Annotated in this window: 76 protein-coding genes and 1 pseudogene (1 of these 77 only partly in view); 39 read left to right on the top strand and 38 right to left on the bottom strand. The window is 68.4% G+C overall.

All coding sequences use genetic code 11. The features are described from left to right. Positions 1–159: 159 nt before the first annotated feature. The gene (locus ACSQ3D_RS15125) at positions 160–945 is read left to right on the top strand and encodes a DUF72 domain-containing protein (protein WP_436127449.1); all 786 of its coding nucleotides are present in this window, start codon (positions 160–162) and stop codon (positions 943–945) included. A 54-nt stretch (positions 946–999) separates the two neighbouring features. On the opposite strand, the gene ACSQ3D_RS15120 is transcribed toward ACSQ3D_RS15125, so the two are convergent. After that, positions 1000–1878, bottom strand: a complete 879-nt coding sequence (locus tag ACSQ3D_RS15120; RefSeq protein WP_436127456.1) for an amidohydrolase — start codon at positions 1876–1878, stop codon at positions 1000–1002. 218 nt (positions 1879–2096) lie between these two features. After that, positions 2097–2789, bottom strand: a complete 693-nt coding sequence (locus tag ACSQ3D_RS15115) for a dienelactone hydrolase family protein (protein ID WP_436127448.1) — start codon at positions 2787–2789, stop codon at positions 2097–2099. A gap of 197 nt (positions 2790–2986) precedes the next feature. On the opposite strand from ACSQ3D_RS15115, the gene ACSQ3D_RS15110 reads away from it, so the two are divergent. The 4 genes from ACSQ3D_RS15110 to creC all read left to right on the top strand — a co-directional run bounded on the left by ACSQ3D_RS15110 (position 2987) and on the right by creC (position 6901). Continuing rightward, complete coding sequence (locus ACSQ3D_RS15110; RefSeq protein ID WP_436127447.1) at positions 2987–3742, top strand: SDR family oxidoreductase; 756 nt, start codon at positions 2987–2989, stop codon at positions 3740–3742. Between the two features lie 173 nt (positions 3743–3915). Next, positions 3916–4551 carry a MarC family protein gene (locus ACSQ3D_RS15105; protein ID WP_218387395.1) on the top strand — a complete coding sequence of 212 codons (636 nt, stop codon included), beginning with the start codon at positions 3916–3918 and terminating at the stop codon, positions 4549–4551. A gap of 3 nt (positions 4552–4554) precedes the next feature. Next, the gene (locus ACSQ3D_RS15100; protein WP_436127446.1) at positions 4555–5277 is read left to right on the top strand and encodes a winged helix-turn-helix domain-containing protein; all 723 of its coding nucleotides are present in this window, start codon (positions 4555–4557) and stop codon (positions 5275–5277) included. Positions 5278–5422: 145 nt separating this feature from the next. Then, on the top strand, positions 5423–6901 hold the full coding sequence (creC, locus tag ACSQ3D_RS15095) for a two-component system sensor histidine kinase CreC (RefSeq protein ID WP_436127445.1): 1479 nt from the start codon (positions 5423–5425) through the stop codon (positions 6899–6901). Here the strand turns inward: creC and ACSQ3D_RS15090 are convergent. Further along, positions 6898–7284 carry a phosphopantetheine adenylyltransferase gene (locus ACSQ3D_RS15090; RefSeq protein ID WP_436127444.1) on the bottom strand — a complete coding sequence of 129 codons (387 nt, stop codon included), beginning with the start codon at positions 7282–7284 and terminating at the stop codon, positions 6898–6900. The genes creC and ACSQ3D_RS15090 overlap by 4 nt on opposite strands. Before the next feature lie 229 nt (positions 7285–7513). Here ACSQ3D_RS15090 and creD point away from each other — a divergent pair, with 229 nt between their 5' ends. Both creD and ACSQ3D_RS15080 read left to right on the top strand, forming a co-directional pair. After that, positions 7514–8950, top strand: coding sequence for a cell envelope integrity protein CreD (creD, locus tag ACSQ3D_RS15085; RefSeq protein WP_436127443.1), 1437 nt, complete (start codon positions 7514–7516; stop codon positions 8948–8950). Then, positions 8947–9369: a hypothetical protein gene (locus tag ACSQ3D_RS15080; RefSeq protein ID WP_436127442.1), complete on the top strand. Its 423-nt coding sequence runs from the start codon at positions 8947–8949 to the stop codon at positions 9367–9369. Before creD ends, ACSQ3D_RS15080 begins: the two co-directional genes overlap by 4 nt. Before the next feature lie 89 nt (positions 9370–9458). On the opposite strand, the gene ACSQ3D_RS15075 is transcribed toward ACSQ3D_RS15080, so the two are convergent. The 4 genes from ACSQ3D_RS15075 to ACSQ3D_RS15060 all read right to left on the bottom strand — a co-directional run bounded on the left by ACSQ3D_RS15075 (position 9459) and on the right by ACSQ3D_RS15060 (position 12306). Beyond that, positions 9459–10505, bottom strand: a complete 1047-nt coding sequence (locus tag ACSQ3D_RS15075; RefSeq protein ID WP_436127441.1) for a GGDEF domain-containing protein — start codon at positions 10503–10505, stop codon at positions 9459–9461. A gap of 176 nt (positions 10506–10681) precedes the next feature. After that, a complete protein-coding gene (locus ACSQ3D_RS15070; RefSeq protein ID WP_436127440.1) occupies positions 10682–11200 on the bottom strand; it encodes a hemerythrin domain-containing protein in 519 nt (172 codons plus the stop codon). A gap of 231 nt (positions 11201–11431) precedes the next feature. After that, the gene (locus ACSQ3D_RS15065) at positions 11432–12013 is read right to left on the bottom strand and encodes a hypothetical protein (RefSeq protein WP_056410125.1); all 582 of its coding nucleotides are present in this window, start codon (positions 12011–12013) and stop codon (positions 11432–11434) included. Positions 12014–12087: 74 nt separating this feature from the next. Next, on the bottom strand, positions 12088–12306 hold the full coding sequence (locus ACSQ3D_RS15060; RefSeq protein ID WP_056410127.1) for a CsbD family protein: 219 nt from the start codon (positions 12304–12306) through the stop codon (positions 12088–12090). Between the two features lie 420 nt (positions 12307–12726). Here ACSQ3D_RS15060 and ACSQ3D_RS15055 point away from each other — a divergent pair, with 420 nt between their 5' ends. The 4 genes from ACSQ3D_RS15055 to ACSQ3D_RS15040 all read left to right on the top strand — a co-directional run bounded on the left by ACSQ3D_RS15055 (position 12727) and on the right by ACSQ3D_RS15040 (position 18285). Further along, the gene (locus ACSQ3D_RS15055) at positions 12727–14721 is read left to right on the top strand and encodes a DUF1800 domain-containing protein (protein WP_436127439.1); all 1995 of its coding nucleotides are present in this window, start codon (positions 12727–12729) and stop codon (positions 14719–14721) included. A gap of 11 nt (positions 14722–14732) precedes the next feature. Next, a complete protein-coding gene (locus ACSQ3D_RS15050; RefSeq protein WP_056410129.1) occupies positions 14733–16178 on the top strand; it encodes a DUF1501 domain-containing protein in 1446 nt (481 codons plus the stop codon). Positions 16179–16239: 61 nt separating this feature from the next. Next, positions 16240–16698: a hypothetical protein gene (locus tag ACSQ3D_RS15045; protein ID WP_436127438.1), complete on the top strand. Its 459-nt coding sequence runs from the start codon at positions 16240–16242 to the stop codon at positions 16696–16698. Positions 16699–16875: 177 nt separating this feature from the next. Next, positions 16876–18285, top strand: a complete 1410-nt coding sequence (locus tag ACSQ3D_RS15040; protein ID WP_436127437.1) for an NAD(P)/FAD-dependent oxidoreductase — start codon at positions 16876–16878, stop codon at positions 18283–18285. Between the two features lie 76 nt (positions 18286–18361). Here ACSQ3D_RS15040 and ACSQ3D_RS15035 read toward each other — a convergent pair whose 3' ends face one another. The 5 genes from ACSQ3D_RS15035 to ACSQ3D_RS15015 all read right to left on the bottom strand — a co-directional run bounded on the left by ACSQ3D_RS15035 (position 18362) and on the right by ACSQ3D_RS15015 (position 23376). Then, positions 18362–19144, bottom strand: coding sequence for a hypothetical protein (locus ACSQ3D_RS15035; protein WP_436127436.1), 783 nt, complete (start codon positions 19142–19144; stop codon positions 18362–18364). 236 nt (positions 19145–19380) lie between these two features. Then, the gene (locus ACSQ3D_RS15030) at positions 19381–20067 is read right to left on the bottom strand and encodes an ABC-type transport auxiliary lipoprotein family protein (protein ID WP_436127435.1); all 687 of its coding nucleotides are present in this window, start codon (positions 20065–20067) and stop codon (positions 19381–19383) included. A gap of 142 nt (positions 20068–20209) precedes the next feature. Beyond that, a complete protein-coding gene (locus ACSQ3D_RS15025) occupies positions 20210–21175 on the bottom strand; it encodes an MlaD family protein (protein WP_436127434.1) in 966 nt (321 codons plus the stop codon). Next, entirely contained in the window at positions 21175–22101 is a 927-nt protein-coding gene (locus ACSQ3D_RS15020; RefSeq protein ID WP_436127433.1) for an ATP-binding cassette domain-containing protein, read from the bottom strand. Before ACSQ3D_RS15020 ends, ACSQ3D_RS15025 begins: the two co-directional genes overlap by 1 nt. A gap of 147 nt (positions 22102–22248) precedes the next feature. Continuing rightward, positions 22249–23376 (bottom strand): MlaE family ABC transporter permease, encoded by a 1128-nt coding sequence (locus ACSQ3D_RS15015; protein ID WP_056410135.1) that lies wholly within the window; start codon positions 23374–23376, stop codon positions 22249–22251. 281 nt (positions 23377–23657) lie between these two features. On the opposite strand from ACSQ3D_RS15015, the gene ACSQ3D_RS15010 reads away from it, so the two are divergent. Both ACSQ3D_RS15010 and ACSQ3D_RS15005 read left to right on the top strand, forming a co-directional pair. After that, entirely contained in the window at positions 23658–25370 is a 1713-nt protein-coding gene (locus ACSQ3D_RS15010; RefSeq protein WP_436127432.1) for a GMC family oxidoreductase, read from the top strand. A 322-nt stretch (positions 25371–25692) separates the two neighbouring features. Then, positions 25693–26046: an antibiotic biosynthesis monooxygenase family protein gene (locus tag ACSQ3D_RS15005; protein WP_436127431.1), complete on the top strand. Its 354-nt coding sequence runs from the start codon at positions 25693–25695 to the stop codon at positions 26044–26046. 24 nt (positions 26047–26070) lie between these two features. Here ACSQ3D_RS15005 and ACSQ3D_RS15000 read toward each other — a convergent pair whose 3' ends face one another. Continuing rightward, the gene (locus ACSQ3D_RS15000; RefSeq protein WP_436127430.1) at positions 26071–26403 is read right to left on the bottom strand and encodes a hypothetical protein; all 333 of its coding nucleotides are present in this window, start codon (positions 26401–26403) and stop codon (positions 26071–26073) included. 181 nt (positions 26404–26584) lie between these two features. Beyond that, positions 26585–27931: an ammonium transporter gene (locus ACSQ3D_RS14995; RefSeq protein ID WP_436127429.1), complete on the bottom strand. Its 1347-nt coding sequence runs from the start codon at positions 27929–27931 to the stop codon at positions 26585–26587. 365 nt (positions 27932–28296) lie between these two features. On the opposite strand from ACSQ3D_RS14995, the gene ACSQ3D_RS14990 reads away from it, so the two are divergent. The 6 genes from ACSQ3D_RS14990 (at position 28297) to ACSQ3D_RS14965 (ending at position 34195) form a co-directional block, all read left to right on the top strand. Then, positions 28297–29055 carry a sulfite exporter TauE/SafE family protein gene (locus ACSQ3D_RS14990; RefSeq protein ID WP_436127428.1) on the top strand — a complete coding sequence of 253 codons (759 nt, stop codon included), beginning with the start codon at positions 28297–28299 and terminating at the stop codon, positions 29053–29055. A gap of 365 nt (positions 29056–29420) precedes the next feature. Then, entirely contained in the window at positions 29421–30185 is a 765-nt protein-coding gene (locus tag ACSQ3D_RS14985) for an ABC transporter substrate-binding protein (protein WP_056410145.1), read from the top strand. Positions 30186–30220: 35 nt separating this feature from the next. Continuing rightward, on the top strand, positions 30221–31003 hold the full coding sequence (locus ACSQ3D_RS14980) for an amino acid ABC transporter permease (RefSeq protein ID WP_056410148.1): 783 nt from the start codon (positions 30221–30223) through the stop codon (positions 31001–31003). After that, positions 31000–31746, top strand: coding sequence for an amino acid ABC transporter ATP-binding protein (locus tag ACSQ3D_RS14975; RefSeq protein WP_056410149.1), 747 nt, complete (start codon positions 31000–31002; stop codon positions 31744–31746). The genes ACSQ3D_RS14980 and ACSQ3D_RS14975 overlap by 4 nt, the downstream gene beginning before the upstream one ends. Positions 31747–31794: 48 nt before the next feature. Continuing rightward, the gene (locus ACSQ3D_RS14970) at positions 31795–33096 is read left to right on the top strand and encodes a DcaP family trimeric outer membrane transporter (protein WP_436127427.1); all 1302 of its coding nucleotides are present in this window, start codon (positions 31795–31797) and stop codon (positions 33094–33096) included. Positions 33097–33295: 199 nt separating this feature from the next. Continuing rightward, the gene (locus tag ACSQ3D_RS14965; RefSeq protein ID WP_436127426.1) at positions 33296–34195 is read left to right on the top strand and encodes a DMT family transporter; all 900 of its coding nucleotides are present in this window, start codon (positions 33296–33298) and stop codon (positions 34193–34195) included. Positions 34196–34492: 297 nt separating this feature from the next. Here the strand turns inward: ACSQ3D_RS14965 and mrdA are convergent, their stop codons facing one another. From mrdA to ACSQ3D_RS14945, 4 genes are all read right to left on the bottom strand, one after another. Continuing rightward, positions 34493–36433 carry a penicillin-binding protein 2 gene (gene mrdA, locus ACSQ3D_RS14960; RefSeq protein ID WP_396506672.1) on the bottom strand — a complete coding sequence of 647 codons (1941 nt, stop codon included), beginning with the start codon at positions 36431–36433 and terminating at the stop codon, positions 34493–34495. A 283-nt stretch (positions 36434–36716) separates the two neighbouring features. Continuing rightward, a complete protein-coding gene (gene mreD, locus ACSQ3D_RS14955) occupies positions 36717–37235 on the bottom strand; it encodes a rod shape-determining protein MreD (RefSeq protein ID WP_056410157.1) in 519 nt (172 codons plus the stop codon). A gap of 85 nt (positions 37236–37320) precedes the next feature. Continuing rightward, on the bottom strand, positions 37321–38244 hold the full coding sequence (gene mreC, locus ACSQ3D_RS14950) for a rod shape-determining protein MreC (RefSeq protein WP_056410159.1): 924 nt from the start codon (positions 38242–38244) through the stop codon (positions 37321–37323). A 172-nt stretch (positions 38245–38416) separates the two neighbouring features. Beyond that, positions 38417–39460 (bottom strand): rod shape-determining protein, encoded by a 1044-nt coding sequence (locus ACSQ3D_RS14945; RefSeq protein WP_005798130.1) that lies wholly within the window; start codon positions 39458–39460, stop codon positions 38417–38419. Positions 39461–39664: 204 nt separating this feature from the next. Here ACSQ3D_RS14945 and gatC point away from each other — a divergent pair, with 204 nt between their 5' ends. Genes gatC through gatB form a run of 3 tightly spaced genes read left to right on the top strand, consistent with a single transcriptional unit; the run spans position 39665 to position 42946 of the window. Then, positions 39665–39964: an Asp-tRNA(Asn)/Glu-tRNA(Gln) amidotransferase subunit GatC gene (gatC, locus tag ACSQ3D_RS14940; protein WP_056164851.1), complete on the top strand. Its 300-nt coding sequence runs from the start codon at positions 39665–39667 to the stop codon at positions 39962–39964. 11 nt (positions 39965–39975) lie between these two features. Then, entirely contained in the window at positions 39976–41478 is a 1503-nt protein-coding gene (gene gatA, locus ACSQ3D_RS14935; RefSeq protein WP_056422074.1) for an Asp-tRNA(Asn)/Glu-tRNA(Gln) amidotransferase subunit GatA, read from the top strand. A gap of 1 nt (position 41479) precedes the next feature. Next, positions 41480–42946, top strand: coding sequence for an Asp-tRNA(Asn)/Glu-tRNA(Gln) amidotransferase subunit GatB (gene gatB, locus ACSQ3D_RS14930; RefSeq protein WP_436127425.1), 1467 nt, complete (start codon positions 41480–41482; stop codon positions 42944–42946). A gap of 124 nt (positions 42947–43070) precedes the next feature. Here the strand turns inward: gatB and ACSQ3D_RS14925 are convergent, their stop codons facing one another. Both ACSQ3D_RS14925 and pyrE read right to left on the bottom strand, forming a co-directional pair. Beyond that, on the bottom strand, positions 43071–43772 hold the full coding sequence (locus ACSQ3D_RS14925; RefSeq protein ID WP_396506668.1) for a DUF4124 domain-containing protein: 702 nt from the start codon (positions 43770–43772) through the stop codon (positions 43071–43073). Positions 43773–43777: 5 nt separating this feature from the next. Further along, positions 43778–44476: an orotate phosphoribosyltransferase gene (gene pyrE / locus ACSQ3D_RS14920; RefSeq protein ID WP_396506666.1), complete on the bottom strand. Its 699-nt coding sequence runs from the start codon at positions 44474–44476 to the stop codon at positions 43778–43780. A 10-nt stretch (positions 44477–44486) separates the two neighbouring features. On the opposite strand from pyrE, the gene ACSQ3D_RS14915 reads away from it, so the two are divergent. Beyond that, the gene (locus tag ACSQ3D_RS14915; protein ID WP_396506726.1) at positions 44487–45290 is read left to right on the top strand and encodes an exodeoxyribonuclease III; all 804 of its coding nucleotides are present in this window, start codon (positions 44487–44489) and stop codon (positions 45288–45290) included. 15 nt (positions 45291–45305) lie between these two features. Here the strand turns inward: ACSQ3D_RS14915 and ACSQ3D_RS14910 are convergent, their stop codons facing one another. From ACSQ3D_RS14910 to ACSQ3D_RS14900, 3 genes are all read right to left on the bottom strand, one after another. After that, on the bottom strand, positions 45306–46166 hold the full coding sequence (locus tag ACSQ3D_RS14910; RefSeq protein ID WP_436127424.1) for a YihY/virulence factor BrkB family protein: 861 nt from the start codon (positions 46164–46166) through the stop codon (positions 45306–45308). Then, positions 46163–46699 (bottom strand): pyridoxamine 5'-phosphate oxidase family protein, encoded by a 537-nt coding sequence (locus ACSQ3D_RS14905; protein ID WP_056410169.1) that lies wholly within the window; start codon positions 46697–46699, stop codon positions 46163–46165. Before ACSQ3D_RS14905 ends, ACSQ3D_RS14910 begins: the two co-directional genes overlap by 4 nt. Positions 46700–46808: 109 nt before the next feature. Further along, positions 46809–47084, bottom strand: coding sequence for an H-NS histone family protein (locus tag ACSQ3D_RS14900; RefSeq protein WP_056410171.1), 276 nt, complete (start codon positions 47082–47084; stop codon positions 46809–46811). A 501-nt stretch (positions 47085–47585) separates the two neighbouring features. On the opposite strand from ACSQ3D_RS14900, the gene ACSQ3D_RS14895 reads away from it, so the two are divergent. The 4 genes from ACSQ3D_RS14895 (at position 47586) to ACSQ3D_RS14880 (ending at position 50573) form a co-directional block, all read left to right on the top strand. Then, positions 47586–47873 carry a hypothetical protein gene (locus tag ACSQ3D_RS14895; RefSeq protein ID WP_056168637.1) on the top strand — a complete coding sequence of 96 codons (288 nt, stop codon included), beginning with the start codon at positions 47586–47588 and terminating at the stop codon, positions 47871–47873. A 77-nt stretch (positions 47874–47950) separates the two neighbouring features. After that, the gene (locus ACSQ3D_RS14890) at positions 47951–48244 is read left to right on the top strand and encodes a DUF4148 domain-containing protein (protein WP_396505370.1); all 294 of its coding nucleotides are present in this window, start codon (positions 47951–47953) and stop codon (positions 48242–48244) included. Positions 48245–48508: 264 nt separating this feature from the next. After that, positions 48509–49147, top strand: coding sequence for an MBL fold metallo-hydrolase (locus tag ACSQ3D_RS14885; RefSeq protein WP_436127423.1), 639 nt, complete (start codon positions 48509–48511; stop codon positions 49145–49147). 319 nt (positions 49148–49466) lie between these two features. Further along, the gene (locus ACSQ3D_RS14880) at positions 49467–50573 is read left to right on the top strand and encodes a GGDEF domain-containing protein (protein WP_436127422.1); all 1107 of its coding nucleotides are present in this window, start codon (positions 49467–49469) and stop codon (positions 50571–50573) included. On the opposite strand, the gene ACSQ3D_RS14875 is transcribed toward ACSQ3D_RS14880, so the two are convergent. Next, positions 50549–51397 carry a M48 family metallopeptidase gene (locus tag ACSQ3D_RS14875; RefSeq protein WP_056410232.1) on the bottom strand — a complete coding sequence of 283 codons (849 nt, stop codon included), beginning with the start codon at positions 51395–51397 and terminating at the stop codon, positions 50549–50551. The genes ACSQ3D_RS14880 and ACSQ3D_RS14875 overlap by 25 nt on opposite strands. 171 nt (positions 51398–51568) lie before the next feature. Between ACSQ3D_RS14875 and ACSQ3D_RS14870 the strand changes: the two genes are divergently transcribed. Continuing rightward, entirely contained in the window at positions 51569–53008 is a 1440-nt protein-coding gene (locus tag ACSQ3D_RS14870; protein ID WP_056410234.1) for an AmpG family muropeptide MFS transporter, read from the top strand. A gap of 10 nt (positions 53009–53018) precedes the next feature. On the opposite strand, the pseudogene ACSQ3D_RS14865 reads toward ACSQ3D_RS14870, so the two are convergent. The 3 genes and pseudogenes from ACSQ3D_RS14865 to ACSQ3D_RS14855 all read right to left on the bottom strand — a co-directional run. Then, positions 53019–53246: pseudogene (locus tag ACSQ3D_RS14865) on the bottom strand (ATP-binding protein); the annotation flags it as partial. 1609 nt (positions 53247–54855) lie between these two features. Beyond that, positions 54856–55524, bottom strand: a complete 669-nt coding sequence (locus ACSQ3D_RS14860) for a response regulator (RefSeq protein WP_056411535.1) — start codon at positions 55522–55524, stop codon at positions 54856–54858. Between the two features lie 60 nt (positions 55525–55584). Beyond that, positions 55585–57732, bottom strand: a complete 2148-nt coding sequence (locus ACSQ3D_RS14855; RefSeq protein ID WP_436127421.1) for an alkaline phosphatase D family protein — start codon at positions 57730–57732, stop codon at positions 55585–55587. A gap of 171 nt (positions 57733–57903) precedes the next feature. On the opposite strand from ACSQ3D_RS14855, the gene ACSQ3D_RS14850 reads away from it, so the two are divergent. From ACSQ3D_RS14850 to ACSQ3D_RS14840, 3 genes are all read left to right on the top strand, one after another. Beyond that, a complete protein-coding gene (locus ACSQ3D_RS14850; protein ID WP_436127420.1) occupies positions 57904–59559 on the top strand; it encodes a hypothetical protein in 1656 nt (551 codons plus the stop codon). Positions 59560–59763: 204 nt separating this feature from the next. Then, positions 59764–60483 carry a response regulator transcription factor gene (locus ACSQ3D_RS14845; RefSeq protein ID WP_056410241.1) on the top strand — a complete coding sequence of 240 codons (720 nt, stop codon included), beginning with the start codon at positions 59764–59766 and terminating at the stop codon, positions 60481–60483. A 4-nt stretch (positions 60484–60487) separates the two neighbouring features. Beyond that, a complete protein-coding gene (locus tag ACSQ3D_RS14840; protein WP_436127419.1) occupies positions 60488–61726 on the top strand; it encodes a HAMP domain-containing sensor histidine kinase in 1239 nt (412 codons plus the stop codon). A gap of 66 nt (positions 61727–61792) precedes the next feature. On the opposite strand, the gene ACSQ3D_RS14835 is transcribed toward ACSQ3D_RS14840, so the two are convergent. Further along, entirely contained in the window at positions 61793–63112 is a 1320-nt protein-coding gene (locus ACSQ3D_RS14835) for a YbfB/YjiJ family MFS transporter (protein WP_436127418.1), read from the bottom strand. A gap of 42 nt (positions 63113–63154) precedes the next feature. Here ACSQ3D_RS14835 and ACSQ3D_RS14830 point away from each other — a divergent pair, with 42 nt between their 5' ends. Further along, positions 63155–64024 carry a LysR family transcriptional regulator gene (locus ACSQ3D_RS14830; RefSeq protein ID WP_396506650.1) on the top strand — a complete coding sequence of 290 codons (870 nt, stop codon included), beginning with the start codon at positions 63155–63157 and terminating at the stop codon, positions 64022–64024. A gap of 70 nt (positions 64025–64094) precedes the next feature. Continuing rightward, complete coding sequence (locus ACSQ3D_RS14825; RefSeq protein ID WP_436127417.1) at positions 64095–65264, top strand: NAD(P)H-dependent flavin oxidoreductase; 1170 nt, start codon at positions 64095–64097, stop codon at positions 65262–65264. A 271-nt stretch (positions 65265–65535) separates the two neighbouring features. Here ACSQ3D_RS14825 and ACSQ3D_RS14820 read toward each other — a convergent pair whose 3' ends face one another. The 6 genes from ACSQ3D_RS14820 to ACSQ3D_RS14795 form a co-directional block, all read right to left on the bottom strand. Beyond that, a complete protein-coding gene (locus ACSQ3D_RS14820; protein WP_436127416.1) occupies positions 65536–66510 on the bottom strand; it encodes a glycosyltransferase in 975 nt (324 codons plus the stop codon). A 187-nt stretch (positions 66511–66697) separates the two neighbouring features. Beyond that, a complete protein-coding gene (locus tag ACSQ3D_RS14815) occupies positions 66698–67951 on the bottom strand; it encodes an O-antigen ligase family protein (RefSeq protein WP_056163379.1) in 1254 nt (417 codons plus the stop codon). After that, a complete protein-coding gene (locus tag ACSQ3D_RS14810) occupies positions 67951–68766 on the bottom strand; it encodes a glycosyltransferase family 2 protein (protein WP_436127415.1) in 816 nt (271 codons plus the stop codon). Before ACSQ3D_RS14810 ends, ACSQ3D_RS14815 begins: the two co-directional genes overlap by 1 nt. A 3-nt stretch (positions 68767–68769) precedes the next feature. Further along, positions 68770–68976, bottom strand: a complete 207-nt coding sequence (locus tag ACSQ3D_RS14805) for a zinc-finger domain-containing protein (RefSeq protein ID WP_056163376.1) — start codon at positions 68974–68976, stop codon at positions 68770–68772. A gap of 137 nt (positions 68977–69113) precedes the next feature. Continuing rightward, positions 69114–70064 (bottom strand): branched-chain amino acid transaminase, encoded by a 951-nt coding sequence (locus tag ACSQ3D_RS14800; RefSeq protein WP_056410253.1) that lies wholly within the window; start codon positions 70062–70064, stop codon positions 69114–69116. Between the two features lie 146 nt (positions 70065–70210). Beyond that, positions 70211–70633, bottom strand: a complete 423-nt coding sequence (locus tag ACSQ3D_RS14795; RefSeq protein ID WP_056410254.1) for a hypothetical protein — start codon at positions 70631–70633, stop codon at positions 70211–70213. Between the two features lie 227 nt (positions 70634–70860). On the opposite strand from ACSQ3D_RS14795, the gene ACSQ3D_RS14790 reads away from it, so the two are divergent. Together ACSQ3D_RS14790 and ACSQ3D_RS14785 are read left to right on the top strand one after the other, a co-directional pair. Continuing rightward, positions 70861–72669: a methyl-accepting chemotaxis protein gene (locus tag ACSQ3D_RS14790; RefSeq protein ID WP_436127414.1), complete on the top strand. Its 1809-nt coding sequence runs from the start codon at positions 70861–70863 to the stop codon at positions 72667–72669. 101 nt (positions 72670–72770) lie between these two features. After that, a complete protein-coding gene (locus ACSQ3D_RS14785) occupies positions 72771–73445 on the top strand; it encodes a DUF4124 domain-containing protein (protein ID WP_436127413.1) in 675 nt (224 codons plus the stop codon). An 18-nt stretch (positions 73446–73463) separates the two neighbouring features. Here the strand turns inward: ACSQ3D_RS14785 and radA are convergent, their stop codons facing one another. Further along, a complete protein-coding gene (radA, locus tag ACSQ3D_RS14780; RefSeq protein WP_056163361.1) occupies positions 73464–74843 on the bottom strand; it encodes a DNA repair protein RadA in 1380 nt (459 codons plus the stop codon). Positions 74844–74960: 117 nt separating this feature from the next. Here radA and ACSQ3D_RS14775 point away from each other — a divergent pair, with 117 nt between their 5' ends. From ACSQ3D_RS14775 to ACSQ3D_RS14765, 3 genes are all read left to right on the top strand, one after another. Further along, the gene (locus ACSQ3D_RS14775) at positions 74961–75788 is read left to right on the top strand and encodes an aldolase/citrate lyase family protein (RefSeq protein WP_436127412.1); all 828 of its coding nucleotides are present in this window, start codon (positions 74961–74963) and stop codon (positions 75786–75788) included. A gap of 66 nt (positions 75789–75854) precedes the next feature. Then, positions 75855–76832: a 2-dehydropantoate 2-reductase gene (locus ACSQ3D_RS14770; RefSeq protein ID WP_056163356.1), complete on the top strand. Its 978-nt coding sequence runs from the start codon at positions 75855–75857 to the stop codon at positions 76830–76832. 44 nt (positions 76833–76876) lie between these two features. Then, positions 76877–77485, top strand: coding sequence for a glutathione S-transferase family protein (locus ACSQ3D_RS14765; protein WP_436127411.1), 609 nt, complete (start codon positions 76877–76879; stop codon positions 77483–77485). Positions 77486–77639: 154 nt separating this feature from the next. Here the strand turns inward: ACSQ3D_RS14765 and ACSQ3D_RS14760 are convergent, their stop codons facing one another. Together ACSQ3D_RS14760 and ACSQ3D_RS14755 are read right to left on the bottom strand one after the other, a co-directional pair. Further along, the gene (locus tag ACSQ3D_RS14760) at positions 77640–79220 is read right to left on the bottom strand and encodes an ABC transporter substrate-binding protein (RefSeq protein WP_056410267.1); all 1581 of its coding nucleotides are present in this window, start codon (positions 79218–79220) and stop codon (positions 77640–77642) included. 102 nt (positions 79221–79322) lie between these two features. After that, entirely contained in the window at positions 79323–79931 is a 609-nt protein-coding gene (locus tag ACSQ3D_RS14755) for a LysE/ArgO family amino acid transporter (protein WP_436127410.1), read from the bottom strand. Between the two features lie 91 nt (positions 79932–80022). Between ACSQ3D_RS14755 and ACSQ3D_RS14750 the strand changes: the two genes are divergently transcribed. After that, positions 80023–80916 (top strand): LysR family transcriptional regulator ArgP, encoded by an 894-nt coding sequence (locus ACSQ3D_RS14750; RefSeq protein WP_436127409.1) that lies wholly within the window; start codon positions 80023–80025, stop codon positions 80914–80916. Positions 80917–81008: 92 nt separating this feature from the next. Here ACSQ3D_RS14750 and ACSQ3D_RS14745 read toward each other — a convergent pair whose 3' ends face one another. Further along, positions 81009–81385, bottom strand: the 3' portion of a protein-coding gene (locus ACSQ3D_RS14745; protein ID WP_436127408.1) for a siderophore-interacting protein. It continues 427 nt past the right edge of the window; 377 of the gene's 804 nt are visible here — the last part of the coding sequence; its start codon lies off the right edge, out of view; it ends in the stop codon at positions 81009–81011.

Here is an 81385-nt window from a genome sequence, read left to right as displayed (position 1 = left end):
GCTATCGAGCCGGTTGCCGCCCGTGGCCCGCAGCCCTCATTCCATCGGTCGTTGTTCTGGCGCAAGCAATAACTGTCATGCACGCGGCGGTTATTTCCTACCCGCGCGCAGCCGCGGCAGGGCCAGCATGGTGTCTGCACCACCCCCAGGAGTTCGCAGATGAATGCACCAGCCGCCGGCCCCGTTGCTGCGCCAGCGCCAGCACCCGTGCGCATCGGCACCGCCAGCTGGAGCTTGCCGCGCGAGAGCCAGCACCGCTTTCCCGCTGCGGACCCGGCGGAGTCGCACCTCATGCGCTACGCCCGGCAATTGACGGCCGTGGAAATCAACTCTTCGTTCTACCGGCCCCACCAGCGCAGCACCTACGAGCGCTGGGCTGCGGCCACACCACCCACGTTCCAGTTCAGCGTGAAGCTGCCGCGCAGCATCACGCACGACGCGCGGCTGATGGACACCGAGGCACTGCAGCAAACGTTTCTGGAACAGGCCCGCGGCCTGGGCGAGCGCCTGGCCTGCCTGCTGGTGCAATTGCCGCCCAGCCTCACATTCGACGCGCCGGTGGCCGAGGCGTTCTTTCGCAGCCTGCGGCGGCTGGACAGCGAGATCGGCATCGCCGTGGAACCGCGCCACGCCAGCTGGTTCACCGCCGAAGGCGACGCACTGCTGGCCCACTGGCAGGCCGCACGCGTACTGGCCGACCCGGTGCTGCACGGTGCGGGCACGATGCCGGGCGGCTGGCACGGGCTGGTGTACTGCCGGCTGCATGGCTCGCCACGCACTTATTACTCCGCCTACGAGCCCGCGCTGATCGGAGCGCTGGCCCGGCGCATCCAGGCCGCCACGCACGAAGCGCGCAGTGTGTGGTGCATCTTCGACAACACGGCCAGCGGCGCTGCGACCGGCAACGCGCTGGACCTGCAGCAGCACCCTGCGCTGCGGGGCTGAGGGCGCCCGGGCCTCCCTACAGCCCCAGGCCCATCGCCCATCGCCCTCCGCGGGTCAGCGCGCCGCCCCCGGCGCCGGTGCCGGCGTGCCGAACAGCCCCGCCGCGTTGTCCCACGCCACCTTGCGCGCCACGTCGGCAGGCAAGCCGCCCAGCCAGGTGCGGTAGCCCGCCATCAGGCTTTCGTAGTGCTGCCAGCGCTGGTTGACCCAGGTGTCCGAGCCGATCACGAAGCGCGTGGGGTACTTGAGCAGCAGCGTGCGCCAGGCAGGGCACAGCTGGTTGTCGTCGCACACCAGGCCCGGGCGGTACGACAGCTCGCCCACCAGGCCGGGGTAGCGCGCGAACAGCGCGTCCACGCGGTCCACCGGCGCGCCGCCGATGCCGGTGTGCGCCCAGATGAGGCGCAGCTTGCGGCCCTTGGAGGGTGTGTTGGCCATCAGCAAATCGATGGCCACGTCGTCCACGTGGGCCAGCACCACCAGGTCGCGCTCCTCGGACAGCGCCATGAGCTTCTTGGCGACCGGTCCGTCCGCGTTGGCGCTGTCGTACAGGTGGAACTCGCCGATGCCGCGGTAGGGCCCGGCGGGCGTGCCGCGCGCCAACTCGGTCTGCACCATGGTGTAGATGCTTTCGTCGGCAAACCAGCCGGTGTAGTCCGCCCGGTTGCGGTACAGCCGCACGAACGGCACCACGGCCACGCCCGCCTCGCGCGTTTGCGGCAGGCCCGCCAGCGTGAGCGAGCCGGTGTTGGGCCGCGAGTTGGCAACGATGGCGCGCACGCCGCTTTTGTGCATGCGCCCCAGCACATCGGCGGGCGGGTGCGGGCCGGTCTTGCCGTCCCACGCCTCCTCGTTGTAGTGCAGGTGGGCGTCGAACAGCGGGCCGCCGTAGTCGGCGGCATGGGCCTGGAATCCTAACGCTATCAAACCGATAGCTGCCAGCGCTTTACAGGCAAGCGGTAGCGGCCAAAAATGCTTCAAAACCTGGATACGCGTCGTATTCGCCATGCCAACCTCCAAACATTGAGCAGTCATCGCGACACCCGGCGCCCGCGGAGGGCGCGGCCGGGCGAGTGACGACAAGCAAGGGCCGCCCCGCAGCGAGGGCGTCGTCCCCCGGGGGGGAAGGCGCCGCAGGCGACTCAGGGGGGTCAAGCCATCAGATGCTTGTCGAAGAACGCCAGCGTGCGGTCGCGCGCCAGCATGGCAGAGGCCTCGTCGTAGCTGCCGCGCTGGTCGCAGTTGAAGCCGTGGTCGGCCTCGTACAAATGCACCTCGACCTCGGGGTGGGCACGGGCAAACGCCTGCACGCTGTCCACCGGGATGTAGTGGTCGCGCTGGCCAAAATGCGCCAGCACCGGCACCTTCGGCACGCGGGCCGCTTCGTCGGCCGATGTCATGCCGCCGCCGTAGTACGGCACGGCGGCCGACAGGCCGGTCAGCGTGCAGGCCGCGCGCCAGGTCAGCAGGCCGCCCCAGCAAAAGCCGACGATACCGACCTTGCGCCCGCTCTGCGCGGCGGCGTAGTCGATGGCGGCCTGGATGTCGGGCATCACGCCCGGGGCGGGCAGCGCCTCGACCGCCGCCTTGAGGCCCATGCCGGCCTGCATGTCGTCGCCGGTGTAGCCCAGTTCGACATCTGGCTGCACACGGTGGAAGGTGGCCGGGGCCACCGCCAGGTAGCCGCGCGCGGCAAAGCGGTCGGCCACGGCGCGGATGTGCGAATTCACGCCGAAGATTTCCTGCAGCACCACCACGGCACCGCACGGCGCGACATCGGGCTGCGCGACCCAGGCGGGCACCACGACCCCATCGCTGGACGTGAGATTGACGAATTGACCCATGGTATGGACTCCTTGTAGCGTTGATTGGCGGGATAAGGCGCACGGACGGAGGCTGACAACGGCGCCAGGGCTGCGGCACGGCGACCACAGCCTGCCAGCCCTTCTGCAAGCACCCCGTGTGCCTGGCGAAAGCGACATTCTGGACGGAGCGCGGTCCTCTGTTCAAATGCGGGCCATTTTCTTCAGGAGGCCCCGCCGTGAACGACACCCACCAAGTAGCACTCATCACCGGAGGCTCGCGGGGCATCGGCGCGGCCACCGCGCGCTTGGCGGCCCGCCAGGGCTGGGCCGTGGCCGTCAACTACACCCGCGATGCGCAGGCCGCCCAGACCGTGGTCGCGTCCATCGCCGCCGCGGGCGGCACCGCCATCGCCGTGCAGGCCGACGTGGCCGACGAAGCGCAGGTGCTGGCGATGTTCCGCACGGTCGATGAACAACTGGGGCGCCTGTCGGCGCTGGTGAACAACGCCGGCGTGGTGGACGTGCCGTCCCGCGTGGAGGCGATGAGCGTGGCGCGCTGGAGGCGCATGTTCGACATCAACGTGATCGGAAGCTTCATCTGCGCGCGCGAGGCCGTGCTGCGCATGGGTACGAAGCACGGCGGCGCGGGCGGCAGCATCGTCAACGTGTCGAGCGCCGCATCGCGCCTGGGCGCGGCCGGCCAGTACGTGGACTACGCCGCAGCCAAGGGCGCCATCGACAGCATGACCCTGGGCCTGGCGCGCGAGGTGGCCGCCGACGGCATCCGCGTGAATGCCGTGCGCCCCGGCCTGATCGAGACCGACATCCACGCCAGCGGCGGCCTGCCCGACCGGGTGCGCGACCTGTCGCACCAGGTGCCCATGCAGCGCGGCGGCACCGCCGACGAGGTGGCCGAGGCCATCGTGTGGCTGATGTCGCCGGGGGCCAGCTACACCACGGCCACGCTGATGGATGTGTCGGGCGGGCGCTGACCGCTGCCTGGGCCCGGCGCGGGTCCGCTGCAGCGCAGCATGCGCGCGGGGCAAATCCGCACGAAAACACCGCATACTCGCGCACAGCCGGGGGTCCGCAACGCCGTTGTGCCGCCCGCGCCGCCCCCCGACGAACCGCCCTGCCCTTTTCCTTTGCCCTTCGGAGCGCCCTGATGGACCTCAAGCCCCTCATCACCCTGCTGGCCATCGTGAACCCGCTGGCCATCGTCCCGTTCTTCATCCACTACACGCAGGGGTTTTCATACCCGCAGCGGCGGCGCACCATCCAGGTGGCCAGCTTCAGCGTGTTCTGCGTGATCGCCGCCTGCGCGCTGCTGGGCCTGCAGATCCTCGATTTCTTCAACATCTCGCTGCAGAGCTTTCAGGTGGGCGGCGGCATGCTGCTGCTCATCAGCGCGATGAACATGCTCAATGCCCAGCCGGCCGAGGCCAAGCCCAGCACCAACGAGTATGAAGAAGGGGCCGAGAAGGCCGCGGCGGGCAGCTCCATCGCCGTGGTGCCGCTCACCATCCCACTGCTGACCGGCCCGGCCAGCATGTCCACGGTGGTGATCTACGCCGACCGCGCCCAGGGCATCTGGCAAACCCTGGCACTGGTGGGCTACGGCGTCGTCATCGCCCTGGCCACCGCGGTGTGCTTCGCGCTGGCCGACCCCATCGCCCGCGTGCTGGGCAAGACCGGCATCAACGTGATGACCCGGCTCATGGGGCTGATCCTGGCCGCGCTGGCGGTGGAAGTGATGGCCGACGGTCTGGGCAAGATCTTTCCGGTGTTGATCGCCCGCTGAGCCATGTCCGCCCGCCTGCTGCTGCTCGAAGACGACCCCGCCATCGCCCGCACCGTCGCCTATGCCCTGGAGCGCGACGGCCTGGCCGTGACGCACAGCCTGCTGGTGGACGATGCCCGCCGCCAGATCCGCGCGGCGCACTTCGACCTGCTGGTGCTGGACGTGGGCCTGCCCGACGGCAGCGGGCTCGACCTGCTGCGCGAGCTGCGCCATGCAGAGCGAACATCCACCCTGCCCGTGCTGATGCTCAGTGCGCACGGCGAAGAGATCGACCGCGTGCTGGGCCTGGAGCTGGGTGCGGACGACTACCTAGCCAAGCCCTTCAGCCCGCGCGAGTTGGCGGCCCGCGTGAAGGCGCTGCTGCGCCGCGCGGGTGCCCGCACCGGCGCTGGTGGTGTAGCCGGTGCAGCCGCCCCGCCACCAGCCCCGGGCAGCGCCCGCAGCCTCTTTCACGACGACGAGGCCGGCCAGCGCATCAGCCTGCGTGGCCAGCCGCTGCCGCTCACCCGGCGCGAGTACCGCCTGCTGGCCCACCTGTTGCGCGGCGCAGGCCGCATCCATTCGCGCGAGGCCCTGCTGGCCGCCGCCTGGGGCGACGACAGCGACAGCACCGACCGCACGGTGGACACGCACATCAAGACCCTGCGCGCCAAGCTGCGCGACGTGGACGCGGCGAAGGAGTACATCAGCACGCACCGGGGCATGGGGTATTGCCTGGATGTATGAAGCCGATGTCTGAAGCCCCCCTGAGTCGCTGCGCGCCTTCGCCCGGAGGGGGACGCCACCCGTGGCCCGGCGGAGCCGGTTCCACGGTGGCGCTGGCTTGCGCCTCGCCTGTTTCGGCGCGTGTGCGCGTGGCGGGGGGCTAGCTATGCGCCTGGGGATTCGGCTGCTGTTCGCGTTCTTTTTGATCAACGGCATCGCCGCGTTCTTCGTGCTGCGCGTGTTCATGGCCGAGATCAAGCCGAGCGTGCGCGAGGTGATGGAGGACATGATGGTGGACACGGCCAACATCCTCGCGGAACTGGCCAGTGAAGACCTGGCGGCCGGGCGGCTGGCGGACGGTAGCGGGCAGGCCAGCCCGTTTGCGCAGAACGTGCGCCGTTACGCGAGCCGGCCGGTGGATGCGGCGATCTGGGGGTTTGCCAAGCAGTCGCTGGACTACCGCATCTACGTGACCGACCGGCAGGGGCGCGTGCTGTTTGACTCGGAGAACCGGGCTGTGGGCGCGGACTATTCGCAGTGGCGCGATGTGTCGCGCACGCTGCGCGGCGAGTACGGTGCGCGCTCCACGCGCGATGTGGAAACCGATGACACCACGGGCGTGATGCATGTGGCAGCACCGATCTACGTGAAGGGCGAGATCGCCGGGGTGCTCACGGTGGCCAAGCCCACGCGCACCGTGCAGCGCTTCATCGACCGCGCGGAGCGCAAGGTGTTCATGGGCGGTCTGCTGCTGCTCGCGCTGTCGGCCGCCGTGGGCGTGGCGGTGACGCTGTGGATGGTGTGGAACGTGCGCCGCCTGCGCGACTATGCATTGAGCGTGCAGGGACCCGCCGACGGCGAGCACCACGACGCAGATGCGCCGCCCACCGCCGCCCTGGCCGTGCCGCAGGTGCCCGGTGAACTGGGCGACCTGGCCCGTGCGATGGACCGCATGCGCGCCCGGCTGGAGGGGCGCGACTACATCGAGGGCTACGTGCGCGCCCTGACGCACGAGCTCAAGAGCCCCGTGGCCGCCATCCGCGGCGCGGGCGAGCTGCTGCAGGACGAGCTGCCCGCCGCCGACCGGGCCGAATTTGCCACCCAGGTGGTGCAGCAAAGCGAGCGCCTGCAGCGCATCATCGACCGGCTGCTGGAGCTGTCCAAGCTGGAGCAGCGCCACCACGCCGAAGGCCGCGCCCCCGTGGCGCTGCAGGCCTGCGCCGAAGCCGCCATCGGCCAGACCCGCGGCCGCGCGGCGCAGCGCGGCATCACCCTGGCCCTCGCAGGCACAGGCGGCAGCGGCCCGTGGGAGGCCGAGCTGGTCACCCTGGCGCTGACCAACCTGCTGGACAACGCCATCGATTTCGCGCCCGAGGGCAGCACGGTGCAGGTGGCGCTGCAGGGCAGCACCGTGGCCGTGCAGGACACGGGCCCCGGCGTGCCCGACTACGCGCTGCCGCGCCTGGGCGAGCGATTCTTCACCACGGCACGGCCCGGCGGCGAGCGCAGCGGCTCGGGCCTGGGCCTGGCCATCGTGCGGCGCGTGATGGCGCTGCATGGCGGGCAGATGGTGGTGGGCAACACGGCGCCGGGCTTGCGGGTGGCGCTGGAGTTTGCGCCCCGCGCACCGCACGGCCTGGGCTAGGGCGCGGCTGCAGCGCCTGCCCTGAGGTGTGCCACCGCGCCCACCACCAGCAGCGCCAGCGCCACCCCATCGACCTGCGCCACCCTGGCCAGCGCCGCGTTGGTGGTGCCCGTCGACCACCACAGCCACAGAAACGACGCCACGCTCACCAGGCCCGCGACCAGCGCGGCGCGGTGCAGCGGCGGGTGCAAGGCCGCATAGCCCAGCAGCGCGGCCAGCAGGCCGAAGAGCACCGCACGGTGCCGCAGCAGCAGTTCCAGGCCCGGGTCCTGCACCGGCACGCCGTACAGCTGCAACAGCTTGCCGGCCCCCAGCACCCCGGCCAGCGGCAGGGCATGGACCACGGCCACCAGCACGAGAACCCCCGAGACGATCCAGCGCATGCGCTCACCTTTCTTGATGGACGGAAAGCCTGTTTGTAGCCCTGCACGCGCCGGCCGTCGATGACCTCGCAGGTAACGGGCGCCGCGCCGCCGCACTGGTCAGCCTGCGACCCGCGACCCGCGACCTGCGGAGTGCGTGGCGCTCGTCACTTCACACCCGCTTCACAAACTTCATCGACACCTCACGCCCGCGGCCAACACTGCCTGCACATCACTTGCGGAGGACTCCTTGAAACACCCACTCTTTACCAAACTGGCAGCGCTGGCGGCCATCACCGTGCTGCTGCTGTTTGGCCTTTCCATGATCGAAGACGTGGTGCGCGACCGCCAGCGCTACCGCAGCCTGACCGCGCAGAGCGTGGCCGAAAGCCTGGCCGGGCCGCAGACGCTGATGGGTCCCATGATCCACAGCGCCTGCGTGGAGAGCTGGGACGTGGAGACCGGCAAGGGCGACGAGCGCCGCGTGGTCGAGCAGCGCCGCGAGTTCCTGCTGACCGCCATGCCCGAGCAGCTCAAGCTGCGTTCGGGCGCCGCCATGGAAGAGCGGGCGCGCGGCCTGCACAAGGTGAACACCTTCAACCTGAAGGCGCACCTCACTGCGCAATGGGGCTCGCTGGCCGGCCTGCAACCGCAGACCACCCAGAAGAACTCGCGCATGCACTGCGGCGCGCCGATCATCATGATGGCCGTCGGCGATGCCCGCGGCATCCGCACGGCGCAGCTCACGCTGGGCGAACAGACGCTGGCGCTCAAGCCCGGCACCTTCCACCCCACCTACAGCCGCGGGCTGCATGCGGTGCTGCCCGAGACGGTGCGCGGCCAGGCCCCGGGCCTGTCGGTCAGCATGGACCTGGAACTGGTGGGCACCGAGCGCATCGCCATCGTCCCGCTGGGAGGCAACACCGAGGTGCAGATGACCAGCAGCTGGCCGCACCCCTCCTTCGGCGGGCGATTTTTGCCGTCGGAGCGCGAGGTCCGAAAGGATGGCTTCTCGGCCCAGTGGCGCCTGTCGTCGCTGGCCACCACAGCGCAGGCGGACATCGAAAAAGGCAGTCGCATCTGCATCGGCGGCTACGACGACAGCCCGGGCGACTATGCCCCCGGCGGCGCCACGCCGCGCGACTGCGCCGACAGCTTCAACGTGGCGTTCGTCGACCCGGTGAACCCCTACTCGCTGAGCGACCGCGCCACCAAATACGGCGTGCTGTTCATTGCGCTGACCTTCGTGGCCGTGGGCCTGTTCGAGCTGATGAAGAAGCTGCGCGTGCACCCGGTGCAGTACCTGCTGGTGGGCAGCGCGCTGTGCAGCTTCTTCCTGCTGCTGGTGAGCCTGTCGGAGCATCTGCCGTTTGGCGTGTCGTATGCGGCGGCCGCCAGCGCCTGCGTGCTGCTGCTCGCCTACTACGCCAGCCACATGCTGGGCGGCCTGGCGCGCGGGATTCCGCTGGGCGCGGGCATTGCGCTGCTGTACGGGCTGCTCTACGCGCTGCTGCAGCTGGAGCAGACCGCTCTGGCCGTGGGCGCGATCGCGCTGTTCCTGGTGCTGGCGGCGGTGATGGTGCTCACGCGCAAGGTCAACTGGTACGGCCTGTCGCAAGGCACGCCGCCCCAGCGCCCGGCGCCAGCGGCGGCTCGCCCCGCGCCTGTCCGCCCGGAGGCTCCATGAACGCCGCACCTGCAACCCCCACGCCGGCCGCCAACGCCTGGGCGCGGCATCTGGCCGGCACGGCCTGCCACGAGCCCGGCGAGCACGGCGAGCACGGCGAGCACGGCGAGCACGGCGAGCACGGCGCACGGGGCGTGCGCGAAGGCTTGCCGCAGGACACGGTGGCGCAGCCGGGCACCGCGTTGTCGATGGCAGAGGCGCAGCGCGTGCAGCGCTACCGCGACCGGCTCATGGCCGCCGTGCGGTCGCAGGACCGCAGCGCGCTGCGCAGCGCCAAGCAGGAGGTTCTGCAAGCCGCGTTTCGCGGGGCCGCCGACACCCACCGGGCCAGTGCCGGGTCCCCCGCGATGCGCCGGGCGCTGCGCGACCTGTGCTGGCGGATGGCGATCCTGATGCTGCCGCGCCAGCGCGAGGGATGAGGCGTGCCACACCGTCCCCAAGGCCTTCTACCGCGCTCTGCAACAGCGCTATCAGCTATGAAAAACATAGCAAATTGCAACGCGCGGCGTCAGGCCACGACCGTGCGGTTGCGCCCCTCGCGCTTGGCGGTGTACATCGCTGCGTCCACGTGGCGCAGCGTGATGTCCAGCGGGCGCTGCGGATCGAACGGCGACAGCCCCATGCTGGCCGTCAGCACCAGGGAGGGCTCGATGCCCGGCACAGGCCGGGCCGCCAGCGCAGCGTGCAGGCGCTGGGCCACGGCCTGGGCCTGCTCCACCTGCGTGGCCGGCAGCAGCGCCAGAAACTCCTCGCCGCCCCAGCGGCTCACCACGTCGGCAGCGCGGAAGACTTCGCGGCACAGCGTGGCCACGTGCTGCAGTGCCATGTCGCCGGCATGGTGGCCATGCACATCGTTCACGCGCTTGAAGTGGTCCACATCCAGCATCAGCAGGCAGGCGGGCTCGCCACCCCGCTGCAGCAGGGCCAGCTCCTGGCGCAGCCGGTCGGTGAACGAGCGGCGGTTGGCCAGCCCGGTGAGCACGTCGGTGTGGGCGAGCACGGCCATCTGGCGGCGGGCTTCTTCCAGCTCCACCAGCATGTGGCCCTGGCGCTCGTTGGCGCGCTTGAGCTCCAGCAGCCGGATCACCTGGCGCGCGATGGCCAGCAGCAGCTCCTGCAGTCGCGGCGCCAGCAGGCGGGGCACGTAGTCCAGCACACACACCGTGCCCAGCACATAGCCGTCGGCGGTGACCAGGGGCGCGCCCGCATAGAACCGCATGGGGGGCTCCTGCGTCACGATGTCGAAGTGCGCGAAGCGCGCATCCTGCGCCAGGTCGGGCACGACGAACACGCCGGTCTGGCGTGCGGCGTAGCGGCAGATGGACTGGTCCAGCGGTGTCTCGCGCACTTCCAGGCCCACCGCGGCCTTGAACCACTGGCGCTCGCGGTCCAGGAAGCTCACCAGCGCGACCGGGGCGGCGCAGACATGGCCCGCCATGTCGGCCAGCTCATCGTAGGCCGGCTCCATGGGCGTATCCAGGATGGCGTAGCGCTGCAGGGCCAGCAGACGCTGCACGTCGTCGATGAGGGGGTCCGGGAAGGCGAGGGTGTCCATGGCAGGGGGCGGTGGCACAACACCCCGCCAGCATGCCATACGCCGCCGGCGCGACCCAGCGCAAGAACCCGCGGGGCGGCCTGGGTGCGCACCTTCATGGATGACGCCGTCGCTACCGTGGCCGCCACGCAGCACAGCACCGCACAGCGCTGCCAAGCCCCACGTCGCCGCAGGTGTCAGGCCAACGCGGCCTGCACCGACTGCACTGCGCCCAGGCTGGAGGCGTCCGAACAGGTGGCGCCGCCACAGCCGTGGATGAGTTCACCTGGCAAGGCCTGCGGTGCATGGACCACGCCCGTGGCAGGGTCGAGCCCCACCCGGCGCAGGTGCAGGGCCAGCGCCGCGTCCATGCTCTGGGCATGCTGCGGGAACCACAATGCCAGCTCGCTCGCCATCACGCGCAGCACCTTCTCGTCGCCCTGCCGCGCGAGCGCTGCGCCTTCGCGCATCACCTGCAGCACCACGCGGTGCTGCATGCTGTGGCAGTTGCCCGAGGCAAACCGTGTCGATGCCATCCAGGCGTCTTCCTGGCCAAAGTGCTGCTCGGTGTGCTCCACGAGCCGCTCCCAGGCAGGGAGCAACTGCGCATCGTCGGCGTGGTCGACCACGGCCAGCAGGTCGACGAATTCCCGGTGCGTGTCGTCCATCAGGTCGAGGTCCAGGACGAGCGCGTCCGACCATTCGAGTTGAGCCATGGAGTGTTCCCTTGCTGCGCCGCGCGCACTGTGTGAAAGACAAGGGAACGAGCTTAGTTTCACGGGGCCCGCCGCATGTTGATGCAGGTCAGATGCAACGCAGCGACCCCATGCGCTGCGCCCAAGACATATGCCCCGCGGAGGCGGGGCATTTGTCTTGGGCAACCATCAGGCCATGGGCGCAATGGTCACAGGATCAGCAGCGCAGGGCTGCGTGATCAGGCTGCATGATCAGCTCTTGCCGTACATGCGCTTCATGTCGTCCACGCACTTGGACTTGGCGTCGCCCGACAGCGCATCGCAGCGCTCCTTGGCAGCCTTGTAGTTGGCTTCGTTCTTCTCGGCGTTGGCGTCCTTCTTGGCTTCGGCCACGGCTGCGCCCTTTTCAGCTGCGCTGTCGGCAGGCTTGGCCTGGGTTTCGGCAACCTTGGCGTCTTCCTTGGCCTTCACGTGGGCTGCCTTGGCATCCTTCACGCACACATCCTTCTCGTTGCCCTTCAGGTCATCGCACTTTTCCTTGGCGACGTTGTAGGCAGCGTCACCGCGTGCTTCAGCCACTTTGCGGGTGGCCTTGGGGCTGGGCTTGTGCTGCGCGTCGAGCTCAGCCTTGGCAACGTCTTCCGCGCCCTTGGCTTCCTTCACGCAGATGTCCTTGGCGTTGGCCTTCAGCGTGTCGCATTGGGCCTTGGCGGCCTTGTAGTCGGCAGAGATGCGTTCCTTGCCGGTCTTGTATTCGGCATCTGTCAGCGCGAAGGCGGAAGTGGCCAGCAGGCCAGCGGCGACAGAGGCAATCAGGGTACGTGCGAATTTCATGGGTTTTTCTCCTCGATCAGCGTTGCTGTGATTTGGTATGGGTCAGGGGAATCAGGGTCGGCAGAGCCGGTGCTTCAGTCGTTGAAGCGGAAATCGGGGTGGCGCGACTGCCAGTCCTTGAGCTGCTTTTCAGCCTCGTCGCGGGCGATGCCCTGGCGCTCTTGGACCTTGCCCAGGAACTGTTCGCGCTTGCCATCGATGACATCGAAATCGTCGTTGGTGAGCTTGCCCCACTGCTCAACCATCTTTCCCTTGAATTGCTTCCAGTTGCCCTTGATGGTGTCTTCGTTCATGGTCTTCCTCCTAGAGGGTTGATTCGCCGTGGCCTTCCGCCGATATGGCGGTTCACGGTGCCTTGCAGCGATGGAGTCACTGTAAAAACATGGCGCTCCGCGGCGCGTAGGCATTGGGGGGAAGCCGGCGTCGGCTGGTGGACTACAGCCATGCCGGACAAGGGGCCACGCAGCACGATGGGCGTGTGGGACTCGACGCTGGGACCTAGTCGAAACCGGAGCCCCTGTGGAAACAGTTTCATTTGGTGACTGTTTGTAGTCACTGATAACGATTTAGCGCTGGAGGCTCCCAGTTGCAAATCCATACACTTGGCTACAGGGCCGTGGCATCCTCAGCAGACGTGCAGCATTTCACCGATTCAGGCGTGCTGCGTGTGCTCCATGGGAAGGTGCTTCGCGAAAAACAACCAGCACAACACCATGACACAGATGAAAGAAGCGCCTCACGCCGCAGCGGACGCCGAGGTTGCACGGGAATCCCACAGCGCTGCCATAGCCGCACCCGCCCCACGCCCGGCCGCGCCCCTGCCCCGGGACGCCACACTCGCCGCACTGATGGCCAGCGTCGCACTGGCGGCCTGCGGCGGCGGTGGCGATGCCGCCAACGAGAACGCGGCCCCCCCGGCCACGCCCGCGCCCGGCGCCCCCCCGGCACCTGCGCCCACCGGTCCCGCGCCAGCACCCGCTCCCACACCCGCGCCCGGCTCTGCGCCTGCGCCCACACCGGCGCCCACGCCATCGTCGCCCCCACCGCCCGCGCCGGCCACCTCGGCCTACCCCACGGCACGCACCGACCAGGAGGCCGCGCGCTTTCTGCTGCAGGCGCAGTTCTCCGCCTCCACCACCGACATCGCCAGCCTGCGGGCCAGCAGCTACGACGCGTGGGTCAACGACCAGTTCGGCCAGCCCGTGGGCACCAAGGGCTGGGACTGGCTGAACCAGCGCGGCTACAACGCGGTGGACAACGCCACCGCGTACTACGACAACACCTACCCCGGCGACGCGATGATCTGGCAGCAGCTCATGACATCGACCGACGGCCTGCGCAAGCGGGTCGCGCTCGCGCTGTCGGAGATCTGCGTGGTGTCGCTCTCGGGCCTGGACTTCAACTGGCGCAGCCACGCCATGGCCCACTACTGGGACCAGCTCGTGGCCAATGCGTTCGGCAACTTCCGCCAGTTGCTCGAAGACGTGACGCTGAACCCCGCCATGGGCTACTACCTCAACACCCGTGGCAACCAGAAGGAAAACGCGGCCTCGGGACGCCAGCCCGACGAGAACTACGCCCGCGAAATCCTGCAGTTGATGTCCATCGGCCTCGTGGAGCTGAACCAGGACGGCACCGCCAAGCGCAACGGCTCGGGCCAGGTGGTCGAGAGCTACACGCAAAGCGACGTCACCAACCTGGCGCGCGTGTTCACCGGCTACGACTACAACCAGTCGCAAAACAGCCCGGTCACCGTGCCCGGCACCACGCGCACCGTGCCCAGCACGGATTTCACGCGGCTGCCCATGTCGCTCAATGCGTCGCTGCATTCCACGCTGGCGGCCACCTTCCTGGGCACCACGGTGGCCGCCGGTACGCCCGGCGCCGCGGCGCTCAAGACGGCGCTCGACACCATCTTCAACCACCCCAACGTCGGGCCGTTCATCGGCAAGCAGCTGATCCAGCGGCTGGTCACCAGCAACCCCTCGCCCGGCTATGTGAGCCGCGTGTCGGCCGCCTTCAACAACAACGGCGCTGGCGTGCGGGGCGACATGCGCGCGGTCATCAAGGCCGTGCTGCTGGACAACGATGCGCGCAGCCCCGCGGGCCTTGCCGACCCCATGTTCGGACGGCTGCGCGAACCCATGCTGCGCTTCGTGCAATGGGGCCGTACCTTCGGCATCTCGTCGCAGTACGGCAGCTGGAAGATCGGCGACCTGAGCTCGGCCGGCACGCGCCTGGCGCAAAGCCCGCTGCGCTCACCCTCGGTGTTCAACTTCTTTCGGCCCGGCTACGTGCCCCCCTCCACCGCGCTGGCCACGGCCGGTGCCGTCGCGCCCGAGTTCCAGCTGGTCAACGAGAGCAGCGTGGGCGGCTACCTCAACTACATGCAGGGCGTGATCCGCAACGGCATCTTCGTCAATGCGCCAGACCTGCCCAACGGCGGCAGCAACGCCACCAACGGCTACGACATCAAGGCGGCCTACACCACCGAGCTGGCCATGGTGGCCGATGCCGATGCGCTGGTCGCGCGGGTCAACCTGCTGATGACGGGCGGCCAGCTGTCCGCCGGCACCGTGAAGCTGATTGCGGACGCCCTCAAGGCCACGGCGGTGACCGCGGCCAGCACGGACAACGCCAAGCGCGACCGCGTGGCCGCCGCGATTTTCCTCGTCATGGCCTCGGCCGAATACCTGATCCAGAAGTAAGGCGCGCCGCCATGCAATTCATCCAGCCCGAACTCCATTCCCGCCGCGCCTTCCTGCGCCGCTCGGCCCAGCTGGGCATCGCGGGCACCGCGCTGCCGTTTGCGCTCAACCTCGCCGCGGTCGGCGAGGCCGCGGCCTTCACCGCCACCGACTACAAGGCGCTGGTCTGCGTCTTCCTGTACGGCGGCAACGACTACGCCAACACCGTCATCACCTACGACGACGACAGCTACAACAAATACAGCACCATCCGCGGCGGCGCAGGCGGGCAGGCGGCGGGCGGCATCGCCCTGGCCAAGTCCGCGCTCACCCCCACGCTGCTCGCGCCCACCACGCCGCTGGCCGGTGGGCGGCAGTACGCGCTGCACCCCGCGATGACGGGCCTGACCAACCTGTTCAACACCGGCAAGGCCGCCGTGCAGCTGAACGTGGGGCCGCTGGTGGTGCCGCTCACACGCGCGCAGTACAACAACAGCAATCGCGCGCTGTACCCGCTGCCGCCCAAGCTGTTCTCGCACAACGACCAGCAATCGGTGTGGCAGTCGTCCTCGCCCGAAGGCTCCACCGTGGGCTGGGGCGGCAACCTGGGTGACCTGGCGCTGTCGTCCAACGGCACCTCGTTGTTCACCTGCATCTCCGTCACCGGCAATGCGGTGTTCCTGTCGGGCGACTCGGCGCTGCAATACCAGGTCAGCACGGGCGGCGCCATTCCGATCAATGGCGTGAAGAACAACGTGTATGGCTCCACCGCCGTGCGCTCGGCGCTGACCTCGCTGATCCAGCAGAACAGCGGCCAGGCGCTGGAGAACGAATACAACCGCATCACAGCCCGGGCCGTGGGGGCCGAAGCCACCATCACCTCCGGACTGGCCGGGGTCAACCTGACCACCGCGTTCCCCACCAACAACCCGCTCGCAGACCAGCTCAAGATGGTGGCCCGCCTGATCGGCGCGCGCACCGCGCTGGGCAGCAAACGGCAGGTGTTCATGGTGTCGCTGGGAGGCTTCGACCTGCACGACAACCTGATATCGCAGCAGCCCGTGCTGATGCAGCGCGTGAGCGAAGCCATGACCGCGTTCTACAACGCCACGGCAGAGCTGGGCCTGGCCGACAAGGTGACCGCGTTCACCGCGTCGGACTTCGGCCGCACGCTCAGCTCCAACGGCGACGGATCGGACCACGGCTGGGGCAGCCACCACCTGATGGTCGGCGGTGCGGTCAAGGGCAAGGCCTTCTACGGCAAGGCGCCGCCGGTCAGCATCACCAACACGACAGACGCCAACGACCAGTGGCACGTGGGCCAGGGCCGCCTGCTGCCCAGCACCTCGGTCGACCAGTACGCGGCCACGCTGGCCAGCTGGTTCGGCGTGAGCAATACCGAGCTGCCGGGCGTGCTGCCCAACCTCAGCCACTTTGGCGGGGCGGACTACCCGACGAATCTGGGATTCATGGTGTGAAGATTGGTGGGCCTGACTGCGCTGCTACCGCGATCGATGCGGCTCCATTGTGCAAACAACTTTGAAATCGCTTTCTCTTGCGCTGCTCATACACGCTGCCCCCGTGCTTGCGGCCGACCCCGCTCACGCCATCCGTTTTGATGAGTACAAGGTAGCTGTTGCGACCAAAAAGAAATCAGCAGGCTTGAAGGCCACTGCCGCTGAAGCCAGCCCATACGCCTCTCAGCTTCAATCTGCAGCAAGGCAACCCATCAATTTTGCGGGGCACTATGTCCTGGCTACGTGGGGCTGCGGCTCCGGTTGTGTGATGGGCGGTGCAATCGACACCATGACCGGGCACGTGGTGATGCTGCCGTTCAGTGTGTCCAATTGGCCCCTCCAGGTCGAGGAGCCCCTCGCTTTTCGGAAAGGCAGTGCTCTTCTCATTGTTCAAGGGAGCAGGAATGAGCAAGGATCTGGCACCCACTATTACCAGTTTGATGGTTCTAAATTCAATTTATTGAAGACCGTTAACCATTAACGTTATCTAGCTTCGCGCAGCGCTTCCGCTACATCAGCGGGCTGCGGCCATCAACGCGCCAACGATGGGTTGCAGCTCCGAACTTGAACAATTCGGCCGACAAGCTGCGCCAAGGTCGTGCTGCCATGCTCAGGGCCAAGAAGAGCAACCGCAATGCTGAGCGCTAATAATGGCCGGATGACACCTTCATCCTCTTCGCCTCCGTCGCTCCGCCCCCGTATCGTCATAATCGGCTGCGGCTTCGGCGGCCTGGAAGCCGCCCGCGCGCTGCGCGGTGCCGCGGTGGATGTGACCCTGATCGACAAGACCAACCACCACCTTTTCCAGCCCCTGCTGTACCAGGTGGCCACCGCCGGGCTGTCGGCGCCGGCCATTGCGGCGCCCATCCGACATCTGTTTCGGCAGCAGCCCAATGTCACCACCTTGCTCGGCGAAGTCACGCGCATCGATGTGGCGGCGCGCGCGGTGCACCTGAAGGAAGGCGGGCACCCGTCGGAGCCTTTGCACTACGACCACCTCATCGTGGCGGCCGGGGCCACGCACAGCTACTTTGGCCAGGACGCGTGGGCCACGCATGCGCCGGGGCTCAAGACGCTGGACGATGCCTTCGAGATCCGCCGCCGTATCCTGCTGGCGTTCGAAGCCGCCGAGAAGGAGCCCAACCCCGCGCGCCGCGCCGACTGGCTCAACTTCGTGGTGGTGGGCGCCGGGCCCACCGGTGTGGAAATGGCGGGCACGCTGGCCGAGATCGCCAACCACACGCTGCCCGGCGAGTTTCGCCATATCGACCCGGCCAGCGCCAAGATCATCCTGCTCGAAGGCGGCGCGCGGGTGCTGCAGGCCATGCCCGAGGCGCTGAGCCAACGCGCGAAGGAGCAACTGGAGAAGCTGGGCGTAGAGGTGCGGCTGCAGGCCCGTGTCACGGCCATTGATGCTGAAGGTTTGATGGTGGAATCGCCTGCTACCGCTGGCTCAGCAGGCGCCAACAGCTATCAAATCAAGAGCAAATGCATTGTTTGGGCTGCGGGGGTGGCGGCCTCGCCGCTGGGCCGGCACCTGGCCGAAGCCACCGGCTGCACCACCGACCGCGCAGGCCGCGTGGTCGTGGCGCCCGACCTGTCGCTGCCCGGCCACCCGGAGATCAGCGTGATCGGCGACCTGGCCTCGGCCCAAAGCCATGCGCCCGGGCACGAGCCGAAGCCCGTGCCCGGCGTGTCGCCGGGTGCCAAGCAGATGGGCCGCGCCGCGGCGGCCAACATCCTGCGGCGGCTCGGTGGCCAGCCCACGCAGCCGTTTCGCTACAGCGACTACGGCAACCTGGCGACCATCGGCCGCAACTCGGCGGTGGTGGACCTCACCTCGCCCGCGGGGCCGGTGCGGTTTTCGGGCTACTTCGCGTGGCTGTTCTGGCTGTTTGCGCACGTGTACTTTTTGATCGGCTTTCGCAACCGGCTGGTCGTGCTGATGGACTGGGCCTGGGCGTACTGGAGCTTCGCGCGCTATGCGCGGGTGGTGACGGGGATCGAGGGGCAACCGTCCGTGGCCGCAGCGCCGGTATCCAAAACCCCCGACAAGGCCCAACCGTAGGGCACGGACGCCGCAGTACCGCAGCGGGGCGGCGTCTTCCCGCCCCGCCTGCACGCCGGCGTTCCCAGAACCTGGTTCAGCCGCGCGCCCCGGCAGCGCCCTGCGGGCCCCGCAGGTGTGCGATCAGGTCCTCCAGCCGGAGCTTGCTGGCCATCTTGTGCCGCAGGGTCTTGAGCTCTGCCATCACGGTCTGCAGCTCACCGGGCGTGGGTTGCAGGGGCCGCAGGCACTGCGCGAGCACCGGCACCACCTCGCGCCGCATGAACCGCCCGCCCGCCAGCACCATCTGCACGATCACAAGCAGCACGCCCAGCGCCATGAACACCAGCACCGCCAGGTCGGACGAGTCCGGGGACACCTTGTGCACGAGGGCGGGCCCGGCGATCATCAAGCCCAGCGCGACCAGCGCGGAGATACCGACCTCCTTGTCGAAATGGGTGGAGGCAAAACGCTTTTCGACCTTGGGCGACAGCAGCAAAAACGGGCTGCGGATCAGCGCCTTGCGGTCATCGGCATGCAGGGCGCGCGGGTCTTCGCGCAGCTGCCGCTCCAGGTCCAGCCGCTCCTTCCAGGCCTGCTCCAGGTTCGGGAAGGTCTGCCGCGCCAGCTCGGGCAAAGACGCTGGTTGGGACGCCACCGCCGCGTAGTGGGTGGGCTCGGCGTTGAACGCGGTGCCGCACCGCGCACAGGTGCGCTCGTAGCCCACCAGTTCGCCCTGGCTCACGGTGATGTAGTACACGTGCCCCGCCGAGCCCAGGCGCCGCAGCACGAAGGGCCGCGGCTTGCGGCAGATAGGGCAGAAATCGGCCACATGGCCGAGTTTTCGATAGACGAGCTTCTTCCCCCAGACGATGAACATGGGAACCCCTCTCGGTGTGTTGTGTGATTTTTGGGAAACGGGAAGCCGCATGGTACGCACTGCGGCTGCCAATGCACCGGGGGATGCGCCTGGGAATGCGTCCCTGTTTCCATCACGCAACGCAGTGCCGTGCTCGCCCGCCTGGAATCCTCTCGAACGAAAGACGGTGTACACGCAGACCACCATGGCCCGCACAGCAGGGTGGCCCCGCGGGGCCGCGCCTCACGGCGGCGGCATCAGGGCCGCGCGTCGGCCACCTGCTCCAGCCATTGGGACAGTTCCTGCGCCACCTGCGTCGAAGCGTCCGACAGCGCGGCCACGCCGCCTGCGGCGTCGGCGCTGCGCGCGGGGGTGCGCACGATGAACACGCGCTGGCCACGCAGCACCTCGCCCGCCAAGGCGAGGTCCACCACCGTGGCGCGCAGGCGGACCACGCCGGCGCTGTCGGTGGCGCTGGTGAACACGTGGCTGAACTCCTCCAGCTCCACACGCAGCACCGACGGCAGGCGGCTGCCCTGGGCCGGGTCGCGCGCCTGGGCGGCGGCGTCGTCGGCCTTGAGGATGGCGCGGCGCTGGCCCAGTTGCTCGCGCAGGCGCTGCTGCACCAGCTGAGCGGGCGGCTGGCTCCAGCGGGCCTGGCTGTAGGGGCGCAGCTGCTGGGTGTCGGCGTACATCAGGCGGTACAGCACGGCGTTGCTGCCTTCGGGCAGGCCGGGCGCGTCCACGTCGGCCAGGGCCAGTGGCGGCAGCGGCGCGCGCCGGTCGGTGGGCACCGGGGCCAGCGCGCCGGGGCCGAAGTCGTACAGCACGGGCCGTGCGGGCGGCGTGGGCAGGGCCGAGCAGCCAGCCAGCAGGATCAGGCCCAGAACGGCGCTCGCGCCGGACAGATAAGCGCGGCCAGCTATGCTTTTGATAGTCTTCATTTGCATTCCTCAGAGATCCATTTCGGCGGCATCGCCACACGCTTCACGACCGGCGCTGCCGGGATACCAGCGCACCCGCGGAACCGGCTTGCCCGGGCCACCGGGTGCGCCCCCCTCGGGGGGAAGGCGCCGCAGACGAGACTCAGGGGGGGCTGAACCCCGCTTCACCCGGGCCGGGCGGGACGCGTCCCGAGCCGTAGATGAACAGTTGCGGGTTGTCCGACACGCCGCCCGCGGTGCGGCTCAGTTGCCGTGCGGCGCGCGAGGTGTCGTCGGCCGCGCGGTTCAGGCGTGGCAGCGTGGTGGTGCTGAACTGGTCGGCCGCGCGCGCCAGCGATTGCGTGCCGATGGTGATCTGGTCGATGGGCCCGCCGTCGGCGCCCAGGCGCTCGGTGGTCTTGCTCACGTCGGCCGCCAGCGACGACACGCTGGCGCCGGCCTGCTGCAGCGACTGCAGGGTCTTGCGCGCGTCGTTGGCCAGGGGCGGGATCGACGCCAGGGCGGGGTCCAGGCGCTGGGCCACGGTGGCATCGAGCCGCTGGGTCAGCGTGTTGACGCTGCCGGCGGCCAGCGCGATGTTGCCGATGGCCTCGGAGAGCTTTTGCTGGTTGCTGTCCGACAGGATCTGGTTCACGCGGCGCGTGGCTTCTTCGACCTGGCTCAGGATGGCGGGGGCTTGTTCGGCCAGCTTGCCGAACGGTGACGCCTTGATGGGCAGGCGCGGCAGGCCGCTCGGGCCCGGGGGCAGTTCGGGGTAGGGCTTTTCGGCGTCGTCCAGCAGGATGTGGGCGAGGCCCGTGACGCCCTGGTAGCCCAGCACGGCAAAGGTGGTGGGGCTGATGGGCGCCTGCTCGTTGACGGCGATGCGGATGAGCACGTTGCCGCTCACCTGCGGGTCGAACCCGATGCGGGTGACCTTGCCCACCGCCACGCCCTTGTAGCGCACGGCAGCCTGGGGCTGCAGGCCGCCCACGCCGTCCTTGGTGGACAGCTCGAATTGCTCGTAGTTGGCGCTGTCGCGCGTGAGCCAGATGGCCAGGCCCGCCAGCATGGCGGCCACCACCAGCACGAAGACGCCTGCGGCAAGCGCGTGGGATTTGTTTTCCATCAGGTGTGTTCCTTGTCTGGCTGGGGTGCGGCCGGCTGCGCGGGGCCCTGCGCCAATGCAGGTGAAGGTGCGGGTTCAGTGAGGGGGGCGGATGCGGATTCGGGTGCGGGGGCCTGCACCGGCGCCATGGCGCGCTGGCCGCGTTCGCCCATGAAGAACTGCTCGATGAACGGGTGCTTGAAATGCGCCACCTCGTGCGGTGGCCCGGTGACGATGACCTTCTTGTCGGCCAGCACGGCCACGCGGGTGCTGAGAGCGAACAGGGTGTCCAGGTCGTGCGTGACCATCACCACCGTGAGCCCCAGCGCCGCGCGCAGCTCGCGCAGCAGCGCGCAGAATTCGTCGGAGCTGTTCGGGTCGAGCCCCGCCGTGGGCTCGTCGAGCAGCAAGAGCGGCGGGTCCATGATGAGCGCACGCGCCAGCGCCACGCGCTTGACCATGCCGCCGGACAGATCGGACGGCATGCGGCTCGCGTGCTCGGGCTTGAGGCCCACCATCTGCAGCTTGACCAGCGCTGCGTCGCGCACCAGATCGTGGGGCAGCGTGCCCTGCTCGCGCAGCGCGAAGGCCACGTTGTCGAGCACGTTGAAGGCCGAGAACAGCGCGCCGTGCTGGAACAGCATGCCCACGCGGCTGGCCGCGCCCTCGCGCCCCATCTCCGACGCGGGCCGCCCCAGCACCGTCACCGTGCCGCGCGCCGGCTTGGCCAGGCCCAGTATCTGGCGCAGCAACACCGTCTTGCCCGTGCCCGAGCCGCCCACCAGCGACAGCATCTCGCCGCGCTGCACGCTGAAGTTCAGGTCCTGGTGCACGGTGAACGCTTCGGTGCCCTTGCCGAAAATGCTCCACAGCCCGCGCACGTCCACCACCGGCGGCTCGTCCGGCGCCACGGCGATGTGCTCGGGCTTGGCGATGCGTTCAGTCATGGCGCCACGCCCCAGATGCGTATGTACCGCCACCCAACGCAGCTACTGGCGCGCCCCCATGCCAGTGCCACCGTGGAACTGGCTTCGCCAGGCCACGGGTGGCGTCCCCTTGGAGGGGGGATGGAGCGAAACGACACAGGGGGGACTTCATATACCGATGTTCTTGAAACCGATGGCGAACAGGGCATCCACGATGATCACCATGGTGATCGACGTCACCACCGATGCCGTCGTGCCTTCGCCCAGGCTCTGGGTGTTGGGCTTGACGCGCAGGCCCCAGTGGCAGCCGATGAGCGCGATGAAGGCGCCGAAAACCACCGACTTGGCCATGGCCAGCCCCAGGTTGCCCACCTTGACGGCCGCCGGCAGCGCCTGCACGAAGTACGCGGGCGAAATGTCCATGGCCAGGTCGGCCGCCAGCATGCCTCCGGCCAGAGCGGCCAGCGTGGTCCACAGGCTGATGAGCGGCATGGCGATGGCCAGCGCGATGGTGCGCGGCATCACCAGCCGAAAGCCGTGCGGGATGCCCATCACGCGCATGGCGTCGAGTTCTTCGGTCACGCGCATCACGCCGATCTGCGCGGTGATGGCCGAGCCCGAGCGGCCCGCCACCAGGATGGCGGCCAGCATGGGCCCCAGCTCGCGGATCAGCGAGATGCCCAGGATGTTCACGATGAACGACTCGGCCCCGAACTGGCGCAGTTGCAGGCTCATGAGGTAGGCCAGCACCACGCCGATCAGAAAGCCCACCAGCGCCGTGATGGGCAGCGCGGTGGCCCCCATGCGGTACAGGTGGCCCGACACATCGCGCCAGGGCCCGCGGCGCGGGTTGCGCGCCAGGCGGCCCATGTCCAGCACCAGCTGGCCCACCATTTCGAGCATGTGGCGCGCGTGGTTCACGCCATGCAGCACCAGCACGCCCAGCCGGTCCACCTCTTCGGCCAGCCGCCACGGCTCGCGCGGCGGCTCGGTGCCGGTGGTGAGCTCCGCCACGCGCTCGAGCATGTCGCGCTGGGCGTCGGTGCAGTCCAGCCGCTCGGGCCAGGCCCGCTGCCAGTGGTTCCACACCAGCTGCGCGCCCACGTGGTCCAGCCATTGCAGCGGCGTCAGGTCCCAGCCCAGGTCAGGCGCGGCGGGGTTGGATTGCAGTTGCCCCGAGACGGCCGCCCACTGCCTGCGGGTGCCCAGCTCGGCAGCACCCCAGCGCCCGTGCAGTTGCGCACACGCGCCCTGGGGCGTGTCTGCGCGAACGATGCGGGGTGCTGGGTCGGTCATGGACTGGGCGGCGCGGCCGCCATGGGATGAGAGAGGCTGCATGGTAGCGGAGGCGCGCCACCGCAGCGCGTAGGATTTACGCCCGCCGAAGGCAGGGCTACAGGCCTTCCGCGCGTGAAATTAATATCAAACAGTCCCCTACCGCTGGACCTTAAAGCGCCACCAGCTATTAAAACAATAGCAATAGGCAGGACCCCTATCGACAGGGCATGTGCGATCCGCACAATGGCGCACCGACCCACCCTGCCAGCACCGCTGCCCCGATCCGATCTGCCCTGCCCATGAGCGACACCACGTTTGACACCATCATCATCGGCGGCGGCACCGCCGGCGCCCTGCTCGCCAACCGCCTGAGCGCCGACGGCCGCTACCGCGTGCTGCTGATCGAAGCCGGCCGCAAGGACGACTACCACTGGATCCACATCCCCGTGGGCTACCTGTACTGCATCGGCAACCCGCGCACCGACTGGCTCTACCACACCGAACCCGACGCGGGCCTGAACGGCCGCACGCTGCGCTACCCACGGGGCAAGACGCTGGGCGGGTGCAGCAGCATCAACGGCATGATCTACATGCGCGGCCAGGCCCGCGACTACGACCAGTGGGCCGAGCTGACCGGCGACGCCAGCTGGCGCTGGGAGAACACCCTGCCCCACTTTCGCCGCCACGAGGACCACTGGCGCCTGGACCAGCCCGGCGGCGTGAATGAAAACTTCAAGCGCCTGCACGGCAACAAGTCCACCGGCAGCACCGGCGAGTGGCGGGTCGAAAAGCAGCGCCTGCGCTGGGACGTGCTGGACGCCTTCGCCCAGGCCGCGCAGCAGGCGGGCATTCCGGCCACCGACGACTTCAACGGCGGCGACAACGAAGGCGTGGGCTACTTCGAGGTCAACCAGAAGAGCGGCTGGCGCTGGAACACGGCCAAGGCCTTCCTGCGCCCCACCTGCTACGGCCGCCCCAACTTCGAGATGTGGACCAGCGCGCAGGCCGCCAAGCTCGTCATCGAGACCCAGCCCGACGGCAGCCGGCGCTGCACCGGCGTGCAGGTGTGGGACGGCCACGAGATGGTCACCGCCCAGGCGACGGATGAAGTGATCCTCAGCGCCGGCGCCGTCAACTCGCCGCAGCTGCTGCAGCTGTCGGGCATCGGCCCCGCCGCGCTGCTGCGCCAGCACGGCATCGACGTGGCCGTCGACCTGCCGGGCGTGGGGGCCAACCTGCAGGACCACCTGCAGATCCGCGCGGTGTTCAAGGTCAATGGCGTGCCCACGCTCAACGCCATGGCCGGCTCGCTGTGGGGCAAGGCCAAGATCGGCCTGGAATACGCCATGAAGCGCAGCGGCCCCATGAGCATGGCGCCGTCGCAGCTGGGCGCGTTCACGCGCAGCAGCGCAAGCCAGCCCTACCCCAACATCGAATACCACGTGCAGCCGCTGTCGCTCGATGCCTTCGGCGAGCCGCTGCACAGCTTTCCGGCGTTCACGGCCAGTGTGTGCAACCTGAACCCCACCAGCCGCGGCACGGTGAACATCAAGGCGCCCGACTTCAAGGCCGCACCGGCCATCGCGCCCAACTACCTCTCCACGCCCGAAGACCGCCAGGTGGCCGCCGACAGCCTGCGCGTCACGCGCCGCATCGTGGCCCAGCCCGCGCTGGCCGCGTACCAGCCCGAGGAATGGAAGCCCGGCGTGCAGTTCGAGAGCGACGAAGACCTGGCCCGCCTGGCCGGCGACATCGCCACCACCATCTTCCACCCCGTGGGCACCACCAAGATGGGCCGCGACGGCGACCCGATGGCCGTGCTGGACTCGCAGATGCGCGTGCGCGATCCGCGCGGAGGCCCCGGCGCCGTGGTGGCCGGCCTGCGCGTGGTGGACGCGGGCGCCATGCCCACCATCACCAGCGGCAACACCAACTCGCCCACGCTGATGCTGGCCGAGAAGGCGGCGGAGTGGATCGTGAAGGCGCGTCAGGCAGCGCGCCAAGCGGCCTGACGGGGGCGTGATGGAGTTTGATAGGGAGCGGATAGGGAGCGATGAGGGCTTGATGGCGGCATCGCAGGCGGCGGGCTCCAGCACTCCCACCCACCGTTCGGGCTGAGCTTGTCGCAGCCTGCGCCGCGCTTCGACGGGCTCGGCGTGAACGGTGGTGGGTTGCTGGAAGCCACCGGGCACGACCCCGGAACAACCGCAACGATCCTCGGCACCACCACCCATGCCCGCAGGCGGGCAGGCAGACAGGCAGGCAGACAGGCCAGCGGGAACTGGCGTGGATGAAGCGAGGCGACCGCCTGCGATGTGACTACCATCGCGCCCCATGTACTCCTCCACCTTCATCTTTGCCACCCGGCAATTCGACGACACCTTCCACCGCCTGGACCAGGCGATTGCCACCGCCGCCCGCTCCATCGACGGCTACCTGGGTGAAGAGGCGTGGGAGGACACGGCACGGGGCCTCGTCTCCAACGTGTATTACTGGCAGTCGCTCGAGGCACTGCAGGCGCTCATGAGCCACCCCACCCACCTCGAGGCCAAGGCCGCGCAGGCGCAGTGGCTCAATGGCTACCAGGTGGTGGTGTCGCAGGTGCTGCGCACCTATGGCGACGACAAGCTCACAGGCCTGCTGCCCACTGCCGCCCTGTTTGCCGGCGGCAGCGCTCCCGCGCACTGAGCCATACCGGCGGCGGGACATCCGCTAGCGGATACCGCCCACATAGCGCGGCACCTCGGGAGCGGGCTCGGGCGCGGCAGGCGCACTGCGCTGGCGCATGGCCTGGGTCGCCACGTCCAGCAGCGGGCGCCGCGCGGCAGGCGGTGGCGCAGCGTGCATGGCGTGGTCCAGCCGGTCGGCCCAGTCGGCGAGTTCGGGCACGCCGTCCTCCTGGGCGCGCTGGCGCGCAAAACGCACCACCTCGGCCGCATAGTCCACGTTCACGGCCATCCACTCGGTATCCGTCACGCGCCCCGTCTTGCGGCGCAGCAGCACGTGCAGGTGGGCGGCAATGGCCAGCTTGTCGGAATCAGGCATGGTCGCTCCTTGAGACATAGGGGTCACAGTTCAGTGGAGGTAACGTCTGAAGGGAGGCCCTGCCCACGGCCTTCGAGCCTGCGCCCCCCAGGCGAGGGCCGCCGTGGAACTGGCTTCGCCAGGCCACCGGTGGCGTCCCCCCCAGGGGGAAGGCGCCGAAGGCGACTCAGGGGGAACACCGCTACCCCCCCAACCGCTCACGGTGCTGGGCGATGTCCAGCCCCGTCTGCTCGCTCTGCTCGTCCACCCGCAGGCCCACCACGAAGTTGGTGATCCACAGCAGCACCCCGGTCACCACCAGGCTGTAGGCCATCACGGCGCCCACGCCGATGGCCTGGGTGAGCAGGCTGCCCGAGGCGCCGCCCACCGTGGGGCTGGCCAGCACGCCGGTGAGCAGCGAGCCCACGATCCCGCCGATGCCATGCACGCCGAACACATCCAGCGAATCATCGGCACGCAGCAGGCGCTTGAGCCCCGTGGCGCCCCAGTAGCACGCCAGGCCCGCCACCAGCCCGATGATCACCGCCGAGCGCAGCGTGACAAAACCCGCGGCCGGCGTGATGGCCACCAGGCCCGCGATGAGGCCCGAGCACAGCCCCAGCAGCGACGGGCGGCCGCGCACGATCCACTCGCCCACCATCCACGACAGGGCGCCCGCGGCCGCCGCCAGGTGCGTGACCGCCATCGCCAGGCCCGCACGGCCATCGGCCGCCACGGCCGAGCCGGCGTTGAAGCCGAACCAGCCCACCCACAGCATGCCGGCGCCCGCCATGGTGAGCCCCAGGTTGTAGGGCTCGAAGGGCTCGCGCCCGTACCCCGTGCGCCGCCCCAGGAACCACGCGCAGACGAGCCCCGCGACGCCCGCGTTGACGTGCACCACCGAGCCGCCCGCAAAGTCGAGCGCGCCCATCTTCGCGAGCCAGCCGCCGGGCTCCCACACCCAGTGCGCCACCGGCGCATAGACCACCAGGGTCCACAGGCTGGTGAAGATGAGCAGCGCGGAAAACCGCATGCGCTCGACCAGCGCCCCCACCAGCAGCGCGGCGGTGATGATGGCGAAGGTGAGCTGGAACATCGCGTACACCGACTCGGGGATGTGCGGCGCCACATGGCTCACCGCGAGCTTGCCGCCCGCGAGATCGAAGTCCAGCCCGGCAAAGCCCGCCCGGTCCCACCCGCCCAGCCACGGGCTGCCGGGCGTGAAGGCCAGCGAGTAGCCTGCCGCGAACCACCACAGGCTGACCAGCGCCGCCACCGCCACCACGCTGGCCATGGTGTTGAGCACGTTCTTCTTGCGCACCATGCCCGCATAGAACAGCGCCACGCCCGGCAGCGTCATCAGCAGGACCAGCGCGGTCGAGGTCATCATCCAGCCGGTGTGCGCAGCGCTGATCGTGTCCTGGGCCACCAGCATGGGCCGCACGGGCGCAGGCACTGCGTCCGGCGGCGTGCCCTGCGCGAGCGCAGCCGCACACAGCCCCAAGGTCAAGACCACCCACGCCACAATCCGGTGCACAGTTCCCCGCATGAAGGCTCCTTATCGCAAATTGTTACAAGCAGGTTGCACGAGCCATGCCAGCAGAAAATGCCAGGGAGATGCAGGGGGTGCCCCAGCCCCATGCCCCGGAAAGGGGTCGGGAAACCCCCAATGCACCACAGGGGTGCGGCCGTTACAGTTGCGGCACTCGAGAGCGCGCTTCGGTGTGCCAAGCGAGGGGCCCGAGGAGACACTTTCTACCAATAAACATATTCAAAGCACCCAACGAGGTGCAGACCCTTTCCAGGCGCTGGCGATCCCAGCGCCTTTTTCTTGCCTGCTCGCAGCGTGTGCGGCCTCGCCGGGCGCACCGATGACTCCTGAATTGATAGCGCACCGGGTGCGACAATCCAGCGATGGAATGGATTTTTATCACCCTGGCCTCGCTGCTGGCAGGGTTTGTGGACGCGATCGTGGGCGGAGGGGGGCTGGTGATGGTGCCGGCGCTGTTCGCGGCTTTTCCGGCGGCGCCGCCGGCCACGCTGCTGGGCACCAACAAGGCAGCGTCGGTGTGGGGCACGGCCATGGCCACCTGGCAGTACAGCCGGCGCGTGCAGGTGCGGTGGCACGCCATGCTGCCCGCGGCCGCCACGGGGTTCGCGGGCTCTTTCGCCGGCGCGTGGGCCGTGACGGTGATGTCGGCGGACTTTCTGCGCAAGCTGCTGCCGCTGGTGCTGCTGGGTGTGCTGGCCTACACCCTGGCCAAGAAGGAGCTGGGGCGGCACCACACGCCGCGCTACAGCGGCCGCACAGAGGTGGTGGCCGCCAGCCTGATCGGCGTGCTGATCGGTTTCTACGACGGGTTCTTCGGCCCCGGCACCGGCAGCTTCTTCGTCTTTTTGTTCGTGCGGCTGCTGGGGTATGACTTCCTCAACGCATCGGCGTCGGCCAAGCTGCTCAACTGCGCGACCAACTTTGCCGCCATCGCACTGTTCGCGGCCAAGGGCCACGTGTGGTGGCACTTCGCGGTGACGCTGGCGGTGGCCAACGTGGTGGGCAGCCTGCTGGGCACGCACCTGGCGCTCAAGCACGGCACGGGCTTTGTGCGCGGCATCTTCATCGTGGTGGTGAGCACGCTGATCCTCAAGACCGGCTACGACGCATTTCTTCGGTAACCCCCTGAGTCGCCTTCGGCGCCTTCCCCCTGGAGGGGGACGCCCCCAGCGCGGCGGGGCGGCCCTTGCGCGGGGGCACTGGGCTGGGGCGCGCCGGTAGTGCAGACCGCGCCCTGCAACCGCGGGCCCAGCCCCTGCGTCCGGTTGGGGACACCGCTCTAAACCTGTTGTGAATTGGCACACAACGGGGCTTTGAGGGTTGTCCGCAGGCCCAAGGAAAAAATTCGCATATTTATAATCATTACCACTTGATGACGGCAGGCTTCGCGTTTTGCGATGCCTGCGCGTTCGAACCACCAGCCTCCGGCCTGCTACCCGCATGCCGGATTTTTTGTACCTGAAATACCCCTGACAGGACCCCTCCCATGAAATTGTTCAAGGCTGTAGCCACCGCCCTCGCGCTTTGTGCCGCTTTCACTTCTGCCCAGGCCCGCACGCTGGACGAGGTCAAGAAGGACGGCAAGATCCTGATTGCGACCGAGGGGCAGTTCGCCCCGTTCAATTTCTTCAACGGCACCACGCTGACGGGCTTCGAAGTGGAGACGGCCGAACTGGTGGCCAAGAAGATGGGTGTGACCATCCAGTGGAAGACCCTGGGCTTCGACGCCCTGCTGACCGGACTGCGCCAGGACCGCTGGGACCTCGTGATCGCCTCGCACGGCATCACCGACGAGCGCGCCAAGGCCGTCACCTTCACCGACCCGCACTACTGCTCGGGCGGCATGATCATCGCCATGGACCCCGCCATCAAGAGCGCCAAGGACCTGGCCGGCAAGGTGGTGGCCGTGCAGACCGGCACCAGCTACCTCGAGAACGTGCAGAAGGTCTCCTCCATCAAGGAAATGAAGAACTTCCCCACCGACGTGGACGCCCGCAGCGCCCTGAACTCGCGCCGCGTGGACGCCTGGGTGACCGACCGCTTCGTGGCCAAGGCCGTGGCCGAGAAGAACCCCGGCGCGGGCTTCAAGCTGGGCGACATGCTGTTCATCGAGCGCATCGCTGCGGCCGTGGCCAAGGGCAACACCTCGCTGGCCGGCGGCTGGAACAAGGCCCTGGCCGAAGTCATGGCCGACGGCAGCTATGCCGCGCTGTCCAAGAAGTATTTCAACGAAGACGTCCGCTGCCAGTAAGCACGACCCGCTCGTAGTCACCCGGGTCTTTTTTCATGCTCACTGCCTTTTGGCCGCAGCGCTGGAGCCGCCAGCAGCGCAGCAACGCCACGCTCGTCTCGGCCGTCATCCTGATGGTGCTGGCGCTGTCACTGCTGGGCAGCTTGCTGTCCTTTTTGCCCGATCCCATCGGCCCCAACGCCCAGGCGTTCTCTGACGGTGCGCGCACCACCCTGTGGCTCACGCTGATCAGCGGCAGCGTGGGGCTGGTGCTGGGCACCGCCGCGGCGCTGGCCCGCACCGCGCGCTTCGCGGCCGTGCGCTGGGTCGCGAGCTTCTACATCTGGGTCATCCGCGGCACGCCGCTCTTGGTGCAGATCCTGTTCGTGTACTTCGCGCTGCCGGTGCTGGTGCCGGGCCTGAACCTGCCCGACTTCGCAGCCGCCGTGCTGGCACTGGGCCTGAACGTGGGCGCCTACAACGCCGAGGCCATCCGCGCCGGCCTGCTGGCCGTGCCGCGCGGCCAGACCGAGGCCGCCAAGGCCCTGGGCCTGGGGCGGATGCACGTCTTCCTGGACGTGGTGTTTCCGCAGGCGTTCAAGATCTCGCTGCCACCGCTGGTGAGCAACTTCGTGGCGCTGCTCAAGGACTCGTCGCTGGCCTACGCCATCGGCGTGGTGGAGCTGACCAATGTGGGCAACCGCATCCAGTCGGCCACGTTCCAGCCCATTGCCACGCTGTCCACCGTGGCCATCACCTACCTGCTGCTGACCACCCTGGTCACGCAGATCTCGAACGCGGTGGAATACCGCTTCGACGTGGAAGGCCGCAACCAATGACAGGCGCGTCCACACCCTTCATCGTCGTGGACAGGGTCTGCAAGTCGTTCGGCGCCCACCAGGTGCTGCGCGATGTGTCGACCGTGTTCAACACCGGCGAGGTCACCGTGATCATCGGTGCGTCGGGCTCGGGCAAGAGCACCTTGCTGCGCGCCATCAACCGGCTCGAACCCCACGACTCCGGCCGCATCACCATCGGGGGCGAAGACGTCACCGACGACCTGGCCACGCTGCAAAAGCAGCGCAGCGAGGTCGGCATGGTGTTCCAGCAGTTCAACCTGTTCGGCCATATGAGCGTGCTGGACAACGTGACCTTGGCCCCCCGCCGCATCCGCCGCACGCCACGCGCACAGGCCAACGAGCAGGCCATGGCCCTGCTGCGCCGCGTGGGCATGCAGGACCATGCGCAGAAGTACCCCTGGCAACTGTCGGGCGGGCAGCAGCAGCGCGTGGCCATTGCCCGCGCGCTGGCCATGCAGCCCCAGGTGATGCTGTTCGACGAGCCCACCTCGGCCCTGGACCCGGAGATGGTGCAGGAGGTGCTCGACGTGATGCGCGAGCTCGCCCGTGGCGGCATGACCATGATCGTGGTGACCCACGAGATGGGCTTTGCGCGCGAGGTGGCCGACCGTGTGATGTTCTTCGACCAGGGGCGCATCGCGCACGACGCACCTCCCAGCGAATTTTTTACCAACCCCGCCAACGACCGTATCCGAGCCTTCATCGGACGCATGGGCGCCTGAGATCCAGGTGCTCTGCGACAACCACCACAAGCCCCTACCGGAGTGACCATGAAACTGAACCACACGTTCCTCGCCCTGCTGGCCACCGGCCTGTGCAGCCTGCCACCCGCAGCGTTGGCCCAGACCGCCAAGGATTTCGAAGAGATGCGCAACGAGCTCAAGGCGCTGCGTGCCGAGCTCAACCAGCTCAAGGCCCAGCAGGCCCAGGCACCCGCTGCAGCGCCCGCGGGCGCGTCGGCATCGGCCTGGAACGACCGCATCGATGCGGTCGAGCTCAAGCAGAAGGACGCCGTGGTGCTGGGCGACATTCCGGGCAGCTTCCGCCTGCCGGGCAGCGAGACATCGATCCGCATCTACGGTTTTGCAGAAGCCAACATGGTCAAGGACTTCAAGGGCACCGCACCCGGCGACACCTTCACCAACCTGATGGAGCAGCCCCTGGGTGACAACCACTCGGGCAAGGCCAGCCTGACCGCGCAGACCTCGCGCTTCGGCTTCGAGACCTCCACGCCCACCTCCATCGGCACGTTCAACACCAAGATCGAAGCCGACTTCTATGCCTACTGCGGCAGCGAGTGCAACCGGGGCCGCCTGCGCCTGCGCCACGCCTACGGCGAGTACGCCGGCTGGCTGATCGGCCAGACCTGGTCGACCTTCATGGACACCGACAACCTGCCCGAGACGGTGGACTTCAACGGCCCGCCCGGCGCGACCTTCCGCCGCCCCACGCAGGTGCGCTACACGTACAACGACCCCAACCTGGCCAAGTTCCAGTTCGCCATCGAAGAACCCACCGACGGCGCCAGGAGCCCCAACCTGGTGGCCCGCGTGGACAAAGCCTTCGACTGGGGCAACGTCAACGCCCGTCTGATGTCGCACGAGCAGCGTGTGGACGGCGTGAGCAAGCGCGGCATGGGCTTCGGCCTGGGCGCGGGCTACAAGATCACCGGCACCACCACACTGATGGCGCAGTACACGCGCCTGGACGGCGACGGCGACGGCGCCTACCTGGTGGGCACCAACTACCCGGTGCTGGATGGCGGCACGGTGCGCCTCGACAAATCGCACGGCGTGGTGCTGGGCCTGTCCAACGTGTTCAGCGAGAAGCTGCGCGGCACCGTGTCGCTGGGCATGGTGCGCTCGCGCAACAAGCTGGGCGACGCCTACGTGAACGCGTACGGCGCCGAAGGCAACCACAAGCTGTACCAATGGCACGCCGGCATGTACTACCTGCCGATCAAGAACGTGGAGCTGGGCGGCGAGCTGATCGGCGGCCGCCGCACGACGTTCGACGGCCAGCAGGGCGACATGCTGCGCCTGAACCTGCAGGCACGCTATCTTTTTAATTGACACCCCCTGAGACGCTGCGCGCCTTCACCGCGCTACGGGAGGGGGACGCCACCGGTGGCCTGGCAGAGCCAGTTCCACGGTGGCACTGGCCTGGGGCTGCGCCTGAGCGACGGCCGTGCGCCGTGCGCAATGCGCGGCAAGGAATCTTTTGCAAGTGGCTGGCCGGGAAACCGGCCAGCCCTTTCTTGTTTTGGAGCCTATGAAATCCGAACGTCTGGGCCTGATCGCCCTGCTGGCAGTGACCGTGGTGTGGGGCACCACCTTCCCCGCCATGAAACTGTTGTCCGCGCACCTGGATGCGCTGCAGATCATCTGGCTGCGTTTTGTCATCGCGCTGGTGGTGCTGGCCCCGCTGTGGTGGGGCATGCGGCGCGCCGAGCGGCGGTGGGGCTGTGCGCTGGGGGTGTTGCTGTTCCTGGCGTTCTGGCTCCAGATCGAGGGGCTGGCGCGCACCAGCAGCAACCGCAATGCGTTCGTGACCGGGCTCAATGTGCTGGTGGTGCCGCTGATCGCCATGACCGCGCTGGGGCGCCGTTACGGCTGGGCACTGTGGGCCGCGTGCGCCATGGCGTGTGCCGGCATGGCCCTGATGTTCCACGAGAACGAGCCCTGGAACCTGGGCGATACGCTGACGCTGGCGAGCACGGTGTTCTACGCGCTGTACATCCTGGCGCTGGAGGCCTGCGCCAGCCGCACGGCCGCGCACCCGCTGCGCGCCACGCGCATGGCGGCTGCGCAGGCCACGGTGATGGCGCTGGCGTCCACCGCCCTGCTGCTGGGCCAGGGCGGCGGCATGGGCTGGCTGCGGCAGTCCGCCGCCCCACTGCCCGCCGATGCCTGGGTGGCCCTGCTGTACCTGGGCCTGCTGGCGAGCGTGGTGGTGGTGAGCTTGCAGGCCTGGGGCCAGCAGCGGATGGATGCGATGCGCAGCGCGATCGTCTTCGGGCTGGAGCCCGTGTTTGCCGCGCTCACCGCCTGGGCCCTGCTGGGAGAGCGGCTGGGGTGGGCCGGCCTTGCCGGCGCGGCGCTCATCGTGGCGGCGCTGGTGTTCAGCCAGCTGGCGCCATCCGCCCACACCAAGGTGCGGCTACCGGGCTGAATCCAACGCTGCCGGATGCGCTGCAGGCCTCAGACCCCCATCCGTTCGGGCTGGGCCTGTCGAGGCCAGGGCGTGCCCGAGCGCGCAAGGCTTCGACGAGCGCAGCCCGAACGGATGGAGGATGTAGAGTCTGAGAGAAAGTCGTTCATGCGGCCACTCCGTTATGGCCCCCAACAGCCGCTTACCGCTTGCTGGGCAAGCGCCGCAAGCTACCGAAACGATAGCAATTGCAATCGCATGCAACGCGGGCGGTACCCGGAGGACCGGGCCGGGCCGCGCAGACGCTGGTGCGCTGGGTCAGGGCAGCGGCAGGGCCACGTCGGCCGCCCGGCGTGGCTTGCCGATGGGGGCGGAGGCCAGGCCCTTTTGCACGGCGGCGATGTCTTCTTCGCTGGGGTAGTCGCCCTGCAGCCAGTAGTCAAACACGCGGCGCGCGATGGGCGCGGCGTGCGCTGCGCCAAAGCCCGAGTTCTCCACGATCACCGCGAGGGCGATGCTGGGCGCCTCGGCAGGGGCGTAGGCGGCAAACAGCGAGTGGTCGCGCTGGTGCTCTTCCAGTGCCTTGGCGTTGTATTTCACGTTCTGGCCCAGGCTGACCGCCTGCGCCGTGCCGGTCTTGCCCGCCGAGGTGTAGGGCGCGCCCGCAAACACGCGCGTGCCGGTGCCGCCCTTGTTCACGGCCACCAGGGCGTTGCGCACGATCTCCACGTTCTTCGGGGAATAGCCCAGGTTCTCGCCCGGGGGTTGCACGATCTCCGTGACCACGCCGGTGACCGAGTTCTTGATGGCCTTGGCCATGTGGGGCCGGTAGCGGGTGCCGCCGTTGGCCAGCGTGGCCTCGGCCAGCGCGAGCTGCAGCATGGTGAAGTTGTTGTAGCCCTGGCCGATGCCCAGCGACACCGTCTCGCCCGGGAACCAGCGCTTCATGTCGGCGCGCTTGTAGGTGTTGCGCTTCCACTCGGTGCTGGGCAGCGTGCCGCGCACTTCGCCGTTCAGATCGATCCCCGTGCTCTGGCCGAAGCCCAGTGGTTTCATGAAGTCGTGGATCGCATCCACGCCCATCTCGACGGCCAGCGAATAGAAATAGGTGTTGCTCGAGAACTGGATGGCGCGGTGCATGTCCACACCGCCCAGGCCGCCTTCGTGGCTGCGGAAGGTGTGGCCGCCGAACGTGTACGAGCCCGGGTCGTTCACCACCAGGCTGGGCGAGCGCTTGCCCAACTGCAGGGCCGCCAGCGCCATGAAGGGCTTGTAGGTGGAGCCCGGCGGGTAGGTGCCGCGCAGCGCGCGGTTGAGCAGGGGCTTGTCGATGGACTCGTTGAGCGCCGCCCAGTTCTCCACGTCGATGCCTTCGACGAAGAGGTTGGGGTCGAACGTGGGCTTGCTCACCAGGGCCAGGATCTCGCCGTTGCGCGGGTCGATGGCCACCAGCGCGCCGCGGCGGCTGCCGTAGAGCTCCTCGATGAGTTTCTGCAGCTTGATGTCGATGGACAGCATCACGCTGTCGCCGGGCGTGGCCGCGTGGCTGGAGAGCTTGCGCACCGCACGGCCGCCGGCCGATGTCTCCATCTGCTCGACGCCGGTGGTGCCGTGCAGCGACGACTCGAAACTCTGCTCGACGCCGAGCTTGCCGATGTATTCGGTGCCGCGGTAGTTGGCCTCGTCCTCCGAGTCCTGGATGCGCGCCTTTTCGGTCTGGTTGATGCGGCCGATGTACCCGATGGCGTGGCTCGCCACGTCGCCCATGGGGTAGTTGCGAAACAGCCGGGCCTTGATGTCCACGCCCGGAAACCGGTAGCGCTGCGCCGTGAAGCGCGCGACCTCCTGGTCGGTGAGCCGCGTGCGGATGGGCAGGGATTCGAAGTTACGCGACTCTTCCATCAGCCGCTTGAAGCGGCGGCGGTCGCGGGTCTGGATGTCCACGATCTTGGCCAGCTCGTCGATGGTTTCATCGAGCACGCCGGCGCGCGAGGGCGTGATCTCCAGCGTGTAGGCCGAGTAGTTGGTGGCCAGCACCACGCCGTTGCGGTCCAGGATCAGCCCCCGGTTCGGCACGATGGGCACGACCGCCGTGCGGTTGCTCTCGGCCTGCGCCGCCAGGTCTTCGTGCCGCACCACCTGCAGGTACACCAGCCGCGCCACCACCAGGCCGAATGCGAACATCACCACCAGGCCGATGACGAACGCCCGCACCCGAAACCGCGATGCGTCGGCTTCGCTGTTGCGCAGCTCGGTCATCGTTGCGCTCCATGGCGAAACCCAAGCGCGCTCCGCGAGACGGCTATGCCCCCGGCGATTGCCACCACTGGAGCTGACGGCAAGAGGCCACGGGCGTGCCCCCGTCCCGACAGAAAAAGGGAAGACGCGAAGTGGCGCAGAAGGTGCCTCACCACTCGGCGCAGCCTACGCAAGCGCGCAGCCCAGGCGAGTGCCACCGTGGAACTGGCTCTGCCAGGCCACGGGTGGCGTCCCCCTCCCGAAGGAGAGGGGGAAGGCGCGAAGCGACTCAGGGGGAGCTTCATCACAACGGCCGGTTCTGATCACGGTCCGGCGGCCGGCGCTGCGGCGCCAGCAGCACCCAGCTGGCCAGCGGCCACAGCAGCGCCTCGATCAGCGGCGCCAGAAAGCTCCACAGCCCCGGAAAGAGGCCGCCCGCCGCCATGCGCAGCAAAAGCTCGATGGCGTGCGCCAGCGCAAACAGCGGCAGCACCTGCAGCGCCTGCGACGGCACGCTGAACCACAGCAGGCGGCGGTGGATGGCGATGGCGCCGAACGACAGCACGGTGTACGACAGCGCATGCTGACCCAGCAGCGCGGACTGGCTCACGTCCATGCACAGGCCCAGCACGAATGCCACGCCCATGCCGATGCGCAGCGGCTGGTGCACGCCCCAGAAGACCAGCAACACCATCAGCAGATCGGGGGTCCAGACGATGCGGCCGAGCGGCAGCATGTTGACCGCCAGGCCCACGGCCAGGCTCACGCCGATGAACACCGGGTTGACCGGCAGCAGCAAGGGCTCGCCGCGCGGCATGATCATGGCGTGGGCCCTTTCAGAAAATGCAGTGTGCCCGCTGCGGGCACGCGGGCCAACGGCCGGGTGGCTGCACGTGGCGGCATGGTTGTCATCCTTTGCGCGCCCCGCGCTTGGCCGGCGCCGGGTGCGCAGGCTCGGGCCGGGGCAGCGCGTTGTCGGCCAGCGGCTTGAGCACCACCACGTGCCGCGCGCCCTGCACCTGCGCCAGCGGCACGCAGTAGATGCGGGCAAAGGCCGAGTCGGCGCGGCGCTCCACGCGCACGACCTTGGCCACGGGCAAGCCCGAGGGGTAGAGCCCGTCCACACCGCTGGTGGTGAGCAGGTCGTCCTCGCGCACATCGGCGTTGGCGGGCATGAAGCGCAGCTCCATGCCGCCGCCGTGGCCCGCCACCGGGTCGCCGTAGGCCACGCCGCGCGCGCCGGTGCGGATGTTCAGCACGGGGATGGCCTGGTCGCGGTCGATCAGCAATGTGACTTCACTCACCAGCGGGAACACCCGCGTGACCTGGCCCAGCACGCCGGCCTCGTCCATCACGGGCGAGCCCAGCTCCACGCCGCCCATCTGGCCGCGGTCGAGCACCACGCGGCGCGTGTACGGGTCGGCGGTGTCGTAGATCACCTCGGCCGCCTGGGCCGGCGTTTCGAGCCGCTCGCGCAGCGCCAGCAGTTGCCGCAGCCGCGTGTTTTCCAGCGCCAGCTGCTCGGCCTGGGTGGCGCGCTGGCCCATGGCGGTCATCTTCTTGCGCGCATCGTCCAGCTCTTGCTGGGCCGTGGTCAGCGACTGGAAATAGTCCGAGCTGTGCCCAGCCATCTCCACCGGCTTGAGCATGAGCCACTGCACGGGGTACAGCACCGTGCCCACCGCCTGACGGAACGGGCCGGTGAGCTCAAAGCGTGCGTCGGCCACCATGAGAAACAGCGCCAAAGCGCTGTAGACGGCCAAACGCGACAGGGCCGAAGGGCCTTGCTTGAAGAAGGGGGGAGCGCTGCGCTCGAGGGTACCCAGCGGCATGTCAGTGATTCATAGCGCTGTGCGCTACCCCTACCTTAAAAAACTGGCGAGGCCCAGGCCAGCGCACCCGTGGAACTGGCTCTGCCAGGCCACGGGGTGCGTCCACCCTCCCGGAGCGCGGAGCGCGCAGAGAGAGGGGGGAAGGCGCGAAGCGACTCAGGGGGGAGTGCCATTATTCACTGGTAAAAATGCTGCCCAGGCGGTCCATGCGCTCCAGCGCAATCCCGCAGCCGCGCACCACGCAGGTCAGCGGGTCTTCGGCCACCAGCACCGGCAGGCCGGTTTCTTCGGCCAGCAGGCGGTCGAGGTCGCGCAGCAGCGCGCCGCCGCCGGTCAGCATCATGCCGCGGTCGGCAATGTCGGCGCCGAGTTCGGGAGGGGTCTGCTCCAGCGCGTTCTTGACGGCGGAGACGATCTGGTTGAGCGGGTCTGTCAGGGCTTCCAGCACTTCGTTGGAAGAAATGGTGAAGCTGCGCGGCACGCCTTCGGAGAGGTTGCGGCCCTTGACTTCCATCTCGCGCACTTCGGAGCCGGGGAAGGCCGAGCCGATGTTCTTCTTGATGGCTTCTGCGGTGGGCTCGCCGATCAGCATGCCATAGTTGCGGCGGATGTAGCTGATGATGGCTTCGTCGAACTTGTCGCCGCCCACGCGGACGCTGCCCTTGTAGACCATGCCGCCCAGCGAGATCACGCCCACCTCGGTGGTGCCGCCGCCGATGTCGACGACCATGGAGCCCGAGGCTTCAGAGACCGGCAGGCCCGCGCCGATGCCGGCAGCCATGGGCTCTTCGATCAGGTAGACGGCGGTGGCGCCAGCAGCTTCTGCGGCGTCCTTGATGGCGCGGCGCTCGACCTGGGTGGAGCCGCAGGGCACGCAGATGATGATGCGCGGGCTGGGGGTGAACAGCGTGCGCGGGTGCACCATCTTGATGAACTGCTTGATCATCTGCTCGGTGATCACGAAGTCGGCGATCACGCCGTCCTTCATGGGCCGGATGGCTTCGATGTTGCCCGGGACCTTGCCCAGCATGGCCTTGGCTTCGCGGCCTACGGCCTGGATGACTTTCTTGCCGTGGGGCCCGCCTTCGTGGCGGATGGCCACCACGGAAGGTTCGTCGAGGACGATGCCTTTGTCGCGGGCGAAGATGAGGGTGTTGGCTGTGCCAAGGTCAATGGCAAGGTCGGTGGAGAAGTACCGACGGAAAGCTCCGAACATTCAAAAATCCTCTCAGGCACGGCATGCACGTCGGCCTGCCATCGCCGGGTTTACGGGGTCAAATATCGCTTTTTTCGCACAATGACCGGCAGGAAGGAGGCTATTGCGGCAAAGCCGGGATAATACCCGATCCCCTGTGAATAACTCCCCCCGGCGCGGCGTGGATCACAGCTTTACTTCTGGTTTCTCTAGATTCTCCTCCCTATGGCACTGACCCCCCAGGACATCGGCCGCATTGCCAATTTGGCACGGCTTGAGCTGACACCCTCCGAAAGTGAGCGCATGCTGACACAGCTCAATGGCTTCTTCGACATCGTGGAAAAGATGCGGGCTGTGGATACTTCGGGCGTTGCACCGCTGGCGCACCCCGTGGCGGCCATCCAGGACGTGGCCCTGCGCCTGCGCGACGACGTCGCCAGCGAGCCCAACCAGCGCGAAGCCAACCAGAAGAGCGCCCCTGCCGTGGAGCGTGGCCTGTTCCTCGTCCCCAAAGTGATCGAGTGAGGAAGGCCCGCATGACCATGACCACGAACAAAGCCCTGCACGACCTGGGCGTGACCGAACTGGCCGCCGGCCTGCGCGACAAGCAATTTTCTGCGGTGGAAGCCGCGCAGCATTTTCTGTCGCGCACCCAGGCCCACCCCCAACTGGGCGCCTTTGTGGCGCTGAACGAAGCAGCCACCCTGGCGCAGGCGCGCGCCGCCGATGCCCGCCTGGCCGCGGGCACGGCAGGCGCGCTGGAAGGCGTGCCGCTGGCGCACAAGGACATCTTCGTCACGCGCGACTTCCCCAGCACCGCAGGCTCGAAGATGCTGGCGGGCTACCAGTCGCCGTTCGACGCCACCGTGGTGGCCAAGCTGGCCGACGCCGGCGCGGTGACGCTGGGCAAGCTCAACTGCGACGAGTTCGCGATGGGCTCGGCCAACGAGAATTCTGCCGTGGCCCCGGTGGGTTTCGATGCGCCCGCCCCGGTGCGCAACCCATGGGACACCAGCCGCGTCCCCGGCGGTTCCTCGGGCGGCAGCGCGGTCGCCGTGGCCGCGCGCCTGGCCCCGGCCGTGACCGGCACCGACACCGGCGGCTCCATCCGCCAGCCGGCGTCGTTCTGCGGCATCACCGGCATCAAGCCCACCTATGGCCGGGCCAGCCGCTACGGCATGATCGCGTTCGCCTCCAGCCTGGACCAGGCCGGCCCGATGGCCCGCAGCGCCGAGGACTGCGCGCTGCTGCTGTCCGCCATGTGCGGCCCCGATCCGGACCGTGATTCGACGAGCCTAGACGTGCCCGCGGAAGACTTCAGCCGCTCGCTCAACGACTCCATCGACGGCCTGCGCATCGGCATCCCTGCCGAGTTCTTTGGCGAAGGCCTGGCACCCGACGTGCGCGCGGCCGTGGACGGCGCGCTCAAGGAATACGAGAAGCTCGGCGCCAAGCTCGTGCCCATCAGCCTGCCCCGCACGGAGCTGTCGATCCCGGTGTACTACATCATCGCCCCGGCCGAGGCGTCGTCCAACCTGTCGCGCTTCGACGGCGTGAAGTTCGGCCACCGCGCCAAGGACTACACCGACTTGGTGGATATGTACAAGAAGACGCGTGCCGAAGGCTTTGGCGACGAGGTCAAGCGCCGCATCATGATCGGCGCCTACGTGCTGTCCCACGGCTACTACGACGCGTACTACCTGCAGGCGCAGAAGATCCGCCGCATGATCGCGGACGACTTCCAGAACGCGTTCAAGGATTGCGACGTGATCGCCGGCCCCGTGGCACCCACCGTGGCCTGGAAGCTGGGCGAGCACGGCGCCGACCCGCTGGCCGACTACCTGGCCGACATCTTCACCCTGCCCGGCTCGCTCGCCGGCCTGCCCGGCATGAGCGTGCCCGCGGGCTTTGGCGACGCCGGCATGCCCGTGGGCCTGCAGCTCATCGGCAACTACTTCCAGGAAGCCCGCCTTCTGAACGCTGCGCACCGCCTGCAGCAAGCCACCGACTACCACCTCCGCCAACCCGGAGGCCTGTGACATGACGACGACCCCCAAATTGATCCACGGCTACGAGGTCGTCATCGGCTTCGAGACCCACACCCAGCTCGCCACGCAGAGCAAGATCTTCAGCCGCTCGCCCACCGCCTTCGGCGCCGAGCCCAACACCCAGGCATCGCCGGTGGACCTGGCGCTGCCCGGCACGCTGCCGGTGATGAACCGCGAAGCGGTGGTCTGCGCCATCAAATTAGGACTGGCTCTGGGCTCCCACATTGCGCAGAAGAGCATCTTTGCCCGCAAGAACTACTTCTACCCCGACCTGCCCAAGGGCTACCAGATCAGCCAGTTCGAGATCCCGGTCGTGCAGGGCGGCGAAGTGCAGTTCTTTCTGGGCGATGAGAAAAAGACCGTGCGCCTGGTGCGGGCCCACCTGGAAGAAGATGCGGGCAAGTCCCTGCACGAGGACTCAGCACTCGGAGGTGGTGGCCAGTCCGGCATCGACCTGAACCGCGCCGGCACGCCGCTGCTGGAGATCGTGACTGAGCCCGACATGCGCTCGAGCGAAGAGGCCGTGGCCTATGCCAAGGAGCTGCACAAGATCGTGACCTGGATCGGCATCTGCGACGGCAACATGCAGGAAGGCTCCTTCCGCTGCGACGCCAACGTCTCGGTGCGCAAGCCAGGCCAGCCGCTGGGCACGCGCCGCGAGATCAAGAACCTGAACAGCTTCAAGTTCATGCAGCAGGCGATCGACTCCGAGATCCGCTGGCAGATCGAGGAGATCGAAGACGGCCGCGCGATCCAGCAGGCCACCGTGCTGTTCGACCCCGACACGGGCAAGACGCGTGCGATGCGCACCAAGGAAGATGCGGCCGACTACCGGTACTTCCCGGACCCGGACCTGCCGCCGTTGCACATCTCGCAGCAGTGGGTCGACGAACAACGCGCGCTGATGGCCGAACTGCCGCGCGCCATGGCGGCGCGCTTCGTGGCGGACTATGGCCTGCCGGAGTACGACGCCACGACCCTGACGCAGAGCAAGGGCATGGCCGCATATTTCGAGGCCGCGGCCAAGGCCTGTGGCCAGGCCAAGCTGGCCAGCAACTGGATCATGGGCGAGGTGTCGCGCCGCCTGAACATGGTGGAGACCGGCATCGAGCAGGCGCCGGTATCGTCGGCCCAGCTGGCCGCGCTGATCGCGCGCATTGCCGACGGCACCATCTCCAACAACGCGGCCAAGCAGGTGTTCGACGCGCTGTGGACCGGTGACGGCCACGAGGTGGATGCGGTCATCGAGGCCAAGGGCCTCAAGCAGATGAACGACACCGGCGCGCTGGAGGCGATCATCGACGAGGTCATCGCTGCCAACGCGGACAACGTGGCGCAGTTCCGCGCGGGCAAGGACAAGGCCTTCAACGCGCTGGTCGGCCAGATCATGAAGGCCAGCAAGGGCAAGGCGAACCCCCAGCAGGTCAACGACGTGCTGCGCGCCAAGCTGGCAGGCTGAGTGATCAACTCCGGGGGTGGAGAACTCCCCGGCATGCAGCAACGGAAAAGGGGCATCACGCCCCTTTTTTCGTGCCGTCGCCCCGCTGCGCGCAGGCCGGATACAAGCTCTTTGAATCTACCGCCTAGCGTGACGCAGCGGGCGCAGCAAGCTCTCCTGCGCCGGTGGCCGCAGGTGCCAGTGCCGGTGCTCGCTGCGACTCCCACAGCTTGCGCAGCAGCGCCAGTTCGGTATCGAAGCGCTGGTGCACACGGCGCTTTTCCTGATCCTGCCCGGCCAAAAAGCGTTGCTGTTCGGCGATGCTGTCTTCGTTTTCCGCGATCTTGCGGCGCAGCGTCATCGGCGCCTTGTTGGGGTCCTTCTTGTAGAACTCCATTTCGGTATCGAAGCCTTTGCGCTGCTGCTTGAGTTCGGCAATGCGCTTTTCTGCCGTGGCCGTGACGTCGTCCACCAGTTGGATGGCGGCGGCGCGTTCGACATCGTGCGTGGCCTTGTCGGGGTAGCGGGCCGTGAGCACGCGCTCGCGGCGGCGCTCTTCGACGACACGGGCGCGCTCTTCGGCCTCCTTGCGGCGTTGCACTTCCTGGGCCGCACGCTCGTTCTCCGTGAGCGACGGGCCGATCTGGCGGCGGACCGTGCCCATCGGGCTCAGTTCACGCTGTTCGCGGTCCAGGCATTCCGGAATGGGGCGGTCGGCCGTGAGCTTGCGCCCGTTGCGATCCACACAGGTATAGATGCCACCGCTTGGCGGCTGCTGCGCGCGCGCGAGATCCGCGACCAGGGTGGCGCACAACACCGTACCGACGATCCACGCCGACCTGCTCAAATCATTCACCCTTCATTGACGCCATACCGCTGGCGGTATGCCAGCACATTTTCGTGATGGGAACGCATCCCCTCCCCCCCGTTTTGCGAGAGATACAGCAATAAGTCTGCCAGCCGCGCGATCGTGCAGACCTGCATGCCCAGTTGCTGGCGCACATACTGGACCGCGCTGTGGTCCACGTCCTGGCCATTCTCGGTGGCTTTCTCCTGACGGTCCAGCGCAATGGCTACCGCGTGCGGGGTGGCACCGGCCGCGCGGATGATGGCGATCGACTCACGGGCTGCAGTGCCTGCGGACATCACGTCGTCCACGATGAGCACGCGGCCCTTCAGGGGCGCTCCCACGAGGGTCCCGCCCTCGCCGTGGTTCTTGGCCTCCTTGCGGTTGTACGCAAAAGGCACGTTGCGCCCCAGCCGCGCCAGCTCCACGGCGACGGTGGCGGCCAGGGGAATGCCCTTGTAGGCCGGACCGAAGACCATGTCGAATTCGATGCCGCTGGCGATCAGGGCTTTTGCATAGAATTCCGCCAGCCGGCCCATCTTGCTGCCATCGTCGAACAGTCCCGCATTGAAGAAGTACGGGCTCAAGCGACCGGCCTTGGTCTTGAATTCGCCGAAGCGCAGCACCCCCGATTCGACCGCAAAACGTACAAAATCCTGCGCCAGCTGGCCCTGACCATCTTTTTGTGCGCCAACATCCACCATGGGAAAATCCTTGTTCAAATTAACCAGCCTCAATCTCAATGGCATTCGCTCGGCCACCAGCAAAGGCGTGGAAAGCTGGATGGCAGCCACGCGGCCGGATTGTATTTGCGTGCAGGAAGTCAAAGCCCAGGCGGCCGACATCGCCAACCGCTTCGAACGCGTGGCAGACCTGCAGGGGCATTTTCACTTTGCCCAGAAAAAAGGCTACTCCGGCGTGGGCATCTACACGCGCCACGAGCCGTCCGACGTGGTCGTGGGCTACGGCTCGGCCGAGTTCGACGCCGAGGGCCGCTATGTCGAACTGCGCTTTGACACGCCCGCGCGCAAGCTGTCGATCATCAGTGCGTACTTCCCCAGCGGCTCGTCGGGCGAGGAGCGCCAGCTGGCCAAGTTCCGCTTTCTGGCGGAGTTCCATCCCCATCTCATGCGCACCAAGGGCGAACGCGAGTTCATCCTGTGCGGCGACATCAACATCGCCCACCAGCAGATCGACCTCAAGAACTGGCGCAGCAACCAGAAAAACAGCGGCTTCCTGCCCGAAGAGCGTGCGTGGATGACAAAGTTGTTACACACAACTGATGAAGGCGGCGGGCTCATCGACGTTTACCGTCAGTTACAACCCACGGCCACCGACACGGCCTACACCTGGTGGAGCAATCGCGGCCAGGCGTATGCGAACAACGTGGGATGGCGGCTGGACTACCACCTGGCCACGCCGGCATTGGCAGCGCTGGCGCGCAGCGAGTCCATCTACAAGGGCGAGAAGTTTTCGGACCATGCGCCCATCACGGTGGACTACGACTTCAGCCTGTAGGGAGCCCGCGCGCTGTCAATGCCGCTCGCGGATCACCGCATTGACCTCCGCGCCGTAGATCAGCGTCGTCGCGCTCGCGTACAAAAACACGAGGGTGGCGACCACGCCCGCAAAGCTGCCGTAGATCAACACCAACTTGCCCGCGGTGCGCAGGGTGTACGACAGCGTGGCCGCAGCGACCACCCACAGCGCTGCGCCGACCAGGGCGCCCGGCAGCACCGTGGCCACGCGCTGTGGAATGTCCGGCAACCAGCCATACAGCAGCGCATACAGCACGACCAGCGTGAGGTAGGCGGCCCCATAGCGCACGCTGTCGTACAGCCAGATCGCCTCGTCGCCGTCGGCCGCGACATTGGTGACCACGAACTGCCAGATGCGCGGCATGACGATCACGGAACTGAACACCAGCAGCAGCCCCGACCCCACCACCACGGTGAACAGCGTGGACTTGATGCGCGCCTTCCAGAACGGCAGACCCCGGTCGATGCCGTACGAGCGGTTGAGCGCCGAGCGCACCGCCTGCATGCCGGAGGAACCGGTCCACAGCGTGATGGCCAGCCCCACGGTGAGCAGCGCCTCGTTGCGCTGGGCCAGCACCTGCTGCACCACGGGTTGCATCACATCGCGCACCAGCTGCGGCGCGTAGCCCAGCACCCGCTCGGCCAGCGCGGCCGCGTCGCCGGGCTGGCCAACAAAGCCCGCCGCTGCCGATAGCAGCAGCAACAGCGGGAACATCGCCAGCACCGCAGAAAATGCCAGGCTGCCCGCCTGGTTGGCGCTCTGGTGCAAGACGTAATTGCGCACGGCCACCACAAGCACACCCACCACCGGGAGCTCGGTAATGGCACGGCCCAGGCGCCGCAGGCCCTGCATCATGGGCGAAGGCGCCCTTCCACCGAGTCGTCCAACGTCTTGCCGATGGCCGCGCCAATCACCATCTTGGTGGCAGCGACCAGGCTGCCGTGTTTGGTGTCCCAGTAGTAGCCCGACACGGGCGCGACTTCGATCACGGTGATGCGCGGATCGTGCTTTCCTTCGGTGAACCAGGTTTTCATGATGGGATCCCAGAGCTCATCGATCAAGGCCTGGTCGCGGTGGATGCTGGCGGTGCAGTCCAGCACCAGAAAGCCCGAGTGCTTGGAACCCTGCATGAAGATCCGCACTTTGGGGTCTGCTTCGATCTCGCGGTTCTTGTGGCTGTCGGACGCGCTCAGAAACCACAGGTGGCCGGCTTCGTCCACCTTCTCCACGCCCATGGGCCGCGTCCCGCCCGTTTCACTGTGGGGAGCGTTGGTGCAAAAGAAGCACGACTGGGCATCCTCGGCCATGTCCCGGATGCGCTGCGTGGCATCGTCTCCGGTCAAGTGCTTGTGGGTGTCCTCGGGCTGGTTCTGGTTGATCGAGTCCATGGCAATCTCCGAATGGGAATGAAAGGCGGAATTGAGCCTGAACCCCCTGACCGGCACTGTAGGAGCCGGTCCCTTGCCATTGCCCTCTGGCTGCGCTGGACAGTGCGCCTTATGGGATCAGGAACTGCTCGCGGTCTTTGCCGGCAATCCATTTCGGCGGCTTGCCACGGCCGGTCCAGGTGGAGCCGGACTGCGGATCGTGGTACTTGGCGGGGACCTTCTTGGGGTCGGGTGTCCAGGGAAACACCTGCTGTGCCGTGAAGTCGAATTCCTTGATCAACTGTTTGACGGTTTCCAGCGCAGCGGAGGCTTCCGCCTTGCGGGCTTTGTGGATCTGCTCGTCGAGGTTGCGCTTTTGCGCAAGGAGTTCTGCGTAGGTGGTCATCGGGAAATCAGGGTTCAGGAGGATGTCGTGGTGGTGAAGTGCGGCGGCACGCCTGCATGACGCGTCGAATTCATGCGGACTGTGCGTTGGCACGTGGTTCTGCGCAGGCGCCTTCGCGCCACGCTTTCACGTCGGCGAACTCGTGCGAGCACCCGGTGCATTGCAGGCGCTCGGTGTAGCGCATGACGCCACCGCCATCGCGGGCCACCACGCGGTGATAGCTGGTGGCGCCGCAAATGCCACACCGGCTGGGAAGGGAGGAGGAAGTGCTGTGCATCTGCGGCGATTTTCCCATTAACCACGAAGGGCTGAGATCTCGCCCGGATTGTTCTCAATACTGGAACAGTCAGTTCGCGACTGGGTGGTTTTTCTCTGGACACCACCGGCGTACAGTTCAACCCATCGATGAGCCGAACCCGCAAGGCGACTCACCGAACCCGGTTCAGGAATGGTTTTTGTACCGGCTTTATTGAGACGCTTTTAACTTCAAGGACTTTCATCATGAACAACACCGCACGTTTCCTCTCCATTGCCGCTGTCGCTGCCTTCGCTTCCTTTGGCGCCCAAGCCGACGAAGCCGACGCTTCGCAATATGTGTCCAAGTTCGAAACCAACCGCACCCGCGCCGAAGTGGCGGCAGAAGCTTCGAGCGTTGCCCAGACCCGCAGCATCGAGCCCGCTGGTTCGCGCGTCGTGACCTACAAGTCCACGGCCGACCGCGCTGCGGTGCGTGCCCAGGCTGCTGACGCTGTGCGCACCGGCCAGATCCCTTCGGGTGAGCAAGGCTGATCTGGATCCGACGGATTCAGCGTCCTGACTCTCTCCATAAAAAACCTGACTTCTAAAAAATACACTGGACTTTCATCATGAACAAGACTGCACGTTTCCTCTCCATCGCCGCTGTGTCCGCTTTCGCTGCCTTCGGTGCCCACGCTGACGAAGCCGATGCTTCGCAATTCGCTACCAAGTTCGAAACCAACCGCACCCGCGCTGAAGTGGCTGCCGAAGCCTCCACCGTCGCCCAGACCCGCAGCATCGAGCCTGCTGGTTCGCGCGTCGTGACCTACAAGTCCACGGCCGACCGCGCTGCCGTGCGTGCCCAGGCTGCTGAAGCCGTGCGCACCGGCACGATCCCTTCGGGCGAAATCAGCGCGATGTAATTGACGCAGTTGCGGGCCTTCCCATGGTGGTGGCATTGGCGGCATGTCGCTGGTGCTGCTGCCATGGGGAGTGTTTTGGACCCGCCGCGACGCGACAGCAAACTGGGCTCCCGTGTGGGAGCCCTTTTTGTTGGTGGCAGGGTGGCCAAAGACATGGCGCCTCTCGGATGCGCCTACCACCCACCGCTGCAGGAACATTCCCACCGACAGGGCGAACTTTGTTTGCACAATCCCCCATTGCTCGCAACAAACACACCCTGAACCATGCTCCGCTATCTGACCGTCCCCGTCACGGCGTTCCAACAGAACTGCTCCATCGTCTGGTGCGATGCCACCCACAAGGCCGCGGTCATCGACCCGGGCGGCGATCTCGACACGCTGCTGGCCGAGACCGAGCGGCTGGGCCTGGCCCTGGAGCAGATCTGGCTCACCCACGCGCACATCGACCATGCGGGTGGCACGGGCGAACTGGCGCAGCGCCTGACCCTGCCCATCGTGGGCCCCCACCCCGGCGACCAGTTCTGGATCGACGGGCTGCCGCAGCAAAGCGCGATGTTCGGCTTTCCGCCAGCACAACCGTTCACGCCCACGCGCTGGCTGGCCGATGGCGACACGGTGCAGATCGGCCACGAGACGCTGCAGGTGCGGCACTGCCCCGGGCACACACCCGGCCACGTGGTGTTCCACGCGCCGCAGATCGACCGCGCCTTCGTCGGTGACGTGCTCTTTGCCGGAAGCATCGGGCGCACGGACTTTCCGATGGGCAACCACCAGGACCTCATCGACAGCATCACCCAGCGGCTGTGGCCCATGGGCGACCAGACGGTGTTCATCCCCGGGCATGGCCCGGAGAGCACCTTCGGGCGGGAGCGCCAGAGCAATCCCTACGTGGGCGGGACCTGATCAGCCTGCGGTGCACGAAGGCCTCCGGGGTCTTTTTGGCCCCTACCGCTCACTACACAAGCGGTAGCAGCTATCAAAATAGGAGCATTCGCATTCCAGCGGATGACGCCGATGCATGCGCTGCAGCCCAGCGCTGCCGTCCGGGCCTGCACCCGTACCCGTACCCGTACCTGCACCCAAGGGTCCACCGAAGCAGGCTTTCCGGCAACTGACCGGTATTCGCTGCCCTGATCGTCGGATACCTCGCGCAGGCGCGGCCTAGGATGTGACATTTTGTTAACAATCTCGGGCGTCATGCGCCCTCCGGCTGCTGCACGCCATGGATTCCTCTGCAAGCTCCTCCCCGCCCGCACCCCGTGCACCACGCCCCTACGAGCCTGCGCAGCGCGGCTCCAGCGTGGCGGGCAAGGTCTATTGGGCGATGGCGCAGCGGGTGGCGCTCACCGCAGCCTGCATCGATGGGCTGTACATCGCACTGTTTGTCTGGCTGGGCTCGGTGCCGCTCGCGCTGGTCAATGTGGTCAGCATCGCGATGTACCTGTGCGCCCATGCGCTCATCCGGCGGCGGCGCAACACCGCCGGCATCCTGCTCATCTGGCTGGAGGTAATCGCGCACTCGGCGCTGGGATCGCTGCTCGTGGGCTGGGACAGCGGCTTTCACTACTACCTGTTGCTGTTCATTCCTGCGGTGGTGATCGCCAACTCCGGCCGCTACGCCGTCCCCGTGGTGCTGGCGCTGCTGGCCTACTACCTGGGGCTGCGCCTGGTGTGCGACCACCTGGGCCCGCTGGCACCGCTGGCCGGGCAGGGGCAGAAGATCGTCAACATATTGCACGTGTGCGTGGTCTTCGGCATGTTCGCGGCGCTGGCGGCGTTCTACCGGCGCACCATCCTGATCGCCGAGAACCGCCTGCTCAGGCAGGCCACGCTCGATGCGCTGACGGGGCTGAACAACCGGGCGCACTTCCAGACGCTGGCCGGGCACACGCTCACCCGCATCCAGCGCACGGGCGAGCCGGTGGCGCTCATGCTGTGCGACATCGACCATTTCAAGCAGGTGAACGACCGCCACGGCCACGCGGCGGGGGACCGCGTTCTGGTGGCCGTGGCGCAGGTGCTCGCCGGCCAACTGCGCGAGAGCGACGTGCTCGCGCGCTGGGGCGGCGAGGAGTTTCTGGCGCTCATGCCGGCCAGTTCGCTGGCATCCGCCGTGGAGGTGGCTGAGCGCATCCGCGCGGCCATCGAGCGGATTACCCTGGACCACCAGGGTGTGCCCGTGCCGCTGACGATGTCGTTCGGCGTGGCGCAGGTGGCCAGCAGCGACGACCTGCCCGCGGCCATCGCGCGCGCCGACAAGGCGCTGTACCGCAGCAAGCACGACGGCCGCAACCGCGTGACCGCTCAGCCCTTGCGTGCCGCTTCGTAGAGCTTTTGCACCTTGGGCACGTTCATCTCCAGCTCCTTGATGCGCGCGGGGCCCGAGGGGTGGGTGGACAGGAAGGCCAGCCCGCCCTGCTTGCCGCCCGTGGCATTGCCCATCTTCTTCCACAGGCTGACCGACGCCGCGGGGTCGAACCCGCCGCGGGCCGCCAGCTCCAGCCCCACCAGGTCGGCCTCGCTCTCGTCCGACCGGCTGAACTGCAGCGTGAGCAGCTGCCCGCCCAGGCCGGCCGCGGCCTGGCCCAGGTCGCCCAGCCCCAGCAGCTGCGAGCCCAGGCGCAGCGCCAGGTTGGTGCCCTGGGTCTTGGCCAGGCGTTCGCGCGCATGCTCGCGCAGGGCATGGGCCATTTCGTGGCCCATGATCATCGCGGTCTCATCGTCGGTGAGCTTGAGCTGATCGAGGATGCCGGTGTAGAAGGCGATCTTGCCGCCGGGCATGCAAAAGGCGTTGATCTGCTGGCTGCCGATCAGGTTGACCTCCCAGCGCCACTGCTTGGCGCGGTCGTTCCACGGCGCGGTGTACGGGATCAGGCGCTTGGCGATGGCATGCAGGCGCTGCAGCTGCGGGTGGCCCTCCGGCGCGAGCGCACGCTTGGCCTTGGCCTGCTCGAGCATCTGGCGGTACTGCTGGGCGGCGGAGTTCTCCAGCGTTTCCGCCGGGATCAGCTTGCGCACACTGGAGGCCGTGCCCACATCCACCTGCGCCATCACGGGCGCGGCAGCGGTGGCGCCAGCGGCCAGCAGGAAGGCGCGGCGCGCGGACCAGGGCGACGAGGGAGCGACGGAAGGCGTGGGGCACAGAAGGCACATACCGGATCACCTGAAGGGAAGGGAAGAGGGCAAGGGAATAATAGGCGGCTGCACTGACGCGGGACCGCACGGCACAGGCCGTGTCCCCCGCAGCGGCGTTGCCAGCCCGATGGAGGCCGGCGCGCCAGGCTGCAAGGTGTCAGCGATGATAGACAAAACCCCCGGGCGCCCATGTCAGACACCTCCGCCAACCAATCCCCCTCCACCCACCCCGCCCTGCCCCCCGAAACGCCCCGCCGCACCCCCTGGCTGCAGACGCTGCGCGTGTACCTGGAGCCCGCCAGCCTGCGCATGCTCACGCTCGGCTTCGCGGCCGGGCTGCCGCTGCTGCTGGTGCTGGGCACGCTGTCGTTTCGCCTGCGCGAGGCGGGCATCGACCGCAGCACCATCGGCTACCTGAGCTGGGTGGGCCTGGCCTACGGATTCAAATGGGTGTGGGCGCCGCTGGTGGACCGCATGCCCATCCCCGGCCTGACCGCGCTGCTGGGCCGGCGCCGCAGCTGGCTGCTGCTGTCGCAGGCCATCGTGGTCGCCGGGCTGATCGGCATGGCGGTCTGCGACCCGCGCCTGACCCTCGGGCCCATCGTGTGGTGCGCGCTGGCGGTGGCGTTCGGCTCGGCCACGCAGGACATCGCGCTCGACGCGTACCGCATCGAATCGGCCGACGCCAACCACCAGGCGGCGCTGGCCGCGTCCTACCAGACGGGCTACCGCCTGGCCATGATCTGGGCGGGCGCGGGCGTGCTGTGGATCGCGGCACGCGCCGAGGTGGCACCGGCCCTCGGGCAGGCCATCGCCCAAGGTGCGGCGGCCTACCAGAACGGCGCCTGGCGAACGGCCTACCTGGTGATGGCCGCCTCGATGGCCGTGGGCGTGGTCACGGTGCTGTTCTCGCGCGAGCCCGCGCCGGTGCAGCTGCCCCCCGCGAAGAACGCGGCCGAATGGATCCAGGGCGCGATGATCGAGCCGTTTGCCGACTTCCTGCGCCGCTACGGCTGGCACGCGGCACTGATCCTCGCACTCATCGCCGTCTACCGCATCAGCGACGTGGTGATGGGCATCATGGCCAACCCGTTCTACGTGGACATGGGCTTCACCAAGGACGAGGTGGCCGCCGTCACCAAGGTGTACGGCGTCATCATGACCCTGGCGGGCGCCTTCGTGGGCGGCGTGCTGTCCATGCGCTTCGGCGTGATGCGCATCCTGATGCTGGGCGCCATCCTGAGCGCGGCCAGCAACCTGCTGTTCGCCTGGCTCGCAGGGCATGGGCACGATGTGACGGCGCTGATCGCGGTGGTCTCGGCCGACAACCTGGCCAGCGGCATCGCCTCGGCCGCGTTCATCGCCTACCTGTCGAGCCTGACCAACGTGAGCTACTCGGCCACGCAGTACGCGCTGTTCAGCTCCATGATGCTGCTGCTGCCCAAGTTCGTCGCGGGGTTTTCGGGCGACTACGTGAACGCCTTCGGCTACGCGCACTTCTTCACGTCGACGGCGCTGCTGGGGCTGCCGGTGCTGGTGCTGGTGTGGCTGGCATCGCGGGTGCGGGCGCCTGCGGCACCACAGGCAACGCAATCTGCACACACGTCCCCTGGCCCGGCGCAGCCGTGATCTCCAGCAGCGCGCCAACGGCCTGCGCACGCGCCCGCATGTTGGCCAGGCCCTGGCCGCGTGCCTGCGCCGTGCCCTCCATGCCCACGCCGTTGTCGGCAATCTCCAGCACCAGGCGCGGCGGCTGATTCGCCAGCGCGGCCTGGTGGCGCGCACTCACCCGCACGCTCGTGGCCTGGGCATGCCGCAGCACATTGGTGAAGGCTTCCAGCAGGATGCGCTGGATCTGCAGCACCATGTGCGGCGTGAGGGTGTCGAGCGCGGGCAGCTCCTGCACCTGCCAGTCCACCTGGATGCCCGTGGCCGCCAGGCGCGGCTGCAGCCGGTAGCGCAGGGTGGCCAGCACCGTGCCCAGGTCGCCATCCACCGGCTGCATGGCATCCACGGCCATGCGCAGTTCATCCAGCGCGGCATTGGCGTGCTCGCGCAGTTCGGCGCGGCTGGCGCGGCCCTTGCCGATGAGGCTGAGCAAGCCCACCAGCTGCGAGCCCACGCCGTCGTGGATGTCGCGCATGATGCGCTGGCGCTCCTGCAGCGCTGCGTGCTGCGCGTGTTCTTGCTGCAGTAGGTCGTAGCTGACCTGCAGCTCGCGCTCGCGCTGGCGCACCTTCTCGTCCAGCGAGTTGCTCAGGCCCTGGTAGGCGCGCGCCTGGCGGCCGTAGCGGCTCAGGATGAGCCAGCCCACCAGCAGCACGAACAGCATGGTGGCCAGGGGCAGCACCGTGGTGCGGCCCTGCCCCGCACTGGGAATGCGCACCGCGATGAAGTCGTAGATGCTCGCGCCGACAGGGATGAAGCTTGCCAGGCACAGCGCGATCGCCTCGGGCTCCCGCGTCACCACCGCGTGCCGGGTCGACAAAGCGTAGGCAAAGAACGCGGGCGGAAACAACAGCGCCAGGCCCAGCGTCCAGAGCCAGGGCACGCCCGCTCCGAACGCGCCCGAGATCACCACGACCTCCACCACCAGCCATGCCCAGAATGCCTGGCGCACGCGCGGGCCATCGCATCCCACCATCGCCAGCGCGAAGCGGGTGAGCAGCAGCAGATGGATGGCCAATGCAAAAGCCATGAGACCGCCCCACAGCGGCCAGCCTATGGGCGGTGTCTCCCACAGCCTGTCGCCATACCGCACGATGCCAAACGGTGCGCACAGCGCAAAGTATCCATACACCGGCTCGCGGTTCAAGCGCCACAAGCCACCGGCAATCACCCCAGTGAGCGCCAGTGAAAACACCACGCCGACCGCAGCCCACTGCCGCCAGACATAGCGCTCGTGATACTCGGGCAGCAGGCTTGCCTCGGGCCCGAATTGCGGCGTGGCAAGCCCACCCCAGCGCCCGGGTTGCGCGGTCACGCGCACCTCGAGCGGGGTGGGCTCCACGTCGGACAGAAAACTCGCGGGCACCGGCATCCACAGCGGCGACTTGGCAGCGTCGGTGCGGGTGTCTCCCAGTGCCCCACGGTGCATGAGCAACTCGCCACCCACATACACCTCCACCTGGTTTCCGATCCGCGGGAAGTACACGCCCGACAGCGGGCTGCCCTTGGGCACGGGGGGGATCTCCAGCACATAGCGCGCCTTCCCGGACAGGCCCGCGAACGCCTTGTCCCACCGGTGGGGCAGCGTCAACGTGCCGGACCACGGCGCCGCGCCCTCGGGCTCCAGGTACGCGAAGGCCTTGTGCAGCACGTGAACACCGGGCTGTGCGGCAGATGCCGGTGCGGCGTCGTGATCCGCATCTTGTGCACCCGCGAGCCCTGCCCACGATGCAAGCACGACCCAGAGCGCCGGCCACAGCACCCACCGGCACAGCGCCACACCGCCGCGCGCGCGGGCCGAAGTGCGGCTACAAAAGCCCCATCTGCCGCGCCTCGAAGATGGCCTCGGCTTTGGAATGGACGGCCAGCTTGCTGTAGATGTTCTTGACATGGGACTGGACGGTGGAGGGCGCGATGCCCAGGAGTTCTGCGACCTCGGCATAGGTGTAGCCACGTGCGAGCTTCGCCAGAATATCCTGCTCGCGCGCCGTGAGCGTATCGGCCGGCGCCAGGCTGTGGGGCACGGCCGGGCGCGGCGACAGCCTGGCGAGCAATTGCCGCGCGATGATGGGCGTCATGGGCGAGCCGCCCGCACGCAGGCTCAGCACGTGCTGCGCCAGGTCGTCCTCCGTCCCGTCCTTGAGCAGGTAGCCGCGCGCACCGGCTTCAAAGGCATTCATCATGTTGGCCTCGTCGCCGAACATGGTGATGACCATGACTTCAGTGACCGGAGACAGCGCGCGGCACTGGCGGATGACTTCCAGGCCGGAGCCGTCCGGCAGGCCCAGGTCCACCAGCAGCACATCCACGCTGTTGTCGCGCAGCCAGCCCACCATGTCGCCGACGGTGGCGGCGGTGAAAGCCAGGCTCAGGCGCGGCGCGCGGGAGAGCGCCTGCACCAGGCGCTCCCGTGTGCGGGGGTCGTCTTCCACCAGGGCGACCGAGATCTCCGGGCTGGGCAAGGGGGTGCGGTGCATGGCGTTCAAGCGGCGTCGTGGCGGCAGGCCCGCGGTACCCGGCGTGGCACGGGTGTGCGGTCACGGCACATCAAAGACCCCTGCGCCGGCTGCCGATACCAGGCCCTCAGCCACCGCATCAGACCACGCGAAGTCGCGCTGGCACAGCAGCGCCTCGTGCAGCCGGTGCTGCTGCGGGTTGATGCGCAGCAGCAGATAGTCGTGCTGCGGGCCTACGCCAGCGCTGTCCGAGAAATCCAGGCAGCTGTGGCCCTGGCGCGCAGGAACGAAGTCTTCGTCCACGCCCAGCAACGCACCCGCGCCATCGAACCAGTCGGCAAACCGCAGCGTCTGGTCATGGCGATTGCGTGTCATGACCACCGGGAGCTCCAGCCCTCCCAGGCCTGCCTGGCGGCGGTATTCGGACGCCTTGAGCATGGGCGCCGACAGCACGATACGGTTCAGGTTCGCCAGACGGTGCCCGCCCACGCCCATGCGCTCCAGAGCGTGGTGCAAGGCGAGACATCCCGCGCTGCGCGCGAGCACCACCTTGGCCAGCCCCGCATAGGCCGGCTGCGCCGCCACCGTGTTGAACGCATGCAGCACGGTCGCCAGCGCAAAGCTGCCGCCCTGGGCACCCTGCCGGGCGCGCGGCACACCACTGAGCGCGGCAAGCACACCGCCACCGCGCCCCGCCTCCCAGCCATACAACACCGGCTCGCATGCGGGATACACCGCACGCAGCCCATAGGCCTGCTCCAGCCCCATGGCGGGAGACTTGCCAAAACCATGGATGAACAGCACCACCGCGGTTTTTTCCGGCTGCGCCAGCGCACGGTCGAACGCGGATTGCACCAGGCGGTAGGTGGCTTCTGGCCAGTCGCCGGGGCGTCCCATGTCCGCCTCACCCTCCAGGCGTGCCGAACCATCTGCCGCCACGCACCAGTGCACGGGTTCGGCATAGTGCCCATCCTGCAAAGGCTCGTCCAGATACACCGCGTCCAGGCCGTCGAGGCCCTGGGGCAGCGACACCTGCGTCCGGTCCCGGAATGCACCGGACCGCGTCCGGGCCGCCAGCACCGCCACAGGATGGTCATCCGCTGCGGCGTCCACGCGGCTGTGCGCCTGGGCCTGCAGGGGCTCGGTCCAATCGCCGGCATCGAAGGGCAGCGGCGGCATCGGAGGGTCGGGCTCCCACGCGCCGCCGCGCGACTGCGCCCACAACTGCACCTCGACCACGCCGCCCGTGCGCCAGGTTTCCGGCACGGTCGCCACGCCGTACGAGGGGGCAAAGCGCTGGGGTCCGTACCGGCCGATCGCAGCGCCGGACGAGAGCACCTGCACCACCCGGCTGCTGGCGCCATCGGAGGCGGGCAAGCGGCCGCTCCAGACGTTGGCATGCACATCGCCCCCCAGAAACAACACCGGCCGCCGCGCCGCGCGCAGGGTGCCGTCGTACTCCGCATAGCTGTGCCCGCCCTCGGCATGCCAGCCCTGCTGGGACAACAGGTAGTGGTGGGCCATGGGCGTTCCCGCCGCCACCAGCAGCAGGCCGGCGCCGGGCTCGCCCGCTGCATCCCGCAGCGCCCGGGCCTGTTCCACGCCCAGCAGGCTGGCACCCGGCGCCCGCGCCTGGCGGTGCCAGCGCGTGTCGAGCAGCAAGCAGGTGGGGCCATCCTCTGCACCCAGAGCACCCGACCAGAACAGGTCGCCGACGCCAGCGGGCAGAGGGCTGTCCCAGTCGGGGGGCAGCCCGGCCGGGTAGGCAGCATCGACAGCCGCTTCGCGCAACTGGTGTTCGAACTGCGCCCACAAGCGGCGCGATACCGCCTTCACGCGCTCGGGCACGCCGTGCCGGTAGGCATCGCCAGTGCCGTCCACGCCCAGGCTGTTGTTCCACGCGTAGTCGTGGTCATCCCAGGTCAGCAGCAGCCGGGCCGGGTCCGACCGCCCGGCAAAGCCGCAGACCATGTCGCGAAAGGCCTGCATACCCCACTGCAACGCGTAGCGCCGGTGCATATCGATGGCATAGGCCCGCAGGCCCTGGACGGGCTCGCGGGCGATCAGCGAGCGCCAGTCCCTGGCGCCGGGCCCGAGGCCCCAATCCATGTAGATGTGGTCTCCCAGCAGCATCAGCACGTCCGGCTGCTCGTGTTCTGCGATGCGCCTCCATATCTCTTGGTCTGCCACACGCTCGGCGTCCATGCAGGAAGTGAAGACGATTTTCATGCGCCCCAGCGTAGGGGCAAACCTGCCGGCACACAAGACGGACGGCCCCCATGTTCATGGGATGCGCAGCGTGCCGCATTTGCAGACAGTCAGGCAACCGCTGAGCATCGCCATCGAGCGCCTGCGGTGACGGCATCTTCACCTTCCACAACCATGATCAGGAGCGACTCCATGCACACATCTTCTTCCCCTCTGGCGCTGGCACTGGGCGGCGCCCTGGCCCTGACGCTCACCGCCTGCGGCGGCGGGTCGTCCTCCGACGACACCGCTCCTCCTGCTCCAGCGCCGGACACCAAGGTCACCCTGACCGGCACCGTCGTGGTCGACCAGGCCATCCGCAACGCCGTCGTCTGCCTGGACCTGAACAACAACGGCACCTGCGACGCCACCGAACCCGTCTCCGCCCGCACCGGCGCAGACGGCGCCTACACCCTGACCTACGACACCGCGCAGACCAGCACAACGCAGGCCGCCGCCGCATCGCTGATAGCGCCCATGGTGCCCGGAGCCCTGGCCGACGCCAACACCACCATCGATGCTGCCGACACGACCGAGGGCAACACCGCTGCGCGCTATGTGCTGCGGCAGGTTCCCGGCAAGGCCGGGCAGATCAACCCCCTGACCACTCTGGTCACCGCCGGCATCACGGCAGGCATGACCGAGGCTGCGGCGCGCAGCAATGCCGCGCTGCAGCTGGCCATTGCTCCCGCCAAGATCGACAACTACCAGGACGACGCCCCGACCGCGGGGGTGATGCTGGACAGCGCACGCAGCATGGCCAAGGTCGTCGCGGCGAGCCTGGAAGAAGGGACCACGCTGGTGGTGGGCGACCAGCAGTCGGCCGTGACGGCAGCCACGGGTGATTTGTCGAGCTTTATCTACACCGACTCGGCGAACTACTCGTACCGGACCATCGACTCCGTCGCCAAGCCCGGCGGAACCGCGGGCTCCACCCTGCGGGACGTGCGCGGCGGCATGACTGCCGGGTCGCCCACGCCCGCCAGCACGCTCTACAACCAGGCCTACCTCACCGCGGCCGGATGGCAGCGTTGCGACGACACCATCCTGCTGCAGAGCACCATCGGCTCGCCCAGCCGCAACACCTTCTGCGGTGCCCTGTCGCAGGTAGGCTTCACCAAGCGCGAGGACGTCGACACGCGCACCATGGCCAGCGTGGTGAGCTCCCTGCAGACCGACGCCGACACCAACACCATCAACAACAACGGCACATCGACCGCCGCGCTGCTCACCAGCCTGGGCACGGCCACGTTCCCGGCCGGCTCCCGGATTCACACCCGCTACAACCTCTCGCTCGACCAGCCGGTGCTCATCAACAGCATTGCGGCCGATTCCCGGCCGGCCAGCGAGACCACGCTGGAGCAGATGATCACCGCCCGGCCCGCCTCCGCCGTGGTGCTGAGCACCGGTGCAGGCACGCTCTCCCTCGGAATCTCCAGCGGCCCGGCGCGGGCCCTGCGCGTCGCCTTCACCGGCACGACGAGCCCCACCGCAGGCACGGTGCAGTTCTACGAATGCGATCTGAACAGCACGCAAACGGTACTCTCCAACTGCGCAACCACACAGACCGGCACATACGCCATTGCCACGGTGCACGGCGTCAAGGTGATGCGTTTTGCAGGCCACGCCGCGACGACGATGGGCCACACGCGCTCATACGCCGAAGTGGCCAATGCGCCGACCATCGTGAGCGGAAGCCGGGTGTTCCAGGTGCGCGAGAACAAGACCGACATCGACTCGAACTTCACCACCTCCCGCCGCCTGAACGCCGCAGCGTGGACGGCCCTGCGCGCACAGGCCGGCATTTGACCCAAGCGATCTCCTCGCGTGCTGCCAAGAGCACATTGTTCAGGCTCCCTGCGGGGAGCCTTTTTTTCGCCACGCACACGCCAGCGGCCAAGCCGGCATGCGCAACCCACCTGCGCCTTGGCTTTACGGAAGCTTTACCTGACCGACAAAACCGCGTGACCCCGCCTCGCGACCATGAGTGGCACCCGCTACTACACTGCCCCCATGAGCTCCCAACTGCTGATGATCGAAGACGATGCCCGCCTCGCGCAGATGGTGGGTGAGTACCTGGGCCAGTCGGGCCTGCAGGTCACGCACCGTGCCGATGGCAAAAGCGGCCTGGCCCAATTGCAAGGGCCCGACGCCGGCGCGCTGCCCGACCTCGTGATCCTGGACCTGATGCTGCCCGACATGGACGGGCTGGAGGTCTGCCGCCGCATCCGCTCGCTGCAGGGCAGCGCGGCGCAGGTGCCGGTGCTGATGCTGACCGCCAAGGGCGACCCCATGGACCGCATCATCGGCCTGGAGCTGGGTGCCGACGACTACCTGCCCAAACCCTTCGAGCCGCGCGAGCTGCTCGCCCGCATCCGCGCCATCCTGCGCCGGCGCACCGATGGCGGCAGCACGCCAGCCACGCAGGCGCTGCGCTTCGGCACGCTCGAGATCGACCGCGACGCGCGCACCGTCACCGTGGCCGGCCAGCTGGCCGACCTCACCTCCTACCAATTCGACCTGCTCGTGGCGCTGGCCGAGCGCGCAGGCCGGGTGCTGACCCGCGACCAGATCATGGAGGCCGTGCGCGGCCGCGAGCTGGAGGCGTTTGACCGCAGCATCGACGTGCACATGGGCCGCATCCGCGCGGCCATCGAGGCCGACGCCAAGAACCCGCGCCGCATCCTCACCGTGCGCGGCGTGGGCTACGTGTTCGCCAAGCAACAGGACTAGCTGGGTGTCCCTGTCCACGCCCTTCTCCCGCCGCCTGTACCTGCGCATCTGGCTGGCCGTGGTCGGCGGCATCGCGGTGCTGACGCTGTCCGTGGGCTGGGCCTGGCGCATGGCCGAGGAGCAGAAGGCCCAGAATGCCCAGCCCTTCGTGCCCCCGTCGCGCGAGATGGTGCTGCGCGACAACACCGGCAACGTGGTGCTGCGCGGCCTGGCCACCCGCCAGCCCAGCGAGCCCGGCGAAGGGGCGGAATTCCACATCGAATCCGAAGACGGCCAGCCCTTCGTGCTGCAGATGGCACCGCGCCAGCCCCGGGGCGAGCGCGGTGAACGGGGCGGCGGAGGCGGCCGGCCGGGCGACGCTTTCTGGACCCGCCCGCCGTTTGGCTTCTTGTGGCTGCTGGGCATCGTGGGCCTGGCGGTGGCGATCGGCGTGTACCCCATCATCCGCCGCCTCACACTGCGGCTGGAGGCACTGCAGCGCAGCGTGCAGCGCTTTGGCGAGGGCGATTTGTCCGTGCGCGTGCTCGAGCAGGGGCAGGACGAGGTGGCCGACCTGGCGCGCCAGTTCAACGCTGCGGCCGAGCGGGTGGAGAAACTCGTCAAGTCGCACAAGTCGCTCTTGGCCAATGCCTCGCACGAGCTGCGCTCGCCGCTCACCCGCATCCGCATGGGCATGGAGCTCATGGTCGGGCAGCAGCCCTCGCCCGCGTTCCGCGAAGAGATCCTGCGCAACATCGCCGAGCTGGACCAACTGGTGGACGAGATCCTGCTGGCCAGCCGCCTGGATGCGCGCGAGGCCGACGTGGGCACCGTGGAGCTGGTGGACCTGATCGGCCTGGCCGCCGAAGAATGCGCCCGCGTGGACGCCGACCTGGATGTGAGCGCCAGCCCCGATTCGGTAGACGTGATGGGTGTCTCCAAGCTGCTGCGCCGCGCCATCCGCAACCTGCTGGAGAACGCACGCCGCTACAGCACGGGCGAGATCACGGTGGTGGTCGACCGCCGCCAGGGCCACGCCGAAGTGCGGGTGTGCGACCGCGGCCCCGGCGTGCCGCTGACGCACCGCGAACGCATCTTCGAGCCCTTCTACCGGCTGCCCGGTGCCAGCGAACGCGCCGGTGGCGTGGGCCTGGGGCTGTCGCTGGTGCGCTCCATCGCCGGGCGCCACAACGGCACCGTGCACTGCGAGGACCGCGAGGGTGGCGGCGCGTGCTTCGTGCTGAGGCTTCCGCTATCACATTGATAGCTTATAGCGCTTGATGGACAAGCGGTAGAAGCCTTTTTTACCCTAAAAGGGCGATCAAGCCGCTCAACCCGTCGAGACCTTGTGCTGCGGACTCCAGCGCCATGCCATGACGCCGTACAGCACCGCACCCAACAGCAGCACCGACCCCGCCACGCCCAGCGCCCAATCGAACCCCTGCGCCCGTGAGCCTGCCCGCGCCAGCAGCGCGGCGGCCATGGGCGGGCCGGCGATCTGCCCGATGCCGTACAGCGCCGTCATCAGGCCGGTGAAGCCGGCACCCGCCTGCGGCCACTGGTAACGCGCCTCCTGCAGCGCAAAGAACGTGATGGCCGTGAACGGCAGGCCCAGCAGCAGGCTGCCCAGCGCAAAGCCCGCAGGCCCGGGCCACAGCACGCCCAGCGCCACCCCGCCGGCCTGCAGAACATAGGCCGCGGCCAGCAGCCAGCGCCGGTCGCGCGTGGGGGCGATGCGCGTGGACAGCAGCGCGCCCAGCGCGACACCCGCGCCGAAGATGGGCCAGAACAGGTCGGGCCACACCGAGCCCGCGGGCAGTGCGGCGCGCGCAATGACCGGCAGGAAGGTGGCGGTGACGATGTACCCCAGGCCCGCCAGGCCGTAGGCGATGGCGAGCAAGGCCCGCTCCGCAGCCGGGCGTGGTGCAGGCGCCGAGGCCGCGCCGGTGCTGCCGGGCGCCGCAGCCAGGGGTGCCTCACCCCCCTGGAACACCGCCCACGCGCCCGCGCACAGCACGGCTGCGAGCAGGCTGAAGGCCGCCCAGCCGGCCGCGGCGCTCCAGCCCGCGGCCACCATGGCACTGGTGGGCAGGCCGGTGATGACGATGCCCAGCCCCGGCCCGCAAAAAATCAGCCCGCCCCACGCCGGGCGCCCCAGGTGCGCCAGCCGCCCCATGCACCAGTTGGCCGTGCCCAGGAACACCAGCGCGCTGGCCACGCCCGCCAGCATGCGCAGCAGCGGCCACGCCGCAGGCCAGGGCAGTGCCAGCATGCCGGTGAGGAGCACGGTGGCCACCAGCCCGCAGCGCACCAGCGTGGCATTGCCGGGCACGCCACCCAGCCGACGGCCCAGCCAGGGCAATGCCATGTACAAGAGCGCCCCCGCCAGGTAGCCGGCGTAGTTGGCCGTGGCCAGCCAGCTGCCGGTGGCGATGTCGACCACGCCGTCGTGCAGCATCATGGGCAGGAGCGGGGTGAAGGCGAAGCGGCCGATGCCCATGGCCGCGGCCAGTGCGGCCATGCCGGCCAGGGCCACGCGCAGCGCTGCGGCGCCGTCGGTGTGCGGATGATCGGCGGAGGGAGAAAGAGACGCCTGGGTCACGGTGCAGGGTGGCGAAGGGTTGCCACGGGGGTGGAGGGTGCTTATCATCTTAGCAAGAGATTGAATTTTTGTAATTCATACTTTTTAAAGATGGAAAAAGCCCCACCCCTTCTGGACCTGGCCGCCCTCGACATTTTCCGCACCGTGGCGGCAGAGGGCAGCGTCACGCGCGCTGCCGAGCGGCTGTCGCGTGTGCAGTCCAACGTGACCACGCGGGTGCGCCAGCTGGAGGCCGACCTGGGCACGCCGCTGTTCCTGCGCGAGGGCAAGCGCATGGCGCTCACACCCGAGGGCCAGGTACTGCTGGGCTATGCCGACCGGCTGCTCGCGCTGGCCGAGGAGGCGCGGCAGGCGCTGCAACCCGGCCCGCCCGCCGGCCGCCTGCGACTGGGGTCGATGGAAAGCACCGCGGCCAGCCGCCTGCCCGCGCCGCTGGCGCGGCTGCACAGCCAGTGGCCCGGCGTGGCGCTGGAGCTGACGACCGCCGCGACCCGCGTGCTGGTGGAACGCCTGCGCGCGCACGCGCTCGACGCGGTGCTGGTGGCCTGGCCACCGGGCCAGCCCGCCGACCCGGCCCTGGAAACCCGGCCGGTGTTCACGGAAGAGCTGCTGCTGGTCCTGCCCGCCGGCCACCCGCATGCCGCCGGCCCCGACCAGGTGCAGCCCGGCACGCTGGCGGTGTTCGAGCCCGGCTGCACCTACCGCCGCATCGCGCAAGAGTGGTTTGCGCCCCGGCGGCAGCCGATGCAGTTGCTGGAGCTGGGCTCGTACCACGCCATCCTGGCCAGCGTGGCGGGCGGAGGCTGCGCGGGCATCGTGCCGCGCTCGGTGCTCAGCATCTCGCCGCACGCGGCATTGCTGAGCCAGCAGCCAATCACCACCATCACCACCTTGCTGACCTGGCGCCAGGGCTACCGCTCGGCCGCGCTCGATGCGCTGCAGCAGGTGCTGGTCGGCTGACCGCCTTCAGTTCGTTTCCCCTTTCTTTGTTTCCCACTTCATTTCCTTCTTTCTTTCACGGAACGTCACCATGCCCGACCGCAGCCTGCGCACCGCCCTCTCCCTTCGCCTGCCCATCGTGCAGGGGCCCATGACCGGCGCCGACACGCCGGCCCTGGCGGCCGCCGTGTCGGCGGCCGGCGGGCTGGGCACGCTGGGCTGCGGCATGCGCTCGCCGGCGGCCATGGCCGAGGCCGCCGCCGAGGTGCGCCGCCGCACCGACCGGCCCTTCGGCCTCAACCTCTTCGTGCAGGACACGCCCACGCCCGATGCCGCCACCGTCGATTTGGCGCTGGCGCGCGTGGCGCCGCTGTACGCCGAGTTCGGCCTGCAGGCCGCCGTGCCCGCGCGCTGGTGCGAGGACTTCCGTGCGCAGTTCGATGCCCTGGTCGAGGCGCGGCCCGCGGTGGCCAGCTTCACCTTCGGCATCCTCACGGCCGCACAGGTCGAGCGACTGCACAGCGCGGGCTGCTACGTGATCGGCACGGCCACGACGGTGGCCGAAGCCCTGGCCTGGGCCGACGTGGGGGCCGATGCCGTGTGCGCATCGGGCATGGAGGCGGGGGGCCACCGCGGCACCTTTTTGCCCACGGGCCGGCCGCAGGCCGAGGGACTTGCGCCTGCTGGCTCCACCATGCGTGCGGGGATGCCATCACAGGCCGACTTCGCCGCCGCGATGGTAGGCGCGCTCGCGCTGGTGCCGCAGTGCGTCGACGCCTTGCGCCCCCGCGGCGTGGCCGTGATCGCGGCCGGCGGCATCATGGACGGCCGCGGCATCGCTGCGGCGCAGGCGCTGGGGGCCGAGGCCGTGCAGATGGGCACCGCCTTTCTCGCCTGCGACGAATCGGGCATCGGCCGCGCCTACCGCGACGCCATGGTCCAGGCCATCGCCACCGACACGCGCACGACCCGCGTGTTCTCGGGCCGCCCGGCGCGCGGCATCGTCAACCCCATGCTGCAGAAGCTGCACGCCCACGAGACCGATGTGCCGGCCTACCCCGTGCAGAACGCCCTCACCGGCGCCCTGCGCCGGGCCAGCGCCGAAGCCGGCCGCGCAGACCACCTCTCGCTGTGGGCCGGCCAGGGCGTGGCCGGGGTGCGGCCCATGCCGGCCGCACAGCTGGTGGCCGCGCTGGAAACGGAATGGCGGGCTGCGCTGGCCGCGCAAGCGGCGCTGCTGCAAGCGCAGCAACGCTATTGATTTAATAGCTGCCTGCGCTTTCTGGAAAAGCGATAGCGGCCCATTTGAATCAAAAGTCCCGACGCCAAGGCCAAGGTTTGCGTCGGCTGCGCCTTGGCTTCGACAGGCTCAGCCCGAACGGATGAGGGGCGGGGTCAGAGCCCCGCGTGGGGTGAGACCCCGCCCCTCTTAACTGGCGCGCCTCTAACGCCAGCGCACCCGTGGAACCGGCTTTGCCGGGCCAGGGGGTGCGTCCCCCTCGGGGGATGGCGCGCAGCGCCTCAGGGGGGCTTCACTGCCTCCAGGGCAGTTCGCGCGCAGGCCCCAGGATGACAGGTGGCTGCGCGTTGATCTTTTCACCGGCCAGAACGCGTTCGTACATCCGCAGGTAGTTGCGCGCCATGCGCTCGGCGCCAAAGTGGTCGACCACGTGCTGGTGGCAGGCCCGGGCGTCGAAGCGGTTGCTCCGCACCGCCTCGGCCAGCACGTTCGCCTCGGCCGAGAGCACGCCGCAGTGCAGCGGCACCAGCTCGGGCAGCGCGCCGTACGGCGTGGAGAACACCGGGCACCCGAAGTACAGGCTCTCGATCACCGCCAGGCCGAAGGGCTCGTGCCAGCGCACCGGAAAGATGAGCCCGCGCGACGCGTTGAGCAGCGCGGTCTTCTGCGTGCCGCCCACCATGCCGTGGAAATGGATCTTGCGCGACAGCGTCCAGCGAAAACCCCGCTTGAAGTTGACGCGCGTGCCGCCCAGCACATCGAGCTCCACCCCCGCGCGCAGTGCCACCTTGATCGCCCCGCGCACATTCTTCACCCCCCAGGCCGCCTTGCCCAGGAAGTGGTAGCGCGGGCGCGGCACGTTGAAGTCCACCGGGCCGTAGCCGCTCCAGTCCAGACCGTTGTAGACGAATTCGGTGGAGCCGTACCGCGCCGCATGGTCGCGCGACAGGAACACGGTGTTCAGCGGCAGCGGCTTGGGCTTGCGCGCGTTGCCGTGCTCGGTCACCAGGTAGGGCTTGGCCAGCTCGGTGCGCGGGTTGAACTGGAAGTGCGTGATGTCCACGCCCTTCGGGATCTGCCCTTCCCACGGCTCGTCCGGGCGGATGGGCAGCACGTCGCCGAAGTCGCAGGTCGAGCCCTCGGGCACCAGGTAGCTCACCCGGTGGCCTTGCTGGACCAGGGTCTTGCCCAGGTCCCAGATCACGCGCTCGGTACCGCCATAGCCGTAGACCGGGATGGGGGAGTTGTTGACCAGCAGGATGTGCATGAAGAGGGCTCTCGTCTCAGTTGTCCATGGTGCCAAGCGCGGCCCGCAACCGTTGAAACTGGCGCGGACCAGTCCAGGGCAGCCTGGCAAGGGCCGCCCCGCAGCGAGGGCTGCGTCCCCCTGCCCGCATTGCGCAGCGATGCGAGAGCGGGGGGAAGCGGCAAAGCCGATCAGGGGGGTGTCGCATCTAAAACGGCCGTCCGCACCCAATGCGCGCGCGCCGCTCATGCAGGGCGGCCAGCAGCAGCGGGCACATGAAGAGGTAGAACATGTTGCCGCTGTTGTGCGCCAGAAAGACTTGCGTGAGGCCGAAGCCGATGTACGACAGCGGCAACAGCACGCCCATGAGGCACAGCGACAGCGATTCGCGGTCCATCTTGCCCGAACCGTCGCGGATGCGCCGGGCCGTCGGCCAGAACATCACGAGCGGGATGCCATAGAAGGCCAGCAGCAACAGCACGCCCGGAATGCCGCGCTTGGCGAACAGGTCCAGCACTTCGTTGTGCGCATGGCCGAACTCCAGCACCACGGGGTGCGCCTGCCCGGCCGCCACACGGCGCGCCTTCTCCTCGATGTACCCGGCGCGGCCCCAGCCCGTCAACGGCCGGTCCCAGCCCATCTGCCAGGCCAGGTGCCAGTGGGCCAGGCGCTGGCCCACCGAGCTGCGTCCGTCCCCGCGCTGCTGGTAGGTCTGCACCTCCGCCCGCGCCTCGTCCACGCGCTGCTCCACCGCCGGCACCTGCGACAGGGCCGCGGCCACCAGCGCCAGCGCACACAGCCCCCAGTACACGCGCCGCTGGCCCGTGGTGCGCACCAGCAGCCAGGCGCACACGGGCAGCAGCAGCACCAGCGCCAGCCAGCCGCCGCGCGACTGCGACAGCACCGACCCCGCAGCGCCGAGGACCACGGCGGCGGCCAGCAGCAAGCGCTGCCACAGCACCCAGCGCCGCCACTGCACCACCAGCAGCAGGCCGCTCATCACGGCCAGCAGCATGCTCAGATTGCCGTACTGGATGGCGTTGGTGAACCCATTGGCGCGCGGCAGCGCCATCACGAAGGTCTGGTACAGCCCGACGATGCCGCTGCCCACCGCGCCCACGGCCACCCCCATCCACAGCCACGAGGCACGGGGCTCGAACGTCATGAGGTAGAAGATGCACGGGAGCGCCAGCAGGTACTTGACGGGGCGGTCCATGCTGCCCCAGCCCCAGGTCGCCCCCACATCCAGCAGCCACAAGGCCGCCATGCACGAAAACGCCGCCGTCAGCCACCACGCGGCACGCGGCGCAGGGCGCTTCCACCAGACGGGCGCACTCGCAAGCGCCGCCAGCAGCAGCAGCGCTGCACCGTAGGAATAGCCCGAAGGCAGCCACAGCGCGAAGCCAGGCACCATGAACGCACCGACGCTCGCACAGCGCCCCAACCAACGGTAGGTCTTCATCACCGGATCACACGGCCTGTCAGGCTGTCTCGGTCGTAGTGCAGCGCTGCATAACGAAAGAACCCCTCCAGCGCCACAAAAAGACAATACAGAAAACCCGCGCCGCCGCACAGGAACCCCAGGCGAAACACATACAGGCGCAGGAACATCGACAGGCCCGAGGCCAGGCCGCGCACCACCCCGCCGCGTTGGCCCTTCTCGGCGCGCTTGGCGGCGCCGAGCATCACGTACTGCGTGAGCTTCTCCAGGCTGCCGCGCACCGTGGTGCGCGAGTAGTGCAGCAGGCGCGCCTTGATCAGGCGGCGCGGCACGTCGGCGCCGCCGGGCTGGGGATGCAATTGGGCTTGCTCGTGCACCACGCCGGTGTATTCCTTGACCATGCGGCGCACGAAGAGCCGCTCGATCTGCGACTGCGAGCGAAAGTGCGTGAGCTCCTGCCCGAACGCCACCATGCGCCAGCGGATCTTCCACACGGCCTGCTCGCCCGAGCGCACGATGGCCTGCAGCTCCTGCGCGAACGCAGGCGTCATCACCTCGTCACTGTCGAGAAAGAAGATGTAGTCGCCGCGGGCATGGGCCAGCAGGCGGTTGCGCTGCACGGCAAAGCCCTGCCAGTCGGGGTGGCTGTGCACTTCGGCACCCAGGCCCTGCGCGATGGCCACGGTGCCATCGGTGCTGCCGCTGTCCACCACCAGCAGTTGGTCCGCGAACGCGGCACTGCGCAAGCAGGCTTCGATGCGGTGCGCCTCGTTGTGGGACAGCACCGCCACCGTCAACGTGGGCGACGGCGTGCCGCCCCCGGCTGCCACTGACATCAATCAATGACCAGCGTGTACGTGCTCGCCCGCCTTGAGGCGGTAGACGGTTCCGCAGTAGGGGCACTTGGCCTCGCCGGAGCGGGCCACGTCCAGGTACACCTTGGGGTGGGTGTTCCAGATCTTCATATCGGCCTTGGGGCTGGGGCAGAAGACGCCACCCTGGGGGTTGAGGTCCTTGGCCAGCAATTCGATGACAGCTTGCGACATATGTATTCGTTTTCCTTGATGCACCGCCGCGGCGGCGGTGCTTGAAACTGGCCTGGCCGGTGCACCCGGGCACCCGGTCGCCCTGGGGCGGGCTGTGCCGGGGGTGGAGTCCGCGCAGCGGCTCCGTCAGGGCTGGCTCACACCTTCGTGAGCCAATGGGCGTATTGGGGGTTGCGGCCGTTGACGATGTCGAAGAACGCGGCCTGGATCTTTTCGGTGATCGGGCCGCGGCTGCCCACATAGCCGTCCTTGCCAAGCTCGATGCGGTCCAGCTCGCGGATCGGCGTCACTTCGGCCGCGGTGCCGGTGAAGAAGGCTTCGTCGGCGATGTAGACCTCGTCGCGCGTGATGCGCTTTTGCACGATCTCCAGGCCCAGGTCCTTGGCGATGTGGAACACCGTGTTGCGGGTGATGCCGTTCAAGGCCCCCGCCGACAGGTCGGGCGTGTAGATCACGCCGTTCTTCACCACGAAGATGTTCTCGCCCGCGCCTTCGGACACGAAGCCGGAGCTGTCGAGCAGCAGCGCTTCGTCGTAGCCGTCGTCGAGCGCTTCCATGTTGGCGAGGATCGAGTTGGTGTAGTTGCTCACCGCCTTGGCCTGCGTCATGGTGATGTTGACGTGGTGGCGCGTGTAGCTGCTGGTCTTGACGCGGATGCCGCGCTTCATGCCCTCTTCGCCCAGGTAGGCGCCCCAGGCCCAGGCCGCCACCATCAGGTGGATCTGGTTGCCCTTCGGCGACACCCCCAGCTTTTGCGAGCCGATCCAGGTCAGCGGGCGCAGGTAGCCCGATTCGAGCTTGTTCTCGCGCACCACGGCCCTCTGGGCTTCGTTCACCTCTTCCTGGGTGAACGGGATCTTCATGCGTAGGATCTTGGCGCTGTTGAACAGGCGCTCGGTGTGCTCCTGCAGGCGGAAGATGGCCGTGCCGTCCGCCGTCTTGTAGGCACGCACGCCTTCGAACGCGCCACAGCCGTAGTGCAGGGTGTGGGTCAGTACGTGGATCTTGGCGTCGCGCCAGTCCACCATCTGGCCGTCCATCCAGATCTTGCCGTCACGATCGGCCATCGAGGGAACTACGGGGCTCATGGGTATCCTTTGTTGCTGTGGGTCGCAAAGGCGAGATTTTAGGCGACAGCGACCGCCAGGCTGCCATGGGGCGCACCCTGTACCGGCACGGCCGCCCACCGCGCTGCACGCCGGCGGGGGCTGCGCGGCAGCGGTGCCGATGCTGTCTAGGACGCGGCAGGGGGCGCCACCGGCTCCTCGCTGGGCGGGCGCACCAGCTCCCACTTCACGAGCTTGCCGTGGCGGAACTCGCAGGTCACGTGCGACTGCGTGCCGTCCGTCCAGCGGTAGATCTCGGGCTCGGTGTCGGCGGCGGACAGTTGCTCGCCCAGCGACTGGGTCATGGCCACCACGTGCATGAGGTTGACCCCTGCGCGCAAGCGGGCGTTGAGCATCACCGCGCTGCCCACGTAGCCCATCGGGCGATTGGCCGCCTTCTTCATCACCGTCATGAGCCGGGTGAAGTGCAGCAGCCCCCACATCACCAGCCCCCCGACCACGGCCGCCACACCGGCCCAGCCATAGGCCACAAAACCAAAAACGATCAGGCCGACAACGCCCAGCGGTACGAAGATAGTGCGCAAATTCATGGGCGCTATTGTCTTATGACTGCCCCGGGCGTCCGTCCAAACCCCTGTCCTGCGGCCGGCATCGCACCCGAAACGAAGCTTGCCCGCGCCCCGGACCAAATGTTTCGTTGTGTAAGCACTACATTAATGAAAGAAGCTCGCGGCCGCAGGCACGCCAGCCCCCGCCGGGTGTTTACGGCAGACGCCCCAGCGCCAAAAATGCAGTCTCGTCCTTCTGGAGATCGTGAATGAAACTGGATAACGTGCGCCTGGCGCCCAAGCTGTGGGGTTCTATCGTGGGTCTGCTGGGTGCCATGCTGCTGGTCTCGGTCTGGGCACAGCACCAGGCCGGCCGGGTGATGGACCGCACCCTGGAGTCGATGGCCTCGTTCGAGAACCGCATCACGCTGGCCGTGCAGTGGAAAGGCGCCACCGAGACCACTGGCGAACGCGTGCTGGCCAGCAACGTCACCCCCGACCCGGACCTGACCACCCTCTTCGACGGCCGCGTGAAGGCCGGCATCGCCGGCATCTCGGCCATCCAGGCCAAGGTGCTGGAACTGGCCACCACCCCCGCCGACAAGAAAGCGCTGGAGCGCGTGGCGAGCGAGCGCAGCAATGTGCTGGCCCTGAACAAGCAGGCCCGCGAGATCAAGCAAGGGGGCGACGGCGCCGCCTTCAAGACCTTCATCGAAAGCAAGTACCTGGCCGCCATCGGCAGCTACGTGGACAGCCTGGAAGCCTTCGTGCAGCTGCAGCAAAGCCAGCGCGACGCCGCGCGGCAGGAGGCCCAGGCCGCCCGCACCCAGGCCAATGTGCTGGCCTGGCTGACGCAGGGCATCGTGTTCGTGCTGGGCCTGGTGCTGTCCTTCCTGCTGGTGCGCTCCATCGCGCGCCCGCTGCACCGCGCGGTGGAACTGTCGGACGCGATTGCGGGCGGCAACCTTACCGTGTCGGCCCATGACGACCGCCAGGACGAGTTCGGCCACCTGCTGCGCTCCGTCTCGCAGATGGCCGCGCGCCTGCGCAGCCTGGTGGCCGAAGTGCGCAGCGGCGTGGATTCGATGTCCAACGCCTCGGTGGAGATCGCCACCGGCAACCACGACCTGTCGGCCCGCACGGAGCAGACCGCTGCCAACCTGCAGCAGACCGCCGCCAGCATGGAAGAACTCACCGCCACCGTCACCCAGTCCGCCGACACGGCGCGCCAGGCCAACCAGCTGGCTTCCACCGCCGCGCAGGCGGCCACGCGCGGCGGCGAGGTCGTGGCACAGGTGGTGGAGAGCATGCAGCACATCACCAACAGCTCGCGCAAGATCGCCGACATCATCGGCGTGATCGACGGCATCGCTTTTCAGACCAACATCCTGGCGCTGAACGCGGCGGTGGAAGCCGCCCGCGCGGGCGAGCAGGGCCGGGGCTTTGCGGTGGTGGCCAGCGAAGTGCGCGGCCTGGCGCAGCGCAGCGCCGAAGCGGCCAAGGAGATCAAGAACCTCATCGGTGCCTCGGTGAACACCGTGGAAACCGGCTCCGGCCAGGTGGCGCAGGCCGGGCAGACCATGGACGAGATCGTCGCCAGCGTGCGCCGCGTGTCCGACCTGATCGGCGAGATCACCGCGTCGTCGAACGAGCAGCGCGACGGCATTGGCCAGGTCAACCAGGCCGTGAGCAACCTGGACCAGATGACACAGCAGAACGCCGCGCTGGTGGAAGAATCGGCCGCCGCGGCCGCGTCGCTGCGCGACCAGGCCCAGCGCCTGTCCGAGGTGGTGTCGGTGTTCAACGTGGGGCACACGCCCGCAGCGCCCACCCCTGACCGTGCTCCGGCACCCCGGCCGGCGGCGCCCCGCGTGTCTGCCGCCACTGCCGCGCGCAGCCCAGCGCCAGCCCTGCGTCCCGCCAAAGCACCTGCGGCAAAGGCCTCGGGTACAGCCCCAGCTGCGGCCACCGCCCGCAAGCTTCAGGCTCCGAAGCCCACCGTGGCCCCAGCCGCCACACCCGCTGCCACTGCACCGAAGGCCACCAAGGGCTCGGACGACGATTGGGAATCCTTCTGACGCACCGGCTCCGCGGCACCCGCACCTTGCAGCGGGTGCTGCGGGCTGTCGTCGCGGGCTGATCTAATAGCGCAGTCTCTCCTTTCGCCCACGGTCCCTTCATGCGCAACGCACCCATTTTGCTCGCAGCCCTGGTGGCTGCCCTGTCCACCACCACGGCATCCGCCCAGCACATGTTCAAGTGCACAAACGACAAAGGGCAAACGACCTACTCGGACCGCGCGTGCGAACAGGCACCGCGGCCTGCGCCCCCGGCCGCACGGCCAGCGGTGGCCACTGCCCCTGCGGCCAAGGCCAGTGCGCCCGCTGCCGCTGCGCCAGCCACCAGCAGCGCCAAGGCCGAGCCCATCACCAAGCTGACACCGGCGGTGGTCGAGGCCGTGCTGCAACGCGCCGTCGACCTGGGGGACCGCAAGGACTACCGCGGCCAGTGCGCGCTGGCCGCACCCGACCTGAATTTCAAACTGACAGACCACAGCAACTCTCCGCCGAGCGTGTACTCCGGCGGGCGAGGCGACATCTGCGCGCTGCAGCAACAGTCCGCCCAGGCGATGCAGGCCGGGGGCCTGCGCTCTTCCACACGCCTGAACAAAATGGACATTCGCGTCAGTGCCGACGGCACGCAAGCCACCGCCAAATACGAGTCTGCCGCTGCCATCTCCATGGAAGGCCAGCACGCACTGACCATGCAATGCACGCGCGAGGAAGTGCTGGGCCTGTACAGCGGCACCGTGCTGTACAAGCGCGTCACCGCCGTCTGCAGGCCCGTGGGCTGAGCCCGGCCACCTGGTCGCCTAGCCGATCTCCCGCACCACGTTCATCGCCTCTTCCACCCGCTCCACGGCGTGGATGGTGAGGCCTTCGATGGGCTTCTTGGGCGCATTGGCCTTGGGCACCACGGCCACGCGAAAGCCGAGCTTGGCGGCCTCCTTCAAGCGCTCCTGACCGCGCGGCGCGGGCCGCACCTCGCCCGCCAGCCCCACCTCGCCAAACGCCAGAAAGCCCTGCGGCAGCGCCTTGCCGCGCAGGCTGGAGGTAATGGCCAGCATCACAGCCAAATCGGCAGCGGGCTCGCTGATGCGCACGCCGCCCACCGCATTCACGAACACATCCTGGTCCATGCAGGCCACACCGGCGTGGCGGTGCAGCACGGCCAGCAGCATGGCCAGGCGGTCCTTGTCCAGGCCCACGGACAGGCGCCGGGGGCTGGGGCCCGCGCTGTCGACCAGCGCCTGGATCTCCACCAGCATGGGCCGTGTGCCCTCCAGCGTGACCATCACGCAGCTGCCGGGCACCGGCTCGCTGTGCTGCGACAGGAAGATGGCGCTCGGGTTGCTCACGCCCTTGAGCCCCTTTTCCGTCATGGCGAACACGCCGATCTCGTTGACCGCGCCAAAGCGGTTCTTGATGGCCCGCACCAGTCGGAACTGGCTGTGCGTGTCGCCTTCGAAGTACAGCACCGTGTCCACCATGTGCTCCAGCACGCGCGGGCCGGCCAGGGCCCCTTCTTTCGTCACGTGGCCCACCAGCACGATGGCCACGCCCGAAGCCTTGGCCGCACGCGTCAGGTGGGCCGCGCATTCGCGCACCTGCGCTACCGAGCCCGGGGCCGAGGTGAGCTGGTCGGAGTACACGGTCTGGATGGAGTCGATCACCGCCACGGCGGGCTGCATGGAATCGATGGTGGCCAGAATCTTTTCCAGCTGGATCTCTGCCAGCACGTTGACCTGGCTGTGGTCCAGCCCCAGCCGGCGCGATCGCAGCGCCACCTGCGCGCCGCTTTCCTCGCCCGTCACATACAGCGTGGGCAGGCCGGCGCGCTGCAGCGCGTCGAGCGCCTGCAGCAGCAGCGTGGACTTGCCGATGCCCGGGTCGCCGCCGATGAGCACCACGCCGCCTTCGACGATGCCGCCGCCCAGCACACGGTCGAGCTCGTCGATGCCGCTCGGGGTGCGCTCCACGTCGCTCGCCTCGATGGCCGACAACGGCATCACCGCCTGGGCCTGGTTCAGGCCCGCGAACTGCGGCGTGCTGTAGCGGTTCTTGCCGGGCCCTGCGTCCGCCACGGCTTCGATCAGCGTGTTCCAGGCGCCGCAGGCGGGGCACTTGCCCAGCCAGCGCGGGCTGGTGCCACCGCACTCGGTGCAGGTGAAGACAGTTTTTTCTTTGGCCATGGCAAGAGTTGAAGAGGGAGCGTTCGGCAGGGCGGGCTGCAGACTATAGCGGCGACGGTGCGGCGCCACCGGACGGTGCAGCGCGCACAGGCTTGCCATCATCGGCAAAATGCACGCATGCACACACCCACCAATCGCTTCAAAGCGGCCATGGCCCAGGGCCAGACACAGATCGGCCTGTGGCTGGCGCTGGCCGACGCCTACACCGCAGAGATCGTCGCAGGCACAGGCTACGACTGGCTGCTGGTCGACGGCGAGCATGCGCCCAACGATGTGCGCTCCATCCTGCACCAGCTGCAGGCCATCACCAGCGCCACCGCCGCCCTGCCCCCTGGCACCACGCCGCCCCACGCCATCGCCCGCGTGCCGGTGGGCGACACCGCGCTGATCAAGCAGTACCTGGACATCGGCGCGCAGACGCTGCTGGTGCCCATGGTGGACACGGCCGAGCAAGCCCAGGCCCTGGTCCGCGCGACGCGCTACGCACCCGAAGGCGTGCGCGGCATGGGCAGCGCCCTCGCCCGCTCGTCGCGCTGGCAGGCCTATCCGCAGTACGTGCACGAGGCCAACGCGCAGGTCTGCCTGCTGGTGCAGGCCGAGACGGTGGAGGCGATACGCAACCTCGATGCGATTGCCACCACGCCGGGTGTGGACGGCGTGTTCATCGGCCCGGCCGACCTGTCGGCGTCCATGGGGCACCGGGGCGACCCCGGCCACCCGGATGTGCAGGCGGCCATCCACGAAGGCATCGCGCGCATCCTGCGCGCGGGCAAGGCGCCGGGCATCCTGGCGACCAGCGAGGCGCAGGCGCGCGAATGGCTGGCCGCCGGCGCTTTGTTCGTGGCGGTGGGTGTGGACACCATGCTGCTGGCCAGCGCGGCGGCCGACCTGGCGGCGCGCTTTCGGGACACGGGCGGCGCGACGACGCGACCGCTGGGCTACTGACACAGCCCCTCTTTGTCTCTTCCTTTATTTATCTATCTCTCCATTCCCTGACTGAAAGCCTTGACGATGAAAGCATGTATCTACGGCGCTGGCGCCATTGGCGGCTGGCTGGGCGTGGCCCTGGCGCAGGCGGGCTGCGACGTCAGCCTCGTGGCGCGCGGCGCCACGCTGCACGCCTTGACGGCCGACGGCCTGCGCCTGCGCCGCCCGGATGGCACGGTGGTGCACACCGCAGTGACTGCGCAGGACAACCCCGCGGCGCTGGGCGTGCAGGACCTGGTGGTCGTGGCCGTCAAGGCGCCAGGCCTGCCAGACGTGGCGCAGGCCATGGACCCGCTGATAGGACCTGACACCATCGTGCTCACGGCCATGAACGGCGTGCCGTGGTGGTTTCTGGACGGCTTTGGCGGCGCGGCGCAAGGGCAGGCACTGCAGTCCGTGGATGCCGGCGGCGTGATCGCCCGTGCCATCCCCAGCCGCAATGTGGTGGGCAGCGTGGTGCACACCAGCTGCTCGCTGGAGGCGCCAGGCTTTGTGCGCCAGCATTTCGGCAACCGCCTCATCGTGGGCGAGCCGGACGGCAGCCAGAGCGCGCGCCTGCAGACACTGGCCGCGTTGCTGCAGCGCGGCGGCATCGAGGTGGAAGTGTCGGACCGCATCCAGCGCGACATCTGGTTCAAGCTCTGGGGCAACCTCACCATGAACCCCATCAGCGCGCTCACCGGCGCCACCACCGACCGCATCCTGGACGACGACCTGGTGCGCGGCTTCATCTCGCACGTCATGCTCGAAGCCAAGGCCATCGGCGAAAAGCTCGGCCTGCCCATCGACCAGCAACCCGAGGACCGCCACGCCGTCACCCGCAAGCTGGGCGCTTTCAAGACCTCGATGCTGCAGGACGTGGAGGCCGGCAAGCCCATGGAGATCGACGCGCTGGTGGGCGCGGTGCGCGAACTGGGCCAGATCACCCACACGCCCACGCCGCACACCGATGCGCTGCTGGGCCTGGTACGGCTGATGGCACAGACCCGCGGCCTTTACTAGTCCCATTCCGTTTTCTTCCACCCGACCCGAATCTCACCCTCACCATGCTCAAGCTTTTCTACGCCCCCGGCACCTGCGCCCTCGCCGTCCACATCGCCCTGCACGAGGCCAACGCGGCCCACGAGGTGGCGCGGCTGGACTTTGCCAACAGCCAGCAACGCAGCGCCGAGTACCTGGCCATCAACCCCAAGGGCCGCGTGCCCGCGCTGGTCACCGACCGCGGCGTGTTGACCGAGACTCCGGCACTGCTGGTGTATGTGGCGCAGCAATTTCCCGAGGCGCGGCTCGCACCGCTGGACGACCCGTTCGCGCTGGCGCGCCTGCAGGAGTTCAACAGCTACCTCGCATCCACCGTGCACGTGGCGCATGCCCACGGCCGGCGCGCGGGCCGCTGGGCCGATGAGCCCGAAGCCATTGCGGCCATGCAGCGCAAGGTGCCGCAGACCATGACCGAGTGTTTCGAGGTGATCGAGCAGCACTACCTTCAGGGCCCGTGGGTGCTGGGCGAGCACTATTCGGTGGCCGATGCGTACCTCTTCACCATCGCCGGCTGGTTGAAGAGCGATGGTGTGGACATCGCGACATTCCCCAAGGTGGCCGCGCACTTCGAGCGCGTGGCGGCGCGGCCTGCGGTGCAGCGCGCGTTGGCGTGAGGGTTGTGGCACCGGGTTGAGGCGCTGCTGTGCAAGGCTTCGACAGGCTCAGCCCGCCACCGCGAATCCTGCCACTCGCCCTCGCCGCCAAAAAAGAAAGGCCCCGGCGCTTTCGCAGCGCCGGGGCCTTTGCGTAGTCACCGCTGCCAGCGGATCAATTCACCTTCAGATACCGCCAGTCGATGCGGTTGTCCGCGCGGTGCGGCACGTCCACCTTCTGCGTGGCCGCCCATGGGATCACCTGGTTGTACAGCGGGATGTGCGAGATCGCCTCATGGTCCTGCACCAGCACCTTCTCGATGAGCGTGTTGCGTGTGGGCGCGTCGGTTTCCTTCTTGATGCGCTCGATCAGCGCGTCCTGCTGCGGGTCGGAGTAACGACCCAGGTTGAAGTTGCCGTCACCGCCGGCGCCCGGCGAGCGGATCAGCGACTGCAGCGAGTAGAACGCGTCGAACGTCGGCACCCCCCAGCCCAGCAGGTAGATGCTGGCCTCGTTGCGCTGGATCATCGGGAAGTACGTGGCAAACGGCAGCGAGCGCAGCTTGGCCTTGACGCCGATCTTGGCCCAGTGCGAGGTGATGGCCTGGCACAGCTGCTCGTCGTTGATGTAGCGGCCGGCGCTGCAGGCAAAGTCCACCTCGAAGCCGTTGGGGTAGCCCGCATCGGCCAGCAGCTTCTGCGCGGCCTTGGCGTCGTAGGGCCAGCGCACGTCGGCCTTGGGCGTCCAGCCGTTCACCTGCCGGGCGATCAGCGTGCCCGTGGGCTGCGCCAGGCCGCGCAGCACCACGCGCTGGATGGCGTTGATATCGATGGCCTGGTAGAGCGCCTTGCGCACCCGCACGTCCTTGAGCGGGTTCTTGCCCTTCACGTCGGAGCCCGGGAGCTCTTCGCGGTACTGGTCCAGGCCCAGGAAGATGGTGCGGTACTCGGCGCCTTCCAGCACCTTGAGCGTGGGGGTCTGGCGGATGCGCGCCAGGTCCTGCAGGCTGGGGTCGATCACGAAGTCAATCTCGCCCGACAGCAGCGCGGCGGTGCGCGTGGCATCGGCCTTGATGGGGGTGTAGACCACCTCCGTCACGTTGGTGGGGAACTGCGACTTGCCCCACCAGTGCGGGTTGGGCTCGAGCACCACGCGCTGGTCAGGCGCCCAGGATTTGAGCTGGAAGGGGCCGGTGCCCAGCGCATTGCGGTGGGCAAAGTTTTCGTCCTTGGTCTTGATGTCCTTGGGTTCGACCGACTTGTTCTTCTCGGCCCAGGCCTTGCTCAGGATGCGCAGCTCGGTGAGCTGGTTCACGAGCACGGGGTTGGGCAGGTCGGAGAAGATGTCGATGGTGTGCGCGTCCACCTTCTCGATGCGGTCGATGCCCAGCGCATACACGGCGTAGTTGGAGCTCTTGGCCTTGGCGCGCTCCAGCGAGAACTTGGCGTCGTCGGCCGTGAAGTCGCTGCCGTCGCTGAACTTCACGCCCTTGCGAAGGGAGATGCGCAGCTGCGTGGGGCTCACGCGCTTCCATTCGGTGGCCAGGGCGGGTTCGGTCTTGAAGGTCTTGCTGTTGTACTCGACCAGGGTGTCGTACACGGCGGCGTGCAGGGTGTTGTTCACGCCCACGTTCTGGGCGTGGATGTCCCAGGACGAAACGTCCACCGCACGGGACCAGCGGAAGGTCTTGGCCTGGCCGGCCAGGGGCAACGCAGTGGCAATGGCCGCGGCCAGGAGAAGGGTCTTGAAACGCATGGGGGAAATCACTCCAGATCAGTCGATGCCCGCACTATGGATCAAAGCTCAGGTTTCGCTAACGAACTTATCCTTCTTAGCTTAGGCGTGCCTATGGCAGCATCAACCCCACGCCATCACGCCGGCCAGTACGAGCATGGTGGCCGCGGTGGCGCCGTCCAGCAGCCGCCACGCGCCGGGCGAGGCGAACAGCGGCGCCAGCCAGCGCGAGCCGAACCCGAGGCCGAGGAACCACAGCGCGCTGGCCAGCGACCCGCCCGCCGCAAAGGTGGCCCGGCCCCAGGTGGGATAGGGACTGGCCATGGTGCCCAGCAGCACGACGGTGTCCAGGTAGACATGCGGGTTGAGCCAGGTCAGCGCGCCCAGCGTGAGCAGCGTGGTGCGCAGGCTCGCGCCCGCGCCGTGGGCCGACACCAGCAGGTGGCTGGGCTTGAACACCCGCGACGCGGCCTGCAGCGCGTAGGCCACGAGGAAGATGGCGCCGGCCCAGCGCATCAGCTGCGCCCATTCCGGCCGGGCGGCCAGCACGCCGCCCATGCCCCAGATGCCGGCCTGCAACAGCACCGCGTCGGACACGGCGCAGAACAGCACCACGGGCAGCACGTGCTCGCGCCGCAGCCCCTGGCGCAGCACGAACGCGTTCTGTGCGCCAATGGCCATGATCAAAAGGGCTGTGGACGTGAATCCATGGACGAAGGCGGTGCTGCTCATGCGCCGGATTGTGGCGATGGCAGCGTGTTCACGGTAGCTATACTTTCTAACGATCCGTCAGAATGGCTAACCACCCACCGTACCGCCCGCCATGGCCCTTGATTCCGCCCAGCTCAGCGCCTTTGCCGCCGTGATCGACGAGGGCAGCTTCGAGCGCGCCGCTGCGGTGCTGCATGTCACCCGGTCGGCGGTGTCCCAGCGCGTGAAGCTGCTGGAAGAGCGCGTGGGCCAGGTGCTGGTGCGCCGGGCCACGCCCTGCACGCCCACCGACGCAGGGCAGGCGCTGTACCGGCATGCCCGCGAGGTCGCATTGAGCGAGGCCGACGCGCTCGACGCCATCGGTGGCGGGCAGCACGCGTCCATCCGCCTGGCGATCGGCGTGAATGCCGATTCACTCGGCACGTGGTTTCCCGCGGCCATGGCACACGCCCATGCGGCGGAAGGCCCGGGCCTGACCTTCGACATCCATGTGGAGGACCAGGACCATTCGGCCAACCTGCTGCGCGAAGGCCGCGTGATGGCCGCCGTGACGGCCGACCCGCAGCCGGTGCAGGGCTGCCAGGTGCTGCCGCTGGGCACCCTGCGCTACCGGGCGCTGGCGAGCCCCGCGTTCATGCTGCGCCACTTTGCGCAGGGCGTGAACGCCGCGTCGCTGGTGCAGGCGCCCATGCTGGTGTTCAACCGCAAGGACGCGCTGCAGGGGCGCTTCGTGCGGCGCATCACCCGGCGCGCGTTCACGCCGCCGGTGCACTGGCTGCCGGACGCGCACGCCTTTGTCGCCGCCACGCGCGCCGGGCTGGGCTGGGGCATGACGCCCGACCCGATGGTGGAGCGCGACCTGAAGACGGGCGCGCTGGTGGAGCTTGTCCCCGGCAGGCCGGTGGATGTGTCGCTGTACTGGCAGTACTGGCGCCTGAACGTGCGGGCGCTGCACCGCATGACGGAGGCGGTGCAGCAGGCGGCTGCGCAGACGCTGCTCAGCTGATTCATTGATCGCCTCTGCCTAGCCACCATCCAGGCATCCAGGCAGCGGCAGCACCCTGCGCTGCGCTGTGCAGTGCAGGCGCACCGCGCCCCTCACACGCTGGCCAGGTCCTCGTGGTGATCCGCCACGCCGCGCTTCCAGTACGCCGCGATGCGCATGCGCTTGGCGTCCACCCCGGGCTTGGCGAGTACCGCCTTGCGCACTGCGGCCATGTCGCTGTGCTCGCCGGCGGCCCAGATGTAGCCTGCGCCGGGCGGTATCGCGAGCGCATCGACTGCTGCGGGCAAGGAGTCCACCCACGCCAGGTCCAGCCGCGCGGCGCTGGCCAGGGTGCGCCGGTCCGCCGGGTTGCGCACGTGGATGCGGACCGTGGCGGTGGTGGTGGCAGGCAGCTCGGCCAGGCGGCGCGCAATGGCCGGCAGGGACGACGCGTCACCGATGAGCCAGTGCCAGTCGAAACCCGTGGGAA

This window comes from Acidovorax sp. LjRoot117 (genome assembly GCF_964252695.1).
GTDB lineage: Bacteria > Pseudomonadota > Gammaproteobacteria > Burkholderiales > Burkholderiaceae_C > Acidovorax.
This window is presented reverse-complemented; position numbering and strand designations above follow the sequence as displayed.

Excerpts from the sequence above, each read along its gene's own strand:
- ACSQ3D_RS14890 (WP_396505370.1), top strand. The coding sequence starts at position 47,951 with ATGAACAAGACTGCACGTTTCCTCTCCATCGCCGCTGTGTCCGCTTTC.
- ACSQ3D_RS14785 (WP_436127413.1), top strand. The coding sequence starts at position 72,771 with ATGCGCAACGCACCCATTTTGCTCGCAGCCCTGGTGGCTGCCCTGTCC.
- gatC (WP_056164851.1), top strand. The coding sequence starts at position 39,665 with ATGGCACTGACCCCCCAGGACATCGGCCGCATTGCCAATTTGGCACGG.
- ACSQ3D_RS14750 (WP_436127409.1), top strand. The coding sequence starts at position 80,023 with ATGGCCCTTGATTCCGCCCAGCTCAGCGCCTTTGCCGCCGTGATCGAC.
- ACSQ3D_RS15080 (WP_436127442.1), top strand. The coding sequence starts at position 8,947 with ATGAACGCCGCACCTGCAACCCCCACGCCGGCCGCCAACGCCTGGGCG.
- ACSQ3D_RS14900 (WP_056410171.1), bottom strand. The coding sequence starts at position 47,084 with ATGACCACCTACGCAGAACTCCTTGCGCAAAAGCGCAACCTCGACGAG.
- ACSQ3D_RS14820 (WP_436127416.1), bottom strand. The coding sequence starts at position 66,510 with ATGCACATCCTGCTGGTCAACAACTCCCCCATCCCGGTCTACGGCTAT.
- pyrE (WP_396506666.1), bottom strand. The coding sequence starts at position 44,476 with ATGGTGGATGTTGGCGCACAAAAAGATGGTCAGGGCCAGCTGGCGCAG.
- ACSQ3D_RS14965 (WP_436127426.1), top strand. The coding sequence starts at position 33,296 with ATGAAATCCGAACGTCTGGGCCTGATCGCCCTGCTGGCAGTGACCGTG.
- ACSQ3D_RS14790 (WP_436127414.1), top strand. The coding sequence starts at position 70,861 with ATGAAACTGGATAACGTGCGCCTGGCGCCCAAGCTGTGGGGTTCTATC.
- ACSQ3D_RS15065 (WP_056410125.1), bottom strand. The coding sequence starts at position 12,013 with ATGAAATTCGCACGTACCCTGATTGCCTCTGTCGCCGCTGGCCTGCTG.
- ACSQ3D_RS15060 (WP_056410127.1), bottom strand. The coding sequence starts at position 12,306 with ATGAACGAAGACACCATCAAGGGCAACTGGAAGCAATTCAAGGGAAAG.
- ACSQ3D_RS14800 (WP_056410253.1), bottom strand. The coding sequence starts at position 70,064 with ATGAGCCCCGTAGTTCCCTCGATGGCCGATCGTGACGGCAAGATCTGG.
- ACSQ3D_RS14875 (WP_056410232.1), bottom strand. The coding sequence starts at position 51,397 with ATGTGCCTTCTGTGCCCCACGCCTTCCGTCGCTCCCTCGTCGCCCTGG.
- ACSQ3D_RS15055 (WP_436127439.1), top strand. The coding sequence starts at position 12,727 with ATGACACAGATGAAAGAAGCGCCTCACGCCGCAGCGGACGCCGAGGTT.
- ACSQ3D_RS15030 (WP_436127435.1), bottom strand. The coding sequence starts at position 20,067 with ATGAAGACTATCAAAAGCATAGCTGGCCGCGCTTATCTGTCCGGCGCG.
- ACSQ3D_RS14885 (WP_436127423.1), top strand. The coding sequence starts at position 48,509 with ATGCTCCGCTATCTGACCGTCCCCGTCACGGCGTTCCAACAGAACTGC.
- ACSQ3D_RS14905 (WP_056410169.1), bottom strand. The coding sequence starts at position 46,699 with ATGGACTCGATCAACCAGAACCAGCCCGAGGACACCCACAAGCACTTG.
- ACSQ3D_RS15105 (WP_218387395.1), top strand. The coding sequence starts at position 3,916 with ATGGACCTCAAGCCCCTCATCACCCTGCTGGCCATCGTGAACCCGCTG.
- mrdA (WP_396506672.1), bottom strand. The coding sequence starts at position 36,433 with ATGACCGAGCTGCGCAACAGCGAAGCCGACGCATCGCGGTTTCGGGTG.
- ACSQ3D_RS15035 (WP_436127436.1), bottom strand. The coding sequence starts at position 19,144 with ATGTTCATCGTCTGGGGGAAGAAGCTCGTCTATCGAAAACTCGGCCAT.
- ACSQ3D_RS14855 (WP_436127421.1), bottom strand. The coding sequence starts at position 57,732 with ATGAAAATCGTCTTCACTTCCTGCATGGACGCCGAGCGTGTGGCAGAC.
- ACSQ3D_RS14945 (WP_005798130.1), bottom strand. The coding sequence starts at position 39,460 with ATGTTCGGAGCTTTCCGTCGGTACTTCTCCACCGACCTTGCCATTGAC.
- ACSQ3D_RS14765 (WP_436127411.1), top strand. The coding sequence starts at position 76,877 with ATGCTCAAGCTTTTCTACGCCCCCGGCACCTGCGCCCTCGCCGTCCAC.
- ACSQ3D_RS14825 (WP_436127417.1), top strand. The coding sequence starts at position 64,095 with ATGCCCGACCGCAGCCTGCGCACCGCCCTCTCCCTTCGCCTGCCCATC.
- ACSQ3D_RS14770 (WP_056163356.1), top strand. The coding sequence starts at position 75,855 with ATGAAAGCATGTATCTACGGCGCTGGCGCCATTGGCGGCTGGCTGGGC.
- ACSQ3D_RS15070 (WP_436127440.1), bottom strand. The coding sequence starts at position 11,200 with ATGGCTCAACTCGAATGGTCGGACGCGCTCGTCCTGGACCTCGACCTG.
- ACSQ3D_RS14775 (WP_436127412.1), top strand. The coding sequence starts at position 74,961 with ATGCACACACCCACCAATCGCTTCAAAGCGGCCATGGCCCAGGGCCAG.
- ACSQ3D_RS15090 (WP_436127444.1), bottom strand. The coding sequence starts at position 7,284 with ATGCGCTGGATCGTCTCGGGGGTTCTCGTGCTGGTGGCCGTGGTCCAT.
- ACSQ3D_RS14910 (WP_436127424.1), bottom strand. The coding sequence starts at position 46,166 with ATGATGCAGGGCCTGCGGCGCCTGGGCCGTGCCATTACCGAGCTCCCG.
- mreD (WP_056410157.1), bottom strand. The coding sequence starts at position 37,235 with ATGATCATGCCGCGCGGCGAGCCCTTGCTGCTGCCGGTCAACCCGGTG.
- ACSQ3D_RS14980 (WP_056410148.1), top strand. The coding sequence starts at position 30,221 with ATGCTCACTGCCTTTTGGCCGCAGCGCTGGAGCCGCCAGCAGCGCAGC.
- ACSQ3D_RS14845 (WP_056410241.1), top strand. The coding sequence starts at position 59,764 with ATGAGCTCCCAACTGCTGATGATCGAAGACGATGCCCGCCTCGCGCAG.
- ACSQ3D_RS14795 (WP_056410254.1), bottom strand. The coding sequence starts at position 70,633 with ATGAATTTGCGCACTATCTTCGTACCGCTGGGCGTTGTCGGCCTGATC.
- ACSQ3D_RS14895 (WP_056168637.1), top strand. The coding sequence starts at position 47,586 with ATGAACAACACCGCACGTTTCCTCTCCATTGCCGCTGTCGCTGCCTTC.
- ACSQ3D_RS14990 (WP_436127428.1), top strand. The coding sequence starts at position 28,297 with ATGGAATGGATTTTTATCACCCTGGCCTCGCTGCTGGCAGGGTTTGTG.
- ACSQ3D_RS15100 (WP_436127446.1), top strand. The coding sequence starts at position 4,555 with ATGTCCGCCCGCCTGCTGCTGCTCGAAGACGACCCCGCCATCGCCCGC.
- ACSQ3D_RS14810 (WP_436127415.1), bottom strand. The coding sequence starts at position 68,766 with ATGTCAGTGGCAGCCGGGGGCGGCACGCCGTCGCCCACGTTGACGGTG.
- ACSQ3D_RS14805 (WP_056163376.1), bottom strand. The coding sequence starts at position 68,976 with ATGTCGCAAGCTGTCATCGAATTGCTGGCCAAGGACCTCAACCCCCAG.
- gatA (WP_056422074.1), top strand. The coding sequence starts at position 39,976 with ATGACCATGACCACGAACAAAGCCCTGCACGACCTGGGCGTGACCGAA.
- creC (WP_436127445.1), top strand. The coding sequence starts at position 5,423 with ATGCGCCTGGGGATTCGGCTGCTGTTCGCGTTCTTTTTGATCAACGGC.
- ACSQ3D_RS15050 (WP_056410129.1), top strand. The coding sequence starts at position 14,733 with ATGCAATTCATCCAGCCCGAACTCCATTCCCGCCGCGCCTTCCTGCGC.
- ACSQ3D_RS15020 (WP_436127433.1), bottom strand. The coding sequence starts at position 22,101 with ATGACTGAACGCATCGCCAAGCCCGAGCACATCGCCGTGGCGCCGGAC.
- ACSQ3D_RS14850 (WP_436127420.1), top strand. The coding sequence starts at position 57,904 with ATGCACACATCTTCTTCCCCTCTGGCGCTGGCACTGGGCGGCGCCCTG.
- radA (WP_056163361.1), bottom strand. The coding sequence starts at position 74,843 with ATGGCCAAAGAAAAAACTGTCTTCACCTGCACCGAGTGCGGTGGCACC.
- ACSQ3D_RS15040 (WP_436127437.1), top strand. The coding sequence starts at position 16,876 with ATGACACCTTCATCCTCTTCGCCTCCGTCGCTCCGCCCCCGTATCGTC.
- ACSQ3D_RS15075 (WP_436127441.1), bottom strand. The coding sequence starts at position 10,505 with ATGGACACCCTCGCCTTCCCGGACCCCCTCATCGACGACGTGCAGCGT.
- gatB (WP_436127425.1), top strand. The coding sequence starts at position 41,480 with ATGACGACGACCCCCAAATTGATCCACGGCTACGAGGTCGTCATCGGC.
- ACSQ3D_RS15025 (WP_436127434.1), bottom strand. The coding sequence starts at position 21,175 with ATGGAAAACAAATCCCACGCGCTTGCCGCAGGCGTCTTCGTGCTGGTG.
- ACSQ3D_RS14970 (WP_436127427.1), top strand. The coding sequence starts at position 31,795 with ATGAAACTGAACCACACGTTCCTCGCCCTGCTGGCCACCGGCCTGTGC.
- ACSQ3D_RS15125 (WP_436127449.1), top strand. The coding sequence starts at position 160 with ATGAATGCACCAGCCGCCGGCCCCGTTGCTGCGCCAGCGCCAGCACCC.
- ACSQ3D_RS15115 (WP_436127448.1), bottom strand. The coding sequence starts at position 2,789 with ATGGGTCAATTCGTCAATCTCACGTCCAGCGATGGGGTCGTGGTGCCC.
- ACSQ3D_RS14870 (WP_056410234.1), top strand. The coding sequence starts at position 51,569 with ATGTCAGACACCTCCGCCAACCAATCCCCCTCCACCCACCCCGCCCTG.
- ACSQ3D_RS14880 (WP_436127422.1), top strand. The coding sequence starts at position 49,467 with ATGGATTCCTCTGCAAGCTCCTCCCCGCCCGCACCCCGTGCACCACGC.
- ACSQ3D_RS14985 (WP_056410145.1), top strand. The coding sequence starts at position 29,421 with ATGAAATTGTTCAAGGCTGTAGCCACCGCCCTCGCGCTTTGTGCCGCT.
- ACSQ3D_RS14830 (WP_396506650.1), top strand. The coding sequence starts at position 63,155 with ATGGAAAAAGCCCCACCCCTTCTGGACCTGGCCGCCCTCGACATTTTC.
- ACSQ3D_RS15015 (WP_056410135.1), bottom strand. The coding sequence starts at position 23,376 with ATGACCGACCCAGCACCCCGCATCGTTCGCGCAGACACGCCCCAGGGC.
- ACSQ3D_RS14975 (WP_056410149.1), top strand. The coding sequence starts at position 31,000 with ATGACAGGCGCGTCCACACCCTTCATCGTCGTGGACAGGGTCTGCAAG.
- ACSQ3D_RS14815 (WP_056163379.1), bottom strand. The coding sequence starts at position 67,951 with ATGAAGACCTACCGTTGGTTGGGGCGCTGTGCGAGCGTCGGTGCGTTC.
- ACSQ3D_RS14860 (WP_056411535.1), bottom strand. The coding sequence starts at position 55,524 with ATGCACCGCACCCCCTTGCCCAGCCCGGAGATCTCGGTCGCCCTGGTG.
- ACSQ3D_RS15000 (WP_436127430.1), bottom strand. The coding sequence starts at position 26,403 with ATGCCTGATTCCGACAAGCTGGCCATTGCCGCCCACCTGCACGTGCTG.
- ACSQ3D_RS14760 (WP_056410267.1), bottom strand. The coding sequence starts at position 79,220 with ATGCGTTTCAAGACCCTTCTCCTGGCCGCGGCCATTGCCACTGCGTTG.
- mreC (WP_056410159.1), bottom strand. The coding sequence starts at position 38,244 with ATGCCGCTGGGTACCCTCGAGCGCAGCGCTCCCCCCTTCTTCAAGCAA.
- ACSQ3D_RS14755 (WP_436127410.1), bottom strand. The coding sequence starts at position 79,931 with ATGAGCAGCACCGCCTTCGTCCATGGATTCACGTCCACAGCCCTTTTG.
- ACSQ3D_RS15005 (WP_436127431.1), top strand. The coding sequence starts at position 25,693 with ATGTACTCCTCCACCTTCATCTTTGCCACCCGGCAATTCGACGACACC.
- ACSQ3D_RS15010 (WP_436127432.1), top strand. The coding sequence starts at position 23,658 with ATGAGCGACACCACGTTTGACACCATCATCATCGGCGGCGGCACCGCC.
- ACSQ3D_RS14995 (WP_436127429.1), bottom strand. The coding sequence starts at position 27,931 with ATGCGGGGAACTGTGCACCGGATTGTGGCGTGGGTGGTCTTGACCTTG.
- ACSQ3D_RS14835 (WP_436127418.1), bottom strand. The coding sequence starts at position 63,112 with ATGATAAGCACCCTCCACCCCCGTGGCAACCCTTCGCCACCCTGCACC.